Consider the following 114,251-nt stretch of genomic DNA (forward strand, 5'->3'; position numbering starts at 1 on the left):
ACACTTATCGGCTGTATATTTTTAAAGAACAGGGCTTCAACCTAATGAAGCAGCGCTTCCTACTACCGAAGCGAGGTGCGCATTCTACAGAGTTGAGGGAAAACGTCAACAACTCTTTAAAACTTAAAACTGGTTGCGGGGGCAGGATTTGAACCTACGACCTTCGGGTTATGAGCCCGACGAGCTGCCAGACTGCTCCACCCCGCGTCGAGAGATGAGACTATAGCAAAATACCCGAAACAGAGTCAAGTAATTTGTGAGGGCGTAAATTAAACAAACACGCCAGAACAACCCAACCCATTGACGAATAAATACATCATAACCATGCCCGGCAAACCCATCACGGAATCAACCTTCGATACTCATACCACTTTATTTAAAGATGCTCTATATTTAAGTCTCTAAACCCGCGCCATGAAACTTGGACGTCCGTGCATATGACGTCCGTGCATATATAGTCTGAATTCGGCAGGAACGACAAACCAAACAACTTTAAATGCACCCCGTTCTCCCAATTCGACCTCCCCTCGGGAGAACCAATGCAGGCAATGCATACCGAGCAAAAGCTAAGCGGATAAATTTATCGAAATTACTTATATAACAATAAAAAGAATGGATAACACCCCTTTTGCATCCATGCTATTCTTCGACGACTTAACGAGTGTTGCCCACTTAATGGAGAATATAAATCATGTCTAAACTAGTAAGGCCGCATGGCGGCGGAGAGCTCAAACCATTGCTGTTAAGCGGCGAGGCTTTGAAACAGGAACTGGCGCGCGCCCAGGCAATGCTTAAGGTGCGCATGAGCTCGCGCGAAACTGGCGACCTTATTATGTTAGGTATCGGAGGCTTCACGCCTCTTGACGGCTTCATGACACATGCTGACTGGGAAGGTGTGTGCGATGGCTACAAAATGGCCAACGGCCTGTTCTGGCCCATTCCTGTGACCTTGTCGACTGACGACGAGAGCGTCAAGGTCGGCGACGATATCGCACTGGTGGACAGCGAAACTGGCGAGATCATGGGCACCATGAAGGTGACCGAGAAATACACGATTGACAAGGCCCACGAGTGCATGGAGGTCTACAAGACCACCGACATGGAGCACCCTGGGGTCAAGATGGTAATGGCTCAGGGCAAATACAACCTGGCCGGCCCGGTCAAGGTATTGTCCACCGGCGGCTTCAAGGAGAAATACGGCGACCAGTTCATGACTCCCGCCGAGACCCGTGCCAAGTTTGAACAAATGGGCTGGTCCAAGATCGCCGCCTTTCAAACACGCAATCCTATGCACCGCTCGCACGAATACCTGGCCAAGATCGCTATCGAGACTATGGACGGCGTGCTGGTCCACTCACTGCTGGGAGCCCTGAAGCCGGGCGACATACCCGCCGATGTCCGCTCCGAAGCCATCAGCACCCTGGTAGACAACTACTTTGCCCCCAACACCGTGATCCAGGCCGGTTACCCGCTCGACATGCGCTATGCAGGCCCACGCGAAGCGCTGCTTCACGCCCTGTTCCGCCAGAATTACGGCTGCTCGCATTTGATCGTCGGCCGTGACCACGCTGGTGTTGGCGATTACTACGGCCCCTTCGACGCCCAGAAGATTTTCGACGAAATTCCCAAGGGTTCACTCGAAACCTTGAACATGAACATCGACTGGACCTTCTGGTGCAACAAGTGCGGCGGCATGGCCTCGCAACGCACCTGTCCTCACACCAAGGACGACCGCATTCTGTTGTCTGGCACAAAAGTGCGCTCAATGCTTTCCGAAGGCCAAGACCTGCCGGTCGAATTCAGCCGCCCAGAAGTCGCCAAGGTGTTGCAGAAGTACTACGCAGGCCTGAGTGCTGAAGAGAATGTCAAGGTTGAGCTGAAAGGCCATTCCGCAAAATAGTTTTTTATGGTTGGCCGGTTACGCAAGTAACTGGCCTTTGTTAATAGTAGTACTGTGATAACTACGAGGAGTAGAAGCAATGCCAACATTTGTACGTACAGAAAAATGTGATGGCTGCAAAGGTCAGGACAAAACTGCTTGCATGTATATTTGCCCCCACGACCTGATGAAGCTGGACAAAGATGGTTCCGAAACCGGTCACGCCATGAAGGCGTTCAACCAGGAACCGGAACAGTGCTGGGAGTGCTACTCCTGCGTGAAAATTTGCCCGCAAAACGCAATCGAAGTCCGTCACTACGCCGATATGGTTCCTCTGGGCGGCTCCGTGCAACCATTGCGCGGTACTGACTCCATCATGTGGACCATCAAATTCCGTAATGGCAGCATGAAGCGTTTCAAATTCCCGATCCGTACCACCCCGGAAGGCTCCATTGATTGCTACGGCGGCAAGCCTGAGGCGGTCATGGCGAACATCACCAAGGCCGGCTTCTTCAACCAAATGAATGGCTTCCGCGCTGGCAACCCCGCTGAACTGATCCGCAAGTAAGATCAGCAAAACGGTAATTGATATAACGAACATTGAAAGGTAAATGCAATGTCTGGAACTTTTGGAAATCCTGAAGTAGTTCAAGAAGAAGTTGACATTCTTCTGATTGGTGGCGGTATGGCCTGCTGCGGCGCCGCCTACGAAATCATGCGCTGGGCTGACGCCGCCAAGGCCGAGTCCGGTATTGATCTGAAAATCAAGCTGGTCGACAAAGCCGCCATGGATCGCTCCGGCGCCGTGGCTCAAGGTCTGTCCGCGATCAACACCTACATCGGTGATACGCAGGATCCTGCGGATTACGCCCGTATGGTGTCCAACGACCTGATGGGCATCACCCGCGACGACCTGGCCTACGATCTGGGCCGCGTTGTTGATGAGTCTGTCCACCTGTTCGAAGAATGGGGTCTGCCGATCTGGAAACTGGACGAAAACGGCGAGCGTCATGACGGCTCCGTCGACATGCCCAAGCTGAAAGACGGTGGCAAGCCTGTGCGTTCTGGCAAATGGCAGATCATGATCAACGGCGAATCCTACAAGTGGATCGTTGCTGAAGCCGCCAAAAAAGCCCTCGGTATGGATCGCATTCAGGAACGTATCTTCATCGTCAAACTGGTGAACGACAAGAACGATCCTAAACGCATCGCCGGTGCTGTTGGATTCTCCACGCGCGACCACAAAGTCATTGTGTACAAGTTCAAGGCCTGCCTGCTGGCTGCCGGTGGTTGCGTTAACCTGTTCCGCCCCCGTTCCGTTGGCGAAGGCCAAGGTCGTGCATGGTATCCAGTCTGGAACGCAGGTTCCACCTACTCCATGGCTGCCGAAGCTGGCGCTGAACTGACCATGATGGAAAACCGTTTCGTGCCTGCCCGTTTCAAAGATGGCTACGGCCCGGTCGGCGCTTGGTTCCTGTTGTTCAAGGCCCAAGCCGTCAACGCCAATGGCGAAGTCTACATGGTTCGTAACAAAGAGATGCTGAACGACTACCCGCCCTATGGCCAAGCAGCCGTTCCTGCCTCCTGCCTGCGTAACCACCTGATGCTGCATGAGATGAAGGAAGGTCGCGGCCCGATTTACATGGACACCGTAACCGCTCTTGCAAAACTGCGCGAGACCCTTTCTCCACGCGAAGTGAAGCATCTGGAAGCAGAAGCCTGGGAAGACTTCCTTGACATGTGTATCGGCCAGTGCGGCGTCTGGGTGGGTGAGAACATCGAACCGGAGAAGAAGAACTCCGAATTGATGCCTACCGAACCCTACCTGCTCGGCTCCCACTCCGGTTGCTGCGGTATCTGGGTATCCGGTCCTGAAGATGTCGGCGCACCGACCTCCGAAGATCACGCAGACGCTGGCAAGATTCCAGCTCACCTGCCAAGCGGCTGGAACTGGGGCTACCGCTCCATGACCACCGTCAAGGGTCTGTTCACCGCCGGCGACGGCGTGGGCGCATCCGGCCACAAATTCTCCTCCGGCTCACACGCTGAAGGCCGTATGTGCGCCAAATCGATGGTCAAGTACTGCATCGACAACAAGGACTGGAAACCAGAACTGGATACCTCTGCCGATGAACTCGTCGCGCAAATCTACCAGCCTGTGCGTAATTTCCTTGAGCACAAGGATTACTCAACAGCTATCGACGTGAACCCTAACTACATCACGCCGAAAATGCTTCAGTTCCGCCTGCAGAAGATCATGGACGAGTACGTTGCTGGCGTTGCCACCTACTACACGACCAACGACAAAATGCTGGCCGTTGCTGAAGAGAAGCTGGGCATGCTGAAGGAAGACGCAATGAAGATGCGTGCGAAAGACCTGCACGAACTGTTGCGTGCATGGGAAAACTACCATCGCATCCTGACGGCTGAAGCTCACATGAAGCACATCCAGTTCCGCGAAGAATCCCGTTACCCGGGCTTCTACTACCGCATGGACAAGAACTTTGTCGATGAGGAAAACTGGAAGTGTTTCGTGAACTCCGTCTACGACAAAACCACCCACAAGTGGACTGTGTTCAAGCGTAAGCATGTCGATATCGTCGACAAGTCCAAGCTGTTCAAGCCTGCCGCTCACTAAGTTAGTTGAGAATAGTTGTAGCAAGCTAAAACCGGGCGCCTCACGGCGCCCGGTTTTTCATTCTGTAAGACCGTAAAACCGTTTTGGTATCATGGACGGCAAGATAATTAGTTTCATGCAACTCTGCGCACATGGGCAGAGTCTAATTTTTAGTTTTTTTGCAGAGCACCAATGAGGTAAGAATGATGGAAAATATTATCAATGAATCCCCCTTTGTCCCCAGCCCGGTTATACCAACCTCGTATGATGGCTCGAAGGTGATCCAGTTTCGTTGCCATAAGGAAATCGCCTGCTTCAACGCCTGCTGCAAGAATATCGACATCACCCTCACCCCCTACGACATCCTGCGCCTGAAGCGCAGACTGGATCTGACTTCGAGCGAATTCCTGCTGGGCTTCACCGAACCCTACGAAATGGACAAGGACAGCATCGCCGGCGTCAAATTCAAGCCCGTAGAAGGCGGAACAGCATGCCAGTTCATGACCGACGAGGGATGCAGCGTCTATGAAGACCGCCCCACTGCCTGCCGCTACTACCCCGTAGCGCTAGTCTCAATGCGTAAGCAAAACGAGAACACCGACACACATTCCTATGCCTTGGTTGAAGAAGCGCACTGCCTGGGACATAAGGAAAACCGTTCCCTGACTATCGACGAATATCGCCACGAGCAAGGCCTGGAAGACTATGACGAACAAGGCCGCGGCTGGCGCCAACTGATCCTGAAGAAGAAATCTTCCGGCCCGACCGTCGGAACGCCCTCCAAGCGCAGCCTGCAATTGTTCTTCATGGCCTGCTACGATCTCGATCGTTTCCGAGATTTCGTCTTCAGCGATTCGTTCAACGAGGTGTACGATCTGCCCGACGACCTCAAGAAAACGCTTGCCGAGGACGAAATTGAACTGATGCAATTCGGCTTCCGTTTTCTCCGGCAGGTCATGTTCAGCGAAGAAAGCATTGCCGTGAAAGCCGACGCCTTTGACAAGCGCCTGGCAAAAAAACAGGAACGTGAGGCAGCGGGTCTTATATCCAGCGAACCGGCACCAGCACTTACTCCAGACTCACCCTACGACCACCCTGAGTGCGGTTGCGACTGAGGCGATCACGTGCAAGCTCGCGCCCTGACCACTGAAGAGTACTTCGTCGAAACGGAGCCTTATTACGAGGCCACCGGTGACGAAATCGCCATTTTCGAGGCAGCCTATCAAAATAAACTGCCCATCTTACTCAAGGGACCGACCGGTTGTGGCAAGACCCGTTTCATGGAATACATGGCATGGCGGCTGAAACGCCCCCTGATCACGGTTTCCTGTCATGATGACCTGACCGCCTCCGACCTGGTCGGGCGCTTTCTGATCAAGGGTGGAGAGACAGTATGGGTAGATGGTCCGCTTGCCCGTGCCGTGCGTGCCGGAGCAATCTGCTATCTGGATGAAATCGTGGAAGCGCGGAAGGATGCCATTGTGGTGATCCATCCCCTCGCCGATGACCGCCGCGTACTGCCGATGGAAAAGTTGGGCACCCTGCTGCAGGCTAACGACGACTTCTGCCTGGCAATTTCCTACAACCCCGGCTACCAGAGCGTACTCAAGGATCTCAAGCAAAGCACCCGGCAACGTTTTGTTGCTCTGGAATTCGATTACCCCAGTGCAGACCTGGAACGCAAGATTGTTGCCAAGGAATCCGGCGTAGGCACCGCACTGGCTGAAAAACTGGTCAAATTCGCTCACATGACCCGTAATCTCAAAGGCAGTGGTCTGGATGAAGGCGCCAGTACCCGCCTTCTGGTGCATGCAGGCAAGCTCATCGCTTCCGGCGTGGAACCGATTGCCGCCTGCCGCAGCGCCATTGCCCAGGCAATTACCGACGACGCTGAAATGCTGGCGGCAGTTCGAGAACTTTCTACTTCGCTTTTCTAGCACATGGCGGATAACCACCCGTTATCGGCCGAACAGATCAGACAGGCTCTGGAACAGTGGCTCGAGGTGGAGTTCACCTTTATCCTGGTAGATGATCTGGCTGCCTCGATTGCAGCCCTGCCTCGTGAAAATCAGGATTTCCTGCTCGGCTGGGTAAGGCGCATCGCTACCACCAACATCCAGATCGCCCACCAGTTCGCCCTCCGTGCCATTAGCCAGCTCGCTCACATGGACCGGCGCATGATCGAAGCCTGGGCATTGCATGCCATGGACACCTATGACCGAGCCGGATCAAGCCCCGCTTTCAAGGTAATCAACGAACTGGACAACTTCGCCCAACTCAGTCACGAACATGCCGCAGGCGCGCTATTCGAGGAGGTTGGTGGCATCCTGCTGACTTTCGTGCGCGGGCTTTCGGGGCGCCATCTCAAGCTGGAAAAAGGCGAAGCGACCTACACTGACAGCGAGACCCTGTTTCTGCCTGCCGTGGTTGCCCAGATGCGAGAGGCGGCGGATAACTTCAAGCTGTGCAAGGCCATGGTGGCTCTGCTGTGGGCACAGACCCGTTTCGGCACCTTCCGCATCAACCTGACCGAAGCACTAAAACCCTACCCGGATAGCGACAAAGCGCTGAAACAGTTCCACGCCCTGGAAACCCTGCGCCTGGAGGCCTGTATCGGCCGCGAACTTCCTGGCCTGTACCGAGAAATGCAACGACTCAAAACCGAGACTGGCGTGAGCCTGCCGGCTGGCTGGGAACACTATGCAGCCGATCTCGCCCGACCGGAAGCCAGCGTGGCCGACAGCCTCAGTCTTCTGGAGCGGGTTTATCCTGGCGCAGCGCCCGATGCTGTTTGCTACCAGGGTGAGTTGCGGCTCGACGCCGTGGCCGCCAGTATCGCGACGCGGGTAGAACGGGAAAAGATGCTGCTGCGGGTCAAACTGGCGCAGGAGCTTGAAAAGCAAACCATAGAAACCCGCCCCGACGCTCCGAGTTTCGACGTTAAACAGATAGCAGCAGACGACCGCAGTGATTTGCCGCGCATGGAAATCACTCTGGATGATGCGCCGATCGCACCCCCTGACGGCGTGAACCAGCTACTCACCTCGATTTTTCTCGATCTGGGCGAGATCCCTCCCGAATATTTGGTTCCAGCAGGACCAGGCGAATACGATTCCTCCTTGCTCGATGAAAAAACCCAGGACCCTGATACGGTATGGCAGGGCACCTACCATGAGGAAGGGGCAAGCCTTTACCCGGAGTGGGATTTTGGCCGGCAGCACTACCGCAAGAACTGGTGCGTGCTGCGCGAGAAGGATGTGAAACCGCTGAATGATGGATTTTTGCAGCAGACACTGGATAAACACAGCGGCCTGGTCAAGCACTTGCGCCGCACCTTTGAGGCAATGCGCGACGAAAACCGGTTATTGAAGCGCGAACCGTCTGGTGATGAAGTGGATATTGATGCATTGATCGAGGCGTTGGCCGATGCCCGCGACGGCAGCGAAATGAGCGACCGTCTTTTCATGCGCATGCACCGCAGCGAGCGCAACATCGCGGTCATGTTCATGGTGGACATGAGCGGCTCAACCAAGGGCTGGATCAATGATGCGGAACGCGAATCCCTGATTCTGTTATGCGAAACGCTGGAACTGCTGGGCGACCGCTACGCCATCTATGGATTTTCAGGCATCACCCGCAAACGCTGCGAAATATTCCGCGTCAAAAGCTTCGACGAACCCTATGGAGAAATGGTGCAACGGCGCATCGCAGGCATCTCCCCGCAGGAGTACACCCGCATGGGTGTCGCAATCCGCCATCTCTCCGCCATTCTCAATGAAGTCGACGCACGCACCAAGCTCCTAATCACGCTCTCGGATGGAAAACCGGACGACTACCATGACGGCTATCGTGGCCAATACGGCATCGAGGACACCCGCATGGCACTGATCGAAGCCAAGCGCAGCGGCATCCATCCGTTCTGCATAACGATAGATACCGAAGGGCGCGACTACCTGCCCCACATGTATGGCGCCGTGAACTACACTGTTATTGCTGACGTGAAAGAACTGCCTCTTAAAGTGACTGATATTTATCGACGGCTAACGCGTTAAGCCTATCTTATCAATTCATTTGACAGCGAATAAAAACTAGTGCAATATTTAGACATATTCTAAATTTAACCCCACCAATAAGGAGAGTAAACATGGCCGTTCTCGTAGGCAAAGCCGCACCTGACTTCACAGCCGCTACCGTGCTGGGCAACAACACCATCGATGAAAACTTCAACTTCAAAGCCCATACCAAGGGCAAGTATGCGGTGATCTTCTTCTACCCGCTGGACTTTACCTTTGTCTGCCCATCCGAGCTGATCGCCTTCGATCATCGCCTGAAAGAATTTAAAGACCGCAACGTGGAAGTGATCGGCGTGTCCATCGACTCCCATTTCACTCACCTGGCGTGGAAAAATACCGCTGTCAACAACGGCGGCATTGGCCAGGTTGCCTACCCCCTGGTAGCCGACATCAAGCACGAAATCTGCAAAGCTTATGACGTCGAAGCTGAAGGAGGCGTAGCCTATCGTGGCTCCTTCCTGATCGACAAGACCGGCATCGTGCGTCACCAAGTCGTGAACGACCTGCCTCTGGGACGCAACATCGATGAAATGCTGCGCATGATCGATGCTCTGCAATTCACCGAACAGCATGGCGAAGTCTGCCCAGCAGGCTGGAGCAAAGGCAAGGCCGGCATGAAGGCTGACACCAAAGGCGTTGCCGATTACCTGGCCAAGCACGCTGGCGAGCTGTAATCCAGCAAGCAAGCCAAAGTAGGAAATAGAAAAAGGGGGCATTGCCCCCTTTTTCTATTTGTACGCGCTTTAAATTGGAAGAAAAACTGCGGTAGCCACACTCTGGATGGCGCGTACGATGGTGCGATTGGTCTTTTCCGCGATGATTCTGGCCAGGGTGTCCTGTTGCGCGATCAGCTTGCCAAATTCACGCTCGAAGCTCATATTGCGGCTGGTTGCATCGTTTTCATTGCTGAGCAGGAACAACTCCCCCCGATTGTCACGCGTGCCACTAAGCTTCCAGACTGCGATCTCGACATTACGTGCACTATTGTAGAGCTTCTGCGGATCGAGTTCATCGAGGACATAAAGCTCGGCCTTGTCATTGTACGAGGCCATGATCATGGTCGCCAGGCCCGCGATAAAAGCCAGCACCCTGTCCCCCTGATAGCTTTCCTGGAAGGCAAGGTAGAAACACTCGGCTCCGCGCTTTCCGTTCAACTCAGGAAAGCGCCAGTCATGCCCGGCGTCAAATGCCCGCGCCATAGCACTTTCCATAGAGGGTTGCCCACCCTTCTTCCATTCGCGAGGGTTACGTCGATAGAGCTTTTCCATCAGCGTGCGCAGATGGCCGAAACTCTCCTGCTGGTGAATCTCGGCCACCGTATCGATATCAGTTTTTACAAAAGAGGAGATTTTCAGGTCGGATGAAGCCGGGGGACGCTTCTTGCCATCTGTCCGGAGCGGAGCAGAAGCGCAGGCAGAAAGAAAAACAACCAGGAAGGAAAGGAGCAAAGCGGTTTTTGCGTTCATCCCGTGGAAGCGCTGTTTAAGTGTATGCACAGTATAACTGTTTGCCACCCCCGCAGAAAGTTCGCTAACAGAGGGAGACGCTATACACCACAAACGAAAAACCGGATGCTGACCGGCGAATCAAGCCGCCAATCCAACCATGCCTTTGCCCAGCGCCATCTCAATGACTCGATCGAAATCACGATAAAATGGCTTATGCAGGAAAAAACAATGACAATTATTTATATCATTACAATCCTGGCACAGCCCGCACAGGGACTCACACTTGAATACTTTTTTGATCGCTTCCGGGGCATGTGTAGCAAGAATCACCAGCCGGGTATTCGGTTTGACTGCCTTGATTTTGTCAACTAGCGAAAACCCGGTGACCAGCGGAGATAGCATATCGACAATTACCAGCGACCAATGATCAGGATCATTCTGATAGGCATGCAATGCCACTGAAGGCTCAGTGAAATACCTGGCACTCACGCCATCCTGGTGCGAAAGTATCTCTAAATAAAGACATGTTGACACATCATCGCTAACAATCATGAAATTCATCTTATCGCCTCCCACATGCATCCCCATTAACTTTAACTAGTGATTCAAGTCTACCGCCGGATAAAATAAAAACCATCGGGAGAAGAATAATTGTGTAGCGGGCAACACACCAAATAGACGATAGGTGGAAATACGATAAATTTCTAGGGGATTCCACTAATTATTAAGGATAGCCAAATAGATTCTGGCCGATTTTCCGTAATCAAGCCGATAACATCTGCATGCCTCATGAAGCATGTCTGATGCCATTCCAGCGAAACCGATGGCATCTTATTCCGGATAATGATGCTTGCCGACACTCACACGCTTCGCCTGCAATCCCTCGGCAGCGGGTTCCTCCAGGAACTGAACTTCACTGCCGATTTCAAGCTTGTCAAAGTCCGGATGGCTTACGTTATCCCGGCTGAAATAAAGCTCGTCACCATCCGGCGTGTCGATAAAACCAAAGCCCTCTTCCGGAAATAGCCTGGCTATATGGCCATGACGCGGTGATTCATGAATTTTTGTATCGCCACGCTGGCGCCGCCCGTAATCCTCCAACTGACGCCTTGCCGCATCGAATGTGTCTCGCAACGCCACATAAAGGTCTTCATGGAGGTCGCGATTGACCACCAACTCCGCGCCAGGAACAGTGATGTCGAGTCGCACATTAAAAAGCTTGCCTTGGTGTTTATGTTTTCCCGCAAATTCGAGCGTAACTTTGCAGCCAACAATGCGGGAATTGAATGATTCCAGTTTTTCCACCTTCTCCCTGATATGTGTTTCCACCGCCTCGGAATGGGGCATGTCGCGCATGACTATTTGGAGTGGGCGTTGCATGGTCATACCTCCCTAAAATTAATGCCTGAGATGGGCTTCCTTGGACTGTTCACGCGGGCTAACCTTGGCCAGTTCAGTCATTTCCTCAGCCAGAAGATCCAGGATATCATCCGCCGATACAATGCCCGCCAGCCCGCCTTCCCGGTCGACAACCGGGATACGTCGTATCCCCTTGTTGCGCATCAGCTCGATAGTCTCGAACACACCCTCGTTTTCCTGAACGCTGACCAGTTGCGGGCTCATGATATCACCCACGGTGAAGTCATTAAAATCCAGGGCTTTTGCGATAATTTCAACGACAATGTCTCGGTCGGTCACAATACCGACAGGCATCCGCCTACCGTCAACGACATCCACAACCACCAGGTCACCCACGTGGCTCTTGCGCATGAGCTGCGCAGCCGCTGGAATGGTGGTTTTTCTCGTGGCGAAAACGACCTCGCGGTTACAAAACTCTCCAATGGGCATGGCGCTTCCTCTCAAATAATTACAGGTCTGGGGATGAAAATCTTGGCAAATGGGTAACACTTGTTTTCAATATAGAACATTTTGCGAGAACGATACGCAAACTGCCTTTTATGCCTTATCCAACCAGACTTCCAAGCCCTGAGAATTGAGTTCGATATCATTCTCCAGCAACATGCGGTTTTCATCCGGGGAAAGCCGGCAACCATGCGCATCGAGGCATTCCAGCAGATAATTCTCCAATCCTTCTACCAACCGCTGATGGCGCATCGCCCCGGCATCACGCACCCCCTCAGCGATGTTCACGAAATCGTCAAGCCTGCGATGAAGATCATCCGCCAGACGAGATAACTGTGTCACGCGGCCATAGTGGGTCAGGTAAGCGGCGCGGGGATGGTGGGACATGATCAGGTCTATGGAATCATGCGCCGCCTCCTGCTCGAACTGCACGGGCGTAGTCGTAGGAAAAATGAACTCGCGCCCGTCGACATCAAACTCACGGTATGAAATCCCGAAGGTATCTCCGGTAAAGACACCCCCACTACGCTCATCAAAAATGCAGAAATGATGGCGTGCGTGACCCGGCGTATCAAGGAACAACAGCCTCCGGCCGTTCAGTTCCAGAGTGAATTCATGTGGAGCCTCGATCACGCGCTCGGTGGGAACCGGCACGATTTCCCCATAGGACTGCCTGAACGGCTCCTCGCCATAAACCGCGACCGAGCCCGCCACCAGCCTTGAAGGATCGATCATGTGGCGCGCTCCGCGCGGATGCACGACCAGCATCGCCTCGGGAAACAATCGCATCATCTCGCCTGCACCACCCGCGTGATCGAGATGGACATGGGTCACAATCACATAGGCCACATCTTCCGGGCGCAGGTTTTTCCGCCGCATCACCTCCAGCACACCGGGCACCGAGAAATTCGTCCCGGTATCGATAAAAGCCGCCTTGTTGCCTTCGACCAGCAAGTGGATCGCGGCCAGGCCGGGCCGGATGTGATGGGCGTCTATCGCGGCAATCCCGTCATCGTAATCCTGATAGCGATCAGTCATGGCCATTGCCTTCCGAAAAAATATCCAATTAACGGTACAATTCTATATCTGGAGAGTAAAAATACCATGACTACCATCCGTCAAGAAGACTTAATCGCCAGCGTCGCTGACGCACTGCAATACATTTCCTACTACCACCCCATCGACTACATCAAGGCGCTGGGAGAAGCCTACGAACGGGAGGCTTCTCCTGCTGCCAGGGACGCCATCGCCCAGATCCTCACCAACTCGCGCATGAGCGCGCAAGGCCACCGACCGATCTGCCAGGATACCGGCATCGTGGTGGCCTTCGTCAAGGTCGGCATGGACGTGCGCTGGGAATCGCAGATGAGCGTCACCGACATGGTCAACGAAGGCGTACGCCGCGCCTACCTGAACCCGGACAACGTGTTGCGCGCCTCGGTAGTGGCCGACCCTGCCGGTACGCGCAAGAACACCCGCGACAACACCCCGGCAGTGATCCACTATGAGATCGTTCCCGGCGACAAAGTAGAAATCATCCTCGCGGCCAAGGGCGGCGGCTCGGAAAACAAAGCCAAATTCGTCATCCTCAACCCGTCGGACAGCCTCGTCGACTGGGTGCTGAAGACTGTCCCCACCATGGGCGCGGGCTGGTGCCCGCCGGGAATCCTGGGCATCGGCCTCGGCGGCACCGCGGAAAAAGCCATGCTGCTCGCCAAGGAAGCCCTGATGGAGCCGGTCGACATCCACGAACTGCAAGCGCGCGGGCCGCAAAACCGGGTGGAGGAACTGCGCCTGGAACTGTTTGAAAAAGTGAATGCGCTGGGCATCGGTGCGCAGGGACTGGGCGGCCTCACCACCGTGGTGGACATCAAGATCAAAGACTACCCGACCCACGCCGCCGGCCTGCCGGTCGGAATGATCCCCAACTGCGCCGCCACCCGCCACATCCACTTCACCCTCGACGGCAGCGGCCCGGCCGTGCTGACCCCGCCCAATCTCGACGAATGGCCAAAAGTCGACTGGCAGCCCGCCCCCGATTCACGCCGCGTCAATCTCGACGCCGTCACGCGCGAAGAGATCGCCACCTGGAAACCGGGCGAAGCCCTGCTCCTGTCTGGCAAGCTGCTCACCGGCCGCGACGCCGCCCACAAGCGCATCGCCGACCTGTTTGCCAAAGGGGAAAAACTTCCGGAGGGCGTGGATTTCAGCAACCACTTCATCTACTACGTCGGACCCGTCGACCCGGTGCGCGACGAAGTGGTCGGCCCCGCCGGCCCCACCACGGCGACACGCATGGACAAGTTCACCGACATGATGCTGGATAAAACCGGCCTGATCGGCATGATAGGCAAAGCCGAGCGCGGCCCGGCAGCGATCGAAAGCATCAGGAAGCACAAGGCGGTTTACCTGATGGCGGTGGGCGGCGCGGCCTACCTCGTGGCCAAGGCAATCAAGGCTTCCAGGGTGCTGGCCTTCGCCGACCTGGGTATGGAAGCGATCTACGAATTCGAGGTCAAGGACATGCCGGTCATCGTGGCGGTGGACGCCAACGGCACGTCGGTGCATAAAACCGGACCGGCGGAGTGGCGCATAAAGATCGGCAAAATCCCAGTAGCCAAACATAATTAACCGCTAAGGACGCAAAGGTGCGCGAAAGAAGGATATAGAATGTTTTTCCTTTGCGTTACCTTGCGTCCCTTGCGTCCCTTGCGGTAAAAAAATGCTTGAACCCGCCATCAAAAACACTCTCACCCTGCCGATGCAGGAGGTCTATTACCGCCTCTATCGCTACGACAGCGCACCCCCGCGCCGGCTTCTGCTGCTCCATGGCGGTGGCGTGGCGGGCAAGATCACTTGGGGCGGAATTCTCCCCCATTTAAAACACTGGAACGAAATCCTGGTCCCCGACCTGCGCGGCACCGGCAAGACCCGCTACCCCGACCACAAGGAACACGGTTTCGAAGCCGAGGAAGTATTGGCCGACCTAGCTGCCCTGCTCGATCACCTGGCCTGGAGCAAATTCGACCTGGGCGGCTACTCTTACGGCGGAATGATCGCCATGCTGCTCAAAGCCGCCCGCCCGGCAGCGGTGGAAAAAACCTACCTGCTCGAACCCGCCCTGCTCGGCAAGATGAGCGACGAAGAATCCATCCGCTCGCGCGATTTGATCCTGCACGCCGCCAAGCGGCTGCGCGAGCTGGAAAACGTGGGGGAAGGACTGGAACTATTCCTCGACGCCGTCGCCCCTAACCGCAGCCGCGGCTCGAAGAACGAGGAAATCATCCGCGAGAGACTGTCTCACCGCCCGGCAGGCCTGGCCTGCGCCATCGAGTGCGTCTCCCACGCTGCCAAACGTCTCGACCGTGCCGCCCTGATTGCCGCCCAGGCCAACGTCAGCAGCTTCATCGGCGGCCGCTCCCACCCTGCGGTTTACCAACTGTGCCAGAAGATAGCGGAGGGCAGGAACGACTGGGCCTGCCACCTGATCCAGGGCGCCGACCACGCCTTGCCGTTCCAGAAGCCGGAGGTCATTGCCGAATTGATGAACAAGGATATAGAAATATGTAGCCTGGATGCAGCGCAGCGGAATCCGGGTTAACATCCCACCATGGTTCTCTACCGCCGCAACCGCCTGCCGGGCGGAACCTTCTTTTTCACAGCAACCCTGCGTGACCGATCATCCCGTGTTCTGGTGGAACATATCGCCCCATTACGCGAAGCATTCCGCGCCGTTCGCCGCCTGCGCCCGTTCCATATTGACGCAATCGTAGTGCTTCCCGACCACCTTCACACCATTTGGACGCTGCCGCCAGGCGACGACGATTTCCCCGGTCGGTGGCGCGCAATCAAGAGCGCATTCACCCGTTCGGTCGTAAAATCCGGCCTGACCGTCGCGCGCAACCGAAAAGGTGAATACGCGCTATGGCAACGACGTTATTGGGAACACACCGTCACTGATGACTTGGATTTTCAGCACCACGTGGATTACATCCATTTCAACCCGGTCAAACACGGCTTGGTGAAGCGTGTGGCGGATTGGCAGCATTCCTCTTTCCACCGTTACGTTCAACAGGGAATTCTTGTGCCTGAATGGGCGGGAACACCGGGAGAAGGTGGGGGAAATTTTGGGGAATAGTCAGTTTTGGTATCCCCGGATTCCGCTACGCTGCATCCGGGCTACATGCTGAGGCTCGCCGACCCGGTGGATGATCCGGAAATCAAACGCCGCTACCGGGAACTGGCGATGGAACACCACCCCGACCGGGGCGGCGAAATGGAAAAACTTCAGGCCATCAACGCTGCCAAGGGGCTTCTGGAACCGCTTCGGGGGCGGTAATGCCATGCCCTGGCCTGAAGGGCGGATACAGGCTGTGGCCCTTGAGTTCGCCGGCCTGCACGGTTTTTCGTGAAGTTGTCGTCCAGTGACGAATTAGTGCTCAATCTCAAGCACATCAGACAGGTCTTGCTTGTATGCAGGATAACCAAGTTCTTTAGTGTTATCAGTCCAACCAAGGGCCGCAAGAACTGAATAGGAATGAAAGTGTTTGTCGCCATAGAGGTTAAATGAAAGGCCGTTCCCAGGGGCAGGCCACAGATTGTGTAGGTGGTTGAAGACAACTTCGTTCAAGACGCTCAACCTTTTCTCGCCGAAATGGTTGTACTGATTCCGACCGGCGTACACGATCATGCCCATAGGCAGGTGACCTATGTCTCTACCAACGCAGAACTCTTCGGGTAGTAAAAAGGCCCGTTTTGAGCGAGCCTTGGGGTTTTCTTGTATTAGTCGATTGATCTCGGATTCGAAGTAAAGGGCGTTATCGGACTTACCCTTGCGAACTGCATAGCGCTCTATGGCAACGTATGCGATCTGAAGGATTGAACCTGCGATTACTTCACGCGCTACGTCAGTGCTAGAGAAATTTTCCTTGTGTTTGTCGAGCTCTTCGCGCGTCCTTGATTTGGTTAATTCGACAAACGCTTGCATCTTGTGCCAACCATAACTGTTAAGTAACCTGAAGAGCCCCTCCGTCGCGGGAGCGGTGCTAGTCATGTATGAGTGCGCGCCTTCCATTTTTAATGCTTATGTTTGACGAGCTTGGGAAATAATTCATCCAGAATTCCTTTGAGGCTCGCAGACCTATACCCTAGACCATACAAGCTTTTGAATTCCGATCGCGAGTGGCATTTTTTGGCAGCTTCCCGTACATTCGCCAGATCGTTCCAGAACCCCTTTGGTTTTTTAGCGGCAGGAATAAGAGCCATGCACTCTTCTAGGTACCCGTGATGTTTGGCATGTCGCCAAGCCCCGCTATATCTACGATGAAACTCGCTGCGGCTCGATGAGTTTTTGGCCGCCTCTATTGATTTTGACTTGCTCCATTTCAGATCTTGGAGATCCTGTTCGTCACCGATAGACTTGTGGGCCCCGCCACCGCCCAGGCTTCCGCCAGCACCAAGCTTGGCAATGTTTAAAATAACATAGCCTCTTCTTCGGTAGCCTTCAGCTGTTTCTAGCTCCATTATCGGAGCTTTTTCCTTTGAGTAAAGTTCAGAGGATTCGATGAAGCGATATTTAACCCCAGCAAGAATCTTTTCTCTTATCAAGCTCGTTGCTAGATTTTCGCTCGTGTTGTGCTCTGCGAGTTGCTAGGTTGAAGGTCAGGCCTATATAGACACTTTTGTCCTCAAATTCGATCGCATATATGCACCGCATGAAGTGGTTTCCGAGCCTCTTCATATGAGAGCATATTTCATCAATCACTCCCATTTCACAAGCCACTTTATATGCGCCGGGGCGAGTATCCATAAAATCTTTTCTGCTCACGTATTGGTTCGCTGCATTCTTCAAAGACGTCACATTCCACCCTTCGTTAGACGCCTCGATACCGATGTTATGAGCGACGCGCCCCTTTCTTGGGTCGGTCATGTGTGAAAAAAGCTCATCCCATTTATTTATCTTGATGGTCTCGTACCCTGTTCGAAATCGCTGGCGCATTTCAAGCTTGCTCTGGCATTCAAGCGCAGCAAGACAGCAGTTTTTATAATTATTCCAGTGTCCAGCAGGCCTGATCTTTCTATCAAAGGCCCAAAACACATCGTCCCAGTTATTCTCCTTGGCGGAAGACCACGCACCGAACGAGCCACTTCTGAATTCTTTGGCAGTCCTATATTTCGATGCCTCTGCCATTACATTTTCTTTGCTTTTCCACCGTAAAGACATCGATCTAGGCCTGGACTCAAAATGCTCAAATACCTCCAACCAGTTATTCTGGAGCGCAATATTGTAGGCTTGGCGGGCCGCGAGTTTAAAGTCGTTTCTGTAACGATATTTTTTTGCTTCTGCCAATACGTTATTTATGTCGCTCCAGTAACCACGAGGTGTCAAATTAGCAAGATGGGGAAATATATCGTTTAGAAGGCCGTGCTTCTTTGCCCACCAATAAGCGCCGCCATGAGCTTCCTGAAATTCTGTCCTGCTGACAAAACCAGAAGTTAGCTCTATGAGCCCTGCAACAGTGTATTTTTCTTCTTTTTTCATGTCCCCGGTAACTATCAGAGATCCAAAAATACTAGGTCATCCTGACCCAATCTACATGCTTATAGCACTGAACTAGAAGTCGAGTTTTGCAGCAAGTGTTTGCCCACCGTAGCCAAATCGTAACTTCACATAAATATATCACCCTTAATATTGGGCTTTCTATGAATTTCCTTGAATCATGCGGGTGATGCAAAGTTATGAATTAAAACTGATTAATATACTAGCAAGCGTAGCCCGGATGCAGCGCAGCGGAATCCGGGAAATGCCTCACTCCGCCCCCTTCACCAGCACCTCCCGATTCCCGTTGCTCTGCATCGCCGAAACCAGCCCCGCCTTTTCCATCTGCTCAATCAACCGCGCCGCGCGGTTGTAGCCGATCCTGAGCTGGCGTTGCACCAGCGAGATCGAGGCGCGGCGCGATTTGAGCACGAGCGCCACGGCCTGGTCGTACATCGGGTCGGATTCGGCGTCGCCGCCTGCTTCACCACCCTCGCCCTCGACGGCCACTTCCGGTGCATCGAGGATGCCTTCGACGTAATCCGGCGCGCCCAGCGCTTTCAGATACTCGACCACCTTGTGCACTTCGTGGTCGGCGACGTAGGCGCCGTGCACGCGCTGCGGGTAGCCGGTGCCGGGTGGCAGGTAGAGCATGTCGCCTTGGCCGAGCAGGGCTTCGGCGCCCATCTGGTCGAGGATGGTGCGCGAGTCGATCTTGCTCGACACCTGAAAGGCGACGCGGGTCGGGATATTGGCCTTGATCAAGCCGGTGATCACGTCCACCGACGGACGCTGCGTCGCCAGCACGAGGTGGATGCCGGAGGCACGCGCCTTCTGCGCCAGACGGGCGATCAGCTCCTCAACCTTCTTGCCGACCATCATCATCATGTCGGCCAGTTCATCGATCAGCACCACGATGAAGGGCATTTCCTCCAGGGGTTCGGGGGCGTCCGGCGTGAGGCTGAAGGGGTTGGGCAGCTTCGCTCCGGATTTCTCCGCTTCGCGCACCTTCTGGTTGTAACCGGCCAGGTTGCGCACGCCCAGCGCCGACATCAGACGGTAGCGCCGCTCCATCTCGGCAACGCACCAGTTGAGCGCATTGGCGGCGTGCTTCATGTCGGTCACCACCGGCGCGAGCAGGTGGGGAATGCCTTCATAGACGGATAGCTCGAGCATTTTCGGGTCGACCAGGATCAGCCGCACCTTGGAGGGATCGGCCTTGTAGACCAGGCTCAAAATCATGGCGTTGATCGCCACCGATTTACCCGAGCCGGTAGTGCCCGCCACCAGCACGTGCGGCATTTTTCCCAGGTCCGCCACCACCGCCTTGCCGGCGATGTCCTTGCCCATGGCAATGGTGAGCGGCGAGGCCATGTCGGCGTAAACCTTCGAGCCGAGAATCTCGCGCAGTCGCACCACCTGCCGCTTGGGATTGGGGATTTCCAGCCCCATGCAGTTTTTGCCAGGGATGGTCTCCACCAGGCGGATGCTGACCACCGACAGGGCGCGCGCCAGATCCCTGACCAGGTTGGTGATCTGGCTGCCCTTCACGCCCACCGCCGGCTCGATCTCGTAGCGCGTGATCACCGGGCCGGGATAGGCGGCGATGACTTTTACCTCGACGCCGAAATCGGCCAGCTTGCGCTCGATCAGGCGGGAGGTGTATTCCAGGGTATCCGGGCTGAGCGTTTCGGTATCGGCTTCCGCTTCATCCAGCAGGTTCAGTGGAGGCAAAGGTGAATCCGGCAAGTTATCGAACAGCGGAGCCTGCACCTCGCGCTCGGTGAGCGGAACCTGGGGGATGCTTATCTGCGGCTGCTCGATGTGGACCGGCTTGTGGTCATCGACCCGCTTTTTCTCTTCCACCACTTCCTCGCGCTTGTTCAGCGCCACCGAACCGGCGCGCCGGTCCTGCCAGGCATCCCAGGTCTTGATGATCCACAGGTAGCTGTTTTCCATGGCGGCGCCGAGGCCTTCCATGAACTTCAGCCACGACATGCCGGTGAACAGGCTGAAGCCCACCGCCATGCTCAGCAGCAATATCAGCGTGGCACCGGTGAAGCCGATGTGAGTAGCCAGATAGGTGCTGACCACCGATCCGATCATCCCTCCCGGCGCAAGCGGAAGGGCGGTTTTAAGGCTGTACAGACGCAAAGCTTCCAGGCCACTGCTGGCAAACAGGAGAATGAAAAAACCGGTGGCTGCAACGAACAGCGAGCGCCGGTCGGACGAGCCCGCGCTTTCAATGCGCCGGTAGCCCCACCAGACCACATACAGGGAAAACACCACCCACCAGTAGGCTGAAAAACCGAAGACATAAAGCAGCATGTCCGCCAGCCAGGCGCCCACCTCGCCGCCGGTATTGCTAACGGTCAGCCTGCTGCCGCTGTGCGACCAACCCGGGTCGGCATGGTCGTAGCTGAACAATACCAGCGTCAGATACAGGGCCAATACCACCACCGCCAGCCAGCGCGCCTCGCGGAGCAAGCCGGACAATTTCGGCGAGAGCGGTTCGGGGGGAGCCCGGCGGTTCGAGCCCCGCGTATTCAGGGAGGAATGCTTATTCAGAAAGGCCATTGATATTTGATTTACTTGTAGAAGCGCCTATGTAAGCCCAGGTTAATTGTCTGGTCTGACCGAAAAAAACATCACGAATTATAGCGCCATCATACCAAGAAGTGAGGCGTTCTAATCAACGACATGAAATGACTGCAGCGGCTGGCCAGTCTCATGCTTTAATGTGCCTGGATTGGCCTTGAAGTCCTGAAGGATTTGCCTAAACATTCAATAGCAATTAAAATTAGAATAATTCTAATTGCTAGATTAATTTTTATACCTCAAGTGGCAATAAATCAGCCTTTGAGATACCCTTACTTTTTTATGGAGAATGCTCAAGATGTCCGTGAAACACTGCAAATTACTTATTCTTGGCTCCGGCCCTGCCGGCTACACTGCAGCCATTTACGCCGCCCGCGCCAACCTGAATCCCGTGATAATCACCGGTATGCAGCAAGGCGGCCAGCTCACCACCACCACCGAAGTGGACAATTGGCCCGCCGACGTCATGGGCGTGCAGGGACCTGAACTGATGGAGCGCTTCCAGAAACATGCCGAGCGCTTCAATACCGAAATCATTTTCGACCAGATCCATACCGCCAAGCTCACCGAGAAGCCATTTACCCTGATCGGCGACTCCGGCACCTATACCTGCGACGCACTGATCATTGCCACCGGCGCCTCCGCCAAATACCTCGGCCTGCCATCCGAACAGGCATTCATGGGCAAGGGCGTGTCCGGCTGCGCGACCTGCGATGGTTTCTTCTACAAGAACCAGGACGTCGCCGTGGTCGGTGGCGGCAACTCCGCCATCGAAGAGGCGCTGTACCTGTCCAACATCGCCAAGCATGTCACGCTGGTGCACCGCCGCGACACCTTCAAAGCGGAAAAGATCATGGTCGACAAGCTGCACGACAGGATCAAGAACGGCAACATCAGCCTCGAAGCATTTTGCGAACTGGATGAGGTGCTGGGCGACAAGACCGGCGTTACCGGCATGCGCATCAAGAATGTAAAAGACGGCAACACCAAGGATATCCAGCTGCAGGGCATCTTCATCGCCATCGGCCACAAGCCCAATACCGATCTGTTCGAAGGGCAACTGGAGATGGAGGGCGGCTACATCGTCACCCACGGCGGTCACAAAGGTAATGCCACCCAGACCAGCATAGAGGGCGTTTACGCCGCCGGCGACGTGCAGGATCACATCTACCGCCAGGCCATCACCAGCGCCGGTACCGGCTGCCAGGCCGCACTCGACGCGGAGCGCTATCTCGACGACTTGGGCAAGTGACCGGAAAACGCAAAACTCCTAAAGAACACAAGGGTGACGGCAAAACAGCGCCACCACCCTTGTCCGATGACGAGTCCAACCTCTTCCGCACCAGCATCGGCGACACCCGGCCATTGCCGGATAACGGCAAGACCGTCTTTCCTCCCAACCTCCCCTGGCCTGATCTACGGCGAAACCGAACTGACACAAACCCGCTGCCGGCGGATGCCTTAAGCGACCATATCCCCCAGGAGCTGACAGAAACCGGAGAGGAACTTTTCTTCCAGCGCCCCGGCGTGGCGCCTCTGACCATGAAGAGACTGCGCCGCGGTTACTGGGCAATTCAGGCAGAACTTGATCTGCACGGCATGACCAGCGACGAAGCCCGGGCCTGCTTGATCGAATTCCTCGATGAATGCAAACAACTTGGCCTGCGCTGCGTGCGGGTCATACACGGAAAGGGGCTTAGCTCCCGGAACCGCGAGCCGGTATTAAAGCTGAAAGCGGCCAGCTGGCTGATGCAACGCGATGAGGTTCTGGCTTTCTGCCAGGCACGGCCGATAGATGGCGGCAGCGGCGCGGTGATCGTGCTTCTCAAGGTAGTCCGGCGCTAATCACTGGATTTCGCAACCTCCCTCCCTTACAATCTCTACCCTTCAGCAGTCCATACTTCGCCCCTACCATGATCGAAAATACGCCTGACGCACTTGAGGTTTCCATTGTTGTTCCGATTTACAACGAGGAAGAGAACCTCAGCGAGTTGTTACGCAGGGTCCATGAGGCGATGGAACCCACAGGACGATCCTGGGAACTGATTTGCATCGACGATTGCTCGTCCGACACTTCCGCTTCTCTGCTGGAACAATTCGCCACCACCCGCCCCTGGCTGCGCCCGCTTTACCTGATTCGCAACTACGGCCAGTCGGCGGCGATGCAGGCCGGCTTCGACGCGGCCTCCGGTGCCGTGGTCGTCACCCTCGACGGCGACTTGCAGAACGACCCGGCCGACATTCCCGGCCTGCTGGACATGCTCGACCAGAGGCCGGAAATCGACATCATTTCCGGCTGGCGCAAATACCGCCAGGACCGTTACATCAACCGCAAGCTGCCCTCGATGATCGCCAATGGCCTGATTTCGCGCATGACCGGCGTCCACCTGCATGATTACGGCTGCTCGCTCAAGGTTTACCGCAGCGAAAGCATCCGCGACGTGAAGATCTATGGTGAGTTGCACCGTTTCATCCCGGCACTCGCCGCGCAGTTCGGCGCCAAGGTGATAGAAGTACCGGTTTCCCATCACGCCCGCATGCACGGCAAATCCAAGTACGGCATCGACCGTACTCTGCGGGTGGTTCTCGACCTGCTCTGGGTAAAGTTTCTGCTGCGCTTTTTGCACCGGCCGATACACGCCTTCGGCGGAGCCGGCATTACCCTGCTCCTGCCCGGCCTGCTGGCGCTGGGCGTTCTCGTGGTCGAAAAACTGTTCCTCGGCGAAAACATCGGCGGCCGTCCGCTCCTTCTGCTCGGCGTAATGCTAACCCTGATGGGCGTACAACTGATCGCCATGGGCCTGCTGGGCGAGATCCTGATTCGCATCTACCACGAACCCGCCGGTCGGGCACAATACCTGTTGCGGGCCGCCCCGCGCCGACGCGGAATCGCTCCATCCAAAGCCGCTCCAGAGCCGCATTCTTGAGCAAAACCGGTATCAAAATCCTGCGTTTTATCGCCGCGAGCTTCCTGCTCGCGGCCGTAATCTGGTACGCCAACCCGGCCAAGCTGGTAAAAACCCTGAGCAGCGTAGAATTGCGCTGGTTCGCCCTGGCGGTAGCCGCCTCTATCTTGGCCAACGTCGCCTCCGCCCTGCGCTGGGCGCACATCGCCCGCCTCTTCAGCCTTACCGCGCCAGCGTTGCCGCTTATCGCCATCTATGGGCGCGGGGTGACGATCAACAACCTTCTACCCGGCGCAACCCTGAGCGGCGACATGTTGCGTGCCTACCAGCTGCACAAGCTAGGCAATCCGCTCGGGCAATCCACCCTCAGCGTCGTGCTCGACCGCTTCAGCGGCCTCTGGGTGCTGTGCCTGGTCTCTGCTGTAGCGGCGGCGCTGTGGAGCGGCACGAACTTCCTGACACACGACCCAGCCCTGGCGCAAAAACTGACCATTTACGCCTCCCTGCTCGGCAGCCTGATTCTGCTGCCCTTCCTGCCGCTGCCGCGCTTTGAGCCCAAGGGTCAAAGCAAGCTCGATGGACTGCTTAGATCATGGAACAAGCTTGCCCAGCAACTAGTCTTGTTTCGCAACAACCTGCCCAAGTCGGCGCTGCAATCTGTGATGGTCCAGTTCTTTTCATCACTTGCGTTCTGGCTCGGCGGGATTTCGGTTGGACTGGATATCTCTTACTGGCTGGTGCTGGCGCTATGCGCACCGGTATTCATCATCGCCGCCCTGCCGGTCGGCATCGGCGGATGGGGTACACGCGAATTCGCTGCGGTACTGGTATTCGGCTTCGCCGGCGTTTCCGGCGAGATAGCCACCGCGACGGCCATCCTTTACGGTCTGTGCGCCGTGATTCAGGGCATCCTCTACGCCCCACTATTCCTGTTATCCAGGGATTAGCAGATTTGTAGCCTGGATGCAGGCCAAAGGCCGGAATCCGGGGCACCGGTGGAATGCTTCCCCGGATTCCGCTACGCTCCATCCAGGCTACCTGTTTGGTTCCGGCTTCGCCGGGCGCCTTCGGACGTAGAACACCCGCTTCCGTGGTAAAAGTGGTAAAATTTGCCGGCTTTTCCTGGCTGAGACTGGCGTAAAAAAACATGCGGTTGTCAGCGACTTAACCACTAAACCCATCACCACTCATCGAGTCTTACTTGCAAGATTTTTCACGCCCCATTCCACTCGCCCACTATGCCCTGCTCGCTGTCGCCGTGCTCGGCTGCTTCTTTCTCGGCATCGGTGGTTTCCCCCTGTTCGATCTCGATGAGGGCGCTTTCAGCGAAGCCACGCGTGAGATGCTGGCGAGCGGCCATTATTTGTCCACCACCCTCAACGGCGAGCCACGCTACGACAAGCCGATTTTGATCTACTGGCTGCAGGCGGCCAGCGTTTCCCTGTTTGGCATCAAGGAATTCGCCTTCCGCCTGCCCTCTGCCCTAGCTGGCAGCGGCTGGGTGATATTCACCTATCTATTCGTGCGCCGTGCGGCTAATACACGGCAGGCTTTGGCAGCGGGAATCATCACCGCCAGCGCGCTGGCAGTTTCCATTATCGTCAAAGTAGCTACGGCCGATGCGCTGCTCAACCTGCTGATCAGCGCATCGCTGTTCAGCGCCTACCTGTTCCTGCGCTTTCACGAACGCAAATATCTGTATCTCGCTTTTGCCGCCATGGGCCTGGGGTTTCTGACCAAGGGTCCGGTCGCCGTAATCATTCCGGGCGTAGTAACTTTCCTCTACAGCGCGCTGCGCAAGGATCTCAGGGGGTGGCTGGCGCTGGCCCTGAATGGGCGAGGCATAGCCCTGTTTTTTGCCATTGCGGCCCCGTGGTATGTAACGCAGTATCTGGTCGAAGGCGACGGCTTTTTCCGCGGATTTTTTCTCAAGCACAATGTCGACCGCTTTTCCGCGCCGATGGAAAGCCATGGCGGCAATTATTTTTATTATGTTCCCGTGCTGCTGCTGAGCGTGCTGCCCTACACCATGGTCTTGCTCAAGACTTTCGCGCAGTGGCGCCGTATCATCAAGGACGACTTGCAGCTTTTTCTCCTGCTGTGGTTTGTCACCGTCTTCGTGCTTTTCTCGTTTTCCGGTACCAAACTACCGCATTACCTGATTTACGGCTATTCCGGTGTTTTCATCCTGATGGCGGCTTACCTGGATGAATTGCGCTCGCGCTTTCTTGCTTTCCTGCCGCTGCTGCTATTGCTTGCAGCGCTGCTGTTCCTGCCACAGTTGATCGAAGCCGCCATCCCCCATATCAACAAGCCCTATTACCGGGAAATGCTTGCCGCCACCCGGCAATCCCTGAGTATCTGGTATTACCCCTTCTTTGCGGGATTCTCCATGCTCACCCTGTATTTCATGGTGGAAAAGCGATTCGCCCTGGGCGCCAAACTGCTGGCAAGTGGCGTCATCCTGGCAACCGGTTTCTCACTGCTGCTCCTGCCCCTGTTCGGCGGCATGCAGCAGGGGCCGGTCAAGGAAGCTGCGCTGCTGGCACGCGACCGCGGGTACACGGTAGTGATGTGGGGGCTCAACATGCCGAGCTTCAGCGTCTACAGCCAGCGCATCGTGGAAAAGCATGACCCGCGCCGCGGCGACATCGTGATCACCCAAACCAACCGCCTGGCCGAGCTACGCGCCTATGAAACGCTCTACAGCAAGAACGGCATCGCCCTGATCAGGATCAGCGAATAACGGCGTGAATTTCATTTCCCTCTCTCCCCTCCTCTCCCCCGATCCCTGTCGCATTTCCTGGCGCGAGCCGCGCGTCTGGCTGGTGCCGATGCTCGCACTCGCCGGCATGGCCGTACTCATTGCCAGCGACACCAACCGCAGCCTGTTCCTGTATCTGAATGGTCTGGGCACGCTGGCCAGCGATGTGCTGTGGCAGAACCTGACTGTGCTGGGCGGCACCTTGGCCGGATTGACTCTGCTTGCACCGCTGATCGGGCGTCGGCCGGATATCATCTGGTCGCTCGCACTCGCAGCCATCCTTGCTACCCTGTGGGTGCATGGCCTGAAAGATCCGATCAATCACGTTCGCCCGCCAGCAGTGATCCCCCCCGAACTTCTGCACATCATCGGCCCGGCGCACCACTACGGTTCATTCCCCTCGGGTCACAGCACCACGATTTTCACAGTGGCGGGCATCCTCAGTCTGTACCTCAGGCGCAGTGCCCTGGTCTGGCTGGTAGCCGGCGCCCTGCTGGTCGGCCTTTCGCGCATTGCGGTTGGCGTGCACTGGCCGCTCGACGTGCTGGGCGGCGCTTTCGGCGGCTGGCTTTCGGCGGTGTTCGGAACCCTGCTCGCACAGCGCTGGCGCTGGGGAGTCAGCCGTCCTGGAAAATGGATATTGGGATTGGCACTGGCTGCCTGCGCGCTGGCCCTGCTGATTTCGCCCGACACCAGCTATCCCGATGCGATCATGCTGCAGCGAGGGCTGGCGCTGGTCTGCCTGCTTCCCGTCTTCCTGCTGGTCTTTGGCCGGTCTCGTTTATAATGCTGGCCAACGCTTTTTATACGGAAATTGCATGGCTCCCGATTCAGTGAACATACGACGTGCCTGGATGCTGCTCGTCCTGCTGATGGCTGCGGTCTGGTTCGGCAATCTCGAATATCGCAAGCTGGTCAGGCCGGACGAGGGCCGCTACGCAGAAATCGCCCGTGAAATGGCCACCAGCGGCGACTGGGTTACGCCACGTCTGAACGACATCAAGTACTTCGAGAAACCCGCACTGCAATACTGGATCACTGCAGGCGCTTACCGCCTGTTTGGCGAACACCACTGGACGGCACGGCTGTGGAGTGCGCTGACCGGGTTTCTCGGCATCTTCTTCACCGCCTTCGCCGCGAGCCGCCTGTTTGGTCGCGAGGCCGGCCTGTTAAGCGCCGCAGTACTCGGCAGCAGCCTGCTCTACACCCTGATCGCCCACATGAACTCCCTGGACATGGGGATGACGTTTTTCATGGGAGGGGCGCTGATGAGTTTCCTGCTGGCGCAGCAGGATGCGGCCAGCGCAGGCTCCAACCGCCTGTGGATGCATGTTGCCTGGGCCGCCCTGGCATTTTCCGTCCTGAGCAAGGGATTGATGGGGATCGTTTTGCCAGGCGCAGTGATTGTTCTTTACACCTTGATCGAGCGCGATTTCGGTTTGTGGAAAAAGCTGCACCTGTTCAGCGGAATAGCGCTTTTCATGGCGATCGCGGCACCCTGGTTCATCGCGGTATCGATCGCCAACCCCGAATTTTTTCATTTCTTCTTCATTCACGAGCATTTCGAGCGCTTCCTGACCAAAATCCACGGCCGCTACGAACCCTGGTGGTGGTTCATCCCGGTGCTTGTCGCCGGTATCCTGCCCTGGCTCATCACCCTGATCGATGCAATGGCGCACGCCTGGAAGGTCGATGAGTCGAGCCCTCTCCCCAACCCTCTCCCGCTGGCGGGAGAGGGGGCAGAAGTGTCGCTACGCGACGTTCGCACTAATAGATTCAAGCCGAAACGCTTTTTGCTGATCTGGGCAGTGTTCATTTTCGTTTTCTTTTCCCTTTCCGGCTCCAAGCTCGCTTCCTACATTCTGCCGATCTTCCCGGCGCTGGCGCTGCTGATCGGCGATCACCTCAGCCGCATCGACGGACGCCGTTTGTTCTGGCAGATGCTGCCGGTGGCATTCCTGGCCGCCGCCGGCTTGGTACTGGCCCCCAACGCGGTGCGCTTCGCCGACAACGAACTGGCGCGGGGACAATATGCCCAGTTCGCCAACTGGCTGCTGGCTGCATCCGCCATCTGGCTGGCCGGTACGGTAGTTGCACTGTTGCTGAGTTGCCGCGATAAAGTACGCGCAGCGATCATCGTCCTCGCATGCACCAGCCTGATCGCCGCCCAAATTCTGCTGACCGGACACGACAGCCTGTCGGCGACGCGCTCGGACTATGCCATCGCTGAGCAAATCAAGCCCCATCTGCGGCCCGGCGCGCCTTTCTACAGCCTGGAAGGCTATGACCAGACGCTGACCTTCTATCTCAAGCGCACCGTGACCCTGGTCGCCTATCAGGACGAGATGGCCTTCGGCATCGCCCAGGAGCCCCATAAATGGCTGCCGACCATCGAATCCTTCAAGCAGGCATGGGTTGGGCAGCCCTACGCCCTGGCAATCATGCCGCATGCAACCTATCAACAACTCTCCCAACAAAGACTGCCGATGCGGGTTATCGCCCGCAGCGTCGACAAAATAGTGGTAAGGACTCCCTAAACACCATGAACCTGCTCAGTTTTTCCCTGATTCTATTCGGCGTGCTGCTCAATGCCGCCGCCCAACTGCTGCTCAAGGCTGGCACCAATGCGGTCGGCCACTTCGCCTTCAGCCGCGACAACATCCTGCCGGTGGGCTGGCAGCTCGCCACCGAGCCGCACATCATGGGCGGTCTCACCTGCTACGTGATCAGCGTGGTGGTGTGGATCATGGCGCTATCGCGGGTCGAAGTCAGCATCGCCTATCCGATGCTGTCGATTGGCTACGTAGTGAACGCGCTCGCCGCCCTGTGGTTGTTCGGCGAGGCCGTTTCGGTCACCCGCATGGCCGGCATCGGCATTATAATTGTCGGCGTTTATGTCGTTGCGCGCAGCTAACAGATCAGGACTCAAAATTTTGAACTACTTGCCCTTTACCAAACCCACTCTCGACGAAGCCACCATCCAGGGCGTAGTCGAGGTCCTGCGATCCGGCTGGCTGGCCACCGGCCCCAACGTGCAGGCGCTGGAAAAGGCGCTGTCGGACTACCTGAGCGGGCGCATCGTGCGCACCCTCACCTCCGCCACCGGTGGGCTGGAAGTGGCATTACAGGTGTGTGGCATCGGGCCGGGCGACGAGGTAATCACGCCGGCGATGAGCTTCGCCGCCACGCCGAACGTGATCATGCGGGTCGGCGCGAAGCCGGTATTCGTGGACGTCGATCTCGCCAGCCGCAATATCGATCTCAACCAGGTTGAAGCCGCGATCACGCCAAGGACAAAAGCCATCATGCCGGTGCATTTCGCCGGCCTGCCAGTGGACATGGACGCGCTTTACGATATCGCCAGGCGCCACAAGCTGCGCGTGATCGAGGACGCCGCCCATGCCATCGGATCGAGCTGGCAGGGCAAGCGCATCGGCAGCTTCGGCGACATCGTCTCGTTTTCCTTCCACCCCAACAAGAACATGACCACCATCGAGGGCGGCGCACTGTCCTTCGCCGATGCCGAAGAGGTGAAGAAATTCGACCTGCTGCGCTTCCACGGCATTTCGCGCGATGCCGAAGGCAACATGGACATCTCCGTCGCCGGCGGCAAGTACAACCTGTCCGACGTGGCGGCGCGCGTCGGCGTCGGCCAACTGCCGCTGCTGGATGGCTTCAACGCCAAGCGGCGCGAACTGGTGGCGCATTATTTCAAGTGTTTCACTACCGACCCGGGCTGCCTGCTGCCCGCGCGCGGCGATGAAGGCCACAGCTGGCACATGTTCGCGCCGTTGCTGCCGCTGGACCAACTCAACATCAGCCGCAAACAATTCATTGAAACGATGCACCAGCGCGGGCTAGGGGTCGGCATCCACTACCCGGCGCTGCATCTGTTCAGCCTGTACCGTGAGCTGGGCCACAAGGAAGGCGACTTCCCCAACGCTGAAAAAATCGGCCGCGAAACCGTCACCCTGCCGCTGTTCCCGACGATGGAACCCGCCGATGTGGAGCGGGTATGCGCCGCAGCCAAGGAAATCATCGAGACCGCCAAGAAATGAACCCTATCGAACTCTCCGTCATCGTCCCGGTATACAACGAGGAACAAGGCCTGAATGCCCTGTTTGACCGGCTCTATCCCGCGCTCGACAAGCTCGGCATTGCCTACGAGATCGTCTTCATCAACGACGGCAGCCGCGACCACTCTGCCGCTATCCTGCGCGAACAGTTCCAGAAGCGCCCGGACGTCACCCGCGTCGTCCTGTTCAACGGCAATTTCGGCCAGCACATGGCGATCATGGCCGGCTTTGAGCACTGCCGCGGCCAGCGCATCGTCACCCTGGACGCCGACCTGCAGAACCCGCCGGAGGATATCGGCAGGCTGCTCGCCAAGATGGATGAAGGCCACGACTACATCGGCAGCATCCGCCGCATGCGCCAGGATAGCTGGTGGCGTGGCGCCGCCTCGCGCGCCATGAACAGCCTGCGCGAACGCATCACCCGCATCAAGATGACCGACCAGGGCTGCATGCTGCGCGCCTACAGCCGCGACATCATCGACGCCATCAATTCCTGCCAGGAGGTCAACACCTTCATTCCGGCGCTGGCCTACACCTTCGCCCAGAGCCCGGCGGAAGTGGTGGTGGGGCACGAGGAACGCGCGGTGGGCGAATCGAAGTATTCGCTCTACAGCCTGATCCGCCTCAACTTCGATCTGATGACCGGATTCTCGGTGGTGCCGCTGCAGATATTCTCCTTCACCGGAATCATCGTTTCCCTGCTGTCGGCATTCTTCGTCGTCTTCCTGCTAATCCGCCGCATCATCGTCGGCCCCGAAGCAGAAGGCCTGTTCACCCTGTTCGCAATTGCCTTCTTCCTGATTGGCATCACCCTTTTCGGCATCGGCCTGCTCGGCGAATACATCGGCCGTATCTACCAGCAAGTACGGCATCGCCCGCGCTATCTGGTGCAGGCGATTCTGGAACAGAAAGAATGAGCAGCGCCGTCGTCTTCGCCTACCATAACGTAGGCGTGCGCTGCCTGTCGGTGCTGCTCGCTCATGGTGTAAAAATTCCGCTGCTAGTTACTCACCAAGACAATCCCAGTGAGAACATCTGGTTCGACAGCGTCGCCGAACTAGCTGCGCTGCATGGCATTCCCACCATCATGCCCGACGACCCCAACACGCCGGAAATCGTCGCACAGATCCAGGCCCTAAAGCCGGATTTTCTGTTTTCCTTCTACTACCGCAACATGCTCAAGAAGGCCCTGCTAGATGTCCCGACGCGCGGCGCATTTAACATGCATGGGTCGCTGCTGCCCCAATACCGCGGACGGGTGCCGGTAAACTGGGCAATCATCAAGGGTGAACGCGAAACCGGCTCGACCCTGCATGTGATGAACGAAAAGCCTGACAACGGCGCCATCGTCGACCAGCAGGCCGTGCCTATCCTGCCCGACGACACCGCGCTGGAAGTGTTCCACAAAGTCACCTGTGCCGCCGAGGTTGCACTGAACCGCTGCCTGCCTGCGCTACTGGCCGGCACGGCCCAGTTCAAGCCACAGGATTTGAGCCAGGGTGGATATTTCGGCGGACGACGTCCGGAAGATGGTAAAATCGACTGGTTGCAGAGTGCGCAGGCCATACACAATCTGGTACGGGCCGTAGCGCCCCCTTACCCTGGCGCTTACACGCTGCTTGCCGGCAAGCCGATGCGAGTGCTGAAAACCCTGCTCGAGCCGCAGCATCAAAGGCGCGCGGTAGAGCCGGTTTTTTACTGCGTGAATAGCCGCTGCTACGCGGAATGCGGTGATGGAAAAGTACTGCGGTTTTTGACGTTCGAATTCGATGGCAAGATAATGACCGCCGATGAATGGATTACAGTCTGCGGCACTGACACCTTGCCGCTGGGCATATAGAATTTAATTTTTGACTAGGAAAAAAACGATGAAAAAAGTCCTGATCCTGGGCGTGAATGGCTTCATCGGCCATCACCTTTCCAAGCGCATACTCGAGACGACCGATTGGGAAGTCTATGGCATGGACATGTACAGCGAGCGCGTCACCGAGCTGATGGACAACCCACGCTTCAACTTCTTTGAAGGCGACATCACCATCAACAAGGAATGGATCGAGTACCACGTCAAAAAGTGCGACGTCATCCTGCCGCTGGTCGCGATCGCTACTCCGGCGACCTACGTCAAGGAGCCGCTCAAGGTGTTCGAGCTGGACTTCGAAGCCAACCTGCCGATCGTGCGCCAGTGCGTCCAGTACGGCAAGCACCTGATTTTCCCCTCCACCTCCGAAGTCTACGGCATGTGCCGCGACGAGGAATTTGATCCGGAGAACTCCGAGCTGATCCTCGGTCCGATCAACAAGCCGCGCTGGATCTACTCCTGCTCCAAGCAGCTAATGGACCGGGTGATCTTTGCCTATGCCTTGAAGACCGAATTCAACTTCACCCTGTTCCGTCCCTTCAACTGGATCGGCGCCGGCCTGGACAACATCAACACTGCCAAGGAAGGCAGCTCACGCGTGATCACCCAGTTCCTTGGGCACATCGTGCGTGGCGAGGATATCAAGCTGGTGGATGGCGGCACAGCCAAGCGCTCCTACACCTACGCCTCGGATGGCATCGATGCGCTGATGAAAATCATCGAGAACAAGAACGGCGTGGCAACCGGCCAGATCTACAATATCGGCAACCCATCCAACAACTACTCGGTGAAGGAACTGGCGAAGATGATGCTGGATCTCGCCATGGAATATCCTGAGTACAAGGAAACCGCACACAAGGTCAAAACGCTCGAAGTCACCTCCGCAGACTACTACGGCAAGGGCTACCAGGACGTACAGAACCGTGTTCCGAAGATAGAAAACACCATGAAAGACCTCGGTTGGAAACCCCAGGTCACCATGGCGGATGCGCTCAAACATATCTACGAAGCCTACCGTGGCCAAGTTGCCGAAGCACGCAAGCTGGTCGAGTAGTCTCAACAGTAAGGAGTGAAGAGTGAGGGGTGAGGAGTAAAAACCACCCCACTAGACTCCTCACTCCTTTCTCATCACTCCTCACGCCCCCCATGAAACTTGCCCTCAAGATCGACGTCGATACTTATCGCGGCACCCGCGAGGGCGTGCCGCGCCTGGTCGAAATACTAAAAAAACACCAAGCTGGTGCCACCTTTTTGTTCAGCCTCGGCACCGATCACACTGGCCGTGCCATCAAGCGGGTATTTCGCCCTGGCTTCATGAAAAAGGTGTCGCGCACCTCGGTGCTGGAACACTACGGCCTGAAGACGCTGATGTACGGCACCCTGCTACCGGGACCGGACATCGGCAAGCGCTGCGGCAACATCATGCGCGCGGTGCGCGACGACGGTTTCGAAGTCGGCATCCACTGCTACGACCATATCAGGTGGCAGGACTATGTTGCGAAGAAGGATGCAGCCTGGACGGCGCGGGAAATGAAACTGGCTGGCGACCGCTTCGAAAAGATCTTCGGCGAACCCGCCAAGGTCCATGGCGCTGCCGGCTGGCAAATGAATGTCCACGCTCTGCGCCTGGAACAACGCCTGGGTTTCGATTACTGTTCGGATACGCGCGGCACCCACCCTTTCATCCCGATGTGGAATGCGGAAATTGTCGCCTGCCCGCAGCTACCTACCACCCTGCCCACGCTGGACGAATTGATCGGTGTCGGCGACATCACCCCCGAAAACGTCGCCCGGCACCTGCTCGGCCTGACCGAAAACCCGCCGCCCACCGGTCACGTCTACACCCTGCACGCCGAGCTGGAAGGCATGAAACTGGCCAGCGTGTTCGACGAGCTGCTGACCGGCTGGAAAGCGCAGGGCTATGAACTGGTTACACTCAAGGATTACTTCGCAAGCCTGAAGCTGGATGACCTGCCCCGGCACGAGGTAGTGATGGGGGAAATTCCCGGTCGCTCCGGCGTCCTGGCATTTCAGAGCGACGAGTTTCTGGCTTAAGCCTTCTCAATCAGACACACCGCCTGCGCGGCAATCCCCTCGCCACGGCCGGTGTAGCCCAGTTTCTCGGTAGTAGTCGCCTTGACGTTGACGCAACCCGCTTCCACGCCAAGATCAGCCGCGATGTTCGCTACCATCTGTTCGATATGCGGCGCCATCTTCGGGGCCTGGGCGATGATGGTGGCATCCAGATTGACTACGCCATAGCCCTTGTCTTTGAGCAACTGCATGACCTCGCGCAGCAGATGACGGCTGTCAATGCCCTTGTAGCGCGGGTCGGAATCCGGGAAATGGCGACCGATATCGCCCAGCGCCGCAGCACCCAGCAGCGCATCGGAAATTGCGTGGAGCAGCACATCGGCGTCGGAATGGCCAAGCAAGCCACGCTCGTAGGGAATCTCCACCCCGCCCATGATCAGCTTGCGCCCTTCCACCAGCTGGTGGACGTCAAACCCCTGGCCGACTCTCATTCCCTGCCTCCCAGTATCAGTTCCGCCAGCTTGATATCCTGCGGATAAGTCACCTTGAAATTGGTCATGTCGCCGGCCACCAGTTTCGCCTGAAAGCCCATGCGTTCAACCGCCTGCGCCTCATCGGTCACCACTGCGCCATCCAGCAAAGACAGCGCACGCTGCAACAGGCCATAGCGGAACATCTGCGGGGTCTGCGCCTGCCACAGCTTGTCGCGTAACTCGGTGCGCAGGACGCGGTTGTCGGCGTCGGCGCGCTTCAGGGTATCCGCCACCGGCACGGCCAGCAGGCCGCCGAAGGGGTCTTCGCCGACCTCGCCAACCAGTCGGTCGAGCAGTTCCCCGCTCAGACCGGGCCGGGCTGCGTCATGCACCAGCACCCAGTCGTCGAAGCCGACTTCGTCGCGGATGGCATCCAGACCATTGCGCACCGACTCAAAACGCTCCGCCCCGCCGCAATACAACGGCTTGAGCTTGCCGGAGAAAGTACTCCAATCGTAGGATTTCCACAGCTGATCTTCCGGCGCGAGCACCACATAGACACGGCTGATCATAGCGTGACGGCACAAAGCCTCTACCGCGTAATGAATCAGCGGTCTGCCAAGAACGGAAAGATACTGTTTCGGGGTTTCTCCTCCCATGCGCGAACCGAAGCCGGCGGCAGGGATCAAAGCATAATAATTTGGCATTACTTTATGGAATTGGCTATCTTGAAAGTAAGGTTTATCAGAAAACAGCAAATCGGCCAGGAGGTGTTATGAAACAGATTCGTCCCGCCGCTGTCGCCGGTGCATTCTACACCGGTGATCCGCGCTCCCTTGCCGGCGAAGTTGCGGCCATGCTGGAAGAAGCAGAACAGCATATGGAAAAATCGGCAACTCTCCCCAAGGCAGTTATTGTACCCCATGCCGGCTACATTTATTCCGGGCCGGTTGCCGCCAGCGCCTATGCCCTGCTGGAACAGGGCAGAAATATTTACCGCCGTGTCGTGCTGCTAGGCCCGGTGCACCGCGTGCCGGTGCGAGGACTCGCCTTGCCGAGCACGGAAGCCTTCGCCACACCACTCGGCGTTGTGCCCCTCGACCTCGACGCCATGGCGAAGATCGCCGGTCTGCCGCAGGTAGTGGAATATGATGCGGCCCATGCGCTGGAGCATTCTCTGGAAGTGCAGCTCCCTTTCCTGCAGACCGTGCTCGATGACTTCAAGCTGGTTCCGCTGGCAGTAGGCGACGTCACGCCACAAGAGGTTGCCGAGGTGCTGGAACGCCTGTGGGGCGGCCCGGAGACGCTGATCGTGATCAGCTCCGACCTGTCCCATTTCCTGACCTACCGCGAGGCGCAGCAAATCGACAGCACCACCGCACAGGCCATTCTCGATCTGCGCTGGCCGGTAAGCCATGAACAGGCATGCGGCGGCACGCCGGTGAACGGGTTGCTGCTGGCCGCGCAGCACCACCATCTCAAGCCGCGCCTGCTCAATCTGCGCAATTCCGGCGACACCGCCGGGGATAAAAGCAGGGTGGTCGGCTACGGGGCCTTTGCCTTCACCGAGGAGCCTGCCGATGTCCATTGAAAAGGGCCGAATTCTGATTCCGATCGCCCGTGCCACCATCTCCCGCGCGTTAGGCCGCGAGATGCAGGCGGACGAGGATGCAGAATGGCTCAGGGAGCACGGCGCCTGTTTCGTTACCCTGACCCAGCACGGTGAGCTGCGCGGCTGCATCGGCAGCCTGGAAGCGCGCCGCCCGCTGCTGGAAGACGTCAAGGCCAACGCCTATGCAGCAGCCTTCCGTGACACCCGTTTTTCGCCGCTGAGCCTGGCCGAGCTCGACTATACTGAAATCGAGATTTCCCTGCTTTCCACTATGCAGCCCATGACTTTCCACGATGAACGCGAGGCGCTTGTCCAGTTGCGCCCCGGCGTAGACGGAGTGGTGTTCGAGTGTGGCGACTACCGCAGCACTTTCCTGCCGCAGGTATGGGAGCAATTGCCGGAATGCGGGATTTTCATGGCTCACCTCAAGCGCAAGGCGGGCCTGCCCACGGATTTTTGGACACCGGATGTGAAGCTGTCGCGCTATACGGTGAATAAATGGAAAGAATCGGAACTGAAATGATCGCAAACGCTCCCGCCCGCTGGTGGCACAAACTCGACGATGGGCGCATCCAGTGTGACCTGTGCCCGCGCGACTGCAAGCTGCACGAGGGCCAGCGCGGCCTGTGCTTCGTACGCATGGTGGAAAACGGCAAGATGGTGCTGACCACTTACGGCCGCTCTTCCGGTTTCTGCATTGACCCGATCGAGAAGAAACCGCTCAACCATTTTTATCCTGGCACGAGCGTGTTCTCCTTCGGCACCGCAGGCTGTAATCTGGCCTGCAAGTTCTGCCAGAACTGGGACATCAGCAAAGCCAAAGACATGGACCGCCTGATGGATCAGGCCTCGCCCGAGGCGATTGCTGCCGCCGCCGAAAAACACGGCTGCAAGAGCGTGGCTTTCACCTACAACGACCCGGTGATCTTCGCCGAATACGCGATGGACACCGCTGACGCCTGCCATGCGCGCGGCATCAAGACCGTGGCGGTCACCGCCGGCTACATGCACGAGCAGGCGCGGCGTGAATTTTACGCCAAGATGGACGCCGCCAACGTCGATCTCAAGGGCTTCACCGAAGACTTCTACCACAAGCTCACCGGCGCCCATCTCCAGCCGGTGCTCGACACCCTGGTTTACCTGCGGCGCGAAACGGACGTGTGGTTCGAAATCACCACGCTGATCATCCCCGGCCACAACGACACCGACGAGGAACTCACCGCCCTGAGCCGCTGGGTATTCAAGGAACTGGGAGAAGACGTGCCGCTGCACTTTTCGGCCTTCCATCCCGACTACAAGATGATGGATGTACCGGCTACGCCTTCCGCAACGCTGACTCGTGCACGGCGCATCGCCCTGAAAGAAGGTCTGCGTTACGTCTATACCGGCAACGTGCACGATCCGGAAGGCGACACCACCTTTTGCCCGTCGTGCGGGAAGCCCCTGATCGTGCGCGACTGGTACCAGATCAACGCCTACCGCCTGACCGATGACGGCCATTGCCCGAAATGCGGCACGAAGGTTGCTGGACGCTTCGAGAAATTCGTCGAAGCCTTCGGCTCGCGCCGCATCCCGGTGGTGATGAGCGCCTTTCATCCTGAGCCATGATTTCCCGACTGGCGCATATCCCCGCCGGACCGTCCAGTGCGATCAGCCTGGAAGGCATGCTGGAGCTGCCTGACAACGCGATCGGGGTGGTGCTGTTTGCACACGGCAGCGGCAGCAGCCGCCTCAGCCCGAGGAACAACTACGTCGCGCGCGTGCTACGTGACGCCGGCTTGGGCACTCTGTTGATCGACCTGCTGACTCAGCATGAAGATACGGATTACGCCACCCGCTTCGACATCCCGCTTCTGACCCAACGGCTGCTGGCCGCAACCCGCTGGCTGCAAAGCGAACCGGCCACGCACCCCCTCGCCATCGGCTATTTTGGCGCCAGTACCGGCGCGGCCGCGGCTTTACAGGCTGCCGCAGAAGAGGGCAGGAAAATTGCCGCCGTGGTTTCCCGTGGCGGACGCCCCGACCTTGCCGGAGAAGAAGCCCTGAACAGGGTTGCAGCCCCTACCTTGCTGATCGTGGGCGGTTTCGACGACGTGGTGATCGGCCTCAACCAGGAAGCCTATCGGCTCTTGAAGTGTGAAAAGGAACTGGTGATTGTCCCCGGTGCCACGCACCTGTTCGAGGAACCCGGTACTCTGGAGCAGGTAGCGAAGCATGCGGCGAACTGGCTCAGCCAACATCTTTCGGGCAAAGCCGCCTAATCCCGCTCCCCAGGAAGAAGCGGGGGAGCCTTCTTTCTTGCAAGCAGGAGAAGGCAAGCGCATAGATGGAACCATTTACCGCTCATCCGCTGTTGATCTGGATCGCACAGCATCCCTACTGGGTTGGCATTGCGATTTTCCTTGTTTCCCTGTCCGAGTCACTGGCTCTGGTGGGCTTATTCATTCCCGGCGCGCTAGCGATGTTCGGAATCGGGACCCTGGTCGCCGCCGGCGCGGTGAATTTGTGGCCCGCGCTGGCCTGGGCTGTGGCAGGCGCCATTGCTGGCGATGCCGTCAGCTACTGGCTGGGGCGCCATTACCGCGAGCAGTTGCAAACCTTCTGGCCTTTTAGCCGTTCCCCGCAACTGATAGACCGGGGCGTGGCATTCTTTCACCGGCATGGCGGCAAAAGTGTCGTGCTGGGCCGCTTTGTCGGGCCGATGCGCCCCATTATTCCGGCGATTGCCGGCATGCTCGGTATGCCCCCGGTGCGCTTCTATCTGGCGAATATACTATCTGCGCTCGGCTGGGCGCCCGCTTATATCCTGCCCGGCGTTGTCTTTGGCGCATCACTGGGATTGGCGGAAGCGGTGGCAACGCGCCTGGCCGTGACTGTAGCGACGCTGGTGGTGGCGATCTGGGGCGGTGCTTGGGTGATCAGCCGCGCTGTTTTGTTGCTGCAACCGCGCATCGAGCGCGGGTTGTCGTTTTTGCAGGCCTGGAGCATAGCCGCGCCGTCTGGCCGGGACCGCCATTTACGGAAGCTGGTTGCTTCACTGCTTGACCCCACGCAACCCGAATCCCGCACCTTGCTGATATTGGCGGGGCTGCTGATTGTTGCTGCCTGGGGATTTTTCGGTGTTCTGGAAGACGTCCTGACCCGCGACCCCCTGGTGCTTATTGACAGCTCGACGTATCACTTTTTGCAGAGTTTGCGCACCCCCTTCGGTGACGCGATCATGATTGCGCTAACCGAACTGGGCGATGCGGCGGTCACGCTCCTGGTAGTATCGGCGGCGCTGATCTGGCTGCTGGCGCAACGCGCCTGGCGTCCGGCGGCCTATTTGCTGGCTGCGGTGGGTTTTGCCGCTGCTCTGACCGTGGCGATCAAGGCAGGACTGCGCCTGCCGCGCCCGACGCCTTTGTACCAGGGGATTAACGCCTTTTCTTTCCCCAGCGGCCATGCCACCATGAGTATCGTCAGCTACGGTTTCCTTGCGGTGCTGGCCGCGCGCGAACTCCCCGCCCGCGGACGCCTTGCGGTATTGACCGCGACCTTTCTGCTGGTCATCCTGATCGCTTTTTCCAGGCTGTACCTGGGAGCGCACTGGCTTTCCGACGTGTTGGCAGGTTTGGCTTTCGGCACTGCATGGCTAGCCCTGCTGGGCATTGCCTATTTGCGCCATCCCGCCCCGGCATTTTCTGCCCGGGGCTTGATGGTTGTGGCGTTCTCGGCGCTGCTGGTTGGCGGCGGCTTTCATGTCTCAACCCGACACGCGGATGACACCCTGCGCTACGCCGTGCACCAGAACATCAGGTTCATGGCGCAGCAGGATTGGTGGGGGGGTGCCTGGCAAACCCTCCCAGCCTGGCGCATTGATATCGAGGGGGAATACGAACAACCGCTCACCGTGCAATGGGCTGGATCGCCCGAATATTTGCGCCGCAGCCTCTTGGGGGCAGGATGGCGGGAACCTTTACCGCTGTCGGGGAGAAATTTCCTGCTTTGGCTCGATCCCTCCCGCTCCGCCATGGAACTTCCGCTGCTGCCACGTGCCCACGACGGCCGCCACGAAGGATTGGCGCTGATTCACCCGGTGCCGGGCCAGCGCCTAGTGCTGCGCCTTTGGCAAACCGACACCGTGCTCCGCGAAACAGCTCAGCCGGTATGGGTAGGGATGGTGACGCGGGAAACGGTAATCCACCCCCTGTCCTGGTTTAGCCTGCCCCGGGACGGCAGGGACTTTAACCAACCGCGTCAAACCCTGCTCGACAGCCTGTCAGGTGTACCAGCACGTCTGGCAAGGCGAGGCGAGATACCCGGCCCGGTAGACGAACAAACGATAATCTGGGATAAACAGGTATTGTTGGCGCGCGAACCGGAGATGCCATGAAAAACAGAAAATTGAGCGAGCGTTTCGGCTTTGCCTGGGCAGGCATCCGGGCAGCCTGGGAAAGCGAACAAAGTTTCCGGATACAGGCCGGATTCGCTGTTGCCTTGCTGATGGCGCTGTTGCTGCTGCGCCCACCTCTTTTATGGTGGGCACTTTGTTTCATCATGGCGGCTTTGGTACTGGCGGCAGAACTTTTCAATACCGCCCTGGAGGCATTGATCGACCACCTCCACCCAGAAATCCATCCCGCCATCAAAACCGCCAAGGATTGTGCCGCCGGAGCCGTTCTGTTACTGAGTTTCGGCGCTTTGGCGGTAGCAATAGCCATGCTGCTGGTGGTGTTCTCGATACTGCCTTGAGCCGGAAGGCAGCGAAACATTCAACTCGGCAGTCTACTCAGATTGTTTCGCTTTGGCACCCTGCCGCAAAATTTCTATAACTTCCTCATCCTCCACCTGAGGGAAATCCATGTAGAACTGCCCGACCGCCTGGAACCACTCCGGTGCCTCCAGGCAAACCACCTCGTCAGCGTAGCGCGCCACTTTTTCCAGCGTGTCTGGCGGAGAAACAGGCACAGCGCAAATCAGCTTTTTCGGGCCTTTCGACTGCAGGGCATGCAGCGCCGAAATCATGGTCGCACCGGTAGCCAGACCATCGTCGAGCACGATCACGATGCGCCCCGCTGGATCGATCGGCGGCCTGATCGGCGTATATTGCGCTCGGCGGTTACGCATGGTTTCCATCTGCGTCTTCTTCTCGGCCTCGAGGTATTCCGGCGTAGCGCCCGCCTGCGCCGCATAATCCGCGATATAGGTCCAGCCGCTTTCATCGATAGAACCAACGGCGAATTCAGGGTTGTAAGGCGCGCGCAGCTTCCTCACCAGCACCACATCCACGTCCCCTTCCAGGGCCGCGGCGACGACACTGGCCATCGGCACAGCGCCGCGCGGAATTGCCAGCACCAGCGGATTTTTCCCTTTATAGACGGCAAGACGTTCCACCAAACGGCGAGCGGCTTCGTTACGATCACGAAATGGCATATGGCCTCCACAACCTGGATATTTCATAAATTGACGCGCGCCCTCGCTGGCCTTTTGCTTGATATGAAAATTTTACTCGGTCGGGCGTATGAATAACTACGCCACTCCTTCGCAAAACTTCCCTACCAAACAAGTGGGGTAAGCAGGGATGGGTGGTTTTATCGCCCAACTCGCAAAATTCTGCACGATCATCGCGCGAATTCATGAAACATCCAGGTTAATTAAATTCTAGTCATTTTCAGGAGATTTTCTTGACGAAAAGGCAGTAATCATTAAAATACCCGCATCCCCTCAGAAGTGAAACTGATGCGTCCTTACAATACTTTCCTGCTCGGCGGATTCCTGTTGCTTGCTAGCATGGCTAGTACAGCCGACAGCATTGACGCTGAAGCGCCGAAACAAACCGCATTCACCAGCTCGATCGACAAAGCGTCGGAAATGCTGATGTACGCGCTGAGCCTGGTGGGAGTCAACTACAAGTACGGCGGAAAGTCGCCAGAAACCGGCCTGGATTGTAGCGGCTTCGTCAGCCACGTATACCAGCAGGCCGCCGGTCTGATCCTGCCGCACAACGCCCGTGCCATCAGCATGTTCGGCCAGAAAATCGCCATTTCAGAACTCCAGCCCGGCGACCTGGTGTTCTTCAACACCATGCGCCATACCTACTCCCACGTCGGCATCTATCTTGGCGAAAACAAATTCGTTCACGCCTCGGTGACCGGGCGCGGCGTCGAAGTCGTCGACATGAAAGAAAACTACTGGGTCAAGCGTTTCAACGGTGCCCGCCGTGTAGTTACTTCTCACCTGCCTTTTGCTGCAGCTTCGAACGAATAAGCGGTAGCGCAGCCAGCGCCGCTTTCTCACCTTCCATGATGGCCAGATGCTTCTGGTCGAATTCAGTAGCACCGATCGTGCCGATTTGCGGCCGGATCACTATGTCCGCCTCGGCCAGCTCATAGCGCCCGATGGTCTGTCCCATGATGCTGAAGGCCTGCAAGAAGATATCGATGGTATCGTTCGGCCGGACATTCTTCGGCTTGCCCGAGATATCCACCGCGATCACGATATCCGCCCCCATACCGCGCGCAGCCCTGACCGGAATCGGGCTAACCAGCCCGCCGTCCACGTACTCCTTGCCGCCGATATTGACCGGCTGAAAGACCCCGGGAATGCTGCTCGAAGCACGCACCGCCATGCCGGTGTTGCCACGGCGGAACACCGCCATCTCCCCGGTCTGCAATTCGGTGGTGACGGCAGCAAAGGGTTTGTTCAAACGCTCGATGGGACGGTTCTGCAGCGCCTTGTTGATAAAATTCTGTAGCATTTCTCCTTTGACGAAGCCTCGGTCCGGTAGCACCCAGTCCCCCACGCTGTCCTGCTCCAGCTGAAAAGCGATTTTCTGCAGCTCAAAGCCGCTGTAACCACCGGCATATAGCGCCCCGACCACGCTGCCGGCACTCGTCCCCACCACCATGTCCGGCACGATGCCATGAGCCTCCAGCGTCTTGATCACGCCGATATGAGCAAACCCGCGCACCGCGCCGCCACCCAGCACCAGTGCGACTTTCGGTGCCGGCGGTTTGGGCGAAGGCTGAACTGCGTGAATGGGTGCTTCCTTAGTCATGGGACTAGAGGCGCAGCCGGAGAGCATCAGCAGGCAGGAAACAAGTGCAGCGGCATAGCCTTTGTACATAAAAAAACCGTGATTATCCAAAGTGTTTAATTGTAATGAATATTCCTGCGTTAAAACATTAATGGCCGATTTTTTTGCGATTCGTCTTAGCAATCAACCCATTTCCGCACCGAATGTCGGCAAAGCATTTTGCGGATAAAGCCGCAGCCTCTCCGACCCCATGTTGCCATGCTTGAGGTAACCCTCCTCTTTTCTGTTAATAGTTTTTTCCTATCACCGCGTTTTAAAAATACAATTTTCAGCCTAGCCATTTAGAAACTATATTGAAATAGCTTAAACGCAACCCGTACTCCCGGCGCGGGACGTAAGCCGGGTCTATGTATAGGAGAACGACCATGCAACTTAAAGGCAGCAAAACCGAGCAGCACCTGAAAGACGCCTTCGCAGGCGAATCCCAGGCCAACCGCCGTTATCTCTATTTCGCCTCCAAGGCTGACATTGAAGGCCACAATGACGTGGCCGCCCTGTTCCGTTCCACCGCCGAGGGCGAGACCGGTCACGCCCATGGCCACCTGGAGTATCTGGAGCAATGCGGAGACCCAGCCACCGGCCTGCCGTTCGGCCCCACGGCTGATAACCTGAAGACCGCGGTGGCGGGCGAGACCCACGAGTACACCGACATGTACCCAGGCATGGCGAAGACCGCCCGCGATGAAGGCTTCGACGAAATCGCCGACTGGTTCGAGACCTTGGCCAAGGCTGAGCGTTCCCACGCCAACCGCTACCAGAAGGCCTTGAACGAATTCGGTAGCTAAAATGTAGCACTCCGGCCACCGCTAGGTGGCCGGACTTCACCAGACATTTATCGGCAACAGGAGAACCCACCATGGCCGGCCCCGCTCGCGAAGGCAACCTGGAAGCGCCCACCCGCCACCCTCTGGACTGGCGAAACCCGGATTTCTATGCCGAGGAATCCTTGTTCAAGGAACTGGAGCGGGTCTTCGACATCTGCCACGGCTGCCGCCGCTGCGTCAGCCTGTGCCAGTCATTTCCCACCCTGTTTGATCTGGTTGACGAGTCCGAATCCATGGAAGTGGATGGCGTAAAAAAATCGGATTACTGGCAGGTCGTGGATCACTGCTACCTCTGCGACCTGTGTTATATGACCAAGTGCCCCTACGTGCCGCCCCACGAGTGGAACCTGGATTTTCCACACCTCATGCTGCGGGCCAAGGCTGTTAAATTCAAGAACGGCGACATCAAGACCCGCGACCTCATCCTCACCAGCACCGATGCAGTCGGCAATCTGGCCGGCATACCGGTGGTGGCCCAGGTAGTCAACGCAGCCAACAGGTTCGGCCCAACGCGCAAGGTGCTGGAGGCGGTGCTGGGGGTGCATGCGGATGCAAAGCTGCCCGAGTACCACAGCAACACCCTGCGCAAACGGCTTTCCGGACATCAAAGCATTTCCCTGCCTGAGCCAGCGGGCAAAACCAGGGGCAAGGTCGCCCTCTTCGCCACCTGCTACATGAACCGCAACGAACCCGGCCCGGGCGAGGATTTCGTCGCCGTTTACGAACACAACGGCATCCCGGTGACGCTTGCGGAAAAGGAGCGCTGCTGCGGCATGCCCAAGCTGGAACTGGGTAACCTGGAGGCGGTGGCCGCGGCCAAGGAGTACAACATCCCCATGCTGGCCAAGCTGGTGGACGCAGGCTGGGACCTCACCGCCCTGATCCCCTCCTGTGTGCTGATGTTCAAACAGGAACTGCCGCTGATGTTCCCGGACGATGCGGAGGTGAAAAAGGTGAAGGAAGCCTTCTACGATCCCTTCGAATATCTGATGCTGCGCCACAAGGAAGGCAAGCTGAAAACCGATTTCAAGCAGCCGCTGGGCAAGATCGCCTACCATGCCGCCTGCCACCAGCGGGTGCAGAACATCGGACAGAAGACGCGCGAGGCCTTGTCGCTAGTACCCGACACCCAGGTGGAGATCATCGAGCGCTGTTCAGGCCACGACGGCACCTACGCGGTGAAGAAAGAGTTCCACGCCTCCGCCATGAAGATCGTCAAGCCGGTGGTGGAACGGGTGAAGAAAGCCCAGGCGCAGCACTACGGCAGCGACTGCGCCATGGCCGGCCATCACATCGAGAATGGCCTGCAGGACGGAAGAGCGCCGGAACATCCCATTTCGCTGCTGCGCAAGGCTTACGCTATCTAAATTACCAGAAAGGAATAAGAAAATGGCAAACGAAGGCTACCATGAACCCGTCGAACAACTCAGCGCCGAGACCCGCGACATGCACCGCGCCATCGTCTCCCTGATGGAGGAGCTTGAGGCAGTGGATTGGTACAACCAGCGCGTGGACGTATGCAGCGACCCCGAGTTGAAGGCGATTCTGGCCCACAACCGCGACGAGGAAAAGGAGCATGCCGCCATGGTGCTGGAGTGGATACGGCGCCGCGACCCGCGCTTTGACAAGGAACTGGGCGATTACCTTTTCACCGACAAGCAGATCGCGCACGAATGAAAATGGATTAGAAAGGATACCCCATGGGCAAGTTGAGCCGGGAGGACCTGTACTCCCTGGAGAAATATGTGGCCATCCGGTCCGATTTCCGCGCCAATGTGATGGAACACAAGAAACATCGCCGAGTGGCGATCGGCGACCATGCCGCGCTCTATTTCGAGGACGCCCTCACTATGCAGTACCAGGTGCAGGAAATGCTGCGCCTGGAACGTATCTTCGAGCCGGAAGGCATCCAGGATGAGCTGGATGTCTATAATCCGCTGATTCCAGACGGCAGCAACTGGAAGGCGACCTTCATGGTGGAGTACGAAGACGAGAAGGAGCGGAAACAAGCCCTCGGCCGTCTCGTCGGCGTTGAAAAAGCCGTGTGGATGCAGGTGGAGGGTTTCGACAAGATCTTCGCCATCGCTAACGAGGACCTGGAGCGGGAAACCGAAGACAAGACCGCCGCGGTGCACTTCATGCGCTTCGAACTCAGCCCAGGGATGGTCACCGCAGTGAAGCAAGGGGCAACGGTCAGTGCGGGCATAGACCACCCCGCCTATCACGAGAAAACAGAATTGCCTCAGGCTGTGCGCAATTCGCTGGCCAGTGATTTGATTTGAGTGTGGCGCCAAATCGCATGGGCCAGTTGCGAGCCATTGGAGTTGCCGTCGTGGGGCTGGCCTATGCGCAGATTGGCGCGGCAGAAGTGTCTCGCGCAACGACAGTGAAATTCAACACCGTGTGCACCCGCTGTCATGAGGGCGAGTGCAGCGGCCGCCTGAGTTTTTCTTCCGGCGTTGCAGCTACCCGCAGTCATGTACGGCGCTACCTCCCCTATTCTTCTTCCCTGGAAGTGGAGGAGCTTTTCGCTATCCTCAAATACACCAAGGAACACTGCGCCCAGTATCCCCTGCCTGATGCCGTTCCCGCTAATGGCGTGTGGGGTGCGGAGGCGTTACGGCAGTGGCGAAGCCCCGATGGCGAGAGCTATTTCATCCCTTTGGGCAAGCTGACCGGCGGAATATATTACCTGGGCTTGCGCTTTGACGGGAAGGCGGAAGCGAGTATGCGCATCACAAACGAAAAATTTGAGGTGCTGCTGGAAGAACAACAGTGCAAAGATCAGACATTTGACCTGACCCTGCCGGTCGCCGCTGAAGCGCTTTATTACCTCCATCTCAAGTCCTATGCGACGTTGCTGGGCCTGACTCTCTCGCCGGTGGGATTGCACGTTCCTGCCGCCTGTACTCCTTCCATTAATTCCTGCATAGCTGAAAAGGGGAGAACATGGGTTCCCTGAGCGAAAAAGGCGGCGGGACATTTGCAGGAATAAAGCTGCTGCTGTGCGAAAACCCGCTGCCTCCCATCGAGGAGGCGGTTGCCGCGGCCAAGGCCAAGGTGCCACACTGCAACTTCTACACCGAGCCCTATTCGGCACCGCTGCGCCGGCATATCAGCGAGCAGCTCGGCGTGCCCGAACGGTTCATTCACATCAACGCCGGCTCCGAGCTGATCCTGCGCCAGCTCTTCGACCACTTCGGCCAGCAGGTCCATCTGCTGACGCCGACCTATGTTCTCTTTCCCGAGATCGCCCAGCACTACACAGAAACACGGCTACTGCCCGAAAATGACTTCGCCTTTGATCTTGCCGAATTGGCGATTCTGCGGGGCACCACGCTCGCTGTCATCGTGAACCCAAACAACCCCAATGGCGGCATCTTCGACATGGCGCCCTTGCCAGAACTGTTGCGCCGCCACCCGGAAACGCGCTTCCTGATTGACGAGGCGTTCATCGGCCTGGCCGGGCGGTCAGTCGCCCATCTGGTGCCCGAGCATCCCAACCTGCTGGTGACACGCACCCTGTCCAAGGCCCACAGCCTGGCGGGCTTTCGCATCGGCTACGCGATCTTGCCCGAGCCCATCGCCGACGACCTGAACAACCACAACGACGCCTACCCGCTCGCCCGTCCCAGTCAGGCTGCAGCCATCGCCACGCTTCAGCACGAGCACAAAATTCTTGCCCGCGCTGCGCAATTGCACGCCTGGACCGAGGAACTCGCGGCGGATTTACGCGCCCTCGGCGTACGTACTTATCCCACTCGAACCTATTTCTTCCTCGCCGACTTCGCACCGCACAACGCGTCCGGCATTGCGGACCAGCTTCGCAGCCGCGACATACTGATCAAGCCGCTGAACGATCCGGCGCTTGGTCCAGGCTATATGCGCGTCACCACGGCATTGCCCGAAGGCAACCGACACTTCGTTGACGCGCTGAGGAATTGCTGTCCCGTGCCTAGAGTTGCCCCCTTCGAGACTCACCATCATCGCTATGAGGCGTGGTTCTGAAAGCACAAGGCTGCTTATATCTCGGAGCTGCTCGCCCTGCGGCCGTTCGTGCCTTGGGAGGGATGGGGAATCGAGATCGGGGTGGGCAGCGGTCGCTTCGCAACGCCGCTGGGAATGCAGGTGGGCTAGGTCCCAAGATAAATCAGGCTGCACGGCCCACCATACAAGGTTGAATTTTACCGCTCCAGAGTATCTAATCACCACAAACTCTGCCATTTCTGCGCTCAAGCACATGCATGTTCGCCCATAACGTCAAATTCAGCCTCGGAATCGGCTTTGCGCTGGTGCTGGCGCTCATGCTCGCCCTTGCACTGGTAGGCCTGCATCAGATGGCCGCCATCAATGAACGGCTGGAAAACATAGTCGAGGACAACAACGCCAAGACCGAACTCGCCACCATCATGCGTGACTCCCTGCGCGAGCGGGCGATCAGCATGCATACCATCGTAGTACTGAAAGACGCGTTCGAGCAGGATAGCGAGCGCCTGCGCTTTTACAGTTATGGCGAAAATTTTGCTGTCGCCCGGCAACAGCTGGATCAAATGGTATCCAGCATGGAAGAGAAGCTGGTCATGACCGAAATCAGCAATCTCACCCAGACCACGCAGCCCTTGGTCATCAAAGCCATAGAACTCGCCATGGCACACGATCCATCGACCTTCGACGTGCTGCAGCATGAAACCATCCCGGCACAGAAGCGGCTGTTACACGAGCTGGATGTCCTGCTCAAGCTGCAGCGCGAGGCGACGAAAAAAGCGGCGAAAGAAGCGGCCCAGGCTTACAGCGAAACCCGAATGCTGATGCTCTTGCTGGGCGCGTCGGCTTTGCTTCTCGGCATCGGCATCGCCATTCTGGTCACTCGCCGTGCAGCGCAGCATACCCGGGAAATTGAGCACGCCGCCAACATCAAGTCCGAATTCGTCGCCAACGTCAGTCATGAAATCCGCACCCCAATGAACGGCATCCTCGGCATGGCCGCGTTGCTGCTTGACACCCGGCTCACTCCGGAACAGCGGGATTACGCCGAGACGATGCGCACTTCGGCGGAATCTCTGCTCGCCATCATCAATGACATCCTCGACTTTTCCAAGATCGAAGCCGGCAAACTGGATATGGAAACCGACGACTTTGACCTCCGCGAAATCGTTGCGGAAGTGGCGGAACTCCTGGCGGGGCAGGCACAAAGCAAAAACCTCGAGTTGCACTACGACATTCCACCTGGACACGATTTCCACCTACGCGGTGCAGCCGGGCGCCTACGCCAGATTCTCACCAACCTGACCGCCAATGCAGTTAAATTTACTGATGTCGGTGAAGTGCTACTGAGGGTAATCCCCGAGAAGGAAGAAGCTGGCGCCATAACGCTGCGTTTCGAGGTTAGAGACACCGGCATCGGCATCAGCGATGAAGGCCATCGACGCCTGTTCCAGTCTTTCTCCCAGGGCGACGGATCGGCCACCCGCAAGCACGGCGGCACCGGACTCGGCCTGGTCATCTCAAAACAACTCACTGAGATGATGGGTGGTGAAATCGGTGTGGACAGCAGCCCCGGACAGGGCAGCACCTTCTGGTTCCGGCTGCACCTGGACAGACAGCCGGGGCGTTCAGTTCCGGTCGAGCCCGATATCAACCTGCACGGGTTACGTGTGCTCATCGCCAGCGGCAACGCCAATTGCCGCGCAATTCTGGAACATCAACTCGAATTCTGGCAAGTCCCCTGTGCCGCAGTTACTACCGGCGAAGAAGCCTTAATACGACTGCATGCCGCGCAGGATGAAGAAACCATGTTTAACCTGGTAATCCTCGACACCACCCTGCCCGACCACAGCATCACCACTCTATCGCGCCTGATCAAGAACGATACCGGGCAGGCATCACTACGTCTGGTGCTGCTGGCACCTGTTACGTTACGTTCCCACAAGGAAGAGCTAATCGCAGCCGGCATCGACATCATGCTCACCAAACCGGTGCGCATGAATAAGCTTGCAGCTGCCCTGGCAGGTACGGAGCAACCAGTCCGCGACCGTCATACCGACTCGACGCTTCGCCCCGCCGCGAAAATTTCGCCTGCTGCACGCATCCTGATCGTAGAAGACAACCTGGTCAACCGCAAGGTCGTACTCTACATGCTGAATAAACTAGCGCTTCAGGCCGAAAGTGCCAGCAACGGACGGGAAGCCCTGGAAGCGCTGGCGAAAAGTTGCTATGACCTAGTGCTGATGGACTGTCAGATGCCAGAACTGGATGGATTCGAGGCCACTGCCGCAATCCGTCGCCGCGAAAAAGCCGCGCACGCAAAAAGAGTTCCGATTATCGCCATGACCGCCAACGCCATGCACGGTGACCGGGAAAAATGCCTGGCGGCAGGCATGGATGATTACCTGATGAAACCACTGGAACCCGGAGATCTGGAGTCCGTCCTTAAAATATGGCTGCCGCATACGATCTTTCACGGGCTTCAGCCCGTAGAAAGTCGGAGTCCCCTTGTGGGGCATCTGGAAGACAACACAGCATCCACGTCTACGGAAAGGCCGCCTGTCGATCTTGAACACCTATACGACACATTCAATCAGGATCATAAAATCGTTGAGGAATTGCTGGCACTATATCTCGACACCACGCCTGCGCTTTTGGAGAGACTTAAGGCCGCGATCGAACAAAATGAAATCACAGGTTCAAGGGCGGCCCACGAACTCAAGGGCGCATCCGCTTATATCTCCGCACGAAAAATGGCCGATCTGGCACTTGAGGCTGAACAGGCTATAAGGAATGGAACTTGGGAGCAAGCCGGAGAAATTATGGAACAGATGGAAACGGCGTTCATCCGTATTCTGGCGTTTGCACACCAGAACAAGCACCAGGATCCATTCCTCCCTCAATAGGTAATCGTTTTCCAGTCGTCATCCATGACCCGGGTGACGAAGGTCGCAGCGCCAGCAATACCCGTGCATTCCGGCACCAGTTCCTCCTGGGTCACATCACAAGGCTCCATCGCCCCGCCGCAGGCAAAGAACTTGACGCCGAGATCGGAAGCATCCTTCATGAATTCGTAGACTGACTTAGTCCGGATGTCACTGGGAAAAATATTCTCGGCCACGCCCTTGATCAACAGGCGCACAGAACGACTGGCAAAATAAATCTCGACATCCACGTCCATCGCAGCCGCCGCCGCTGCCTGGAAAAATGGGGTACCGCACACATGAGGATGATCCGGGTCGACCGTCAGCAGCATGATTGCAAGTTTGTCAGCCATATTCAAATACCGTACCCGATTTGACGCGGTGCGTCAATTAAGCACCGGCAAAGCCAGGGGCTTATTGGGCGAGTGCCCCAAAGGCGCCCTAAAACTGGGCAAGATTAGCTGCAAAAAAATGGCTCCTTGCATAATTTAATAGCGCCATTATGTTCATTAGCGATTGCGCCCTGCCGTACGCACCATTAAAAAAGGCCCACCGCCTGATGGCTGGAGGGCCTCGTCCTTCGTTAATCCTGCGCTGGTTGCGACAATTTTTTAATGCTCAACCTTTTCCAGCTTTTCTTTCTTGATGCTGATGTCCGCCTTCTGCTTCAGGCTCGCCAGATAGGCAGCAGAATATTCCTGTGCAAATGCCTGCCGCAACTGGTTGGCGTAGGATTTCTTTTTTTCCGGATCGATTGCACCGGGCTCGACAACCTTGCTTACTTTGATCAATAGATATCCGCCCTTGGGATTATCGATACCCGTATAGGCCGGCAATTTCCCCGCATCCGCCCGGAAAATCTGGTTCAACGCATCCTTGCCCATACTGGAAGCATTTTCGCGGTTGATCAGGATAGTCGCACCCCATTTCAAATCGGCAACTGCATTCCCTTTCTGCAGGCTGGATAATGCCTCCTTGCCCTTCTTCACCGCCATGGCATTACCCTGTTCGTATAGCAGGCGCTTGGCCAATTCAGTATTTAGCTCCTCGAACGGCTTATAGCTGGCCGCCTTGTATTCTGCTACCCGCGCTGCCACCAGCGTATTCGGCGCGACCTCAACCGCTTCAGTGTTGCGTTTAAGCTTGAGCGAGTCCTCCGAAAACACTGCCTGCAACAGCTTGGGATGATTCAGCAGGGCCATGTTCGCCCCCTTTTTGCTGATCCACGGGCTAGACTGAATGCTTAATTTCAGCGCGTCAGCCACTGGCCTGAGGCTGTCCGGCTGCTCGTAAACCGTGTTGCTGAAAGTTTCAGCCAGCTCGACGAATTTCTTGACTGCCTTCTGTTTCTTCAGTTCCTGCGCGATTTCCCCCCTGACCGCATCGAAGCTGCGAGCGCCACCCTGCCTGATCGCTGTCAATTTGATGATATGGAAGCCGAAATCGGACTGAACCAGGCCAGAAATTTCCCCACCCTTCATGCCAAACGCGGCATCCTCAAACGGCTTGACCATCGCACCTCGTGCGAAATAACCCAGATCTCCTCCTTTGGCCGCGGAACCCGTGTCCTTAGAGTACTGTTTGGCGAGATCCTCGAATTTTGCCGGGTTCTGTTTGATTTCTTTCAGAATCTGCTCCGCCTGGGTACGCTCTGCAATCAGAATATGACTCGCTCTGCGTTGCTCCGGCTCATTGTATTGGGCGCTATGCTCGTCATAATATTTTTTCGATTCTTCATCGCTGACAACCATCTGTTGCTGCAATTCATCCACCGACAAGACCACGTAATCAAGCCGAGCCTGCTCGGGGACAAGGAATTCCTCGCGGTGTTTGTCATAGTAGGCCTTGACGTCGGCGGGATCGACTTTCAGCTGAATCATGTATTGCTCGGGCGTCAGCATAGCCTGGCTGATTTCACGCTGCTGCTCGGCCAGCCGAGCAATCATTTCCTCTGAGGTGCGCGGCACGGCAACGCCATGGGACAGCCCTTCTAGCAACTGCTGAATCACCAGGTTCTGGCGCAAACGATTCTCGAAAACCGCAGGAGTCATTTCCTGGGCACGTATCATGGATTCATACCGAGCTTGGGAAAACTTGCCGTCCTGCTGGAATTCCGGGATCTCGGCAATAATCGAGGCGAGCAGCGTATCGGGCAGTTTAAACCCGACACGGTTAGCCTCCGCGGCCAGCAAGCGCTGCTGAACCAGTCCATCCAGAACGGACTGGCGGACTTCAGGACCATCCAGCATGGCCTGATCGAAGCGCTCGCCCATCGCGACACGCATCCGTTCCTGTTGTTCCTTTAAAGTCCGGCTGAATTCCTGTCTGGTGATGTTCTGCCCATCTACCTTAGCCACAATGTCAGCCTTGTCACCGCCGCGTATGTAGGAGTCCACCCCCCATAACGCAAAGGGAATGGTAATCAGACCCAGGATAATTTTGACGATTACACCCTGAGCGCGTTCTCGAATGATTTCCAGCATATTACGAACACCTCGGCCCCATAGCGGGGAAGCACAAAAAAAATGGGCGAAACAGCGTTCGCCCATGTATGGCGGAGTGGACGGGACTCGAACCCGCGACCCCCGGCGTGACAGGCCGGTATTCTAACCGACTGAACTACCACTCCATGTACCTAAAAACCACAAAATTCAATGGTGGGTGCTGACGGGGTCGAACCGCCGACATTCGCCTTGTAAGGGCGACGCTCTACCAACTGAGCTAAGCACCCGAAGTTCGCTAGTTTACAGCATCTTTCAGCGCTTTGCCAGAACGGAACTTAGGCACTTTAGCTGCCTTGATCTTGATGGTTGCGCCGGTGCGAGGATTGCGGCCATTGCGAGCGGCGCGTGTACCGACGTAGAACGTACCAAAACCAACCAGGGTAACCATATCACCCTTTTTCATTGCGACTTTAACGGCACCAATAGTAGCATCCAGAGCACGGCCAGCAGCAGCCTTGGACATATCGGCGGATTTAGCGATTGCATCAATCAACTCGGATTTGTTCACGTGTAGTCCCCTTTCTATTCGGTTGAGAAACAGGTTTAGTCCTGCACACACTTTATAACAAGCCGCAAAACCATGTGTCAAGCGGTTTCAGCAAAATGAATCCGATTTAATGGCGTCATATAAGGGGTTCCGGGCAGAGAGCAAAATTTGGGCCACAAACATGACAGATACAATGAAAACAAAAAAAGCCAACCCGGTCAGCGAATTGACGGATTGGCTTTTAATGAAGCGCGATGCGAGCTAATGCTTGATGACGGCGTCCTCTGTTTTTTCTTCAGCCGGCGGCATAGGCGTGGTTGCAACCACCTCTGGCAGCGCCTCCGGCTTGCGCTCGAGCGCATAACCGAGCACTTCATCGATCCACTTGACCGGGTGGATATCCAGCCGATTTTTGATGTTATCCGGGATCTCAACCAGATCCTTGACGTTCTCATGAGGAATCAAGACAGTTTTAATCCCGCCACGGTGAGCCGCCAGCAGCTTCTCTTTCAACCCTCCGATCGGCAAAACTTCACCACGCAGAGTGATCTCGCCGGTCATCGCGACATCTGCCCGCACCGGAATTCCGGTCAGGATGGATACCATTGCGGTTGTGATGGCAATGCCTGCGCTAGGACCATCCTTCGGCGTTGCACCTTCCGGCAAGTGAATGTGGACATCATTCTTCTGATAAAAATCCTCGGGGATGCCTAGCGCGCGTGAGCGGCTACGTACCACGGAAAGCGCAGCCTGAATAGATTCCTGCATCACTTCGCCAAGCTTGCCCGTGGTTATCATCTTGCCCTTGCCGGGCAGCGCAACCGCCTCGATGGTCAGCAACTCACCACCCACTTCGGTCCAGGCAAGCCCCGTCACCTGGCCAACCTGGTTATTCTGCTCAGCCATACCGTAGCTGTAACGGCGCACCCCCAGGTACTTATCGAGACCGCGCGCGGTCACCGCGATTTTGCCTTTGCCCTTCCTGAGCAACAGCGCTTTCACCACCTTGCGACAAATTTTGGCGATTTCCCGCTCCAGACTACGTACCCCCGCCTCGCGGGTGTAATAACGAACGATGTCTCGCACGGCACTTTCGGCGATACTGGCCTCTTCCTCTTTAAGTCCGTGCAATTTCAACTGCTTCGGCAGCAGATAGCGCATCGCGATGTTGATCTTCTCGTCCTCGGTGTATCCGGACAACCGAATCACTTCCATCCGGTCGAGTAGTGGGCCGGGGATGTTCATGGAGTTGGAAGTGGCGACGAACATCACGTCGGACAGGTCATACTCCACCTCGACATAGTGGTCGACGAAGGTATGGTTCTGTTCTGGATCGAGCACCTCCAGCAGCGCCGAGGAGGGGTCGCCACGGAAGTCCGCCCCCATCTTGTCCACTTCGTCCAGCAAAAACAGTGGATTACGTACACCAACCTTGGTCATGCTCTGTAGGATCTTGCCAGGCATGGATCCGATGTAGGTGCGGCGGTGACCGCGAATCTCGGCCTCGTCGCGCACCCCGCCAAGCGCCATGCGGATGAACTTGCGATTGGTCGCGCGGGCGATGGACTGACCCAGTGATGTCTTGCCTACACCTGGTGGGCCAACCAGACACAGAATAGGCGCCTTGAATTTATCCACACGCTGCTGTACTGCCAGGTATTCGACAATACGCTCCTTGACCTTCTCCAGGCCATAATGATCCTTCTCCAGCACTGCTTCAGCGGCCTTTAGATCCTTGCTGATCTTGGTTTTTTTCTTCCACGGCAACCCGGTCAGAACATCAATGAAGTTGCGCACTACCGTCGCTTCCGCCGACATTGGTGACATCAGGCGCAGTTTCTTCAATTCGGATTCAGCCTTGGCAAGTGCATCCTTGGGCATGGAGGCTGCCTTGATTTTCTTTTCCAGTTCGTCCAGATCAGAGCCTTCTTCCATATCGCCCAGTTCTTTCTGGATCGCCTTTACCTGCTCATTCAGGTAATACTCGCGCTGGCTCTTTTCCATCTGGCGTTTGACACGGCCACGGATGCGTTTTTCCACCTGGAGGATATCGATTTCCGCATCCAGAATGCCAAGCATGTGCTCCAGGCGTTTTTGCACGCTCATCATTTCCAGGATTTCCTGCTTCTGCTCGATCTTGAGCGGCAGGTGAGCGGCGATGGTATCAGCCAGACGCCCCGCCTCATCAATACTGGCCAGCGACGTGAGGATCTCCGGTGGAATCTTCTTGTTGAGCTTGACGTACTGGTCGAACTGCGCGAAAAGACCGCGACGCAAAGCCTCGATCTCGTTTTCTTCGCCATCTTCCTGCGTGATCAGGTCGGCTTCAGCAACGAAGTGGGTCTTGGCATCGGAAAATTTGGTAACCTGAGCACGCTGACTGCCTTCCACCAGCACCTTGACGGTGCCATCGGGCAGTTTCAGCATCTGCAGAATGCTGGCCATGCAACCGACCTCATACAGGTCCTCCGGCACTGGCTCGTCCTTGGCGGCGGATTTCTGCGCCACCAGCATGATGTGCTTCCCGGACTCCATGGCGGTTTCCAGCGCCTTGATGGACTTGGGGCGCCCTACGAATAGCGGGATCACCATGTGCGGGAACACCACCACGTCGCGCAGCGGCAACAGCGGCAGTGTTACGGATTGTTCTAATGGGTCATTGTGTACAGTCATGGGCTCCACCTGAAATTAAACTTACAAGTACAAAGGTAGGGACGACTTGCGGCAATTCAAGTGCATCTGAAAAAAATTGAAAGCCGCCCACAGGAAGCCAATCAAGCCGCCGCTGGGGAAGCGGCGGCAAACATCAGGCAGTGCCAGCCACCTTCGGCTGGTCAGCGTAAATCAGGATCGGCTGACTCTCCCCCTTGACCACCCCGTCGTCGATCACTGCCTTGGCGACATTACTCATGGAGGGCAGGTCGTACATGATATCCAGCAAAGTATGTTCCAGAATCGAACGCAAGCCACGGGCACCAGTCTTTCTCGCCAACGCTTTCTTGGCAATGGCGAGCAGCGAATTTTCCCTGAATTCCAACTCGACCCCTTCCATCGCAAAGAGTTTTTGATACTGCTTGATCAGGGCATTCTTGGGCTCGGTCAGGATGCGCATCAGCGCATGCTCGTCGAGATCCTCGAGGGTTGCAATAACGGGCAGGCGGCCGACAAATTCCGGGATCAGGCCGAACTTGATCAGGTCTTCCGGTTCGACGTCGCGCAACACGGCACCGATTTCCTTGCGATCATCCTTGCTCTTCACTTCAGCGCCAAAGCCGATTCCGCCCTTCTCGGAGCGCATTCGAATCACCTTATCCAGGCCGCTGAACGCACCACCGCAGATAAACAGAATGTTGGTGGTATCAATCTGAACGAACTCCTGATTCGGATGTTTGCGTCCGCCCTGCGGCGGCACCGAGGCAGTGGTGCCCTCAATCAGCTTGAGCAGCGCCTGCTGCACGCCTTCACCGGACACATCGCGGGTAATCGAGGGATTGTCGGATTTGCGTGAAATCTTGTCGATTTCATCAATGTAGACAATGCCACGCTGCGCCTTCTCCACATCGTAATCACATTTCTGCAGCAATTTCTGGATGATGTTTTCGACGTCCTCGCCAACGTAACCCGCTTCAGTCAGGGTGGTGGCATCGGCGATAACGAAAGGCACGTTGAGCATGCGCGCCAGGGTCTGGGCCAGCAGGGTCTTACCGGAGCCGGTTGGGCCAATCAGCAGGATATTGCTCTTGGACAGTTCGACCTCGTCGGTCTTCGAACTATTCTTGAGCCGCTTGTAGTGATTGTAAACTGCAACAGAAAGAATTTTCTTCGCCTTCGGCTGATCGATCACGTATTCGTCGAGCATCTGGCAGATTTCCTGAGGCACGGGCAAGTCGGAAGCACCGCCCTTTGCCGACTGATCACCCTGCGCCTCCTCGCGAATAATGTCGTTGCACAGTTCGACGCACTCGTCGCAGACAAACACGGACGGGCCGGCAATCAATTTACGCACTTCATGTTGGCTTTTGCCGCAGAACGAGCAGTAAAGCAGTTTTTCGCTGCCGGTTTTATCAGACATATTCAGTTTTCCTCAAATATTTTAGGCATCAACCAGTAATATCGGTTCGATTCGCCAGTACTTTATCCACCAGCCCATATTTAACCGCTTCATCACCGCTCATGAAATTATCACGGTCGCTGTCTTTTTCAATGGTTTTAACAGACTGGCCGGTGTGCTGAGCCAGCATCGTATTCAGGCGCTGTCTCAAGTATAGGATTTCCTTGGCATGGATTTCAATATCGGAAGCCTGACCCTGAAAACCGCCCGACGGTTGATGAATCATCACGCGAGAGTTCGGCAAACAGAAACGTTTACCCTTGGCGCCGGCCGCAAGCAAAAATGAACCCATGCTAGCCGCTTGGCCCAGACAGAGAGTGCTGACGTCCGGCTTGATAAACTGCATGGTGTCGTAAATCGACATGCCAGCACTGACCGAACCACCCGGCGAGTTGATGTAGAAGAAAATATCCTTGTCAGGATTGTCCGATTCCAGAAACAGCATCTGTGCCACGATCAGGTTGGCCGTCATATCATTGACAGGACCTACCAGAAAAATCACCCGCTCCTTGAGCAGACGAGAATAAATGTCGAACGCGCGTTCGCCACGCCCACTCTGCTCGATCACCATCGGGACCATACCCAGGTTTTGCGGCTCCCAGTTCTGACTATGAATCATTAATTATTCCCCATCAGTTCATCAAAGGCGGAATTAACTTCCACCACTTTGGCGCGTTCCAGCACCCATTTGACCACATTGTCTTCTATAACCAACGATTCGACTGCGGCCAGGCGATTCGGTTCACCATAATACCAAGCCAGTACCTGCTCCGGCTGCTCATAACTCTGCGCCAGCTCATTCACCAGTTCACGCACCTGCTCGGGCTTGGCCTGCAACTGGTGCGCATTAACCAGCTCCGACATGATCAAGCCAAGGCTGACACGGCGGCGCGCCTGATCCTCGAACAAATTGGCTGGCAGCGAAATATCGCCGCTGGCGCTCAATCCACGAGCACGTAAATCTTCGCCTGCCTGCTGGCGAAGATGGTCAATCTCCATCTCGATCAGAGATCTGGGCTGCTCGAACGGTGTCGCGTCGAGCAGAGCCTGCATCACACGCTCCTTGACCCGGCCGTCAATGCGCTTTTTCACTTCGCGTTCCAGGTTGGCCTTGATTTCGCTGCGCATGGTTTCCAGATTGCCGTCCGATACGCCCAGCGACTTGGCGAAATCCGCATCGACTTCCGGCAGTTTCGGCTCCGCAACCTGATTCAGCGTCACCGCAAAAGTCACGGTTTTTCCGGCTAGTTCCTTGGCATGATAATCTTCGGGAAAGGTTAATTCAAACGATTTGCTCTCGCCTGCCGTCATCCCAAGGATCGCACCTTCAAAATCCTTCAGCGTATGACCTTCGCCCAGCACCAGCTTATAGTCCTTGGCCTGACCGCCCTGGAATTCTTCACCATTCAGGGTGCCGCGATAGTCAATTTCGACCTGATCGCCAGTTGCAGCTTTGCGCTTGGCCGGCGCATAGCTCACGCGCTGCTTGCGCAGGATTTCGATAGTTTTATCAACCTCGGTATCGCCAACCACCACCTGCGAACGATCGATCGCTACCCCGCTGATATCACCCACCACAACCTCAGGATAAACTTCGAAAGTCGCAGCGAATTGCAGATCCTTGGACTCGCCCTCGGCCTGCTTGGCCTCGATCCGCGGATAGCCTGCCACTTTCAGGTTCTGTGCCCTGACCGCTTCGGAAAAGTTTTTCTGCACCGCCTCGCCCAGGACTTCCTGGCGTACCTGGCCACTATACTGCTGCTCCACAATCTTCATCGGCACCTTGCCGGGACGGAAACCATCCATCTTGACCGTGCGCGCCAGCCGTTTCAGCCTGTTACCCACTTCCGCTTCCATGCTGGCGAGCGAAACGGCCAGGGTAAGAGTGCGTTGCAGTGAGCTGGAGTTTTCCGTAGTTGTTTCCATTACCTGTCTATCCCTCTTAATTTAAAGACTGTTGCATGTCTGGTGCGAAAGGGGGGACTCGAACCCCCACACCTTGCGGCGCTGGAACCTAAATCCAGTGCGTCTACCAATTCCGCCACTTTCGCAAAAACCTATAGTGTAATATATTCAACGATCGGCTGTCAGCTTATCAGTTTCCAGCTTCACTTGTTCCGCGAGCCATCCTACCTGAAAATCCTATGCCTCAACACTATGAAAATTTTCCGGTGGCATCCATTTTGCTTCCAAAAATGCTGCGCCAACCAGTTAGCATCATCTACGCTTTCGCCCGTGCGGCTGACGATTTCGCTGATGAGGGTGATCTCACCGATGCTGCGCGACTGGCTCTGCTCGGCGGCTTTCGTGCCGAACTGGACAAGATCGGAGCAGGCCACCCGCCAGCAATTCCACTGTTCCACGAACTAAAAGAGATCATCGGCCGCCATCAGCTGCCATTACAACCTTTTTACGACCTTCTTGACGCATTTTCCCAGGACGTCGTTAAAAAACGTTATGCCCATTTCAGCGATGTGATGGATTACTGCCAGCGCTCCGCCAACCCGGTCGGCCTGTTGCTGCTCCACCTTTACGGCGCAGCAACGGAACGAAACATCAGCTACTCGAACGCTATTTGCTCCAGTTTGCAGTTGATCAACTTCCTCCAGGATATCTGCATCGACTACCACGACAAAAACAGGATTTACCTGCCGCAGGACGAACTAGCAAAATACCGCATTTCTGAAACGCAAATCGCGCGCGGCGACAACAGCGGCCTGTGGAAACCCTTCATGCAGTTCCAGATCGAGCGCACGCGCAAGCTGCTGCAGGCGGGCGCGCCGCTCGGCAGCGTACTGCGCGGCAGGATCGGCCTGGAAATGCGCATGATCATCATGGGCGGCGAAACCATACTCCGTAAGCTGCACAAATCCGGCGGTGATATCTTCAATGACCGTCCAGTGATCAAGCCCGGCGACTGGATATTCATGCTGTATCGGGCTCTGCGAAAAAAATGAAAGAAAACACCTTGACACCTGACCAATACTGCCAGGAACGGGCCGCAAAAAGCGGCTCCAGCTTCTACTACAGTTTCCTTTTCCTGCCGCCGCCCAAGCGTCGGGCGATCACCGCCCTCTATGCCTTCTGCCGCGAAGTGGACGACGTCGCCGACGAATGTCACGATATCGCAATCGCCCGCACCAAGCTTGCCTGGTGGCGCAATGAAGTCTCCAATATCTTCGCCGACCGCCCCGAGCATCCCGTGGGGCAGGCCCTGGCGCCGCTGGTTCGGGAATTCGGCCTGCCCGCCACGGAATTCGATGAAATCATCACCGGCATGGAAATGGATCTGACCCAGAACCGCTATGCCGATTTCGACCAGCTCCAGCTTTACTGTCACCGTGTGGCGGGAGTGGTGGGGCTGCTTTCCGCACGCATTTTTGGTTACCAGAATGCGCTCACCGAAGCCTACGCCCACGACCTCGGACTGGCTTTCCAGCTCACCAACATCATCCGCGATGTCGGCGAAGATGCCAGACGCAACCGCATCTACCTGCCACTGGACGAGCTGACCCGGTTCGGTGTCAGTGAAGCTGATATTCTGCATGGACGTGAAACTGACAATTTCATCAAACTAATGGCGTTCCAGGGTGAGCGGGCAAACCATTACTACGCCCAGGCATTCTCCGAATTGCCAGTAGAGGATCGCAAGAACCAGCGCACCGGCCTGATCATGGCGGCGATTTACCATGCTGTACTGGATGAAGTCAGACAAGATGGCTACCACGTCCTGAATCAGCGAATCTCGCTGACGCCACTGCGCAAACTGTGGATTGCATACAGAACCTGGCTCAAAGAATGAGAGTCGCCGTCATCGGCGCCGGCTATGCCGGCCTCGCGGCGGCGGTTGAACTGGCCGCACAAAGGGTATCCGTCACCGTCTTCGAGGCCGCCAGGCAGCTGGGAGGCCGTGCGCGACGGGTGGATTACCGCGGCATGGCACTGGATAACGGCCAGCACATTCTCCTCGGCGCCTACCGCGAAACCCTGCGCCTGATGCGCATGACCGGCGCCGATCCCGCGGCGTTGCTGCTGCGACTACCCCTGCAACTGGTCATTCCTGGCCGCTTCAGCCTGCAAGCGGCGCCACTGCCAGCCCCTCTACATTTGGTGCTAGCCCTGCTCACTGCGCACGGTCTGACCTGGGGCGAACGTCTTTCTGCTGCGCGCTTCATGAGCGTAATGCGGCGTCGGAATTTCCGGCTCAATGACGACATCGACGCCGGAAAAATGCTGACGATGCATGGCCAGATTGGCAATCTGCGCCGCTATTTATGGGAGCCACTGTGCATTGGCGCGCTGAACACCCCACTCGAAACCGCCTCGGCCCAGGTATTCCTTAACGTCCTGCGCGACAGCCTGGCCGGTAGCCGGGAAGACAGCGACATGCTGCTGCCACTGGCAAATCTGACTCATCTCTTTCCGGAACACGCGGCCGCATTTATCGAGAGCCATGGCGGCAAAATCATGCATTCCCAACCTGTGCTCGCAGTCAAAACCGAGGCCGCCGGCTTCTCCCTCGAAATGCAATCAGGGTCTGAAAACTTCGACCAGGTCATGTGCGCGGTGCCACCACAGCGCTTGGCTGCTCTTACCGCCAACCTGCCTGAACTGGCGGAAGCAAGGGCACAGGTCGCCCGTTTCAGTTACCAGCCGATCTACAGCGTGTTCCTGCAATATCCCGCTGCAACCCGCCTGTCCCGGCCCATGATCGGCCTGTACGGTGGAGTCACTCAATGGGTGCTCGACCGCGGCCAGCTCAACCACGAAGCCGGTCTGCTGTGTGCCGTAATCAGCGCGGAAGGACCGCACCAGACACTTGATCACGACGATCTGGCACAACGGGTGCATGTCGAATTACGTACTGTCCTTCCCGACCTGCCACAACCTCTGTGGCACAAGGTCATTGCGGAAAAGCGTGCCACCTTTGCCTGTAGCCCAGGCATGGAGCGCCCCGACCAAGTCACACCGCTGCCGAATTTCTACCTTGCCGGCGACTACACCGCCAGTGATTATCCCGCCACTCTCGAAAGTGCAGTACGAAGTGGAGTAAAATGCGCAAAACTTATTCTGGAATCAGCATGAAAAATTACCAAGCACCTCAAGATCTACTGAAGGGCCGTGTCATTCTCATCACAGGTGCGGGCCAAGGCATCGGCAAAACCGCAGCATTGACCTTTGCGGCCCACGGCGCCACGGTAATCCTGCATGGCCGCTCGGTAAAGAAACTGGAAGCGGTATACGATGAAATCGAGACCGCAGGCCACTCACAGCCGGCGATTTTTCCGCTGGATCTGAACAAGGCGGAAGACAAGGATTTCGCCGCAATGGCCGCCGGCATCGGCGGACAGCTCGGACGGCTCGACGGCATTCTGCACAACGCCGCCAAGGTTGATCGTCCGCAGCCGCTGGAAGACCAAACCCTGGAGCAGTGGCTGCCACTGCTGCGCATTAATCTGGCCGCGCCCTTCGCCCTCACCCGCGCCTGCCTGCCGCTGCTGAAAGCTTCGCCGGATGCTTCGATCCTGATGACCTCGGAAACCCACGGCCACACCCCAACAGCCTTCTGGGGTGGCTTTGCCGTCGCCAAGAGCGGCGTTGAAACGCTGGTGAAAATCTGGGCACAGGAACTGGAGGTCTACCCCACGCTACGCATCAACACGGTGGTGCCCGGCCCGGTGCAGTCGCCACAACGTATCCGCACCTATCCCGGTGAGCTCAAGGATAGCCTGCCCAAGCCTGAAACACTGATGCCGCTCTACCTTTATCTCATGGGGCCGGACAGCCATGGAACGAGCGGCCAGATTATCGAGGCGAACCAAGGCTAGTTACTACTTCAGGAAAAACCCCAGCTTTTCCTGTCCGACCTCGATCACATCGCCGTCCTGCAGGGTATGTGGCTCGCTGCCGATGGCCTGACCATTAACCCGTGCTGTTTTATTCCCTTCCACATGGGTGATGAAGTAGCCCGGCGGTCTCCGCATGATCACCGCAACCTGCTCCCCCGCCGTTCCGAAGGTCTTAAGCGGCCGTTCCAACTCGACTTTCAGGCCCGCATACTCGCCCTTGATACCTCTCACCTCGCCCAACGGAAAACCCGCCCGGAGGGATGACCGCGCAGTCGATACCGAAGGATGACTGCCCACCTCCCTTCCGGCTGACTGCGGCACCGCGCCGACTTCCCTGTCAACGGTGTGTATCATCATGGTCCGGTCGTAATCCATCTCCGGGTTGGCCTTGATATTGCCGTACTTGATCTGATAAGCACCGAGTTCTATCACGTCGCCATTTTGCAGAATATGTTTGGTAATGCGACTGCCGCTAATTGTCGAACCGTTGGTGCTGCCCAGATCCTCGAAAATATGGTCGTTGCCCACAGTGTGAATGACTGCATGTTCCTTGCTCACACCCGGATCGTCGAGATGAATGTCGTTGCCGGACCAACGACCGATGGTAATCCGCGCCTTGTCGATAAAATGATTCCCAGCCATCGCGCCATTCAAAATTACTACCAGCTTCGCCATTGCCTTATCTCCTGAACCAGCCGAACAGACTCTCAAGCAGTCCGCGCCTGGCGGATTGTGCCTGAACCCGAGCCAGAATAACGGAAACATTGTCGTGCCCGCCATTGTCGTTCGCCATCTGAACCAATAAATTCGCCACCAGCGGCAAATTTGCTTTGAGTTCGCACAAGGCCAGTTCGATGTCGGCATCCTCCACCATATCATTCAGACCGTCGGAGCAGAGCAGGTAGATATCCCCCGGCAGTACGTCCTCTTCGCGCACATCCACCTCTACCGCTTCCTCTTTGCCCAAAGCGCGAGTCACCAGGTTGCGGTTATGTGAAAGTTTGGCATCCCCGGAATCGATCAATCCAGCCTCGACCTGACCCTGCAATAACGAGTGGTCCATGGTGAGTTGTTCAAGCCGGTCATAGCGCAAGCGGTAAAGGCGGGAATCACCGACATGGGCGATGGAAATACGATCTTCGTGGAACACGGCAAGCGTCAGCGTCGTTCCCATCCCTTGGCACTGGGTATTTTTCCGCGCCACCCTCAAGATCATCTCGTTGGCCTTTTCCACCGCCCGCTTCACGGCCAGCGTCAGGGGCATGTATCTTTTGGCCGTATCGTTGCTCTCCACTGGCTCAAGCTTCCCAAGCGCAGTGACCAACTCCTCTTTGACGACCGAAATCGCCAAGGCGCTGGCCACATCACCGGCCATATAGCCGCCCATGCCATCAGCCAGCACCATCAGACCGATCTCGCTCTCGAAGGCAATGCTGTCTTCATTGAATTTGCGCACTACGCCGGTATCCGTGGCGCTGGCGAATTCAACCCTGCTTTGTACTGTCATGCGTTCAGCTCTCCCTGAAGACCAGCATTCCCTGGTCGCGCCATCATAGCAACAATGAATGATCAGATAACAACATTGATGTTCTTTAATTTCTACCTTGATTTTCACACCTCACCTGGCCAGTGTGCAAGAACCGCTTCCCATGATGAATTCGGCTTGACACGGCACAGCTAAAAATCTACTGTTATGAGTCTTCGATGGACGTCTCTTCACAATAAATTCAGTATCACAAATTCAGCATCGGTTATTCATGGAAATCGAAAAACTGGGCCGTTACGAAATTCTGTCCGAGTTAGGGCAAGGCGCCATGGGCGTAGTTTACAAAGCAGTCGATCCGCTCATAGACCGCACCGTCGCCATCAAGACCATCAATCTCAACCTGTCCAAAGACGAGCTCGTTGATTTCGAGGAGCGTTTTAACCGCGAAGCAAAATCTGCCGGTCGCCTGAACCATCCCAACATTGTCACGATTTACGATGTAGGCAGAGCCGATCACGTCGCCTTCATGGCAATGGAGTATCTGGAAGGCCGCGAACTGAAAGAGATCATCGCTTCCGGCGAGATGCTGCAACCGGACAGGGTCGCCGAGATTATCTCCCAGGTCGCCGATGCCTTGGCATTCGCCCACGACCATGGCATTGTCCACCGAGACATAAAACCTGCGAATATCATGGTACTGCGCAATGGCAGTGTAAAAATCACCGACTTCGGCATCGCCAAAATGGCGTCCGGGTCCCGAACCCAAATCGGCATCATTCTCGGCTCGCCCAAATACATGTCTCCAGAGCAGGTGGCCGGCAAACCAGTGGACGGCCGATCCGACATTTTTTCCCTGGGGGCAGTGCTATACGAGTTACTCACCGGCAAACCCGCTTTTGGGGGTGAGGACAGCACCCTGACCACCATCATGTACCGAGTGATGAATGAAATGCCGGCGTCACCGGCAGACGTCAATCCATCCATTCCCGTGGCGTTCAATTACATTGTCGCCAGGGCGCTGGCCAAGTTGCCGGAAAACCGCTATCAATCCGCACGAGAAATGGCCAACGACCTCCGAAATTTCAAGAATCTGACCGCCACTTCGCCATTGAATTCCGCCGGCTCATCCGGAAAAATATCTGCCACAGACGGGGATGCCACCGTTAGATTGAATGCAAGTCAAATTCCCGCAGCCCCCAGCCGGAGCGACGGAAAAAAATGGGCAGCCTTTATCGCCGCTGCAATTTTTGTCGCAGGCACCGTACTGTTCATCACTTCCAGTCGCGAGCCCGCTTTGACGGCAGTTGAAGATAAAAAACCGACTACACCCCAGACCACGTTGGCGGCCGCCGTAATTCCACCTCCCCCTGCGGAAACCGAAAGCAAAGCACCGGATGGGCAGCCGAGCATTACCGCCCCCACCAAAATGCCGGATGGGCAGCCGAGCATTGCCACGCCCACCCAGGCCACCCTCGGTTTCGCGGTACTCCCCTGGGGAGAAGTTTTTATCGACGGCAAAAATCAGGGAGCCTCGCCGCCGCTCAGGGAAATCAGGCTATCCCCCGGCAAACACCAGATCGAGATCAAGAACACCGACCTCCCTCCCTATCGTCAGACCGTGGAGCTGGAAGCTGGGGCAAGCAAGACAATCCGGCATAAATTCAAATAAATTAGGGTCATATTATGATGCGCTCCCGCCTGCTTATTCTGATATCCGCCCTGCTTCTTCTGCTGAACGCAGGCTGCTCTTCCGGTCCAGCCAGGGATGTCGGCCTCGACAAACTCTCACCACGCAAGGCGGAACAGGAACTTTCGACAGGGATAACGAACTACGAAGACGGCAACTACAAAGCTGCAGCAAAGAGCCTGCAAAGCGCGCTGGATTCGGGCTTAACCTTTGACAGCGATGCCGCACGGGCACATAAATACCTGGCATTCATCCACTGCCTGTCGAACAGGGAGAAGCAATGCCGCGATGAATTCAGGAAAGCACTGGAGAAGGATCATAAATTCGACCTGGATCCGGCAGAGGCAGGACATCCAATCTGGGGTCCGGTATTCCGTTCAGTAAAGGTGGAACGCAAAAAATAGATTATTTGAGCGCGGGGGAAACACCTTGCCGGCCACTCGCTGGCATTGCAGGTGACCTTTTTAAATGGAACTCCAGCTTGATCCCGGCAATTTCGATAATGTCATGGTCTTCCAGCACATGAGGCTGGCCGCTGACGGCGATACCATTCAACAGGGGCGTTTTCGCACCTTCCAGGTGGGTCAGGGTATACCCTTCCTGATGACGCGTGATTACCGCCACCTGTATGCCGGGCTTGCCCAGCGTGGTCAGCGTTCGATCCAGATCCATTTCCTTGCCAACACCAACCCCGCTTAGAATCTGAAGACCCGCCATCGGCAGCTCTCCTGAAGGGGATCGCACGACGGGTCTGCTGCCAGAATAAGTTTTTACCTGTGTGACCGAGGAAAAGCCCTGCGTCTGGAGCATCATGTCTTCCTGGGTTGCCAGGGTGTCGTCGGCGCTCTGGATCAGGTTATCGAGGTGCCGCAGTTTTTCAGAGCGGCGGCGGCCATCATCTTCTGGCTTGATATCCAGAGGCTCAAACACATATTTCAGCACATGTTTAGCCACCTTGATTTCGTCAGCATCGCGCAACAGACATTTCTTGATACTTTTGCCATTGACCTTGGTGCCGTTGGTGCTGTTCAGGTCTTCCAGAAAGGAGTCGTTACGAATCGTAATGATCATGGCATGACTGCCACTGACTGCATTGTGAGCCAACTGCAAATCGTTGTTAGGCTTGCGCCCGATCATGATGCGCTCACGATCGAGCGGCTGCTCCCCAACCAGTTCCCCATTGAAATAGACCAGCAATTTTGACATCTTGTAGCTCCGTCCAACCCGCTCACAAAGGTTAGAGTTAGTGTTTTTTCGGCAGGACTATCATGTCACTTAATTTTAGCCCCTGCAATATGCCACCGCATCCTCGAGTCGATCCACCGCCACCACCTCCATGCCGGCAACACGCTGCTTTGGGTTATTAGCCTTGGGAATTACCGCATGGGTGAAGCCCAGCTTTGCCGCCTCCTTCAGGCGTTCCTGGCCGCGCTGTACCGGGCGGACTTCGCCGGCCAGGCCAACCTCGCCGAACACCACCAGCTTGGCCGGCAACGGTTTGTTGCGCAGGGATGAAACGATCGCCAGAAGCACCGCCAGATCGGCCGCCGGTTCGGTAATCTTGACTCCGCCCACGGCATTGACGAATACATCCTGGTCGAAGCAGGCGATGCCGGCGTGGCGGTGCAACACGGCCAGCAGCATCGCCAGCCGGTTCTGTTCCAGGCCCACGGACAATCTTCTCGGATTGGGCGCATGCGCCTCATCCACCAGGGCCTGCACTTCCACCAGCAGCGGCCGCGTACCTTCCTGCGTCACCATCACGCACGAACCCGCCACTTCCTGGCCGTGGTGCGAAAGAAACAGCGCCGAGGGGTTGCTCACCTCGCGCAGACCCTTCTCGGTCATGGCGAATACGCCCAGCTCGTTGACTGCGCCGAAGCGGTTCTTGAAAGCGCGAATCAGGCGAAAACTGGAATTGCTGTCGCCCTCGAAATATAGCACCGTATCGACAATATGCTCGAGTACGCGCGGCCCGGCCAAAGCGCCTTCTTTAGTGACATGACCGACCAGGATCACGGTAATCCCTGCCTGCTTCGCCAGGCGTGTCAGTTGCGCCGCACACTCGCGCACCTGCGCCACGCTGCCGGGAGCGGATTGCAGCGCTTCGGAATAGACGGTCTGGATCGAATCGATCACCGCCACATTGGGCTTTTGCGCCAGCAAGGTGGCGCAGATCTTTTCTAGCTGAATTTCCGCCAGCAGCTGCACCGGTCCCGCATCCAGCGCCAGCCTTTTGGCGCGGAGCGCAATCTGCTGCGCCGATTCCTCTCCGCTGACGTACAGCACCTTATTGCTTGCACCGAGATGACACAAGGCCTGCAGCAACAGGGTGGATTTGCCGATCCCCGGATCGCCACCGATCAGCACCACACCGCCCGGCACCAATCCGCCACCGAGCACACGGTCAAATTCGGCGATGCCGGTGGTCTGGCGGGGCGTTTCCAGCGCCTCCACATCGGACAGGCGCTGCAACTGGCTAGGTTCGGCCAGCGCACTGTAGCGGTTAACTGCCGGCGCAGTCTCGGCAACGGTTTCCACCAGCGTATTCCACGCCATGCAGTGCGGGCACTGCCCCTGCCACTTGGTTGCCTGCCCGCCGCATTCGGTGCAGCTGTATACGGATTTTTGTTTCGCCATGCTCAGACTTCCACCACGGGCACTCTGGCCGCCAGCGCGCACAGCAATTCGTAGCTGATGGTACCTGCCGCTGCCGCGATCTCCTCCACCGGCAAACCCTCGCCCCACAAGACAACCGGGCTACCGATACCGGCTCCGGAAATACCGGTAAGATCGACGCACAGCATGTCCATCGACACCCGGCCCAAAATACGGCTGCGCTGGCCATTCACCAGTACCGGTGTGCCGGTCGGGGCATGCCGCGGATAACCGTCTGCATAGCCGCAGGCGACGATACCTGCACGAGTAGGCTGCTCTGCACGAAAAGTGGCGCCATAACCGACCGCTTCCCCCGCTGGCAGATCCTGCAATCCGATGATTGCACTAGTCAGAGTCATCACCGGCTTGAGATCAAGGCTTACTGCGCTGGTGTCGGCAAAGGGCGACGAGCCGTAAAGCATGATACCTGGTCGCACCCAGTCGCCGTGGGCTTGCGGAAAGCGCAGGATGGCAGCGGAGTTGGCCAGGCTGCGTGGCGCGTCCAGACCCGTAGCGAGACGGTCGAAACAGGCAAGCTGGGCAGCGATACCCTGCACTTCGTCGGCGCAGGCAAAATGGGTCATCAGCGTGATCTGGCCAACCGAGCGCGCAGCCTGGAGGCGTTGCAGCGCGGCGCCAAAGGCTTCCGGCCTGAAGCCGAGCCGGTTCATGCCGCTGTTGAGCTTGAGAAACACATTGATCTTGACAGGCAGTCCGGCCATTTCGAGCATTTCGATCTGTTCCTGGCAATGGATGACGCTGGCAAGACGGTGTTCCGCCAATGTCGGCAGCTCGTCCGCGCTGAAAAAACCTTCCAGCAGCAGGATGGCCTGCTTGAAACCGGCCTCGCGCAGTGCCACTGCTTCACCCACATTGAGCACGGCGTAACCTTCGGCAGCTTCAAGCGCACGGGCCACCCGCAACATGCCATGGCCATAGCCATTGGCTTTGATCACGGCAATCGTTCTGGATTGAGGCGCGTGACCACGAACCACGCCAAAATTATGCTTAAGAGCCGAGAGATTGATTTTGGCCTGTAGCGGACGCATAAGCCTAGTAACTGCCCCCATGAGCATAATTCTCGAATCGGGTGTATTCGCCGAGGAAGGTCATGCGCACCGTGCCGATCGGCCCGTTACGCTGTTTGCCGATGATGATCTCGGCGATGCCCTTGTCCTGGGTGTCGGAGTTGTAGACTTCGTCGCGATAAATAAACAGGATCAGGTCGGCATCCTGCTCGATGGCGCCGGATTCGCGCAGATCCGACATCACCGGGCGCTTGTTGGGGCGCTGTTCCAGGCTACGGTTGAGCTGCGACAGAGCCACCACCGGCACGTCCAGTTCCTTGGCCAGCGCCTTGAGGCCACGGGAAATTTCGGAAATCTCGGTTGCGCGATTTTCGTTGCCCCCTCCCTTGCCGCTTCCGCTCATCAATTGCAGGTAGTCGATCACGATCAGTCCCAACTTGCCGCACTGGCGATGCAGGCGACGAGCCCGCGCGCGCAGATCGAGAGAAGTCAGCGCGGCGCTTTCATCAATGAAGATGGGCGCGTCGTTGAGCTTGCCCACCGCATAAGTGAGTTTCTGCCAGTCCTCGTCGAGCAGGCGGCCGGTGCGTATCCGATGCTGGTCGAGGCGGCCGATCGAACCGATCATCCGGGTTACCAGCTGCGCCCCGCCCATTTCCATACTGAAGACCGCCACCGGCAAGCCGGTTTGCATCGCGACGTTTTCTGCGATATTCAGGGAAAACGCGGTCTTGCCCATACTCGGTCGGCCCGCGACGATAATCAGGTCGCCCCCCTGAAAGCCGGATGTTTTCTCGTCCAGGTCGGCGAAGCCGGTCGGGATGCCGGTCACATCGCTCGCATTATCGCGCTGGAACAGCATGTCGATACGCTCCACCACCTGGGTCAGCAGCGGCTGAATCTCGACGAATCCCTGTTTGCCATGCGCACCCGCCTCGGCAATCTCGAACACCTTTGCTTCGGCTTCATCGAGCAGTTGCGCCATCGAACGACCGGCGGGATTAAGCGCATCCTCGGCAATGCCGCTACCGACTTCGACCAGTTTGCGCAACACCGCACGCTCTCGCACGATCTCGGCATAGCGGCGGATATTGGCGGCGCTCGGCGTGTTTTGTGCCAGCGCGCCCAGATAAGCGAGGCCGCCCGCATCGACCAGCTTGGCGCTATTCTCCAGCGATTCCGCAATGGTGATTACATCCGCCGGCCTGTTGTGTTCCACCAGCTTGCTGATATGACGGTAAATCAGGCGGTGGTCATGACGATAAAAATCCCCTTCGCTAACCAGGTCGGCAATCTTTTCCCATGCGCTGTTGTCGAGCAACAGGCCGCCCAGCACGGACTGCTCAGCCTCGACCGAATGGGGTGGCAGTTTTAGATTGTCAAGCTGTTGATCATTCATGGGAATTTATATCTGAGGAACCTGGCGGCAAGGAATAAAATCAAGTTGAAAGTATACTCAAATTAGCTCGAAACAGACACAAAGAAAAAGGGGCTGCAAGCAGCCCCTTTTTTCCGAAACAACCTGAATCTCAGCTTTCGCCGAGCACGGTAACCGTGATGTTGGCAACCGCATCGTGATGCAGCGCAACAACAATCGGGTAATCACCGATCTGCTTGAGGTGGCCAGTAGGCATGCGGATATCCGCCTTGGCTACTTCGAAGCCCATGGCATTCAGCGCTTCGGCAATATCGGTGTTGGTAACCGAACCAAACAGCCTGCCATCCACACCGGCCTTCTGGGAAATCTTGACTATCTGACCTTCCAGCTTCTCGGCGCGGGACTGGGCATCAGCAAGAATTGCAGCTTGCTGTTTTTCCAGTTCGGCGCGACGCACCTCGAATTCAGCCTTGTTCTTTTCCGTGGCGCGCTTGGCTTTGCCTTGCGGGATCAGGAAATTGCGGCCGTAGCCGTCCTTGACTTTGACGATGTCGCCCAGTTGACCGAGATTGACTACCTTTTCCAATAAAATTAATTGCATCTGGTGTCTCCTTAGTGCTGGTCAGTGTAGGGAATCAGGGCCAGGAAGCGGGCGCGCTTGATTGCCGTGCCCAGCTGGCGCTGGTAGCGGGTTTTCGTACCGGTAATGCGGCACGGGATGATCTTGCCGTTTTCCGCGATGAAATCCTTCAGAATTTCGGTATCCTTGTAATCGACTTCCTTGATACCTTCAGCGGTAAATTTGCAAAACTTGCGGCGCTTGAACATGCCGCCCCGATTGCTCGGCCGGGTCGGTTTTTTCGTAGTAGGACGTGGCATTTTTAACCTTTCTCAATCAATTCTATTCTATTCAAGTGCAACACCAGTTGCTGACTGTGCTGGCTCTTGCGTGCCAGGAAACCCGCTGCCTTGATACTGTCGCCAGCTTTCCAGCCGGCAACGACCTGAGCGGGATCACCCATCGCGATCACGGGTATTTCACATTCAACTTTGCGCTTGAACCCTGCCTCGATCTGCTCAGAAACATGACCTATTCTGAAAGCCATCAGGGGCAAACCGGCTGGGGTGTAACGCAAGGCATCCATCTCGGCGATCCGGCCAGTCAGGACAACCTGGTTGCAATTCACTTAGGCTGCAGCTTCCTGGGTGGCGGGCGCCTCGACCGGGGTTTCCACGGCTACAGGAGCTACAGGGGCTACAGGAGTTTCCGTGAAGCGGGCCCGGTCTTCCCTCATCATCGGCGAAGGCGTGATTACTGCTTCCTTCACTTTGATGGTCAGGTGGCGCAGAACCGCATCGTTGAACTTGAATGCATGATCGAGTTCGTCCAGAGTTTCCTGGTCACACTCGATGTTCATCAGCACATAGTGTGCCTTGTGCATCTTCTGGATCGGGTAGGCCATCTGGCGGCGACCCCAGTCTTCGAGACGATGGATCTGGCCGCTCTTGGCGGTAATCAGGGCGCGATAGCGCTCGATCATGGCGGGCACTTGCTCGCTCTGATCGGGGTGAACGATGAAAACTATTTCGTAATGTCGCATGCATGCTCCTTATGGATATAAACCTCCCGCCATGCGGGACGGTGAGGCAAGGTGGAAAAGCCGAACAGTTTAATGAAAATCGGCTGAAAAATCAAATACGATTGCGCTGACGTCGTGTTTCATACAGGCAAATACCGCTGGCGACGGAAACGTTCAGACTTTCCACGCTGCCGAACATCGGGATGCGGATCAGCTGGTCGCAGGTTTCACGGGTAAGGCGGCGCAGTCCTTCGCCCTCGGCGCCCAGCACCCAGGCGGTCGGGCCTTCGAGCTTGGCGGAGAAAAGATCAGTCTCGGCCTCGCCTGCTGCACCGACCACCCAGACGCCGGCCTCCTTGATCTCGCGCAGGCTACGGGCGAGATTGGTGACAGTGACGAATGGCACGGTTTCGGCCGCACCACTGGCGACTTTGCGCACCGTGGCATTGAGCCCGGCGGCTCGGTCTTTCGGCACGACGACGGCATGCGCACCCATCGCGTCAGCCACGCGCAGGCAGGCCCCCAAGTTGTGCGGGTCCTGCACGCCATCCAGCACCAGCAATAGCGCCGGTTCTTTTAGATTCTCCAGCACATCGAACACGTCGTGGTATTCCCGCGCCACTGCGACCTTGGCCACTACGCCTTGGTGCTTGTCGTTGCCGGCCATGCCGTCGAGACGGTGACGTTCCATGAAGATGACACGCACGCCCTGCTCTTCGGCCAGTTGCAGCAGGTCGCGGGCACGTGGGTCCTGCCGCTCCCGGTGCAGGTAGATTTCAGTTACGCTTTTCGCATCTTGCCGGATGCGGCTGACGACGGCATGAAAGCCGTAAATGAAATTGTCGGCCATTTAGTGCGCGGGCTTCCGTTTGCGGCGGGGTTTCTTGCCACTTTCCTCCACCTTGGGGGCTGGCCCCCTGCCGCCTTCTTTTTCCCGCGTTCCTTTAGCAGCACGCGTAGCAGCGCGCGGCTTGCCGCCCGCCGTTTCCCTGGGCGTATGCTGCCTGCCCGATAACGGCCCTTTGACGACAGGCTCCGCCATGACGAAGTCGATCTTGGTGGTTTCGAGATCGACCTTCACCACCTTGACCTTCAGCCGGTCGCCCAGCCGGAAGCGCTGGCCGGTTCGCTCGCCCAGCAACTGGTGCTTGGCGGCATCGAAATGAAAATAATCGCTGCCCAGCTCGGTGATATGCACCAGGCCTTCGACATAGATGTTGTCGAGCGCGACAAACACGCCGAAGCCGGTGACGCTGGCGACGGTGCCGTCGAAAGTCTCGCCCACCTTGTCCTGCATGTAGAAGCACTTGAGCCAGTCGTTGACGTCGCGTGTCGCCTCATCGGCACGGCGCTCGGTCTGGGAACAGTGGATGCCCAGTTCCGCCCATTTTCCGGGTTTGTATTTTTCGCCATTCAGCACGGCCTTGATGGCGCGGTGCACCAGCAGATCAGGATAGCGGCGAATCGGCGAAGTGAAATGGGTGTAGGACTCGTAGGCCAGGCCGAAATGACCGACATTGTCAGGACTGTAGACCGCCTGCCGCAACGAGCGCAGCATGACCGTTTGCAGCAACTGCTCGTCCGGCCGCCCTTTGACCTTGGACAGCAGCTTGGCGTAGTCCTTGGCGTGGGGATCGTCGCCGCCGGCCAGAGGCAAGCCGAACTCCTTGAGAAATTCGCGCAGCCCTTCGAGCTTCTCCGGGGTCGGACCCTCGTGGATGCGGTATAGGGTCGGGTGCTCGTTCTTCTGCAGGAAATCCGAGGCGCACACGTTGGCCGCCAGCATGCATTCCTCGATCACGCGGTGGGCATCGTTGCGATGCACCGGCACAATGCGCTCGATCTTGCCCTGATCGTTGAAAATCATCTGGGTTTCGATAGTCTCGAAATCGATCGCGCCGCGTTTCCCGCGCGCCTTGAGCAGCACCTTGAACAGCTTGTGCAGCTCCTGGACGTGCGGCAACTGGTCCTTGTGCTCATTGGCTTCCTTGCCCTTGGGGTCGGCTAGCATTGCCGCCACCGTGGTGTAGGTAAAGCGCTGGTGCGAGTTCATCACCGCCGGGTAGAACTTGTATTTCTTGATATCGCCGTTGCCGCTGATGTCCATCTCGCACACCATGCACAGCCGTTCGACGTGGGGGTTGAGCGAACACAGGCCGTTGGACAATTCCTCCGGCAACATCGGGATGACACGACGCGGAAAGTACACCGAGTTGCCGCGGTCGAACGCTTCCAGATCGAGTGCATCCTTGGGCTGAACGTAATGACTGACGTCGGCGATCGCCACGTACAGCTTCCAGCCGCCCTTGCTCAGTATCTTCCAGCCCTTGTCCAGCGGCCGGCAGAACACGGCGTCGTCGAAATCGCGGGCGGTCTCGCCGTCGATGGTTACCAGCGGCAGCTCGCGCAGATCTTCGCGCCCTGCCATGTCCTTTTTCAACACTTTCGGAGAGAATTTCTTCGCCAGATGCTCCACCTCGGGTGGAAACACATGCGGCAAATCGTGCTTACGCAGCGCGATTTCGATTTCCATGCCGGGGTCGGTGTAATTGCCGAGAATTTCCACGACCTGTCCAACCGGCTTGATATGCTTGCTCGGTTGCTCGATGATTTCTATCATCACCACCTGGCCGGGCTGAGCCCCCATATCGCCACCGGGAGGAATCAGGAAGTCCTGACTGATACGCTTGTTTTCAGCCACCGCGAACAGAATGCCATGCTCGTTGAAAAGTCGGCCCACGATGCGCGTGTTGACGCGCTCCAGCACCTCGACAATGCTGCCTTCAGGACGTCCGCGCCTATCCTCACCGATGATACGTGCCATCACGTGGTCGCCGTGCAACACTTTCTGCATCTGGCTCGGGCCCAGGAACAGATCCTCTCCGCCATCATCAGGCACCAGGAAGCCGAAGCCGTCCTTGTGTCCCTGCACCCTGCCCTTAATCAGGTCAAGCTTGTCCACCACGCAAACTTCATGCTTGCGATTGCGCATGATCTGGCCGTCGCGCTCCATCGCCCTGAGACGGCGACTGAAGACATCCACCTCGTCTTCCTGAATTTCCAGGATCTTGGCCAGTTTATTCTCGGCGACTGGAGCGCCCTGCTCGGTGAGGAGTTGCAGAATATATTCCCGGCTCGGCAACGGATGCTCATACTGAGCACGCTCACGTTCGAGGAAGGGGTCTTTGGATCTTATTTTCTTCGTTGACAAAATATCACTTTCCTATTAAAGTTCGGCCTTCTTGATTTAGCCCAGATGGCGGAATTGGTAGACGCGCACGGTTCAGGTCCGTGTGCCGCAAGGTGTGGAGGTTCGAGTCCTCTTCTGGGCACCAAACATGAAAGGGCGGGTTCTTCGAACCCGCCCTTTTTCTTTTACTCAAACGGATGGCGCAGCACGATCGTCTCATCCCGGTCCGGACCGGTCGAAATGATGTCGATCGGCACACCGCAAATCGCTTCCATACGCTTGAGGTAGTTCTTCGCTGCAACAGGCAGGCCATCGTAGCTCTTCACGCCTACGGTGCTGTCCTTCCAGCCGGGCATATCCTCATAGATCGGTTCACACTTTGCCAGCATTTCCGCGCCAGACGGCAATATGTCCAGTGTTGCTCCATCTACCTTGTAGCCGACGCAGAGACGCACGACATCCATGCCATCCATGACATCCAGCTTGGTGACGCACAGCCCGCTCACGCCGTTGATCTGGATCGAACGCTTCAGCGCAGCCGCGTCGAACCAACCGCAGCGACGCGCACGGCCAGTAGTGGATCCGAACTCATGCCCGCGCTCAGCTAGACCCTGACCAACTGGGTCAAGCTTATCTACCGCATCGTACAACTCGGTAGGGAAAGGGCCTGCGCCAACACGAGTGGTATAGGCCTTGGTGATGCCCAGCACGTAATGCAGCATCTGTGGACCAACACCACTACCAGTGGCGGCATTGGATGCGATGCAGTTGGAAGAGGTCACGAATGGGTAGGTGCCATGGTCGATATCCAGCAGCGCGCCCTGCGCACCTTCGAACAGCAAATTGCTGCCACCCTTGAAAGCTTCGAACAGCAAGCGCGGCACGTCGGCCACCATCGGCTTGATGCGCTCCGCAACGATCAAGGTCTCATCCAGAGTTTTCTGGAAATCCACCGTGTCGGTATGAAAGTAGTTCTTCAGCACAAAGTTGTGATAGTCGAGAATCTCCCCCAACTTGGCGGCTAGGCGTTCGCGGTGGAACAGATCCTGAATGCGAATGCCACGGCGCGATACCTTGTCCTCGTAGGCCGGGCCGATACCACGACCAGTAGTGCCGATCTTGCCTGCACCCTTGGCAATTTCGCGTGCCTGATCCAGCGCAACGTGATGGGGCATGATCACCGGACAAGCATCGGAGATTTTCAGCCGGTTGCGCACCGCCACGCCGGCGGCCTCCAGCATGTCCACCTCTTCCAGCAATGCCTGGGGTGACACAACCACGCCGTTACCGATGTAACACTGCACGTTGTCGCGCAGGATACCGGACGGAATCAGATGCAGCACGGTCTTTTTGCCGTCGATCACCAGAGTGTGGCCTGCATTGTGACCGCCCTGGAAACGCACCACGCCCTGGGCGTGATCGGTCAACCAGTCGACGATCTTGCCCTTGCCTTCATCTCCCCACTGGGTGCCAATTACTACTACATTCTTTGCCATGCTGATTCTATCCTTCAACGAATTTTTATTTAAACTTTGACTACGGCCCAGCCAACTTCGCCCTGCACCAGAACGCGGTCGTAATTCAGCTCTTCCCTGCTTATCTCGTGCCCAGGCAAATCCACCACCACCACTTCACCCTGGACGCGCAAAAGGGTAATTTTATCCTGTAACTCTGGATCCTGAACATAGGGAGCAAGAATCGCCTTGGGCAACGGCGGCGTCGGCTGCGCACCGAGCACGGTACGCAAATCCATGCTAAAGCCGGTAGCTGGCCGGGAGCGGCCGAAGGTCTTGCCCACTTTGTCGTAGCGTCCGCCCAAAGCAACTGCGTTGGCCCAGCCTGAAGCATAGGCAGCGAACACCACCCCGCTGTGATAGTGATAGCCACGCAACTCGGCCAGATCGAAACATAGATTAGAAACACTACCCCGTACCTGGTTACCGATGGTGCGAAGATCATCCAGCGCCTTGCCGATTTCTGGGTAATCGGGTAGAAGCCGCTGCGCGGCTTCCAGCGCCTCGACGCCGCCATACAGCTGGGGCAACAATCGCAGAGCTTCCCTGGAAACCTTATCAAGGGAAGCGGTCAGCTCGGCGAGTCCAGGAATGTCCTTGCCTTGCATGGCCTGAAACAGCTCCATTTCCAGCTCCGGCAAAACCGCTGCGCGCTCGACCAGACTGTGAAAAATCGCGACATGGCCGAGATCGAGCTGTACCGATCCGACCCCGGCAAGTTGCAGTGCCTTGATCATCAGCAACTGGATTTCCACGTCGCTTTCGATCCCACCGTGGCCGAACAACTCGGCGCCGATCTGCAGCGGCTCGCGGGTTTGCATCTGGCCATCGGGCAATGCGTGCAGCACGCTGCCGGCATAGCACAGCCTGACCACACCCTGGCGATTCAACAGGTGAGCATCGATCCGCGCTGCCTGCGGCGTGATATCGGCGCGCAGCCCCATCAGATGGCCGGAAAGCTGGTCCACCACCTTGAAGGTTTTAAGATCCATATCACGGCCGGTGCCGGAGAGCAGGGAAGGCAGATATTCCAGCAGCGGCGGAACCACCAGTTGGTAGCCGCAGCCATAAAACCAATCGAGCAACTGCCGCCGCACCCGTTCAAAACGCAACGCCTGGGCCGGCAGCATGTCCTCAATATATTCGGGAAGTAACCAGTTATGCATGATCAATTCATCAGATATAGCAGCAGCAAGCCGCCCAACATCGAAGTCAGTCCAACGAAGCGCAATTGCCCGTCGGACATTTCAGTCATTTTTCGAAAAGTTTCACGCCAAAGGGTTGGCGCAAGAAAAGGCAAAACCCCTTCCAGCACGAGCATCAGCGCCAAGGCGGCAAGCAGGCTGGTTTTCACGGATTATACCGAATCAGGCGCTTTATTTGCCCGGAGACTTCAGGTATTTAAAGAACTCCGAACTGGGATCCAGCACCATCACGTCGCTCTTGTTCTTGAAGCTCTGCCGGTAGGCTTCCATGCTTCGGTAGAAAGCGTAAAACTCCGGATTCTGACCAAATGCTTCGGCATAAATCGACGCCGCCTTGGCATCCCCTTCACCCTTGGTGCGCTGTGCATCGCGATACGCTTCGGCGAGGATAATCTCACGCTGACGGTCGGCATCGGCACGAATTTTCTCCGCTTCGCCGGCACCGGTCGAACGCAGTTCGTTGGCAACCCGCTTGCGCTCGGCCTCCATGCGCTGGTAAACCGACTCGCTCACTTCCTGTGGCAGATCCACCCGTTTAATCCGCACGTCAAGCACCTGAACACCGATTGTACGCGCATCGGCATCAGCCTTCTGACGCAAAATCTCCATGATCTGGTCGCGCTGCCCGGAAACCACATCATGCACGGTACGCTTGCCAAATTCGGCGCGCAGACCGTCGTTGATGGTCTGCGACAAGCGCAGGTGGGCACGCGTCTCGTCGCCGCCGACGCTGACGTAGTACTGTTTGACGTCAACCACGCGCCATTTGACGAAGGAATCCACCAGCACGTTCTTCTTTTCCGAAGTAATGAAGCGCTCCGGCTCGGCAGAGGTCAGGGTGAGTACGCGAGTATCGAAAATCCGTACATTTTGCAATAACGGCACCTTGAAATACAAGCCGGGCTCTTTTTTCACCGAGATCACTTCGCCCAGCTGAAAAACAATCGCATTCTGGCGCTGATCAACGGTGAACATGGTCAGGCTGAGCAGAATAAAAACTGCGATCAGTCCGGTCATGATGGCATTAAGATGTTTCATGGACGCACCTCCCGTTCCCTGCTGCGGAAGGCTTCGCGCGAGCGCGCCGTGCTTTCCGCCGCGGGCGCAGCCGCCTCAGCCGCCTTTACTGGCGGGGCATCAGCCAGAAAGGTGGAACTGGCACCTGCGCTCTGGATCAACTTGTCCAGCGGCAGGTAGAGCAAGCTGTTGCCCCCCTTCTGGTCCACCAGCACCTTGCTGGAATTGCTCATCATCTGCTGGACCGTGTCCAGATACATGCGGTCGCGCGTCACTTTGGGCGCCTTGCTGTACTCCACCAGGATCTGCTTGAAGCGGCTGGCGTCACCCTCGGCGTTAGCAATCACGCGCTGCTTGTAACCTAGCGACTCCTCCAGCAGGCGCGAAGCAGCGCCGCGAGCTCGCGGAATCACATCGTTGGCGTAGGCCTGCCCTTCGTTCTTGGCACGTTCTTTGTCCTGACCCGCTTTTACCGCATCGTCGAACGCCGCCTGCACCTGCTCCGGCGGCTGGGCGTTCTGCATCGTCACCTTGCTGATGCTGATGCCGGTCTTGTAGCGATCCAGAATATCCTGCATCAGCTTGGCTGCGCGCGTCGCAATTTCTGCACGCCCTTCATACAACACAAAATCCATTTTGCTCTTGCCCACTATTTCGCGAATTGCCGTTTCAGCAGCCTGGTGCACCGCATCGTCAGGATGGCGGTTGTTGAACAGGTATTCTTCCGGACTTTTCAAGATGTACTGCACAGCAAACTGAATGTCGATGATGTTCTCATCGTCAGTCAGCATCAGCGACTCTTTCAGTATCTTGCTCTTGACGTTGGCGCGATAGCCCACCTCCACCGTGCGCACCTGCTGCATATTCACTACTTCGGCGGCCTCGATCGGATAGGGAAAATGCCAGCGAGGGCCTGGTTGCGTGGTTTCGACAAACTTGCCGAAACGCAGCACCACACCGCGCTCGCCTGCATTGACGATATAAAAACCACTACCCAGCCAGATCAGAATCACCAGAACCGGGATCAGTCCCAAGCCGGCAGCCATCTTGCCGCCCGACATGGGTCCACCGCCGGTTGGACCACCGCTACCGCCCTTGCCACCGAACATCGCGTTCAACTTCTGGTTGAAGCGGCGCCACACCTCATCGAGGTCAGGTGGCCCGCCGCTGTTTTTCTTGCCCCAATCTGGATCATTCCATGCCATATTTTTTTCCAAGTACCTAATTCGTAATTTAACTTTTAAGCGCCTGCGGAGGCCTGAGTCACTGCCCGGACTGCTTCAGTCTGGTGCTGGCGGCTGTATTCAGCCAATGCATCTCTCAGCAGGTCACAGCCCTCGCCAGTGCGCGCACTGACCCAAATGCGACCAATTCTACCATACTCATCCCGCTCAAGGCCGGGCGCCAACCCGTTGACGTCGATTTTATTCAGCACCATCAGCTGCGGGATGTGATCGGCGCCGATTTCAGCAAGTACCTTGTTCACCTCGTCGATTTGCTGGTCGCGGCTGACACTGGAAGCATCCACCACATGCAGCAGCAGATCGGCCGCCACCGCCTCTTCCAGGGTGGCACGAAAAGCCGCCACCAGGGTATGAGGCAAATGCTTGATGAAGCCGACCGTGTCGGACAGCACCACTGAGCCACCGTCGGCGACGAAAAACTTGCGGCTGGTGGTGTCAAGGGTAGCGAACAATTGGTCCGCCACGTAGGCCTTGGCATGAGTAAGGCGGTTGAATAAAGTGGATTTTCCGGCGTTGGTATACCCGACGATGGACACCGACAGCACGTTGGCGCGAACTCTGGCGCGGCGCTGCACGCTACGCTGGCGGCCCAGCTTGGCGAGTTTTTCCTTGAGCAGCTTGACCCGCTTGCCAAGCAGACGACGGTCTGTTTCGAGCTGAGTCTCGCCTGGTCCGCGCAGGCCGATACCGCCCTTTTGACGTTCCAGATGGGTCCAGCCGCGCACTAGCCTTGTAGCCAAATGCTCCAGTTGCGCCAGTTCCACTTGCAGTTTTCCCTCGTGGCTTTGGGCGCGCTGCGCGAAAATATCGAGGATCAGGCTGGTACGGTCGATCACGCGGCAGTCCAGCCGCCGCTCCAGATTGCGCTGTTGCGCAGGGGAAAGTTCGTGGTTGAAAATCACCAGATTGGCTTCGTTGGCAACCACCGACTCGGCGATCTCATCCGCCTTGCCGGAACCGGCAAACAGCGCTGCGTCGGGCCTGGAACGTTTTCCCCGGACAATGGCCAGAATGCCCACACCCGCGCTTTCGGTAAGACGCTGCAGCTCTTCCAGGCTTTCCTCGTAATCCGTGTCGCCAAAATCCAGGCTGACCAGTACAGCAGCGTCTCCGCTGCCTGGGCGTTCAATCATTTAGGAGTTTTAATCCTCGGCGGGAAGATCAAAGGACATGTTCACGGGACGCACCGGCACTACCGTGGAAATCGCGTGTTTATAGACCATCTGGGTAATCGTGTTTTTCAGCAGCACGACGTACTGGTCGAAAGACTCGATCTGCCCTTGAAGCTTGATACCGTTTACCAGATAGATGGAAACGGGTACATGCTCTTTACGCAAGGCATTTAAAAACGGGTCTTGTAATAGCTGCCCTTTCGCGCTCATGATTTCTCCAGTTCGTTGTTATGGTTGGTTTTGGATGGCTACTTTACTTGGTTTTTCAAAAGGCTGCCAGCAACATCCACTATATATTACTATATGGGAAAATCAGCGCATTTCAAGATGGCGCTCCGTTTATATCTCGGGGCGGCCAAAATAATAGCCCTGCCCCCAGTCCACTCCCATGTCGCGCAGCATGTCTGCCGTTTCACGATCTTCGATACACTCCGCTATGGTGGTGATATTCAATTTCTTCGATAATACGATTATGCTTTCCACCATCGCGCGCACCCTTACGTTGCCAGACATGTTAAGCACCATCCAGCCTTCGATCTTGAGGAAGCTGACCGGCAGTTCCGCCAGGTAAAGAAAAGAAGAATAGCCGCTACCAAAATCATCGAGCGCCAGGCGGAAGCCGAAATCCAGCAAGGGCTGCAAATCAAGTCGTATGCGCTCGAAATCCGTCAGCAACTGGCGCTCGGTAATCTCGAACACCACCGGTTTGTAGTCGGGAAAATCGATATCGCAGGTGGAACAAAACTGCATGGCCCCGCCCAGAAGCTCATCCACATAATCCTTGCGCGCAAGGAACTGGGGCGAGAGGTTGATGAAATGAGCAAAGCCGGGGTCGTGACCGTCCGTCAGGTTGACCGCGCAACGATTCATGGCGTGGCGGGTAATGCTGCGATCCACCTCGTGGATAAGGTTGATCCCTTCCGCCGCCTCGATGAATTCGCCGGCTCCAATAACGGAACCATCGGGCATGTGCATGCGTGCCAGCGCTTCATCTGCCACCGGCTTGCGGGTATTCAGGTCCACCATGACCTGATAGGCGGCGACGATACGCTCCTCCTTCAGTGCGCGCTGCAGCATGCCGGCGCGCCACAGCGTGCCCGAACCGGCAGAATCCCTGGCAACCACGCAATCGCGGCCCTTGCGCTTGGCCTCGTAGAGACAGCTGTCCGACTCGGACAGCGCCTGAGAGATATCCTCGTCGCCAGCCTGACACACGCCTATGCCGAAGCTCGCGGTAATTTCCAGACTACCGTGGCCGGTCTTCAGCGGATGAGCCTTGATCGCCAGGCGGATCCGTTCCGCCGCAGCAATGGCATCGGCACGATCAGAATCATGCAGGAACAGAATAAACTCTTCTCCACCCCACCGTGCCAGCCAGTCCCCCTCGCGCAACGCCTGACGCATGATGTGCGAAACTTGCTGCAGCACTTCATCTCCTACGCCATGCCCATAGTGGTCATTGATCAGCTTGAAGCGATCCAGATCACCAGTGGCGACGGAAAATCCGATGCCATCGCGCTTGGCGCGCGCGATCTCTTCGTCGAAACGCAGTTCCGCGGCACGCCGGTTTGGCAATCCAGTGAGTTCATCGGTGAGCGCCTGCGTTTCCAACTTCTGTCGCTGCTTGAGCTGCAGCAACATCTGGCTGAACCAGGCCGCAAGCAGTTCCATGAACGCCTCGTCACCCTGGGTAAATTTCCCCTCTGCCAACGGCTTCTTCCGCAAGAAAACCAAGGTTCCATAGAATTGCTCCCCGACCCAAAGCGGGATACCGGCGTAGGCATGGATGCCAAAACTGACTACCACCTTCGCCAACTCCGGCCTTTCACTTGTTTTCAAGTCTGCGATGAAGAGACCACGATTCTCATCGGCGGCACGCTGGCACAGCATATCCAGCGGACAGACCTCCTCTGCCTTGAAAATGCCCAGCGTGTCCACCAAATACGCCGGCATGAAATGATCGCCGATTTTCTCGCTCAGCAATGCCGCATCCATATCCAGAGTATCCATTCCCAGTCGGAGCATCAGCCTGACCTTCTCGCCTTCGGAACGGGTGCGGCTGGTGGCGATTTGCCACAGTACCTGCAGGCGCGCGGACTGGTCCTTTACCGTCATCAACAGCCGTTCCCGATCGCTCACATCGATCGCCAGGCCATGACGAATGACCTCTCCGATCTCGTTCGTCTGCTCGAATTCAGCGAGCGACAGCCACAGTGGCTGGCCCTTGCGGTTTATGAACTTCCGAACCAGCTGCGCCATACCGCTGATTTTCAGTTGCTGGGTAGCACTGGGAAGGACTTCACGTTCCGCCAGAAGGTTGTTCCAGGGATGACCTACCACCTCGCCTTCCTCCATGCCCAGCATATCGAGGAAAGACCTGTCGGCCGCCATGACCACATGATCCCGGACACGCACCGCGTAGGTGCCCGCATGTGCCGCCGTCAACAGCAATTTTTCACGGTTCTGCGCTAAAGTCCCCAGCCTCTGCTGAGCATCAGACAGTGTTGAATGCAAATTTTCGATCTCGCTCACCCCGCTACGATGAGGGACACCCTCGCGCTGAGGCGCGCAAGGGAAGGCGCTTTTCTGGAGTTACCAGAACCCGGAAAATTGTTCACTAAACGTGGTTACTCATCAGGCCAGTAATCGGTCGCAATACCATCGCCCAGATCGGCCTCGATCAGGCGACGCCGCACCTCGAGCAATCGTTCGATCAGCCTGGGTTCCCGCTTTTCGTAACCTTCGGCATCGGCGACACGGTTAACCACGACGCCGAGCAGTTCGGTGATCGCGTTGCCGATCGAATTCTGACTGATAGTAACGATCAACTTGCCTTCGTCATTACGATAGATAAGTTGCTTGAACGCAGGCTGCCAGCGTATGGCATTGGCGTATTTTGCATCTACAATACAGTGGTCGCGCACCTTCTTTGCTGTCTTCAGAAAATCATTGTTGAACAGCAGCACGCTCTCGACTTCATCCGGGTAATAGGCGTCACTCGGGAGTGGCGCATTACGAGTAGAGACCTGCGAGAAGAAGGTGCGGTAGAAATCGATAAACCCCTTTAATACCTCATCGTACTCTTTCCAGAAACGCACATCTTTCAGCGCCGCCGCACCACCCTGAATCTCCCAGCTGGGCAGACCCTGCGGGTAGCCCGTCAGCGCGATGCATGCGTCGGCTTCGCTGGCGGGCTTGAGAAGCTCCAGGTCCAGCGCCTTGTCGAAAAACTCGCGGTAAACATCATGCATATAAGCCTGAAACAAGCTGTGCTGACCGCCATCGGTAAGGTTGGGATTTTTCGAATCGGCCAGCTTGGCGTTGCGCAGTTCATCCTTGGGAAAAACGATGAAGTGATTGTGCAACATGCGGATGCTGGGCACCCCTGGCGAGGTCAGCGGCCAGGTAGCATCCAGACTCGCCTCACCCGCCAGAATCAACGCCTCATCCGGATCGGGGTATTGCTCCAGCATGTAGTCGATGATGATCTGGTTCATCCGGTTCCACACATGCTTCACATTGTCCGGAACCTGAGTGCGACGCACCGGCCGCCCCAGCGGATTGAGGATGCATTGCGAGGTGTTGTAGATAATCGAGGCATCGAACTCGTTGCTGTGCCCCAAAGCCTTGCGGTACAACAACAGGTTTTCATCGTTCATCAACAACCCATTGTTATGCATCAGATCGTTGAGATTTTCGGTGCTGTTGAAAAATTCGTTGTGCTTCATCCCCTCCGGCACTTCCAGGGGGATGGGGCGGAAAGGAGTGGTGATTTCGCGGGGGCCGGATTGCGTCATACTGGTTCCAGTTTTATTGGAGGTGAGAGGTGATGGGTAATGGGTGATGAGTGATGAGGGAAATCAAAAACCTGCACCAACTCCGCTTTTTCCCCTTACCCATCACTCATCACCCATCACGTCATTAGCCGTACAGCTTCCGGCCGCGCCGGCGCTGGCGGTGAGCGCGCTTTTCATCGGCTTCGGTCTTGGGTGCAGGCACCCTGTCGGCGAATGGGTTATGTCCCTGCTTGAACTGCACCCTGAGCGGCGTGCCCGTCAACTCAAACGCCTTGCGGAAGGTACTTTCCAGATAGCGCTTGTAGCTGGCCGACAGGCTCGACAGCGAGGTGCCGTGAATTATCACCAGCGGCGGATTGGATCCGCCCTGATGAGCATAGCGCAGCTTGGGACGGAACGGGCCGGACTTGGGCGGCTGGTGCTGGGTAGTGGCTTCCATCAGGATACGGGTCAGCTTGGGCGTTGGCATCTTGATCATAGCCGATTCATAGGCACCGTCGATGGACTTGAACAGGCCGCCCACGCCACTGCCCTGCAGAGCGGAAATATAGTGGAACTTGGCAAAGTCCAGAAACTGCAGCTTGCGCGCGATGTCGTTCTTGACCACTTCGCGCCGGTCGGCGGAAAGGTCGTCCCACTTGTTCACCGCCACCACCAGAGCGCGGCCGCTTTCCAGAATGAAGCCGGCAATGTGGGCATCCTGCTCGGAAACGTCCTGATGGGCATCCAGAACCAGCACCACCACGTTGGCATCTTCCACCGCCTGCAGGGTTTTCACCACGGAAAACTTCTCGATCGCCTCGAACACCTTGCCGCGCTTGCGGATGCCGGCGGTATCGATCAGGGTATAACGCTTGCTATCGCGCTCGAAGTCGATGTAGATACTGTCGCGGGTCGTACCCGGCTGGTCGAAGGCGATTACCCGTTCCTCGCCGAGCAGGCTGTTGACCAGCGTGGACTTACCCACGTTGGGACGGCCGACAATAGCGATCTTGGGATGGTCGTCCTCCTCCTCGTCCACTTCATCCAGCGGAAAACTCTCCAGGGCCAGTTCCACCAAGTCATGGACGCCTTCGCCATGTGCACCCGAAATCACCAGCGGATCACCCAGGCCGAGTTCGTAGAATTCAGCGGCAACCACATCGCGCCGCATGCCCTCAGCCTTGTTCACTGCCAGAAACAACGGACGGCCCAGTTTTCTCAGCTGATCGGCAATGATCTTGTCCTGGGCAGTCAAACCCTGACGCGCATCGACCATAAATACGATTGCATCGGCCTCGTCTACCGCCTGCAGGGTCTGCCGCGCCATTTCGTGAAGAATGCCGTCCTTCGCCACCGGCTCGAAACCACCCGTATCCACTACCAGATAGGGTCTGTCTCCCACTCGACCGTGGCCGTAATGGCGGTCGCGCGTCAACCCCGGCAGATCCGCAACGAGAGCATCGCGGCTTCTGGTTAGCCGGTTGAACAAAGTAGATTTGCCGACGTTGGGACGGCCGACAAGAACTAAAGTAGGTTTCATTTTGAAAAATCTTTCACTGCAAAGGACGCAAAGTTGCACAATGGAGAAACAACAAGGTTTTGAATTCCCTTGCGACCCTTCGCGTCCTTTGCGGTCAATGCTTTTAAGTTATTGCACTGACAACGAAATCAAGCCGCCGTTGCGGGTCTGCACCAGGAAGCCTCGGCTCAGCGCCACAGGCGGAGCACCGATCTGGCTGCTATCAGTGGCGATGCGTGCTGCGAAGCTGCCATCCTCCCGCGCCAGCAGATGTACATAGCCCTGCACATCGGCCACCGCGATATATCTTCCAAGAGCCAGTGGCGCAGTGACTTGGCGGGCAAGTAGCTTGTCCTGCTTCCACAGGCTCGCACCGCTGTTCTTGTCGAGGGCATGGATAGCGCCGCGAGTATCGCTGACGTATACGTAACGATCATCCATCGCCAGACCGGCTGAACTGGAGACATCACGCGCCCAGATCAGGTTGCCGCTGGCAATATCGAAGCAGGCTGTACGCCCCTGATAAGCCGTGGCGCAGATCATGCGGTCATCCACCACCGGCAGGCTGCTGACATCAGTCACACGCTCCAGCTCGGTGGCTCCACGCGGCAGGGCCACGGTCGCTTCCCAACCCATGTTCCCGGTCGCCAGGTTGAGCGCCACCAGCTTGCCACCGGCAAAACCGGCGAACACCGCACCGTGCGTCACCACCACGCCGGCATTGCTGCGCAGGGCCAGTGCCGGCATGGCGCGCTGGTATACCCACTTGCGCTTGCCATCCCTGGCATCCAGCCCGAAAATGCGGCCGTCGCCGGTACGCACCACGACGATGTCGTTGGCCACCTGCGGCGCACTCAGTATCTCGCTCGAAAGACGTGCCTGCCACAATGGCTGGCCCTTGGCGTCAAAAGCCAGCACCTCGCCCTTGGCAGTTCCCACCGCCACCAGATTGCTGTCCGCACCGACGCCGCCGGAAATCTTGCGCCCGGAATCAATGGTCCACTGCTGTTTGCCGGTATCTGCACTGAAACGGACAATCTTTCCGTCCAGGCCCGCCGCGTAAATACTGTCGCCCACCACAGCGGGAAACAGCACTGTATCCCCGGCCCCACCAACGCGCTCCTGCCAACTCGACTTGAGTTCCGCAGCAGGCTTGAATTCGACCAGCGCCGCCGGCTTCTCACCGGTATCCTTGCCACCCCAAAGACCAAAGCCGGTGGAAACCTTTTCCCCCATGCCGCTGCAACCAGCCAGCTGGAAAATGGTTGCCAGCGCCAGCAGCCATCTTATTGGCTCATTGCGCCTCATCCGTGTTCTCCCAGGCCATACAGCTTCATTTCCACGACTTGACGATAAGCGCTTTTTCCATCCATTTTTTCAAGTGCGGCCTTGTAGGCAACACGGGCATCCGCCATCTTGCCCTGAGCCGTCAGCACGTCTCCTTTAAGATCCGAAAACAGGCCGTCAAACGCCTTTTCATGCGACCCTTCCAGCGTTTTCATGGCTTCCTCGTGACTTTTCTCATCCAGCAGGATACCGGCCAGACGCAACCGTGCGATGTCACGCGCGCCATCTTCCTTGGCGTGATCGACCACCCATTGCAACTGTGCCTTGGCACTCTTGGCATCACCCGATTCGTAGTTAACCCCGGCCGCAAGCAACGCAGATCTCGATGCATAAGGCGTGCCCGGATATTTTTCGATAAGCTGGCCAGCTGCATCACGGATGCGCTTGATGTCCTTGCTCTGCACCCCATTTTGTACGGCTTCGTACACCAGCGCCGCCTGGCGCTGCTGGCTATTCTGGTAGACACGCCAACCCTGTATGCCGGCCACCACCGCAGCGAACACCGCGACCGCCAACATTACTGTCGTCCCGTTTTTATTCCACCAGGCTTTCAGCTCGTCTACTTTTTCCTGTTCTTCAAGATCGTAAGCCATTTTTTCCCCGATTTAATTAAAGTTAGCGCTATCCAACATTGATCAGACTCGCCGCTGCATCCACCGTCATCCGCATTTGTTCTCCCAGCTCGCGTAGCGGCTTGAGAGTGACTTCCCCTGCCCCCGCCTCGTCATCGCCGATGATCAGCGCGTAGCGCGCACCGCTGGCATCCGCCTTTTTCATCTGCGACTTGAAGCTGCCGCCACCGCAATGCAGGAGCACGTGCAAGCCTTGGTCGCGCAACTGTTCAGCCGCCACCATGGCAAATTTATTTGCCGCATCGCCCTGGTGCACCAGATAAACATCGGTGGCGACCCGAGGCGCCTGAAATGCGTTCTCCTCGAGCAGTGCGAGCAGCCTCTCCACACCCATGGCGAAACCGCAAGCCGGCGCCGGTTTGCCGCCAATCTGTTCGATCAGGCCGTCGTATCGACCTCCCGCGCACACCGTGCCCTGTGCACCGAGCTGGGTGGTAACCCATTCGAAAACGGTAAAATTATAATAATCCAGTCCACGCACCAGACGCGTGTTGATCTGATATTCGATACCGGCATCACGCAGCATCACCTGTAAATCCTCGAAATGCTTGAGCGACGCCTCGTCAAGATCATCCAGCAACTTCGGCGCCGCCTCGATCAGTTCCTGCAGAGCCGGATTCTTGCTGTCGAGTACCCGTAGCGGATTGGTGTGCAGGCGCCGGCGCGAATCCTCGTCGAGTATGTCGACATGCTGCCCAAGATAATGCACCAGGCGGGCACGGTGACGAGCACGATCCGCACTGCTGCCCAGCGTGTTGATCTGCAGGGCAAGATCGGACAGGCCGAGCCGCTTCCACAGTCGCGCCGTCATGATGATGTGTTCGGCATCCATGTCCGGCCCAGCATAACCGAGCGACTCCACCCCGACCTGGTGAAACTGGCGGTAGCGCCCCTTCTGCGGACGCTCGTGCCGGAACATCGGCCCGGTGTAATAAAGGCGCTGCGGCGCATTGTACAGCAGGTTATGCTGGATCGCCGCGCGCACGCAGGAGGCAGTACCTTCAGGCCGTAGTGTCAGGCTGTCGCCGTTGAGCGCATCGACGAAGGTATACATTTCCTTCTCGACGATGTCCGTAACTTCTCCGATGGCGCGTTTGAACAGCGCGGTCTGCTCGACAATCGGCATGCGGATGCTGCGGTAACCGTAGCTGCGCAGCCAATCCTCCACGGTGTCCTCGAAAAACGTCCACAGGTCTGCATGTTCAGGCAGGATATCGTTCATCCCGCGTATGGCTTGAATTTGGCTCATTACTTTTGTGATTCTTGTTTCATCCGGGCAATACGGTCGCGAACCTGTCGTTCCAACTGATCGACTATCTCACCTTCCGTTACTTTGTAGGCAGGTTTGCCATCTACATAAAGCAAATTGGGAGAACCACCGGCGATACCGAAATTTGCCTCGCGCGCTTCGCCCGGCCCGTTTACCACACAGCCCATCACCGCCACATCCATGTGTTCGAGCACATCCTCGAGGCGCGCTTCCAGGGCGTTGACTGTCTTGATCACGTCGAATTCCTGGCGCGAGCAGGACGGGCAGGCAATGATGTTGATCCCCTTGCTGCGGATGTGCAGGCTCTTCAGAATGTCGAAGCCGACCTTGACCTCTTCTACCGGATCGGCCGCCAATGAAACCCTGATGGTGTCGCCGATGCCGGCGGCCAGCAACATGCCGAGGCCAATCGCCGACTTGACGCTGCCGGAACGCAGACCCCCCGCTTCGGTAATACCGAGGTGCAGAGGTTGCTCGATCTGGGCGGCGAGTATCTTGTACGCCTCGACCGTGGTAAACACGTCGGAGGCCTTGAGACTCACCTTGAAATCCGGAAAATTCAGGCGATCGAGGATCTCGATATGGCGCATCGCCGATTCCACCAGGGCCTCGGGAGTGGGCTCGCCATATTTCTTTTGCAGATCCTTTTCCAGCGAGCCGGCGTTGACACCGATGCGGATCGAAATACCATGGTCTTTGGCCGACTGCACCACCGCCTGCACGCGATCCTCGCGCCCGATATTGCCGGGATTGATGCGCAAACAGTCAGCACCCAGCTCAGCGACACGCAGAGCAATTTTGTAATCGAAATGGATGTCGGTGATCAAGGGGACCGGCGAACGCTTTTTAATCTCGCCGAAGGCTTCCGCAGCCTCCATGCTGGGAACGGAAACCCGTACGATATCCACGCCGGCCCTCGTTGCGCGATCGATCTGGGCGAGCGTCGCCTCGATGTCGCAGGTTTCGGTGTTGGTCATGGTTTGTACGCTGATCGGCGCATCGCCGCCGACGGCGACCGAACCGACCATGATCTGCCGGCTCTTGCGGCGGGGTATTTCAGGTTTATACATGGTTTACTCGATGCTCAGTCGCGCCACATCCACCTTGATATGGGGCGCAAGGTCAACAGGCTTGTCGTTGTAAGTCAGTTTGACATGAGCGGCATTGCCAATCACCAGGGAAAATGGCGGGTTGCCGCGCACCGACTGCTGGCTGCCTTTCGAATTCAACTGATAAAAAATAACCTTGCCGTCTTTATCCTTCACCTCGACCCAGGCATCGCCATCAAATATAAACTGCAGACGCTGGCCACCGACCTCCGCCGAGGAAGGAACAGAGGAAACTGGAGTCTCTGCAGTAGCCGGAGCAACCGGGACAGCAACGGGTACAGTTGCAGGCGCAGGTACAGCAACCGTCTCGACAGCTTGATTCGTGACGGGCGCCGTCTGAACCGGAGCCTCAGCCTGCGGCAACGACAGGACCATCGAGGTTTCTCCAGCGGACTTCACCGGCACATCCTGGGGCGAGGGTTGCCCCAGGAATAATTGATACCCTCCCCAGGACAAGACCAGTATGACCACACCGATGATAGCGGCATATTTCGCCCACGGCTTTCCGGAATGATCGCCAAACGGCATCAGCCTGCGCTTGCCGCCAAATTCGATCCTGCTCGTCGGCACGGCAATCGACTGAGCCTGAGTCGGCTCGGGATGGCAAAGTGCCAGCAACGCTTCGGGATCGAGCTGCAGCAACTTGGCATAATTACGCAGAAAGCCACGCAGAAATGTCTCGCCCGGCAGGCTGGCGTGGTCATCCGCCTCCAGTGCCTCGATCTGCCGAGAAGAAAGCCTGAGTTGACGAGCTACTTCAGCCACGCTCAAGCCAAGCCGCTCACGCGCTTCAGCCAGCGTCTTGCCCGCACTCGGCCTGACCTCTGTCTGCTGCTCAGCAGTATTAACCTCAAATTCTTCAGTCACTCAATACCTCACGCTGTTAGGGCCTGCAAACGAATAACCAGAACATTCTGGCTGCACTGGCGGGGCGCGCTGCGGCGTTGCCGGTCGCTTGCATGGAATGGCCATGCAGCGCGCCCGGCGTCTTGCATCGCACCCCGCCAGCACACCCATAATTGTCCAGGATGTTCATTTACAGACCCTTACTCATATTTCCCGCTGCGCAACGCCTGGGCTTCGGGCGAATCGGGAAAGGTTTTCCTCAGTTGCAGGCCATAACTGGCTTCGTCGCTGCGGTTGCCCAGCCTGCGTTCGATGCGCATCCCCAGCCACAAGCTTTCCGGTGTCGGTGCGGCAATCTGGAAAAACTGATTAATAAATTTCCTGGACTCGCTGTAGTTTCCACGCTTAAAGTTGATATCTGCCAGGTGGAATAGTGCCTGAGGCTGACGGGGTTGAAGCTTGACCGCTTTCAGCAGAAATTCCTCAGCCTCGGCGTCGTCATTTTTCTTACGTGCACAAATCCCGGCGTTGAGATAAGACTTCTCGGGTGTCGCGTACAGGGGATTCTTAAGCGCCGCCATGAAATGCCGGATAGAATCGTCGATTTTGCCGCGCTGGCAAAGAAACCAGCCGTAATTGTTGTTGGTGTCGGAATCAGTGCTGTTCAGACTGAGCGAGCGGCGGAAGTTCTCTTCCGCCTTGTCATCCTCCCGCAGCGTCATGTAAACCAGGCCCAACATGTTATAGGCCGACGCAAAGCTGGAATCCGCCCGGATCGCCATATTCAGCTCTTCCAGCGCCACACCTAACTGACCGGAGCTAAAATAGGCCGCGCCCAGATCAGTGTGGACCTGGGCGCGCTGGCGCGCATCGGTCTGCTCTTCCGCCGATGCGTACCCCCCCACCAGAAGGCCGGCTCCGAGCACAATCAGAAATAACATCCGCTTCAGGTTTTGCTCCCTGCTCATGCAGCCACCTCATCAATCACCATAGCGTTTCCCACTGAATCATGTCGGCGACCGGCTGCATACGATCCCACACGGGCTTTAGCCCGTAGCGGGCCGGAGTCCCCTTGTGGGGCTATCGCGGCCGGTCGCATCCAGCCTGCGGCCGGAACCTGCTCCCTGCTCATGCAGCCACCTCATCAATTATCATGGAGCTTTCCCCAGAGTCATGTCGGTGGCCGGCTGCAATCGCGGCCGGTCGCATCCAGCCTGCGGCCGGAACCTGCTCCCTGCTCATGCAGCCACCTCAATTTTTATCGTGCGCCTGGTTTTATCCTGCACTTTACCGGCCAGCTGGCCGCAGGCGGCGTCGATGTCGTCGCCACGAGTTTTGCGTGTCGTCACCACACGTCCGGCTTCGATCAAAATCGCTCCAAAACGGCGAATGACATCGGCGGGCGAACGCTTGTATTCAGAATCCGGGAATGGATTGAATGGGATCAGGTTGAACTTGCATGGTACGTCGCGCGTCAGGGCGACCAGCTCACGCGCATGCGCGGGGCTATCGTTGACGCCGTCCAGCATGACGTATTCGAAAGTAATGAAATCCCGCGGAGCATCGACGACATAACGACGGCAGGCCGCCATCAGCTCGCTTAGCGGGTATTTTTTGTTGATTGGCACCAGGATGTCACGCAGCGCATCGTTCGGCGCATGCAGAGAAACCGCCAGCGCTACCGGGCACTGCTCACGCAGGCGGTCCATGGCAGGGACAATACCGGAAGTACTGACCGTCACACGACGACGCGACAAGCCATAGGCGTTGTCGTCCAGCATCAGGTGCAACGCGGTCACAGTATTGTCGAAATTGAGCAGAGGCTCACCCATGCCCATCAGCACCACGTTGCTGATCACGCGTTCATTGCGCGGCGTGCAGCCCAGTGCCTTGTTCGCCCACCACAACTGGCCGATGATCTCAGCCACGCTGAGATTGCGGTTAAAACCCTGCCGTCCGGTAGAGCAGAAACTGCATTCCAGCGCGCACCCCACCTGTGAGGAAACGCACAGCGTACCGCGATCCCCCTCGGGGATGAACACAGTTTCAACACCCTGCCCTGCGCCGACGTCGAGCAGCCATTTACGTGTGCCATCGTCAGAAATCTGCTCCTGGATCAAGCGGGGCGGCTCGACGATTGCCAGCCCTCCCAACTTCTCCCGCAGCGCCTTGGACAGATCGCTCATCCGGGAGAAATCGCTTTCCCCGAACTGATGCATCCAGCGCAGCAGCTGCTTGGCGCGGAACGGCTTTTCGCCGCTTTCCGCGAAGAAAACAGAAAGTTTTTCTTGGTCGAAGTCGAGCAGGTTGACAGTCATTAACGAGTATAGACTTCCATCGACGGGAAGAAATAGGCAATCTCAATCTTGGCATTATCCAGGCTGTCGGAGCCGTGCACGGCGTTAGCATCAATGCTCTCGGCGAAATCGGCGCGGATAGTGCCCTTGTCGGCCTTCTTCGGGTCGGTGGCGCCCATCAGCTCGCGGTTCTTGGCAACAGCGTTCTCGCCTTCCAGCGCCTGCACCATCACCGGACCGGACATCATGAATTCGACCAGATCCTTGAAGAAGGGACGCTCGCGATGAACCGCGTAGAAGCCTTCAGCTTCGGAACGGCTAAGATGAATCATGCGCGAGGCGACGATTTTCAGGCCATTGCTTTCGAAGCGGGAATAAATTTTGCCGATCACGTTTTTTGCCACTGCGTCGGGTTTGATGATTGAAAGGGTACGCTCGACAGCCATTTGTTTTCTCCAGAGTTTCTTGATATTGCTTAAATTTAAAACGTGTAAAAATACCACATTTATCACTTAAAATAAACGTCTTATGCGACCTTAACCCCCTGCGCTGTTGCGGCCGGGCATATCGTGCTACCATGAAGCGCAGCCGGATTTTCCATTAAAACAAGGACAAGACCATGCCGGAGCAACCGTCACTCGACGAACAAAACGAGGTCAAAAAACGCGCCATCCGACGCGTTATTGTCGCTTCTGTCCTGGTGGCAGCCGCCATCGCAGCGCTCACCGTCCTGACCCGCTACAAATCGGAAGCGCCAGTCACCCGGACCACCGCGCCGGGCACCGTGCTTCCCCCCGTCACGCAACCCGAACCTGCTACGCCGGCCCCGGAAGAAATGGCCGCCCCGCCAACTACTCTGCCAGAGCAAGAAGCTCAACCCACCCCGCCACCGCCACCACCACCGGAGGTAGTGAACGCACCCACGCCAGGCACGCCGGCCGGACTGGCACCAAAAGCCGCCAAACCAACGCCCGTCAGGCCCGGCACTGAAGCCGAAGTTTCCGCCCGCCCCGCCCCGGTCAAGCCTGCCGCCGCACCGCCTCAAGCCGCTACCCGAGCACCCCAGGAAATGCAGCCCGCTCAACCGGCAAAAGCCATCTCCGAAAGAGCCTTGCCACATGCCGAGCCCGTCCCCAAGGGTTATACCGTGCAGCTCGGGGTCTTCTCCAACCCGACCAATGCCCTGCAACTGCAAGAAAAACTGGCGCAGAACGGCATCAAGTCCTACACCGAAACCAGACTCAACGTCGGTCCTTTCCAGAGCAAGACCGAAGCCGACCAAGCACTGGCGAAGATCCGTGCCATGGGCATCAGCGCAGTGGTAGTGCCGGTTAGGTAAATCCGGCCATGTGGCAGTATGCGCTGAAAATTGCTCTCACTACGGCCATCATCGTGGCCGTATCCGAAATCGCCAAGCGCAGCTCGTTCTGGGCCGCAGCACTGGCGTCATTGCCGCTCACGTCGCTGCTTGCACTCATCTGGCTCTATGTCGAAACCGGCAACACCCAAAAGGTCGCCGCGCTTTCGCAAGGCATTTTCTGGCTGGTTATCCCGTCGCTGCTGCTGTTCGTCCTGCTCCCTCTGTTATTACGTGCCGGCTGGGGGTTTTGGGCCAGCCTCAGCACCGCCTCGGCGGCTACTGCTTCGGCCTATTTCGGCATGGTATGGTTACTGGGACGACTTCACATCAACACTTAGATATCAAAACCCCATCAGCAGCAACCACATCGGCAGCGTCACCAGCGCCAGCAGCGTGGTCACCATCACTTGGGCGGCGCTGATGCTGCCGTCCCCGCCCATGCGCATCGCCAGCACGTAAGACACCGTCGAGACCGGTAGAGCGGCCATCAGCACGGCGATGTGGAAATACACCCCGGACAGGCCGAAGGCCGATGCCAGCCCCCAGGCAATGGCGGGCAGCACCAGCAACTTCACGATCACGCCATACCACAGGGTTCCCCGGTGGCGATTCAAACTCTGTAGCTTCAAGCCGGCGCCGACGGCGATCAACCCCATCGGTAGTGAAGCCTGGGAAAGAAGCGCGATCGGGCGCTGCAATAAATCCGGCAAATGCAGCCCAGCCAGGCTGAAGGAAATCCCGCCCGCAGTGGCCATGATCAGTGGGTTGAACAGGATTTCTTTCAGCCAGTGGCCCTCGCCGTGGCGCGCCAGCGCCCACACCGAGGCCACATTGGCCATCGGCACCAGAAAACCCATCAGCAGGCCGATCGCCGCCAGCCCATCCTGACCATGGATAGACCCTGCCACGGCCAGTCCCACGTAGCTGTTGAAGCGAAAAGAAGACTGGAACGATGCAGCAAACACTTTGGGTGGCGCGTGGAATAGATATTTCGCAACATAACCGAGGATCATGCCAGCCAGCATGTAAAGGGTGGCCACCTCCAGCATCGGCGTGGCCGCGCCCAGATCGATCTCGAAACCGGACAGGGAATGGAACAGCAGTGCGGGAAAAAACACGTAGTAAACCAACCGGTCCAATTGCGGCCAGAAATCGTCGCTCAAACGGAACCAGCGGCGCAGCCCGTAGCCGAGCAGGATCAAGGCAAAGATTGGGAAAACGGCCTGCGCAACGGACATGTCGCCTCAACTCGGATGTTAAGCAAGAACGCGCCCCGCAATCAGGCGGGGCGTTGCTAAGAAGAGCTAAATCAGTTTACTTATACAGCAGATGCGGCAGCCACAAGGAGATTTCCGGCACGTAGGTGATCAGGCCGAGATAGAGCAGCATGACGCCCACCCACGGCAGCGTCGCGATAGAAACCTCGGTCAGCCCCATCTTCGCCAGATGGCTGGCAACGAACAGGTTCAATCCCACCGGTGGATGGATCATGCCGATTTCCATATTCACCACCATGATGATGCCGAGATGGATCGGGTCGATGCCCAGTGTCTTGGCAATCGGCAGGAACAACGGCGCCAGAATCAGGACGATGGAACTGGGCTCCATGAACTGCCCCGCCGCGATCAGGGCTAGGTTCACCACCAGCAGGAACATCCAGGGCTCCAGATGCTGCGCCACCACCCAGGTAGACATCGCCTGCGGGATTTGCTCCGAAGTCATCAGGAAGGAGAACAAGATGGCGTTGGTGATGATGTACAGCAACATAGCGCTGGTATTGGCCGCACTCAGCAGCACCTTGGGGACTTCTTTCCACTTCAGGTCGCGATAAATAAACATCGCCGCCAGGAAAGCGTAGACCGCAGCAACCGCCGCCGCCTCGGTCGGGGTGAAAATGCCGCCGTAAATACCGCCGATGATGATGACTACAAGAAACATTCCCCACCAGGCATCCCTGAACGATTCCCAGAATTCCTTGGACGTGGGTTTAGGCTGGGTAGGAAAACCATTCCGCCTGGCCTGGACATAGACCAGCGTCATCATGATGATCGCAAGCAAAAAGCCCGGCACGATGCCGGCAATGAACAGCTTGCCGGCGCTCTCGCTGGTGGCAACCGCATAAATGATCATCACGATGGAAGGAGGAATCAGGATGCCCAGCGAGCCGGCTGTGGTAATTACCCCCACGGCGAAACGCTTCGGATAGCCGGCCTTCACCATCGCCGGCAGCATCACCGAGCCGATCGCCATGACTGTGGCCGGACTGGAGCCGGAAATCGTGGCGAAGAAGGCGCATGCCAGCACTGCGGCCATTGCCATGCCACCCGGCATCCACCCCACCACATTATTGGCAAAGCGGATGATGCGTTTGGCGATTTTTCCGTCGATCAGGAATTGACCGGAAAGCACGAAGAACGGCACCGCCATGATGGCGTAGCTTTCCAGACCGGTGAACAGGCGCTGCGAGATGATGTTGACGGTGTCGAACGAAAATGACGAAAATCCGAGCAGGAACGTCAGCACGGTCATGCCGAGCGCGATGGAAATCGGCGTGCCGGTGATGAGGAGCAGCAGCAAAATGGAGATGATGATCAGGAAAGTCATGGCCGCACCTCCTGCTCGGCTTCACTGTCATCCGCTGCAAAAACATGCGTATGGATACGACCGCTGCGGAAGAAGAGCAGCATCGCCTGGATGAAACGGTAGCACATCAGGCCGGAGCCGAAAGGGATCGCCAGGTAGATCACCCACATCGGCCATTCCAGGTCGGGCGAAACCTGGCCGGTACCGTAGATGAAGATCACCCAGCGCGCACCGAAAAAGGCAATGACGCCGGTAAAAACCACGCCCAGCGACATGGCGGTAATAATCAGCAAACGCTTGATCGAAGGACGTGCCGCGTTAACCACGAAATCCACGCCAATGTGGATGCCGGTGCGCACGCCATAGGCGGCGCCGAATTTTGCCATCCAGATGAACAGATAGATGGTGAGTTCCTGCGCCCAGCTGATGCCGGCGCCGCCCAGATAGCGCATCGTCACGGCGGTAAACGTAACCAGCGTGGCGGTAGCCATGAAGGTGATGATCAGGGTTTCTTCCAGACGATCCAGAATACGGTTAATCATATCGGCGTCGCTATAATTTTCAAACCTTGAGAAAAAGACCCCGGCGCAAGGCCGGGATCCGGGAGTTGCAGCTCAATTACTTTTTGGCCGCGCGCTCCTTCTCGACCTGGGCCGCGGTGGCGTATACGGACTGGATGATGTCCCTGCCAATCACGGCCTCGAACTCCTTGTGCACCGGCAGCAACGCCTTATGCCACTCGATCCGTTCCTTCAGGGAAAGAACGTAGATCTCCGTGGTCTTGGCCGCCTTCACCTTGGCCATTGCTTCGTCGTTTTCCTCCTGAGCGATACCGCGCTCGAACACAGTCGTTTCCTTCATCGCCTGAGTCAGCGCCTCGCGAATATCGGCCGGCAACCCCTCCCAGAATTTCTTGTTCACGATCACCGCATAGCCCAGGTAGGCGTGATCCGAAATCGTCATATGTTTCTGCACCTCATGCATCTTCTGGGTGTAGAAATTGGACACCGGGTTATCGGTACCATCCACCACGCCCTGCTGCAAACCGGTGTACACTTCGCTGAACGCCATCACTTGCGGGTTCGCGCCAAGTGCCTTCATCATCGCATCCGATACTTTCGACTGCTGGATGCGCATCTTCAGACCCTTGAAATCCGCCACGGTGTGCAGCGGCTTGTTCGCGCTCATCTGTTTGAAACCGTTGTCCCAGAATGCCAAGCCCATCACGCCCTTGGTCTCCAGTTTGGCGAACAACTTCTTGCCGACATCACCGTCCATGACGCGGTACAGGGTTTCCTTGTTAGGGAAAATGTAGGGCAGGTCGAACACCTCGAATTCACGTGCTCCCATCGGGCCAAACTTGGAAAGCGACGGCGCCAGCATCTGCACCGCACCTATCTGCAAGGCTTCGATTTCTTCCCTATCCTTGTAGAGTTGGCTATTCGGGTAGACTTCAACCTTGACCTTGCCTTTGGTCTTCTCCTCCGCCAGCTGCTTGAATTTCTCTGCCGCGCGACCCTTGGGCGTGTCGGGAGCCACCACATGACTGAACTTGATGACGATTTCCCCTGCGGCATTGGCAAGCGTGCTGACCCCGAGGGCTAGAACAAACATCATTGCTGTACGAAGTTTCATGTGGCTTCTCCAAAAATTAAGGTGTTCGACCAAAACTGACATCTACATCCAAGCAACTGTATCTTATATAAGAGATACGAGTGCCATACTATATTGCTCTCTCGAGTTTTACAATCACTCCAGACTCACCTTCCTGTGCCCGGAATTCGCAATCTATTCCAACACCGGGCACGAATGCCAGGCTTTCCCCACTAAACAGCAACGGCAGCCTTTGCCGCTGCCAGGGAGGCATTCCCGCCTCCCGCAACAGGTTTTTCAAACTGCGCGTGGGCCTGAGGCAATCAGGGCGAAGCCGCTCGCCCCCCTGGCGTAACCTGATCGTAACCGGTGCCGCAGTCAGTCTGGCCAGGCTCAATCCCTGCCCCGTCGTCCGTTCGAATACCAACCCGCCTCCCGACCATGGCAAGTCCGGCATATCCTGAAGCGACCAGATTAATGCCGGTTCCAGCAACGGCGCAAGTGTCTTTTTCTCAAGATGCACCTCCCCGCGATAACGCCGGATCACGGTATCCCCCATGGAAATATGGACCTGAGCATCGTCACGGGCACTGCACAACTGCTGCAGCAGGTTTTCCAACCGCCCGGCGGAAGGCATGGGAATCCCGAGTTCTGCCAGCCAGTAGCGCAACAGGTTTCTGGCGCGCGCTCCGGACAAGTTGCGCAGGGCATCCACCCGCAAATTGCCATTCACCACCGCAGTCGCGAGATCCAGCCGAGCCAGGTCATCTGACAACTGCGCGCTTTCTGCTAAGTTCCGGCTGGCACGGGCAAAGGTTACACGGTATCCGGGAAAGCGCTTCTCCAGTTCGGGCATGACTCGGTGGCGCAGGTAATTGCGGTCATAGGAAATATCTGCATTGCTCTCGTCCTCAACCCAATGCAGGCCGCGCAGGGCAGCATAGTCGAGAATCACTCCCCTCGGCACATCAAGCAGAGGGCGAAGATAACGCAGTGTTTCCGTCCCCTCCTCACTCATCGCACCCATCGCGCTCAGGCCTTTCGCTCCGGCTCCGCGCAGCAACTGCAGCAGCAAGGTCTCGGCCTGATCGTCGAGATGTTGTGCCAGCAAGATAAAATCAGTTTGCTGTTCGGCAAACACCCGATAGCGTGCGTCCCGCGCCAGCGCCTCCAGGCTCTCGCCCGGCACACGCTTGAGATCGACCTTGATGACCTGGAAAGGTATGTGGTGCCCGGCACACAGCCGGGTGCAAAACTCGGCCCAATCGGCCGAATTCGAACTGATCTGATGGTTGACGTGAACTGCGGAAAGGGGGAAATGCAAGCTGGTGCGAAGTTGCACCAGAATGTCGAGCAGCGCCACGGAATCCATTCCGCCGCTCAGGGCCAGCGTGAGATGCCGGCACGGTTGAACCCAACTCTTTAGCTTGGCTTCGACATATGCGGGCAGATCACTTGGCAGCAGTTTCTTTGAACTTGCCATAGCCCATCAAGCGCTCGAAACGCGATTTGAGCAGATCGTCCAGCGACTGGTCCTGAAGCTGGCGCAGGCTTTCCTGCAAGGCTTTTTTCAGGTTTTGCATGACCACATCCGGATCGCGGTGAGCGCCGCCGAGCGGCTCGCTCACGACCTTATCCACCAGGCCCAGGGTTTTCAGGCGGTTGGCGGTGATCCCCAGCGTTTCTGCGGCTTCCGGTGCCTTGTCCGCGCTCTTCCACAAAATCGAGGCGCAGCCTTCCGGTGAAATCACTGAATAGCTCGAATATTGCAGCATCAGCATGACATCGCCGACACCGATGGCCAGCGCACCGCCAGAACCGCCTTCGCCGATGATGGTGCAGACGATCGGGGTTCTGAGCTCAGCCATGACATAAAGATTGCGCGCAATCGCCTCGGACTGGCCGCGCTCTTCAGCACCGATGCCGGGGTAAGCGCCCGGCGTATCGATGAAGGTCATGATCGGCAGGCCGAATTTCTCTGCCTGGCGCATCAAGCGCATCGCCTTGCGGTAGCCTTCGGGGCGCGGCATGCCGAAATTGCGGTAGATTTTTTCCTTGGTATCGCGGCCCTTCTGCTGGCCGATGACCATCACCGGCTGGCCATTGAAGCGCGCCAGGCCGCCGACGATGGCCGGATCATCGGAGAAAGCGCGGTCGCCATGCAACTCCTCGAAATCGGTAAAAATATTTTGAATGTAGTCGAGCATATACGGCCGCTGGGGGTGCCGGGAAACCTGCGAAACCTGCCAGGCCGAAAGCTTGGCGTAAAGGTCCTTGGTCAGCGCCTGGTTCTTTTTCTGTAGCCGCCCGATTTCCTCGGAGATATCCACGGCGGAGTCATCCTGCACAAATCGGAGCTCCTCGATCCTGGCCTCAAGTTCAGCGATCGGCTGTTCAAAATCAAGAAAAGTGGTTTTCATAGACAAGCAGTTTCAAATTCATGAAAGCGTAATGATACAGGATTTATTGTGCTTGACTAAACAGGTCAGCAACATCGCCATCAGGTTATAATCCGGCATGCCCAGCATCGTTCCCCGCCCCTATTCCCAAGCCGACGCCCAACGCCTGTCCGCCAGCGGCCTGCACCCGGTACTCGCCCGCATATACGCCGCGCGTGGCATCAGTGAAACGCGTCAGATAGAGCACGAGTTAGTCACCCTGCTTCCTTTCACAGAGATGAAGGGAGCCACGGAAATGGCGCGCCGACTGGCAGACGCCATCCAGGCAGAAAAACGTCTCCTGATCATAGCCGATTACGATTCCGACGGCGCAACCGCCTGCACGGTGGCGATGCGCGCGCTACGCGAGTTTGGCGCCATAGTGGACTACCTGGTTCCCAACCGCTTCGAGTTCGGCTACGGGTTGACACCCGAAATTGTCCAGTTAGCGGCGAAGCGCAGGCCTGATATCCTGATCACCGTGGACAACGGGATCAGCAGCGTGTCTGGCGTAGACGAAGCCAGAAAGCTTGGCATCGAGGTGCTGATCACCGACCACCACCTGCCGGGCGAGGAATTACCCGATGCAGCCGGCATCGTCAATCCGAACCAGCCGGGCTGCAACTTTCCCAGCAAAAATCTGGCCGGCGTGGGTGTGATCTTCTACATGATGCTGGCGCTACGCGCCGAACTGCGCCAGCGCGGAACGTTTAACTCAAAACCAGAACCGAACCTCGCCAGACTGCTCGATCTAGTGGCGCTCGGCACGGTAGCCGACGTGGTAAAGCTCGACGACAACAACCGCATCCTGGTCCACCAGGGTTTGAAGCGCATCCGGGCCGGACGCGCATCAGCCGGGATCGCCGCATTACTGCAGGTAGCCGGACGCAAACCGGAAAGAGCATCGACCTACGACCTCGGCTTCGTCGCCGGCCCGCGCCTCAATGCCGCCGGGCGTCTAGACGACATGGCCCTGGGCATCGAGTGCCTGCTCACCGACAACCTGGACCAGGCCACAAAGCTGGCGCAGCAGCTAGATGCACTCAACCGCGAACGGCGCGCCATCGAGGCCGACATGCTGGAGAGTGCCGAAACCATTACCCAGGATCTGAGCCTCGACAGCCAAGACAGCTTTTCGCTCTGCCTGCATGATCGCGACTGGCATCAGGGCGTGATCGGCATCCTGGCCTCGCGCCTCAAGGATAAATTTCATCGTCCGGTGATCGCGTTCGCCGAGGGTCATGAGGGCGAATTGAAGGGCTCGGGACGCTCCATTCCCGGCCTGCACCTGCGCGATGCCCTCGATCTGGTATCCAAGCGCGAACCAACTCTCATCAAAAAATTCGGCGGCCACGCCATGGCAGCTGGCCTGACCATAGACAGCGCACATTTACCCCGTTTCAGGGATTGCTTCGAAGCAGTCTGCAGCGAACTCCTGACCCCTGCCCTGCTAACAAGGATAATTGAAACCGACGGCGCCCTGAATGCTGCTGAAGCCTCTCTCGAACTGGCCCAGTTGATGCGCACCGAGGTATGGGGGCAAGCTTTCCCAGATCCCAGCTTTCAGGGCGAATTCAGGGTCGCGCAGCAACGCGTGGTGGGTGAAAAGCACCTCAAACTACGCCTTGCACAGGATGGCCGGAGTTTCGAAGCGATGCTGTTCTTCCATGCCGACCCGCTACCAGACAGGGTGCTGGCGGTTTACCGGCTGGACGTAAACGAGTATAACGGCAACACCAGCCTGCAGCTGCTGCTCTCGCACTGGGAGCCTGCCTAGTAATACCAAAGAGTACGCGCCCATAACGGAGAATGTGGATGGATCTACCCTTCCTGCAAGGCAATGGCACCGAGCATATTCCGACCTTCCTCACCAGCCTTGCCATCGGCTTGCTGATCGGCCTCGAGCGCGAACGCAACCCCAGCGCCAAGGCCGGCCTGCGCACCTTTGCCCTAGTCGCCCTTACCGGCACCCTCGCAGCGATGTTTTCCGCCATTCTCCAGTCACCCTGGATCCTCGGGCTCGGGCTATTGACCGTCGGCGCCATTATCATCGCCGCCTACCTCGGCCCCAAAGCTCCCGATGAAGACCCCGGCACCACCACTTCGGCCGCGCTGCTGGTCTGCTATCTGCTCGGTGCGATGGTCTGGTTCGATGCGCGCACGCCGGCGCTGATGCTGGCCATCGCCGTCACCATCCTGCTCTATTTCAAACCCGAGCTGCGCGGCTGGAGCAGGGGCCTGTCGCGCCGAGACATCATCTCCATTTTCCAGTTCGCGGTGCTGACCTTCATCATCCTGCCCATCCTGCCGGACCAGAACTACGGCCCCTACCATACCCTCAACCCGCACCAGACTTGGCTGATGGTGGTGCTGATTTCTGGACTTAGCCTGGCGGGCTACGTCGCCCTGCGCTTTTTTGGCCAGCGCTACGGCGCGCCGCTGCTTGGCTTCATGGGGGGACTGGTTTCCAGCACGGCCACCACGCTGGTATATGCACGCCATGGCAAGAGCGAAGGCATGCAGCAATTGGCCGTGATCGTCATTCTGATCGCCAACTTGGTCGTCATCGTCCGCTTGGCAATGGAGGGGGTGGTCGTGTCGCCCAAGTCCCTTCCCTATCTGCTGCCGGTGCTGGGCAGCGGACTGGCATTCGGCTTGGTGGGCACTGCCTTGTTGTGGCGGAATCTGGTCAAGGGTGCCGAATTCCCCATGCCAGAGATCACCAACCCGACCGAATTGCGCACAGCGATTGGTTTTGGGCTGCTGTACGCGGTAGTGCTGTTTTTCTCTGCCTGGCTGTCGGAAATGGCGGGCAGCATGGGGCTGTATGCGGTTGCGCTGGTATCCGGGCTGACCGACGTGGACGCCATCACCCTGTCCAGCCTGCGCCTGTTCGAAACCGGGAAACTCGACGCATCCCAGACCGTGACGGCAATTGTGATCGCCTTCCTTGCCAACCTCGGATTCAAGTTTGGCCTGATCGCCACGATCGCCGGTTCGAGACTGGCCAAAAGGTGCGCCATCGGCTTCGCCAGCATGGGAGCGGGAATGGGGGCTGGACTGGCCTGGCTGCTCTGATTTCGACTGCAATCATGCCATCTCCCTGACCGCAAGCACGGGTTACGCGCCAAATTCTTCCCGCAGTATCGATGGTTCTTCCGCTGCCACCGGCAAACCATAATCATCGTCCAATCATGGATAAACGATGAAGCTAGTCGGCTCCGTAATGGGCCTCATACATGCTTTTGAGAGGCACATCCAGTGCTGGCATCCAGGCTTTTGTTCACGTTCAGCAAAACCTGCTGCAAAGCCCGGTTCCAGGCATCCTCCATTTCCCATCCCGCACCGGGATCGGGAATCGGATAAGCGCTGGCGCGATAGATGTCGCGCAAGGCCATCCGGTCGAGATCGCGCGAAAGCGCCCAGTCCCCGCGCTCGGTCAGATGCACCATGTGCGCAGCTTCGAGCGTGCCCAGCACCTCCTGCAGATTGGCCTCGTGCATGCCGGGTTCGCACTCCAGCAAGTTCCGCAAAGACAAGGTTTTACCTCCCTGCTGCGCCCGCCACAGGTGGCCGATCACGCGGTAGCTCAGGATGAAGCCACAGCGGGCGATCGGCAGTTCAACGGCGCCGCCTCGAAAAACACTGCCGCAAACAGGCCGCCTGCCAGTGCATGGCGCAACGGCACGGTACGGCGCGGCATTACCGCATAAATCAGGGTGAAGGGTACGGCTTCAATCAGCCAGGCCTTCTCTGCCTGGCTAGGCGTCAAATTTCCCAGCAACGGCAAAGAAACCAGATAGGACGACACCGCCAGGCCGAGCCCGATGAGTAATGGACCCAACGTTAGTACCGCCCAGTAAGCCAGGAAACCGGTGATCTGATTGCGCCGGCGGTGCGTTTTCCAGATTGCATCGAATGCCTGATCGATGGTGTACATCATGAACAGGGCGGTAAGAACCAGGAAGACCAGGCCCGCCACCGTCAAATCCTGCGCTTGACGGGTAAATGCCTGCAGATAACTGAGTACGGCATCCCCGGCGGCAGGCACAAAAATTGGAGAAGATAAGATCCTGGATTTCAACGATCAGCTCGTGAAATTGCGGAAATGCGGAAAGCAGGGCGAAAGCCACTGCCATCAGTGGAACCAGCGACAGCACGGCGGCATAGGCAAGAACACCAGCGGACTGCAGACACCGGTCCTGGATAAAGCTTCGCATCAGATAGCGGAAAAAGTGCAGAGCTTGCCACATAGCCACCTTCATTATGGATGATACTTCCCGGGCTCCGCTTGTCACCCGGATGGCAAGCGCAGAAATTTTCAACTGGCTTCTTATGGGCTGCGGATGAATTTAATCATAGCTGGTGACAGGCGCGTTTCAACCCATCGGGCCGAAAGCGCTTGATCGTTCACCACTTGCCGATGGTGACCCTGCAGGGTGTGCGCTGGAGTATTACCGTAGCGCCTCTACGCTCAGCATGATCATCCGGGAAACCACATAATCAGGCTCACCTCCGCCGGAATGCGTGCTTCCGGATGCCAGGCGATGACGCGCGGCGTGAAATCGGACGCTGGACGAGTGGTTGCAATCGGACAGTGATAGACATAGCCATGGGTCGCGCCTGGAATGCCGGTCCGACATTCCATCACCTGCGGCGTGGCCTCGTCGCCTTCGACCGGTTCGGCATACAGTTGCACCTGCACCGACTCCGGTGGAATTTCCCCCAGGTAGGCATGCAGGGAAAATGACCAGCCCTCCGCCATCTCGCGGATTTCCAGGTTGGACATGTGCACCTTGTGCCAATGCCGTCTGACAAACGCCTCCCATTCGGCAAGCTCTTTTGCCAGGCGACCACCTTCGGCAGTACGCATCCTGAATGCCGCCGAAGCTGGCAGGTAGGCGTTATGCACATATTCCATCAGCATCCGGCTGCTGCTGAACTGCGGCGCGAGCCGGGACATGCTGGAGCGCATGCGACTCACCCACTCGCACGGAATGCCTTGCGCGTCGCGGCGGTAATACATCGGTACGATTTCCTGTTCCAGCAGGCGGTAAAGCTGTTCTGCTTCAACCTCATCCCAGCCCGGCTCGGAGTGTTCCTGGCCGTCGCCCAGCGACCAGCCGACTTCCGGAGCACAGGTACAGGCCTCAGCCCACCAGCCGTCCCGCTCGGAAAGATTGAGGCCGCCGTTGACCAGCACCTTCATGCCGGAAGTGCCGCTCGCCTCCCATGGCCGGCGCGGGGTATTGATCCAGACATCGACACCCTGCACCAGCTCCTGCGCGAGATCCATGTCGTAATCCTCCAGGAATACCGCATGAGCCCGCACATCCGGACGACTCACGAACTCCGCCCACGCCTGGATGAAGCGTTTGCCGCTTTCATCCTGGGGATGGGCCTTGCCTGCCACGATCAGTTGCACCGGGCGCGCCCGGTCGTTGAGCAGCCGCGCCAGACGATCCGGATCGGACAGCAGCAGGTTGGGCCGCTTGTATTCGGCAAAGCGCCGAGCAAAGCCCAGGGTCAGGATGTTCGGATCAAGGAGGTTTTCAGCCTGCACAACCTCTTCCGTGCTGGCGCCGCGCTGCCCCATCTGGCGGGCGAGCCGCCGACGGGCATAGCGCATCAGGTCATGGCGCTCCTCGCTGCAAAATTTCCACAGGGCCTCATCGCTCAATTCCTGGATCGCACCAGTCACCGTTTCCAGCGATCCCCGCCAGCGCTCCTTGCCGCTGGCCGCAGTCCATATCTCATCTGCCCAGGGAGAATCCCACGACGGCACATGCACTCCGTTGGTGATATGGCCGACTGGCACCTCCCGCTCCGGCCAGCGCGGATAGATACTCTGAAAAATCCGGCGGCTGACTTCACCATGCAGCCGACTGACGCCGTTGATCATGCCGCAGGTGCGGGCCGCCAGAAAAGCCATGTTGAAGGGTTCGCCGCCGTCATCCGGATGCTCGCGCCCCAGCGCCAACAGCTCGCGCGGGTCAACCCCAAGCTGGGCTGCAAAATGACTGCCGTACTCCATCAGCAGGGCCAGCGGGAACGTGTCGAATGCGGCAATCACCGGGGTATGCGTGGTAAACACATTTCCTGCACGCGTCGCCCAGATCGCCTGCCACAAATCGGTCTTGTTTTCCTGCATGTAGCTGCGCGCCCGCTCCAGCGTCACCAGCGCGGCATGACCCTCGTTGAGATGGCACACGTCCGGGCGTAAACCGAGCGCCTCCAGCGCCCGCCAGCCGCCGACCCCGAGCGCGATTTCCTGTACCAGGCGCATTTCCATGCCGCCGCCGTAAAGCTTGCCGGTAATGCCCCGGTCGGCAGGGCTGTTCATCGGATCGTTGCTGTCCAGCAGGAACAGTGCCACCCGCCCCACCTGAACCTGCCACACGCGCAGCACCACCGCCCTCCCCGGAAGCTGGATCGGCACGCCCAGCCACCCGCCGTTTTCATCGCGCACCGGCGTGATGGGCAGACTGGTGGGATTGTTGTAGGGATAAACCTCAATCTGCCTGCCGCGGGCATCCAGCATCTGGCGGAAATAGCCCTCCTGGTACAGCAGGCCCACGGCAACCAGAGGCACGCCCAGATCGCTCGCAGTTTTCAGATGGTCGCCCGCGAGCACGCCAAGACCCCCAGAGTAAAGCGGCAGTGCCTCCGTCAGGCCGTATTCCATGCTGAAATAGGCGATCAGGGTGTCGTTGTCGGGGTAGCTCGCGCCGAACCATTCCGTCCCGGTGAGATAATCGCGCCGCGACTGAACCAGTCGCTCCAACTCGGCGATAAAACCCGGATCCTTCGCCAGTTGCTCCAGGCGCTTCTGGGAAACGTTCTGCAAGATCAGCCAGGGGTTCCCGGTACGAGCCCAGACCGCCGGATCAATCTCCTGCCAGAAGTGGTCCGCCGCATGGCTCCATGCCCAGAGGAGATCGATGCCAAGATCGGCCAACGCCTCAAGCCCTTCAGGCAGTGGTCTCAAGTACGGATGAATTGCAGGCTTATCCATTTTCTATCCAAAGCAATTGAACCCAAAAGCGAACAACAACAGCGCCTCTACAAATGAAATGCCTTGGCCAGCCGTCCGGTAAGGCTGTTGAGGAAGACGCCGGCTTGCCAGGCACCCGGGGAGCAGATCGAGCGATTCGGCATCAGCGCTGCAGGTCCTTGAGTTTCTCCTCGTATTCCTCCTTGCCGATTTCGCTGCGCGCATAGCGCTGTCGCAGAATTTCCACGGCCGGGTCATCGCGCTGCACCTTGGCGCTGCCTTTTGAACCCATCAGGAACAGCCAGCGCAACAGAAATACCAGCCCTGCAAGAACCAGGCCCCACCAGAGGATCATGAGGACCCAGCCGAAACTGTGAAAACCCCACCAGCCGAAATTATCCATCATGCCGTGGCCGTATCCGTAACCGTATCCGCCCATACCCTTCACTCCTTAATTCGCGATCACCCGGGATTTATCAGGCTGGCCGACGCGCATGCCAGTCCATTTCCTCATTCATCCATCATCATCCAGCCAGGGCCGTAGCTCCGCAGCCTTCCCTTCTGTTCCCTAGTGAGCACTCCTCCATGCGGTTGTGTGCATCCACCGACTGCTCCACCATCTGGCGACGCAGTTCGCTGATCTTCTTGTACTGGTTGCCGATGGCCGCCGGATCACGCTTGTCCGCAGCGTAGAGTCCGCGTAGCGTGGCATACTCACCCTGCATCTTGGTCATCAGATCCCAGCGCTTCTTGTGCAGTTCCTCGTAAATTGCAGAGATTTTCTTCTGCTGATCCTCTTTCAGGTCGGGCAGCCCCATCGGGCCATAGCCTCCCATCATTCCATGCCCGTGCCCCATCATGCCGCCGCAGCCAGTTCCCATCATCCCCGGCCCCATCATTCCCTGCCCCATCATGCCGGGGCCCTTCATCCCGTAGGGACAGCCGCCTTGCAATTTCACTTCATCGTCCGCCACGGCGGCGAAGGCCACAAGCGAGATCAAACCCGCCATCAACCATACAGTCAGCTTGTTCGTCCTCATTTCATATCTCCTCAATGATTTTTGCCGTACATGAATTCACAAAGCCACTTGTGTCGCGCTTATCCGCACGGCACAATCCGTTGGAATCTGACGCCTTTCTGCAATGCCTGGACTGAGTCCAGTTCGCAATGGAAAATTTAAGTATAGTCAATATAAACACGGCAGCAGGTTTTTTAGACTCATACTGTAGACGCAAGAATTTCAGGGCAACCCATGGCACCCATTTCTCGGTTTTCGAGACTACTGGCCTGCATTCCGGCCAGTCTACTGGCACTGACGCCATGCCCGGTTCTGGCGGGGGACGGCGAGCCCAGCCTGTGTGAGGAGAACCCACCCGGCATCACAGCGCTCGCCAGGCATCCCGAGCTCTACAACTTCTACTTCGAAAATGACCTGTTCAACGGCACCGACAGCGGTTACACCAATGGCGTGAAGTTTTCCTGGGTCTCGGCCAACCTCAAGGATTACACTCATGACCCCTGCCTGCCGCACTGGGTAAGGCAGCTGAACCGGCTCCTGGAAAACCTGCATCCGGGCAAATACACCTCGCGCAACATGGTGGTCACGGCCGGGCAGTCGATGTTCACCCCGCGCGACCGCAGCCGCACCGACCTGATCCCCAACGACCGCCCCTATGCCGGCTGGCTCTACCTGGGACTCGGCTACAACGCCCGCGATGCGCGGCAGATGGACACGGTTGAGGTCAACCTCGGCGTGGTCGGCCCGGCCGCGCTGGCGCGGCAAACCCAGAACTTCGTCCATGACCTGCGCGGCATCCCCAGCTTCAACGGCTGGAGCAACCAGCTCGGCAACGAACTGGGCGTCCAACTCGTCGCCGAACGCAAGAACAAGGTCTGGAACGAAAGCAGGACGGGCCTGCAGTTTGACGCCATCACCCATTACGGTGCCAGTTTGGGCAACATCCGCACCTATCTCAACACCGGCCTGGAATTAAGGGCCGGCAGCCGCATCCCGAACGATTTCGGCACCTCGCCGATACGACCCGCCGGCGACAGCAACGCCCCACTTGAAGGCCCGGTCACCCGCCATTTTTCGGATGGCGGGCTGCACGCCTTCATCTCGGCCGACGCCCGCGCCGTCGCCCATGATATTTTCCTCGATGGCAACACCTTCTCCGACAGCCACAGCGTCGATAAAAAACGCTTCGTAGGCGACCTCGCCACCGGCATCGCCTGGCAATGGCAGGGCGGCAAAATCACCTACGCGCGCTACGTCCGCAGCAAGGAATTCGCAACCCAGGAAAACACGCACGTCTTCAGCTCAATCACGTTAAGCCTTGAGTTTTGAGGTGCAATACTCCATAAATGAGATAGGCAGTTCTGTTATTGCATTGATTGAATTTTGAAATTTTTCCCGGTGCAATAACAAAGCCGGTGGCAGAAGAGTCGCGATGAGCATAGACATCTTTCGCATCATCAGATGGAAACCCGGCCCCTGGGGCCGGGCAGTGCTGTATGTCTGCACCCTGGCCGCCGTCCTTGGCGCGATCTGGGTGCAATACAAACTCGGCCAGCACTACCATATCTACATGTTCTTCCTGCTGCCGGTCATTATCATGAGCTGGTACGACGGCAGAAAGACAGGCAACCTGTTCAGCCTGCTCTGCGTGATCGGCTGGCTGGTGGTGGATCTGAGCATACGGCACGACAACCCCTTCTGGGCTGAACTGTTCAACAACTTTGTCCGCCTCAGCGTGCTCCTGATCGTGGTCCTGATAGCCAGCCGTCTGCGCATCGCGCTCGACCGCGAGCATGAAATGGCGCG

The 114,251-nt window shown here is 57.3% G+C and carries 112 protein-coding genes and 5 tRNA genes (1 of these 117 running past the window's edge); 52 read left to right on the forward strand and 65 right to left on the reverse strand.

The annotated features are described in order from the left end of the window. Nucleotides 1–130: 130 nt before the first annotated feature. Nucleotides 131–207, reverse strand: a tRNA-Met gene (locus SCT_RS04295). Nucleotides 208–691: 484 nt separating this feature from the next. On the opposite strand from SCT_RS04295, the gene sat reads away from it, so the two are divergent. The 7 genes from sat (at nucleotide 692) to SCT_RS04330 (ending at nucleotide 9,243) form a co-directional block, all read left to right on the forward strand. Beyond that, complete coding sequence (sat, locus tag SCT_RS04300; protein WP_059419471.1) at nucleotides 692–1,900, forward strand: sulfate adenylyltransferase; 1,209 nt, start codon at nucleotides 692–694, stop codon at nucleotides 1,898–1,900. Between the two features lie 79 nt (nucleotides 1,901–1,979). Then, nucleotides 1,980–2,447, forward strand: a complete 468-nt coding sequence (gene aprB / locus SCT_RS04305) for an adenylyl-sulfate reductase subunit beta (RefSeq protein ID WP_041673408.1) — start codon at nucleotides 1,980–1,982, stop codon at nucleotides 2,445–2,447. A 48-nt stretch (nucleotides 2,448–2,495) separates the two neighbouring features. Next, nucleotides 2,496–4,517, forward strand: a complete 2,022-nt coding sequence (gene aprA / locus SCT_RS04310) for an adenylyl-sulfate reductase subunit alpha (protein ID WP_059419473.1) — start codon at nucleotides 2,496–2,498, stop codon at nucleotides 4,515–4,517. A gap of 182 nt (nucleotides 4,518–4,699) precedes the next feature. After that, a complete protein-coding gene (locus SCT_RS04315) occupies nucleotides 4,700–5,611 on the forward strand; it encodes a YkgJ family cysteine cluster protein (RefSeq protein WP_237759606.1) in 912 nt (303 codons plus the stop codon). Between the two features lie 9 nt (nucleotides 5,612–5,620). Beyond that, the gene (locus SCT_RS04320; RefSeq protein WP_059419476.1) at nucleotides 5,621–6,433 is read left to right on the forward strand and encodes a CbbQ/NirQ/NorQ/GpvN family protein; all 813 of its coding nucleotides are present in this window, start codon (nucleotides 5,621–5,623) and stop codon (nucleotides 6,431–6,433) included. Nucleotides 6,434–6,436: 3 nt separating this feature from the next. Continuing rightward, entirely contained in the window at nucleotides 6,437–8,548 is a 2,112-nt protein-coding gene (locus SCT_RS04325) for a nitric oxide reductase activation protein NorD (RefSeq protein WP_059419478.1), read from the forward strand. A gap of 92 nt (nucleotides 8,549–8,640) precedes the next feature. Continuing rightward, a complete protein-coding gene (locus SCT_RS04330) occupies nucleotides 8,641–9,243 on the forward strand; it encodes a peroxiredoxin (protein ID WP_059419483.1) in 603 nt (200 codons plus the stop codon). A 69-nt stretch (nucleotides 9,244–9,312) separates the two neighbouring features. On the opposite strand, the gene SCT_RS04335 is transcribed toward SCT_RS04330, so the two are convergent. The 5 genes from SCT_RS04335 to SCT_RS04355 form a co-directional block, all read right to left on the reverse strand. Beyond that, complete coding sequence (locus tag SCT_RS04335) at nucleotides 9,313–10,065, reverse strand: hypothetical protein (RefSeq protein WP_237759607.1); 753 nt, start codon at nucleotides 10,063–10,065, stop codon at nucleotides 9,313–9,315. Between the two features lie 90 nt (nucleotides 10,066–10,155). Further along, nucleotides 10,156–10,578, reverse strand: a complete 423-nt coding sequence (locus tag SCT_RS04340; protein ID WP_059419488.1) for a response regulator transcription factor — start codon at nucleotides 10,576–10,578, stop codon at nucleotides 10,156–10,158. Between the two features lie 270 nt (nucleotides 10,579–10,848). After that, complete coding sequence (locus SCT_RS04345; RefSeq protein WP_059419493.1) at nucleotides 10,849–11,397, reverse strand: HPF/RaiA family ribosome-associated protein; 549 nt, start codon at nucleotides 11,395–11,397, stop codon at nucleotides 10,849–10,851. A gap of 18 nt (nucleotides 11,398–11,415) precedes the next feature. Then, nucleotides 11,416–11,865: a CBS domain-containing protein gene (locus SCT_RS04350; protein ID WP_059419496.1), complete on the reverse strand. Its 450-nt coding sequence runs from the start codon at nucleotides 11,863–11,865 to the stop codon at nucleotides 11,416–11,418. Nucleotides 11,866–11,973: 108 nt separating this feature from the next. Beyond that, nucleotides 11,974–12,918 (reverse strand): MBL fold metallo-hydrolase, encoded by a 945-nt coding sequence (locus SCT_RS04355; protein ID WP_059420076.1) that lies wholly within the window; start codon nucleotides 12,916–12,918, stop codon nucleotides 11,974–11,976. A 66-nt stretch (nucleotides 12,919–12,984) separates the two neighbouring features. Between SCT_RS04355 and SCT_RS04360 the strand changes: the two genes are divergently transcribed. The 4 genes from SCT_RS04360 (at nucleotide 12,985) to SCT_RS04375 (ending at nucleotide 16,219) form a co-directional block, all read left to right on the forward strand. Continuing rightward, nucleotides 12,985–14,511 (forward strand): fumarate hydratase, encoded by a 1,527-nt coding sequence (locus SCT_RS04360; protein WP_059419498.1) that lies wholly within the window; start codon nucleotides 12,985–12,987, stop codon nucleotides 14,509–14,511. A gap of 91 nt (nucleotides 14,512–14,602) precedes the next feature. After that, on the forward strand, nucleotides 14,603–15,481 hold the full coding sequence (locus SCT_RS04365; RefSeq protein ID WP_059419501.1) for an alpha/beta fold hydrolase: 879 nt from the start codon (nucleotides 14,603–14,605) through the stop codon (nucleotides 15,479–15,481). Nucleotides 15,482–15,490: 9 nt separating this feature from the next. After that, on the forward strand, nucleotides 15,491–16,018 hold the full coding sequence (locus SCT_RS04370; protein ID WP_059419502.1) for a transposase: 528 nt from the start codon (nucleotides 15,491–15,493) through the stop codon (nucleotides 16,016–16,018). Between the two features lie 6 nt (nucleotides 16,019–16,024). Next, nucleotides 16,025–16,219 (forward strand): DnaJ family molecular chaperone, encoded by a 195-nt coding sequence (locus SCT_RS04375; RefSeq protein WP_059419504.1) that lies wholly within the window; start codon nucleotides 16,025–16,027, stop codon nucleotides 16,217–16,219. Nucleotides 16,220–16,312: 93 nt separating this feature from the next. Here the strand turns inward: SCT_RS04375 and SCT_RS04380 are convergent, their stop codons facing one another. The 4 genes from SCT_RS04380 to SCT_RS04395 form a co-directional block, all read right to left on the reverse strand. Further along, nucleotides 16,313–16,933 (reverse strand): hypothetical protein, encoded by a 621-nt coding sequence (locus SCT_RS04380; protein WP_144408219.1) that lies wholly within the window; start codon nucleotides 16,931–16,933, stop codon nucleotides 16,313–16,315. Between the two features lie 23 nt (nucleotides 16,934–16,956). Beyond that, nucleotides 16,957–17,487: a hypothetical protein gene (locus tag SCT_RS04385; protein WP_144408220.1), complete on the reverse strand. Its 531-nt coding sequence runs from the start codon at nucleotides 17,485–17,487 to the stop codon at nucleotides 16,957–16,959. Then, nucleotides 17,456–18,421, reverse strand: a complete 966-nt coding sequence (locus SCT_RS04390) for a hypothetical protein (protein WP_059419511.1) — start codon at nucleotides 18,419–18,421, stop codon at nucleotides 17,456–17,458. The genes SCT_RS04385 and SCT_RS04390 overlap by 32 nt, the downstream gene beginning before the upstream one ends. A gap of 267 nt (nucleotides 18,422–18,688) precedes the next feature. Beyond that, entirely contained in the window at nucleotides 18,689–20,995 is a 2,307-nt protein-coding gene (locus SCT_RS04395; protein WP_059419513.1) for a DNA translocase FtsK, read from the reverse strand. Between the two features lie 319 nt (nucleotides 20,996–21,314). Here SCT_RS04395 and trxB point away from each other — a divergent pair, with 319 nt between their 5' ends. From trxB to SCT_RS04460, 13 genes are all read left to right on the forward strand, one after another. Beyond that, on the forward strand, nucleotides 21,315–22,268 hold the full coding sequence (gene trxB, locus SCT_RS04400) for a thioredoxin-disulfide reductase (protein ID WP_059419515.1): 954 nt from the start codon (nucleotides 21,315–21,317) through the stop codon (nucleotides 22,266–22,268). After that, on the forward strand, nucleotides 22,265–22,861 hold the full coding sequence (locus SCT_RS04405) for a Smr/MutS family protein (protein WP_082098176.1): 597 nt from the start codon (nucleotides 22,265–22,267) through the stop codon (nucleotides 22,859–22,861). The genes trxB and SCT_RS04405 overlap by 4 nt, the downstream gene beginning before the upstream one ends. A gap of 68 nt (nucleotides 22,862–22,929) precedes the next feature. After that, nucleotides 22,930–23,943: a glycosyltransferase family 2 protein gene (locus SCT_RS04410; protein ID WP_059419517.1), complete on the forward strand. Its 1,014-nt coding sequence runs from the start codon at nucleotides 22,930–22,932 to the stop codon at nucleotides 23,941–23,943. After that, on the forward strand, nucleotides 23,940–24,869 hold the full coding sequence (locus SCT_RS04415) for a lysylphosphatidylglycerol synthase transmembrane domain-containing protein (protein WP_059419520.1): 930 nt from the start codon (nucleotides 23,940–23,942) through the stop codon (nucleotides 24,867–24,869). The genes SCT_RS04410 and SCT_RS04415 overlap by 4 nt, the downstream gene beginning before the upstream one ends. A gap of 254 nt (nucleotides 24,870–25,123) precedes the next feature. Next, nucleotides 25,124–26,668 (forward strand): glycosyltransferase family 39 protein, encoded by a 1,545-nt coding sequence (locus SCT_RS04420; RefSeq protein WP_082098178.1) that lies wholly within the window; start codon nucleotides 25,124–25,126, stop codon nucleotides 26,666–26,668. A gap of 4 nt (nucleotides 26,669–26,672) precedes the next feature. Further along, nucleotides 26,673–27,473, forward strand: a complete 801-nt coding sequence (locus tag SCT_RS04425) for a phosphatase PAP2 family protein (RefSeq protein WP_144408221.1) — start codon at nucleotides 26,673–26,675, stop codon at nucleotides 27,471–27,473. Nucleotides 27,474–27,504: 31 nt separating this feature from the next. After that, entirely contained in the window at nucleotides 27,505–29,223 is a 1,719-nt protein-coding gene (locus SCT_RS04430) for a glycosyltransferase family 39 protein (RefSeq protein ID WP_059419527.1), read from the forward strand. A 5-nt stretch (nucleotides 29,224–29,228) separates the two neighbouring features. Continuing rightward, on the forward strand, nucleotides 29,229–29,600 hold the full coding sequence (locus SCT_RS04435; protein WP_009204757.1) for an SMR family transporter: 372 nt from the start codon (nucleotides 29,229–29,231) through the stop codon (nucleotides 29,598–29,600). A gap of 19 nt (nucleotides 29,601–29,619) precedes the next feature. Continuing rightward, complete coding sequence (locus SCT_RS04440) at nucleotides 29,620–30,744, forward strand: DegT/DnrJ/EryC1/StrS aminotransferase family protein (RefSeq protein ID WP_088178634.1); 1,125 nt, start codon at nucleotides 29,620–29,622, stop codon at nucleotides 30,742–30,744. Further along, the gene (locus SCT_RS04445; protein ID WP_059419536.1) at nucleotides 30,741–31,679 is read left to right on the forward strand and encodes a glycosyltransferase; all 939 of its coding nucleotides are present in this window, start codon (nucleotides 30,741–30,743) and stop codon (nucleotides 31,677–31,679) included. Before SCT_RS04440 ends, SCT_RS04445 begins: the two co-directional genes overlap by 4 nt. Beyond that, a complete protein-coding gene (locus tag SCT_RS04450; protein WP_059419538.1) occupies nucleotides 31,676–32,602 on the forward strand; it encodes a formyltransferase in 927 nt (308 codons plus the stop codon). Before SCT_RS04445 ends, SCT_RS04450 begins: the two co-directional genes overlap by 4 nt. A gap of 28 nt (nucleotides 32,603–32,630) precedes the next feature. Further along, nucleotides 32,631–33,674, forward strand: a complete 1,044-nt coding sequence (locus tag SCT_RS04455; RefSeq protein WP_059419542.1) for a bifunctional UDP-4-keto-pentose/UDP-xylose synthase — start codon at nucleotides 32,631–32,633, stop codon at nucleotides 33,672–33,674. Between the two features lie 92 nt (nucleotides 33,675–33,766). Next, nucleotides 33,767–34,675 (forward strand): 4-deoxy-4-formamido-L-arabinose-phosphoundecaprenol deformylase, encoded by a 909-nt coding sequence (locus SCT_RS04460; protein WP_059419547.1) that lies wholly within the window; start codon nucleotides 33,767–33,769, stop codon nucleotides 34,673–34,675. On the opposite strand, the gene ispF is transcribed toward SCT_RS04460, so the two are convergent. Next, entirely contained in the window at nucleotides 34,672–35,145 is a 474-nt protein-coding gene (gene ispF / locus SCT_RS04465) for a 2-C-methyl-D-erythritol 2,4-cyclodiphosphate synthase (RefSeq protein ID WP_059419549.1), read from the reverse strand. The genes SCT_RS04460 and ispF overlap by 4 nt on opposite strands. Further along, nucleotides 35,142–35,834 carry a 2-C-methyl-D-erythritol 4-phosphate cytidylyltransferase gene (ispD, locus tag SCT_RS04470; RefSeq protein ID WP_059419550.1) on the reverse strand — a complete coding sequence of 231 codons (693 nt, stop codon included), beginning with the start codon at nucleotides 35,832–35,834 and terminating at the stop codon, nucleotides 35,142–35,144. Before ispD ends, ispF begins: the two co-directional genes overlap by 4 nt. 68 nt (nucleotides 35,835–35,902) lie before the next feature. Between ispD and amrB the strand changes: the two genes are divergently transcribed. The 6 genes from amrB to SCT_RS04500 all read left to right on the forward strand — a co-directional run bounded on the left by amrB (nucleotide 35,903) and on the right by SCT_RS04500 (nucleotide 41,473). Further along, nucleotides 35,903–36,718: an AmmeMemoRadiSam system protein B gene (gene amrB / locus SCT_RS04475; RefSeq protein ID WP_059419552.1), complete on the forward strand. Its 816-nt coding sequence runs from the start codon at nucleotides 35,903–35,905 to the stop codon at nucleotides 36,716–36,718. After that, entirely contained in the window at nucleotides 36,708–37,262 is a 555-nt protein-coding gene (amrA, locus tag SCT_RS04480; protein WP_059419553.1) for an AmmeMemoRadiSam system protein A, read from the forward strand. Before amrB ends, amrA begins: the two co-directional genes overlap by 11 nt. Beyond that, nucleotides 37,259–38,347 carry an AmmeMemoRadiSam system radical SAM enzyme gene (gene amrS / locus SCT_RS04485; protein ID WP_189799645.1) on the forward strand — a complete coding sequence of 363 codons (1,089 nt, stop codon included), beginning with the start codon at nucleotides 37,259–37,261 and terminating at the stop codon, nucleotides 38,345–38,347. Before amrA ends, amrS begins: the two co-directional genes overlap by 4 nt. Continuing rightward, nucleotides 38,344–39,000, forward strand: a complete 657-nt coding sequence (locus tag SCT_RS04490) for a dienelactone hydrolase family protein (RefSeq protein ID WP_059419557.1) — start codon at nucleotides 38,344–38,346, stop codon at nucleotides 38,998–39,000. The genes amrS and SCT_RS04490 overlap by 4 nt, the downstream gene beginning before the upstream one ends. Nucleotides 39,001–39,065: 65 nt before the next feature. After that, the gene (locus SCT_RS04495) at nucleotides 39,066–41,114 is read left to right on the forward strand and encodes a bifunctional DedA family/phosphatase PAP2 family protein (protein ID WP_059419561.1); all 2,049 of its coding nucleotides are present in this window, start codon (nucleotides 39,066–39,068) and stop codon (nucleotides 41,112–41,114) included. Then, a complete protein-coding gene (locus tag SCT_RS04500; protein WP_059419566.1) occupies nucleotides 41,111–41,473 on the forward strand; it encodes a diacylglycerol kinase in 363 nt (120 codons plus the stop codon). Before SCT_RS04495 ends, SCT_RS04500 begins: the two co-directional genes overlap by 4 nt. A gap of 33 nt (nucleotides 41,474–41,506) precedes the next feature. On the opposite strand, the gene SCT_RS04505 is transcribed toward SCT_RS04500, so the two are convergent. Then, on the reverse strand, nucleotides 41,507–42,154 hold the full coding sequence (locus SCT_RS04505) for a phosphoribosyltransferase (protein ID WP_059419569.1): 648 nt from the start codon (nucleotides 42,152–42,154) through the stop codon (nucleotides 41,507–41,509). 306 nt (nucleotides 42,155–42,460) lie between these two features. Here SCT_RS04505 and SCT_RS04510 point away from each other — a divergent pair, with 306 nt between their 5' ends. After that, a complete protein-coding gene (locus tag SCT_RS04510) occupies nucleotides 42,461–42,988 on the forward strand; it encodes a C40 family peptidase (protein ID WP_059419571.1) in 528 nt (175 codons plus the stop codon). Here SCT_RS04510 and SCT_RS04515 read toward each other — a convergent pair. Then, nucleotides 42,948–43,847, reverse strand: coding sequence for a patatin-like phospholipase family protein (locus tag SCT_RS04515; RefSeq protein WP_059419574.1), 900 nt, complete (start codon nucleotides 43,845–43,847; stop codon nucleotides 42,948–42,950). The genes SCT_RS04510 and SCT_RS04515 overlap by 41 nt on opposite strands. Nucleotides 43,848–44,182: 335 nt before the next feature. Between SCT_RS04515 and SCT_RS04520 the strand changes: the two genes are divergently transcribed. From SCT_RS04520 to SCT_RS04550, 7 genes are all read left to right on the forward strand, one after another. Continuing rightward, nucleotides 44,183–44,602, forward strand: a complete 420-nt coding sequence (locus tag SCT_RS04520) for a rubrerythrin family protein (RefSeq protein WP_059419576.1) — start codon at nucleotides 44,183–44,185, stop codon at nucleotides 44,600–44,602. A gap of 71 nt (nucleotides 44,603–44,673) precedes the next feature. Then, the gene (locus tag SCT_RS04525) at nucleotides 44,674–46,008 is read left to right on the forward strand and encodes a heterodisulfide reductase-related iron-sulfur binding cluster (RefSeq protein WP_059419578.1); all 1,335 of its coding nucleotides are present in this window, start codon (nucleotides 44,674–44,676) and stop codon (nucleotides 46,006–46,008) included. Between the two features lie 22 nt (nucleotides 46,009–46,030). After that, a complete protein-coding gene (locus tag SCT_RS04530) occupies nucleotides 46,031–46,318 on the forward strand; it encodes an encapsulin-associated ferritin-like protein (RefSeq protein WP_059419580.1) in 288 nt (95 codons plus the stop codon). A gap of 23 nt (nucleotides 46,319–46,341) precedes the next feature. Continuing rightward, the gene (locus SCT_RS04535) at nucleotides 46,342–46,923 is read left to right on the forward strand and encodes a DUF3501 family protein (RefSeq protein ID WP_059419582.1); all 582 of its coding nucleotides are present in this window, start codon (nucleotides 46,342–46,344) and stop codon (nucleotides 46,921–46,923) included. Nucleotides 46,924–46,940: 17 nt separating this feature from the next. Continuing rightward, complete coding sequence (locus tag SCT_RS04540; protein WP_059419584.1) at nucleotides 46,941–47,603, forward strand: hypothetical protein; 663 nt, start codon at nucleotides 46,941–46,943, stop codon at nucleotides 47,601–47,603. Then, nucleotides 47,591–48,649 carry a histidinol-phosphate transaminase gene (locus tag SCT_RS04545; protein WP_202812121.1) on the forward strand — a complete coding sequence of 353 codons (1,059 nt, stop codon included), beginning with the start codon at nucleotides 47,591–47,593 and terminating at the stop codon, nucleotides 48,647–48,649. The genes SCT_RS04540 and SCT_RS04545 overlap by 13 nt, the downstream gene beginning before the upstream one ends. 236 nt (nucleotides 48,650–48,885) lie before the next feature. Then, nucleotides 48,886–51,531 (forward strand): response regulator, encoded by a 2,646-nt coding sequence (locus SCT_RS04550; protein WP_059419588.1) that lies wholly within the window; start codon nucleotides 48,886–48,888, stop codon nucleotides 51,529–51,531. Here the strand turns inward: SCT_RS04550 and SCT_RS04555 are convergent. From SCT_RS04555 to SCT_RS04600, 10 genes are all read right to left on the reverse strand, one after another. Further along, a complete protein-coding gene (locus SCT_RS04555) occupies nucleotides 51,525–51,902 on the reverse strand; it encodes a DsrE/DsrF/DrsH-like family protein (RefSeq protein ID WP_059419590.1) in 378 nt (125 codons plus the stop codon). The two genes, SCT_RS04550 and SCT_RS04555, sit on opposite strands and share 7 nt — an antisense overlap. 258 nt (nucleotides 51,903–52,160) lie before the next feature. Then, nucleotides 52,161–54,032 carry a SurA N-terminal domain-containing protein gene (locus tag SCT_RS04560; RefSeq protein WP_059419595.1) on the reverse strand — a complete coding sequence of 624 codons (1,872 nt, stop codon included), beginning with the start codon at nucleotides 54,030–54,032 and terminating at the stop codon, nucleotides 52,161–52,163. A gap of 69 nt (nucleotides 54,033–54,101) precedes the next feature. Continuing rightward, nucleotides 54,102–54,178: transfer RNA gene (locus tag SCT_RS04565), tRNA-Asp, on the reverse strand. A gap of 26 nt (nucleotides 54,179–54,204) precedes the next feature. Continuing rightward, nucleotides 54,205–54,280, reverse strand: a tRNA-Val gene (locus SCT_RS04570). Between the two features lie 8 nt (nucleotides 54,281–54,288). Continuing rightward, entirely contained in the window at nucleotides 54,289–54,579 is a 291-nt protein-coding gene (locus SCT_RS04575) for an HU family DNA-binding protein (protein WP_256381545.1), read from the reverse strand. 222 nt (nucleotides 54,580–54,801) lie between these two features. Next, nucleotides 54,802–57,213 carry an endopeptidase La gene (gene lon, locus SCT_RS04580; protein ID WP_059419606.1) on the reverse strand — a complete coding sequence of 804 codons (2,412 nt, stop codon included), beginning with the start codon at nucleotides 57,211–57,213 and terminating at the stop codon, nucleotides 54,802–54,804. Nucleotides 57,214–57,346: 133 nt separating this feature from the next. Then, entirely contained in the window at nucleotides 57,347–58,612 is a 1,266-nt protein-coding gene (clpX, locus tag SCT_RS04585; RefSeq protein ID WP_059419610.1) for an ATP-dependent Clp protease ATP-binding subunit ClpX, read from the reverse strand. 28 nt (nucleotides 58,613–58,640) lie between these two features. Beyond that, nucleotides 58,641–59,270 carry an ATP-dependent Clp endopeptidase proteolytic subunit ClpP gene (gene clpP / locus SCT_RS04590; RefSeq protein ID WP_059419613.1) on the reverse strand — a complete coding sequence of 210 codons (630 nt, stop codon included), beginning with the start codon at nucleotides 59,268–59,270 and terminating at the stop codon, nucleotides 58,641–58,643. Further along, nucleotides 59,270–60,577: a trigger factor gene (gene tig / locus SCT_RS04595; protein WP_059419616.1), complete on the reverse strand. Its 1,308-nt coding sequence runs from the start codon at nucleotides 60,575–60,577 to the stop codon at nucleotides 59,270–59,272. Before tig ends, clpP begins: the two co-directional genes overlap by 1 nt. 40 nt (nucleotides 60,578–60,617) lie before the next feature. Further along, nucleotides 60,618–60,702, reverse strand: a tRNA-Leu gene (locus SCT_RS04600). A gap of 93 nt (nucleotides 60,703–60,795) precedes the next feature. Between SCT_RS04600 and hpnC the strand changes: the two genes are divergently transcribed. The 4 genes from hpnC to SCT_RS04620 are packed head-to-tail and all read left to right on the forward strand — an operon-like array spanning nucleotide 60,796 to nucleotide 64,479. Continuing rightward, nucleotides 60,796–61,608 (forward strand): squalene synthase HpnC, encoded by an 813-nt coding sequence (gene hpnC, locus SCT_RS04605; RefSeq protein WP_059419620.1) that lies wholly within the window; start codon nucleotides 60,796–60,798, stop codon nucleotides 61,606–61,608. Next, entirely contained in the window at nucleotides 61,605–62,453 is an 849-nt protein-coding gene (gene hpnD / locus SCT_RS04610; protein WP_237759608.1) for a presqualene diphosphate synthase HpnD, read from the forward strand. Before hpnC ends, hpnD begins: the two co-directional genes overlap by 4 nt. Beyond that, nucleotides 62,450–63,736: a hydroxysqualene dehydroxylase HpnE gene (gene hpnE / locus SCT_RS04615; RefSeq protein WP_059419624.1), complete on the forward strand. Its 1,287-nt coding sequence runs from the start codon at nucleotides 62,450–62,452 to the stop codon at nucleotides 63,734–63,736. The genes hpnD and hpnE overlap by 4 nt, the downstream gene beginning before the upstream one ends. Beyond that, entirely contained in the window at nucleotides 63,733–64,479 is a 747-nt protein-coding gene (locus SCT_RS04620) for a YciK family oxidoreductase (protein ID WP_059419626.1), read from the forward strand. Before hpnE ends, SCT_RS04620 begins: the two co-directional genes overlap by 4 nt. 3 nt (nucleotides 64,480–64,482) lie before the next feature. Here SCT_RS04620 and SCT_RS04625 read toward each other — a convergent pair whose 3' ends face one another. Together SCT_RS04625 and SCT_RS04630 are read right to left on the reverse strand one after the other, a co-directional pair. Then, on the reverse strand, nucleotides 64,483–65,175 hold the full coding sequence (locus tag SCT_RS04625; RefSeq protein WP_059419629.1) for an FHA domain-containing protein: 693 nt from the start codon (nucleotides 65,173–65,175) through the stop codon (nucleotides 64,483–64,485). A 4-nt stretch (nucleotides 65,176–65,179) separates the two neighbouring features. Further along, a complete protein-coding gene (locus tag SCT_RS04630) occupies nucleotides 65,180–66,007 on the reverse strand; it encodes a Stp1/IreP family PP2C-type Ser/Thr phosphatase (protein ID WP_059419630.1) in 828 nt (275 codons plus the stop codon). Nucleotides 66,008–66,257: 250 nt separating this feature from the next. On the opposite strand from SCT_RS04630, the gene SCT_RS04635 reads away from it, so the two are divergent. Both SCT_RS04635 and SCT_RS04640 read left to right on the forward strand, forming a co-directional pair. After that, nucleotides 66,258–67,655 (forward strand): serine/threonine-protein kinase, encoded by a 1,398-nt coding sequence (locus SCT_RS04635; RefSeq protein WP_059419635.1) that lies wholly within the window; start codon nucleotides 66,258–66,260, stop codon nucleotides 67,653–67,655. Nucleotides 67,656–67,669: 14 nt separating this feature from the next. After that, nucleotides 67,670–68,077 carry a TssQ family T6SS-associated lipoprotein gene (locus SCT_RS04640; RefSeq protein WP_059419637.1) on the forward strand — a complete coding sequence of 136 codons (408 nt, stop codon included), beginning with the start codon at nucleotides 67,670–67,672 and terminating at the stop codon, nucleotides 68,075–68,077. A gap of 1 nt (nucleotide 68,078) precedes the next feature. On the opposite strand, the gene SCT_RS04645 is transcribed toward SCT_RS04640, so the two are convergent. The 10 genes from SCT_RS04645 to rnr form a co-directional block, all read right to left on the reverse strand. Then, on the reverse strand, nucleotides 68,079–68,879 hold the full coding sequence (locus SCT_RS04645) for an FHA domain-containing protein (RefSeq protein ID WP_059419639.1): 801 nt from the start codon (nucleotides 68,877–68,879) through the stop codon (nucleotides 68,079–68,081). A gap of 75 nt (nucleotides 68,880–68,954) precedes the next feature. After that, entirely contained in the window at nucleotides 68,955–70,313 is a 1,359-nt protein-coding gene (radA, locus tag SCT_RS04650) for a DNA repair protein RadA (protein ID WP_059419641.1), read from the reverse strand. 2 nt (nucleotides 70,314–70,315) lie between these two features. Beyond that, a complete protein-coding gene (gene alr, locus SCT_RS04655; RefSeq protein ID WP_059419644.1) occupies nucleotides 70,316–71,380 on the reverse strand; it encodes an alanine racemase in 1,065 nt (354 codons plus the stop codon). 4 nt (nucleotides 71,381–71,384) lie between these two features. Next, nucleotides 71,385–72,758, reverse strand: coding sequence for a replicative DNA helicase (gene dnaB / locus SCT_RS04660; protein ID WP_059419646.1), 1,374 nt, complete (start codon nucleotides 72,756–72,758; stop codon nucleotides 71,385–71,387). Nucleotides 72,759–72,888: 130 nt separating this feature from the next. Beyond that, nucleotides 72,889–73,338: a 50S ribosomal protein L9 gene (rplI, locus tag SCT_RS04665; protein ID WP_059419647.1), complete on the reverse strand. Its 450-nt coding sequence runs from the start codon at nucleotides 73,336–73,338 to the stop codon at nucleotides 72,889–72,891. Nucleotides 73,339–73,349: 11 nt separating this feature from the next. Then, nucleotides 73,350–73,616, reverse strand: a complete 267-nt coding sequence (gene rpsR, locus SCT_RS04670) for a 30S ribosomal protein S18 (protein ID WP_009204794.1) — start codon at nucleotides 73,614–73,616, stop codon at nucleotides 73,350–73,352. A gap of 2 nt (nucleotides 73,617–73,618) precedes the next feature. Then, entirely contained in the window at nucleotides 73,619–73,924 is a 306-nt protein-coding gene (gene priB, locus SCT_RS04675) for a primosomal replication protein N (protein WP_059419652.1), read from the reverse strand. Next, complete coding sequence (gene rpsF / locus SCT_RS04680) at nucleotides 73,925–74,338, reverse strand: 30S ribosomal protein S6 (RefSeq protein ID WP_059419654.1); 414 nt, start codon at nucleotides 74,336–74,338, stop codon at nucleotides 73,925–73,927. It lies immediately after the preceding gene. Nucleotides 74,339–74,429: 91 nt separating this feature from the next. After that, on the reverse strand, nucleotides 74,430–75,167 hold the full coding sequence (rlmB, locus tag SCT_RS04685; protein ID WP_059419656.1) for a 23S rRNA (guanosine(2251)-2'-O)-methyltransferase RlmB: 738 nt from the start codon (nucleotides 75,165–75,167) through the stop codon (nucleotides 74,430–74,432). Continuing rightward, nucleotides 75,168–77,528: a ribonuclease R gene (gene rnr, locus SCT_RS04690; protein ID WP_082098181.1), complete on the reverse strand. Its 2,361-nt coding sequence runs from the start codon at nucleotides 77,526–77,528 to the stop codon at nucleotides 75,168–75,170. A gap of 39 nt (nucleotides 77,529–77,567) precedes the next feature. On the opposite strand from rnr, the gene SCT_RS04695 reads away from it, so the two are divergent. After that, nucleotides 77,568–77,652 (forward strand) — tRNA-Leu (locus SCT_RS04695). Between the two features lie 40 nt (nucleotides 77,653–77,692). Here the strand turns inward: SCT_RS04695 and SCT_RS04700 are convergent. From SCT_RS04700 to ndk, 18 genes are all read right to left on the reverse strand, one after another. Further along, nucleotides 77,693–79,003 carry an adenylosuccinate synthase gene (locus SCT_RS04700; protein ID WP_059419660.1) on the reverse strand — a complete coding sequence of 437 codons (1,311 nt, stop codon included), beginning with the start codon at nucleotides 79,001–79,003 and terminating at the stop codon, nucleotides 77,693–77,695. Between the two features lie 29 nt (nucleotides 79,004–79,032). Next, a complete protein-coding gene (locus SCT_RS04705) occupies nucleotides 79,033–80,187 on the reverse strand; it encodes an ATP phosphoribosyltransferase regulatory subunit (protein WP_059419665.1) in 1,155 nt (384 codons plus the stop codon). A gap of 2 nt (nucleotides 80,188–80,189) precedes the next feature. Then, nucleotides 80,190–80,375 carry a DUF2065 domain-containing protein gene (locus SCT_RS04710; protein ID WP_059419667.1) on the reverse strand — a complete coding sequence of 62 codons (186 nt, stop codon included), beginning with the start codon at nucleotides 80,373–80,375 and terminating at the stop codon, nucleotides 80,190–80,192. Between the two features lie 22 nt (nucleotides 80,376–80,397). After that, a complete protein-coding gene (gene hflC, locus SCT_RS04715; protein WP_059419669.1) occupies nucleotides 80,398–81,264 on the reverse strand; it encodes a protease modulator HflC in 867 nt (288 codons plus the stop codon). Beyond that, nucleotides 81,261–82,448, reverse strand: coding sequence for an FtsH protease activity modulator HflK (hflK, locus tag SCT_RS04720; protein ID WP_059419671.1), 1,188 nt, complete (start codon nucleotides 82,446–82,448; stop codon nucleotides 81,261–81,263). The genes hflC and hflK overlap by 4 nt, the downstream gene beginning before the upstream one ends. A 35-nt stretch (nucleotides 82,449–82,483) precedes the next feature. Beyond that, complete coding sequence (gene hflX, locus SCT_RS04725) at nucleotides 82,484–83,620, reverse strand: ribosome rescue GTPase HflX (RefSeq protein WP_059419675.1); 1,137 nt, start codon at nucleotides 83,618–83,620, stop codon at nucleotides 82,484–82,486. A 9-nt stretch (nucleotides 83,621–83,629) separates the two neighbouring features. Next, nucleotides 83,630–83,869 (reverse strand): RNA chaperone Hfq, encoded by a 240-nt coding sequence (gene hfq / locus SCT_RS04730; protein ID WP_009204804.1) that lies wholly within the window; start codon nucleotides 83,867–83,869, stop codon nucleotides 83,630–83,632. A gap of 129 nt (nucleotides 83,870–83,998) precedes the next feature. Then, complete coding sequence (locus SCT_RS04735) at nucleotides 83,999–86,191, reverse strand: sensor domain-containing phosphodiesterase (RefSeq protein ID WP_059419676.1); 2,193 nt, start codon at nucleotides 86,189–86,191, stop codon at nucleotides 83,999–84,001. Nucleotides 86,192–86,286: 95 nt separating this feature from the next. After that, nucleotides 86,287–87,456, reverse strand: coding sequence for a hypothetical protein (locus SCT_RS04740; RefSeq protein WP_059419678.1), 1,170 nt, complete (start codon nucleotides 87,454–87,456; stop codon nucleotides 86,287–86,289). 124 nt (nucleotides 87,457–87,580) lie between these two features. Next, on the reverse strand, nucleotides 87,581–88,978 hold the full coding sequence (der, locus tag SCT_RS04745; RefSeq protein WP_059419681.1) for a ribosome biogenesis GTPase Der: 1,398 nt from the start codon (nucleotides 88,976–88,978) through the stop codon (nucleotides 87,581–87,583). A gap of 108 nt (nucleotides 88,979–89,086) precedes the next feature. Beyond that, nucleotides 89,087–90,265 (reverse strand): outer membrane protein assembly factor BamB, encoded by a 1,179-nt coding sequence (bamB, locus tag SCT_RS04750; RefSeq protein ID WP_082098182.1) that lies wholly within the window; start codon nucleotides 90,263–90,265, stop codon nucleotides 89,087–89,089. After that, on the reverse strand, nucleotides 90,262–90,897 hold the full coding sequence (locus tag SCT_RS04755) for a tetratricopeptide repeat protein (protein WP_059419683.1): 636 nt from the start codon (nucleotides 90,895–90,897) through the stop codon (nucleotides 90,262–90,264). The genes bamB and SCT_RS04755 overlap by 4 nt, the downstream gene beginning before the upstream one ends. Nucleotides 90,898–90,925: 28 nt before the next feature. Then, entirely contained in the window at nucleotides 90,926–92,185 is a 1,260-nt protein-coding gene (gene hisS / locus SCT_RS04760) for a histidine--tRNA ligase (RefSeq protein WP_059419689.1), read from the reverse strand. Next, complete coding sequence (gene ispG, locus SCT_RS04765; RefSeq protein WP_059419691.1) at nucleotides 92,185–93,276, reverse strand: flavodoxin-dependent (E)-4-hydroxy-3-methylbut-2-enyl-diphosphate synthase; 1,092 nt, start codon at nucleotides 93,274–93,276, stop codon at nucleotides 92,185–92,187. The genes hisS and ispG overlap by 1 nt, the downstream gene beginning before the upstream one ends. Before the next feature lie 3 nt (nucleotides 93,277–93,279). Further along, on the reverse strand, nucleotides 93,280–94,182 hold the full coding sequence (locus SCT_RS04770; RefSeq protein ID WP_059419693.1) for a RodZ domain-containing protein: 903 nt from the start codon (nucleotides 94,180–94,182) through the stop codon (nucleotides 93,280–93,282). A 179-nt stretch (nucleotides 94,183–94,361) separates the two neighbouring features. Then, nucleotides 94,362–95,129, reverse strand: coding sequence for a type IV pilus biogenesis/stability protein PilW (gene pilW / locus SCT_RS04775; RefSeq protein WP_059419695.1), 768 nt, complete (start codon nucleotides 95,127–95,129; stop codon nucleotides 94,362–94,364). A 270-nt stretch (nucleotides 95,130–95,399) separates the two neighbouring features. After that, a complete protein-coding gene (rlmN, locus tag SCT_RS04780) occupies nucleotides 95,400–96,479 on the reverse strand; it encodes a 23S rRNA (adenine(2503)-C(2))-methyltransferase RlmN (RefSeq protein ID WP_059419697.1) in 1,080 nt (359 codons plus the stop codon). After that, nucleotides 96,479–96,904: a nucleoside-diphosphate kinase gene (gene ndk / locus SCT_RS04785; protein ID WP_059419701.1), complete on the reverse strand. Its 426-nt coding sequence runs from the start codon at nucleotides 96,902–96,904 to the stop codon at nucleotides 96,479–96,481. Before ndk ends, rlmN begins: the two co-directional genes overlap by 1 nt. A 173-nt stretch (nucleotides 96,905–97,077) precedes the next feature. On the opposite strand from ndk, the gene SCT_RS17625 reads away from it, so the two are divergent. Together SCT_RS17625 and SCT_RS04795 are read left to right on the forward strand one after the other, a co-directional pair. Continuing rightward, nucleotides 97,078–97,797 (forward strand): SPOR domain-containing protein, encoded by a 720-nt coding sequence (locus tag SCT_RS17625; RefSeq protein ID WP_059419703.1) that lies wholly within the window; start codon nucleotides 97,078–97,080, stop codon nucleotides 97,795–97,797. 8 nt (nucleotides 97,798–97,805) lie between these two features. Beyond that, entirely contained in the window at nucleotides 97,806–98,156 is a 351-nt protein-coding gene (locus SCT_RS04795; protein ID WP_059419705.1) for a DUF3147 family protein, read from the forward strand. 3 nt (nucleotides 98,157–98,159) lie between these two features. On the opposite strand, the gene SCT_RS04800 is transcribed toward SCT_RS04795, so the two are convergent. The 6 genes from SCT_RS04800 to SCT_RS04825 form a co-directional block, all read right to left on the reverse strand. Continuing rightward, nucleotides 98,160–99,056, reverse strand: a complete 897-nt coding sequence (locus tag SCT_RS04800) for an AEC family transporter (protein WP_059419707.1) — start codon at nucleotides 99,054–99,056, stop codon at nucleotides 98,160–98,162. A gap of 76 nt (nucleotides 99,057–99,132) precedes the next feature. Continuing rightward, the gene (locus SCT_RS04805) at nucleotides 99,133–100,422 is read right to left on the reverse strand and encodes a TRAP transporter large permease (RefSeq protein WP_059419711.1); all 1,290 of its coding nucleotides are present in this window, start codon (nucleotides 100,420–100,422) and stop codon (nucleotides 99,133–99,135) included. Next, the gene (locus SCT_RS04810) at nucleotides 100,419–100,943 is read right to left on the reverse strand and encodes a TRAP transporter small permease (protein ID WP_059419713.1); all 525 of its coding nucleotides are present in this window, start codon (nucleotides 100,941–100,943) and stop codon (nucleotides 100,419–100,421) included. Before SCT_RS04810 ends, SCT_RS04805 begins: the two co-directional genes overlap by 4 nt. 76 nt (nucleotides 100,944–101,019) lie before the next feature. Next, the gene (locus SCT_RS04815; protein WP_059419717.1) at nucleotides 101,020–102,036 is read right to left on the reverse strand and encodes a TRAP transporter substrate-binding protein; all 1,017 of its coding nucleotides are present in this window, start codon (nucleotides 102,034–102,036) and stop codon (nucleotides 101,020–101,022) included. Between the two features lie 88 nt (nucleotides 102,037–102,124). Then, entirely contained in the window at nucleotides 102,125–103,477 is a 1,353-nt protein-coding gene (gene tilS / locus SCT_RS04820) for a tRNA lysidine(34) synthetase TilS (protein ID WP_059419720.1), read from the reverse strand. Continuing rightward, nucleotides 103,446–104,414, reverse strand: a complete 969-nt coding sequence (locus SCT_RS04825) for an acetyl-CoA carboxylase carboxyltransferase subunit alpha (protein ID WP_059419724.1) — start codon at nucleotides 104,412–104,414, stop codon at nucleotides 103,446–103,448. The genes tilS and SCT_RS04825 overlap by 32 nt, the downstream gene beginning before the upstream one ends. 97 nt (nucleotides 104,415–104,511) lie before the next feature. Between SCT_RS04825 and recJ the strand changes: the two genes are divergently transcribed. Genes recJ through SCT_RS17020 form a run of 3 tightly spaced genes read left to right on the forward strand, consistent with a single transcriptional unit; the run spans nucleotide 104,512 to nucleotide 107,681 of the window. Further along, a complete protein-coding gene (gene recJ / locus SCT_RS04830; protein WP_059419726.1) occupies nucleotides 104,512–106,209 on the forward strand; it encodes a single-stranded-DNA-specific exonuclease RecJ in 1,698 nt (565 codons plus the stop codon). 38 nt (nucleotides 106,210–106,247) lie between these two features. Then, on the forward strand, nucleotides 106,248–107,510 hold the full coding sequence (locus SCT_RS04835; RefSeq protein ID WP_059419728.1) for an MgtC/SapB family protein: 1,263 nt from the start codon (nucleotides 106,248–106,250) through the stop codon (nucleotides 107,508–107,510). Between the two features lie 6 nt (nucleotides 107,511–107,516). Beyond that, complete coding sequence (locus SCT_RS17020) at nucleotides 107,517–107,681, forward strand: type II toxin-antitoxin system YhaV family toxin (protein ID WP_144408229.1); 165 nt, start codon at nucleotides 107,517–107,519, stop codon at nucleotides 107,679–107,681. Here SCT_RS17020 and SCT_RS04840 read toward each other — a convergent pair. From SCT_RS04840 to SCT_RS04865, 5 genes are all read right to left on the reverse strand, one after another. After that, nucleotides 107,666–108,013, reverse strand: a complete 348-nt coding sequence (locus SCT_RS04840) for a hypothetical protein (protein ID WP_059419731.1) — start codon at nucleotides 108,011–108,013, stop codon at nucleotides 107,666–107,668. The genes SCT_RS17020 and SCT_RS04840 overlap by 16 nt on opposite strands. A gap of 8 nt (nucleotides 108,014–108,021) precedes the next feature. Then, nucleotides 108,022–108,516: a YihY family inner membrane protein gene (locus SCT_RS04845; RefSeq protein WP_082098183.1), complete on the reverse strand. Its 495-nt coding sequence runs from the start codon at nucleotides 108,514–108,516 to the stop codon at nucleotides 108,022–108,024. Between the two features lie 399 nt (nucleotides 108,517–108,915). Beyond that, nucleotides 108,916–111,447 (reverse strand): alpha-glucan family phosphorylase, encoded by a 2,532-nt coding sequence (gene glgP / locus SCT_RS04855; protein ID WP_059419741.1) that lies wholly within the window; start codon nucleotides 111,445–111,447, stop codon nucleotides 108,916–108,918. Nucleotides 111,448–111,589: 142 nt separating this feature from the next. Then, a complete protein-coding gene (locus SCT_RS04860; protein WP_059419743.1) occupies nucleotides 111,590–111,865 on the reverse strand; it encodes an SHOCT domain-containing protein in 276 nt (91 codons plus the stop codon). 85 nt (nucleotides 111,866–111,950) lie between these two features. Beyond that, nucleotides 111,951–112,466, reverse strand: coding sequence for a Spy/CpxP family protein refolding chaperone (locus SCT_RS04865; RefSeq protein WP_059419745.1), 516 nt, complete (start codon nucleotides 112,464–112,466; stop codon nucleotides 111,951–111,953). A gap of 213 nt (nucleotides 112,467–112,679) precedes the next feature. Here SCT_RS04865 and SCT_RS04870 point away from each other — a divergent pair, with 213 nt between their 5' ends. Together SCT_RS04870 and SCT_RS04875 are read left to right on the forward strand one after the other, a co-directional pair. Continuing rightward, nucleotides 112,680–113,774 (forward strand): lipid A deacylase LpxR family protein, encoded by a 1,095-nt coding sequence (locus SCT_RS04870; protein WP_059419747.1) that lies wholly within the window; start codon nucleotides 112,680–112,682, stop codon nucleotides 113,772–113,774. Nucleotides 113,775–113,877: 103 nt separating this feature from the next. Next, nucleotides 113,878–114,251 carry the start of a diguanylate cyclase gene (locus SCT_RS04875; RefSeq protein ID WP_059419749.1) on the forward strand. The gene runs 481 nt beyond the window's last position, so 374 of the gene's 855 nt are visible here — the first part of the coding sequence; the start codon lies at nucleotides 113,878–113,880; its stop codon lies beyond the right edge, outside the window.

Origin of the sequence: Sulfuricella sp. T08, from assembly GCF_000971475.1 — a bacterium.
Lineage (GTDB): Bacteria > Pseudomonadota > Gammaproteobacteria > Burkholderiales > Sulfuricellaceae > Sulfuricella.

What these genes read in the sequence shown, in the direction of transcription:
- sat (WP_059419471.1), top strand. Translation starts at nt 692, where the DNA reads ATGTCTAAACTAGTAAGGCCGCATGGCGGCGGAGAGCTCAAACCATTG.
- aprB (WP_041673408.1), top strand. Translation starts at nt 1,980, where the DNA reads ATGCCAACATTTGTACGTACAGAAAAATGTGATGGCTGCAAAGGTCAG.
- aprA (WP_059419473.1), top strand. Translation starts at nt 2,496, where the DNA reads ATGTCTGGAACTTTTGGAAATCCTGAAGTAGTTCAAGAAGAAGTTGAC.
- SCT_RS04315 (WP_237759606.1), top strand. Translation starts at nt 4,700, where the DNA reads ATGATGGAAAATATTATCAATGAATCCCCCTTTGTCCCCAGCCCGGTT.
- SCT_RS04325 (WP_059419478.1), top strand. Translation starts at nt 6,437, where the DNA reads ATGGCGGATAACCACCCGTTATCGGCCGAACAGATCAGACAGGCTCTG.
- SCT_RS04330 (WP_059419483.1), top strand. Translation starts at nt 8,641, where the DNA reads ATGGCCGTTCTCGTAGGCAAAGCCGCACCTGACTTCACAGCCGCTACC.
- SCT_RS04340 (WP_059419488.1), bottom strand. Translation starts at nt 10,578, where the DNA reads ATGAATTTCATGATTGTTAGCGATGATGTGTCAACATGTCTTTATTTA.
- SCT_RS04345 (WP_059419493.1), bottom strand. Translation starts at nt 11,397, where the DNA reads ATGCAACGCCCACTCCAAATAGTCATGCGCGACATGCCCCATTCCGAG.
- SCT_RS04350 (WP_059419496.1), bottom strand. Translation starts at nt 11,865, where the DNA reads ATGCCCATTGGAGAGTTTTGTAACCGCGAGGTCGTTTTCGCCACGAGA.
- SCT_RS04355 (WP_059420076.1), bottom strand. Translation starts at nt 12,918, where the DNA reads ATGACTGATCGCTATCAGGATTACGATGACGGGATTGCCGCGATAGAC.
- SCT_RS04360 (WP_059419498.1), top strand. Translation starts at nt 12,985, where the DNA reads ATGACTACCATCCGTCAAGAAGACTTAATCGCCAGCGTCGCTGACGCA.
- SCT_RS04365 (WP_059419501.1), top strand. Translation starts at nt 14,603, where the DNA reads ATGCTTGAACCCGCCATCAAAAACACTCTCACCCTGCCGATGCAGGAG.
- SCT_RS04370 (WP_059419502.1), top strand. Translation starts at nt 15,491, where the DNA reads ATGGTTCTCTACCGCCGCAACCGCCTGCCGGGCGGAACCTTCTTTTTC.
- SCT_RS04380 (WP_144408219.1), bottom strand. Translation starts at nt 16,933, where the DNA reads ATGACTAGCACCGCTCCCGCGACGGAGGGGCTCTTCAGGTTACTTAAC.
- SCT_RS04390 (WP_059419511.1), bottom strand. Translation starts at nt 18,421, where the DNA reads ATGAAAAAAGAAGAAAAATACACTGTTGCAGGGCTCATAGAGCTAACT.
- SCT_RS04395 (WP_059419513.1), bottom strand. Translation starts at nt 20,995, where the DNA reads ATGGCCTTTCTGAATAAGCATTCCTCCCTGAATACGCGGGGCTCGAAC.
- trxB (WP_059419515.1), top strand. Translation starts at nt 21,315, where the DNA reads ATGTCCGTGAAACACTGCAAATTACTTATTCTTGGCTCCGGCCCTGCC.
- SCT_RS04410 (WP_059419517.1), top strand. Translation starts at nt 22,930, where the DNA reads ATGATCGAAAATACGCCTGACGCACTTGAGGTTTCCATTGTTGTTCCG.
- SCT_RS04430 (WP_059419527.1), top strand. Translation starts at nt 27,505, where the DNA reads ATGGCTCCCGATTCAGTGAACATACGACGTGCCTGGATGCTGCTCGTC.
- SCT_RS04435 (WP_009204757.1), top strand. Translation starts at nt 29,229, where the DNA reads ATGAACCTGCTCAGTTTTTCCCTGATTCTATTCGGCGTGCTGCTCAAT.
- SCT_RS04445 (WP_059419536.1), top strand. Translation starts at nt 30,741, where the DNA reads ATGAACCCTATCGAACTCTCCGTCATCGTCCCGGTATACAACGAGGAA.
- SCT_RS04450 (WP_059419538.1), top strand. Translation starts at nt 31,676, where the DNA reads ATGAGCAGCGCCGTCGTCTTCGCCTACCATAACGTAGGCGTGCGCTGC.
- SCT_RS04455 (WP_059419542.1), top strand. Translation starts at nt 32,631, where the DNA reads ATGAAAAAAGTCCTGATCCTGGGCGTGAATGGCTTCATCGGCCATCAC.
- SCT_RS04460 (WP_059419547.1), top strand. Translation starts at nt 33,767, where the DNA reads ATGAAACTTGCCCTCAAGATCGACGTCGATACTTATCGCGGCACCCGC.
- ispF (WP_059419549.1), bottom strand. Translation starts at nt 35,145, where the DNA reads ATGAGAGTCGGCCAGGGGTTTGACGTCCACCAGCTGGTGGAAGGGCGC.
- ispD (WP_059419550.1), bottom strand. Translation starts at nt 35,834, where the DNA reads ATGCCAAATTATTATGCTTTGATCCCTGCCGCCGGCTTCGGTTCGCGC.
- amrB (WP_059419552.1), top strand. Translation starts at nt 35,903, where the DNA reads ATGAAACAGATTCGTCCCGCCGCTGTCGCCGGTGCATTCTACACCGGT.
- amrA (WP_059419553.1), top strand. Translation starts at nt 36,708, where the DNA reads ATGTCCATTGAAAAGGGCCGAATTCTGATTCCGATCGCCCGTGCCACC.
- amrS (WP_189799645.1), top strand. Translation starts at nt 37,259, where the DNA reads ATGATCGCAAACGCTCCCGCCCGCTGGTGGCACAAACTCGACGATGGG.
- SCT_RS04490 (WP_059419557.1), top strand. Translation starts at nt 38,344, where the DNA reads ATGATTTCCCGACTGGCGCATATCCCCGCCGGACCGTCCAGTGCGATC.
- SCT_RS04495 (WP_059419561.1), top strand. Translation starts at nt 39,066, where the DNA reads ATGGAACCATTTACCGCTCATCCGCTGTTGATCTGGATCGCACAGCAT.
- SCT_RS04500 (WP_059419566.1), top strand. Translation starts at nt 41,111, where the DNA reads ATGAAAAACAGAAAATTGAGCGAGCGTTTCGGCTTTGCCTGGGCAGGC.
- SCT_RS04505 (WP_059419569.1), bottom strand. Translation starts at nt 42,154, where the DNA reads ATGCCATTTCGTGATCGTAACGAAGCCGCTCGCCGTTTGGTGGAACGT.
- SCT_RS04510 (WP_059419571.1), top strand. Translation starts at nt 42,461, where the DNA reads ATGCGTCCTTACAATACTTTCCTGCTCGGCGGATTCCTGTTGCTTGCT.
- SCT_RS04515 (WP_059419574.1), bottom strand. Translation starts at nt 43,847, where the DNA reads ATGTACAAAGGCTATGCCGCTGCACTTGTTTCCTGCCTGCTGATGCTC.
- SCT_RS04520 (WP_059419576.1), top strand. Translation starts at nt 44,183, where the DNA reads ATGCAACTTAAAGGCAGCAAAACCGAGCAGCACCTGAAAGACGCCTTC.
- SCT_RS04525 (WP_059419578.1), top strand. Translation starts at nt 44,674, where the DNA reads ATGGCCGGCCCCGCTCGCGAAGGCAACCTGGAAGCGCCCACCCGCCAC.
- SCT_RS04530 (WP_059419580.1), top strand. Translation starts at nt 46,031, where the DNA reads ATGGCAAACGAAGGCTACCATGAACCCGTCGAACAACTCAGCGCCGAG.
- SCT_RS04535 (WP_059419582.1), top strand. Translation starts at nt 46,342, where the DNA reads ATGGGCAAGTTGAGCCGGGAGGACCTGTACTCCCTGGAGAAATATGTG.
- SCT_RS04540 (WP_059419584.1), top strand. Translation starts at nt 46,941, where the DNA reads ATGGGCCAGTTGCGAGCCATTGGAGTTGCCGTCGTGGGGCTGGCCTAT.
- SCT_RS04545 (WP_202812121.1), top strand. Translation starts at nt 47,591, where the DNA reads ATGGGTTCCCTGAGCGAAAAAGGCGGCGGGACATTTGCAGGAATAAAG.
- SCT_RS04550 (WP_059419588.1), top strand. Translation starts at nt 48,886, where the DNA reads ATGTTCGCCCATAACGTCAAATTCAGCCTCGGAATCGGCTTTGCGCTG.
- SCT_RS04555 (WP_059419590.1), bottom strand. Translation starts at nt 51,902, where the DNA reads ATGGCTGACAAACTTGCAATCATGCTGCTGACGGTCGACCCGGATCAT.
- SCT_RS04560 (WP_059419595.1), bottom strand. Translation starts at nt 54,032, where the DNA reads ATGCTGGAAATCATTCGAGAACGCGCTCAGGGTGTAATCGTCAAAATT.
- lon (WP_059419606.1), bottom strand. Translation starts at nt 57,213, where the DNA reads ATGACTGTACACAATGACCCATTAGAACAATCCGTAACACTGCCGCTG.
- clpX (WP_059419610.1), bottom strand. Translation starts at nt 58,612, where the DNA reads ATGTCTGATAAAACCGGCAGCGAAAAACTGCTTTACTGCTCGTTCTGC.
- clpP (WP_059419613.1), bottom strand. Translation starts at nt 59,270, where the DNA reads ATGATTCATAGTCAGAACTGGGAGCCGCAAAACCTGGGTATGGTCCCG.
- tig (WP_059419616.1), bottom strand. Translation starts at nt 60,577, where the DNA reads ATGGAAACAACTACGGAAAACTCCAGCTCACTGCAACGCACTCTTACC.
- hpnC (WP_059419620.1), top strand. Translation starts at nt 60,796, where the DNA reads ATGCCTCAACACTATGAAAATTTTCCGGTGGCATCCATTTTGCTTCCA.
- hpnD (WP_237759608.1), top strand. Translation starts at nt 61,605, where the DNA reads ATGAAAGAAAACACCTTGACACCTGACCAATACTGCCAGGAACGGGCC.
- hpnE (WP_059419624.1), top strand. Translation starts at nt 62,450, where the DNA reads ATGAGAGTCGCCGTCATCGGCGCCGGCTATGCCGGCCTCGCGGCGGCG.
- SCT_RS04620 (WP_059419626.1), top strand. Translation starts at nt 63,733, where the DNA reads ATGAAAAATTACCAAGCACCTCAAGATCTACTGAAGGGCCGTGTCATT.
- SCT_RS04625 (WP_059419629.1), bottom strand. Translation starts at nt 65,175, where the DNA reads ATGGCGAAGCTGGTAGTAATTTTGAATGGCGCGATGGCTGGGAATCAT.
- SCT_RS04630 (WP_059419630.1), bottom strand. Translation starts at nt 66,007, where the DNA reads ATGACAGTACAAAGCAGGGTTGAATTCGCCAGCGCCACGGATACCGGC.
- SCT_RS04635 (WP_059419635.1), top strand. Translation starts at nt 66,258, where the DNA reads ATGGAAATCGAAAAACTGGGCCGTTACGAAATTCTGTCCGAGTTAGGG.
- SCT_RS04640 (WP_059419637.1), top strand. Translation starts at nt 67,670, where the DNA reads ATGATGCGCTCCCGCCTGCTTATTCTGATATCCGCCCTGCTTCTTCTG.
- SCT_RS04645 (WP_059419639.1), bottom strand. Translation starts at nt 68,879, where the DNA reads ATGTCAAAATTGCTGGTCTATTTCAATGGGGAACTGGTTGGGGAGCAG.
- radA (WP_059419641.1), bottom strand. Translation starts at nt 70,313, where the DNA reads ATGGCGAAACAAAAATCCGTATACAGCTGCACCGAATGCGGCGGGCAG.
- alr (WP_059419644.1), bottom strand. Translation starts at nt 71,380, where the DNA reads ATGCGTCCGCTACAGGCCAAAATCAATCTCTCGGCTCTTAAGCATAAT.
- dnaB (WP_059419646.1), bottom strand. Translation starts at nt 72,758, where the DNA reads ATGAATGATCAACAGCTTGACAATCTAAAACTGCCACCCCATTCGGTC.
- rplI (WP_059419647.1), bottom strand. Translation starts at nt 73,338, where the DNA reads ATGCAATTAATTTTATTGGAAAAGGTAGTCAATCTCGGTCAACTGGGC.
- rpsR (WP_009204794.1), bottom strand. Translation starts at nt 73,616, where the DNA reads ATGCCACGTCCTACTACGAAAAAACCGACCCGGCCGAGCAATCGGGGC.
- rpsF (WP_059419654.1), bottom strand. Translation starts at nt 74,338, where the DNA reads ATGCGACATTACGAAATAGTTTTCATCGTTCACCCCGATCAGAGCGAG.
- rlmB (WP_059419656.1), bottom strand. Translation starts at nt 75,167, where the DNA reads ATGGCCGACAATTTCATTTACGGCTTTCATGCCGTCGTCAGCCGCATC.
- SCT_RS04700 (WP_059419660.1), bottom strand. Translation starts at nt 79,003, where the DNA reads ATGGCAAAGAATGTAGTAGTAATTGGCACCCAGTGGGGAGATGAAGGC.
- SCT_RS04705 (WP_059419665.1), bottom strand. Translation starts at nt 80,187, where the DNA reads ATGCATAACTGGTTACTTCCCGAATATATTGAGGACATGCTGCCGGCC.
- hflC (WP_059419669.1), bottom strand. Translation starts at nt 81,264, where the DNA reads ATGAAACATCTTAATGCCATCATGACCGGACTGATCGCAGTTTTTATT.
- hflK (WP_059419671.1), bottom strand. Translation starts at nt 82,448, where the DNA reads ATGGCATGGAATGATCCAGATTGGGGCAAGAAAAACAGCGGCGGGCCA.
- hflX (WP_059419675.1), bottom strand. Translation starts at nt 83,620, where the DNA reads ATGATTGAACGCCCAGGCAGCGGAGACGCTGCTGTACTGGTCAGCCTG.
- hfq (WP_009204804.1), bottom strand. Translation starts at nt 83,869, where the DNA reads ATGAGCGCGAAAGGGCAGCTATTACAAGACCCGTTTTTAAATGCCTTG.
- SCT_RS04740 (WP_059419678.1), bottom strand. Translation starts at nt 87,456, where the DNA reads ATGACGCAATCCGGCCCCCGCGAAATCACCACTCCTTTCCGCCCCATC.
- der (WP_059419681.1), bottom strand. Translation starts at nt 88,978, where the DNA reads ATGAAACCTACTTTAGTTCTTGTCGGCCGTCCCAACGTCGGCAAATCT.
- bamB (WP_082098182.1), bottom strand. Translation starts at nt 90,265, where the DNA reads ATGAGGCGCAATGAGCCAATAAGATGGCTGCTGGCGCTGGCAACCATT.
- SCT_RS04755 (WP_059419683.1), bottom strand. Translation starts at nt 90,897, where the DNA reads ATGGCTTACGATCTTGAAGAACAGGAAAAAGTAGACGAGCTGAAAGCC.
- hisS (WP_059419689.1), bottom strand. Translation starts at nt 92,185, where the DNA reads ATGAGCCAAATTCAAGCCATACGCGGGATGAACGATATCCTGCCTGAA.
- ispG (WP_059419691.1), bottom strand. Translation starts at nt 93,276, where the DNA reads ATGTATAAACCTGAAATACCCCGCCGCAAGAGCCGGCAGATCATGGTC.
- pilW (WP_059419695.1), bottom strand. Translation starts at nt 95,129, where the DNA reads ATGAGCAGGGAGCAAAACCTGAAGCGGATGTTATTTCTGATTGTGCTC.
- rlmN (WP_059419697.1), bottom strand. Translation starts at nt 96,479, where the DNA reads ATGACTGTCAACCTGCTCGACTTCGACCAAGAAAAACTTTCTGTTTTC.
- ndk (WP_059419701.1), bottom strand. Translation starts at nt 96,904, where the DNA reads ATGGCTGTCGAGCGTACCCTTTCAATCATCAAACCCGACGCAGTGGCA.
- SCT_RS17625 (WP_059419703.1), top strand. Translation starts at nt 97,078, where the DNA reads ATGCCGGAGCAACCGTCACTCGACGAACAAAACGAGGTCAAAAAACGC.
- SCT_RS04795 (WP_059419705.1), top strand. Translation starts at nt 97,806, where the DNA reads ATGTGGCAGTATGCGCTGAAAATTGCTCTCACTACGGCCATCATCGTG.
- SCT_RS04800 (WP_059419707.1), bottom strand. Translation starts at nt 99,056, where the DNA reads ATGTCCGTTGCGCAGGCCGTTTTCCCAATCTTTGCCTTGATCCTGCTC.
- SCT_RS04805 (WP_059419711.1), bottom strand. Translation starts at nt 100,422, where the DNA reads ATGACTTTCCTGATCATCATCTCCATTTTGCTGCTGCTCCTCATCACC.
- SCT_RS04810 (WP_059419713.1), bottom strand. Translation starts at nt 100,943, where the DNA reads ATGATTAACCGTATTCTGGATCGTCTGGAAGAAACCCTGATCATCACC.
- SCT_RS04815 (WP_059419717.1), bottom strand. Translation starts at nt 102,036, where the DNA reads ATGAAACTTCGTACAGCAATGATGTTTGTTCTAGCCCTCGGGGTCAGC.
- tilS (WP_059419720.1), bottom strand. Translation starts at nt 103,477, where the DNA reads ATGGCAAGTTCAAAGAAACTGCTGCCAAGTGATCTGCCCGCATATGTC.
- SCT_RS04825 (WP_059419724.1), bottom strand. Translation starts at nt 104,414, where the DNA reads ATGAAAACCACTTTTCTTGATTTTGAACAGCCGATCGCTGAACTTGAG.
- recJ (WP_059419726.1), top strand. Translation starts at nt 104,512, where the DNA reads ATGCCCAGCATCGTTCCCCGCCCCTATTCCCAAGCCGACGCCCAACGC.
- SCT_RS04835 (WP_059419728.1), top strand. Translation starts at nt 106,248, where the DNA reads ATGGATCTACCCTTCCTGCAAGGCAATGGCACCGAGCATATTCCGACC.
- glgP (WP_059419741.1), bottom strand. Translation starts at nt 111,447, where the DNA reads ATGGATAAGCCTGCAATTCATCCGTACTTGAGACCACTGCCTGAAGGG.
- SCT_RS04860 (WP_059419743.1), bottom strand. Translation starts at nt 111,865, where the DNA reads ATGGGCGGATACGGTTACGGATACGGCCACGGCATGATGGATAATTTC.
- SCT_RS04865 (WP_059419745.1), bottom strand. Translation starts at nt 112,466, where the DNA reads ATGAGGACGAACAAGCTGACTGTATGGTTGATGGCGGGTTTGATCTCG.
- SCT_RS04870 (WP_059419747.1), top strand. Translation starts at nt 112,680, where the DNA reads ATGGCACCCATTTCTCGGTTTTCGAGACTACTGGCCTGCATTCCGGCC.